Source organism: Streptomyces sp. NPDC001822 (genome assembly GCF_042892135.1).
GTDB lineage: Bacteria > Actinomycetota > Actinomycetes > Streptomycetales > Streptomycetaceae > Streptomyces.
This window is the reverse complement of the sequence record NZ_JBIATW010000007.1, coordinates 1-112874: the sequence shown is the minus strand read 5'-3', so window position 1 is coordinate 112874 and position 112874 is coordinate 1. Positions and strand designations below refer to the sequence as shown.

Below are 112874 nucleotides of genomic sequence, written 5' to 3'. Positions count from 1 at the left end.
TCAAGGTCACGCTCCCGCCGGCCACGGTGGGTGCGCCGGGAGGCGAGCCCGAGCCCCTGGAACGCCTGTAGCCCGTGACGTCGTCGGTCCCGGCGGGTCCGCCCCGCCGGGACCGACGCGTGTGCGGGGTGCTCGCTCCGGCGAAGACCTCACGGGAGTACGTGCGCGGGACGGGTGTCTGCGGCAGACTCCGCGCATGGACGTTTCGATCAGGCCGGTCCGCGCCGCCGAGCACGAGGCCCTGGGCGAGATCACCACCCGGGCCTACCTCGACGACGGGCTGCTGGACTTCGCCGCGGCCGATCAGTACGCCGAACAGCTCCGCGCCGTCGGACGGCGCGCCGCGGAGGCGCTCGTGCTGGCGGCGGTGGGCTCCGACGGCGGCGTGCTGGGAGGTGTCACCTATGTCACCCCGGGCAGCCCGTGGACCGACATCGCCGCAGAGGACGAGGCCGAACTCCGGATGCTGGCCGTCTCCCGTGAAGCGCGGGGACGTGGTGCCGGCGAGGCGCTCGTCCGGGCCTGCGTCGAGCGGGCACGCGCCACCGAGAGGCTCTCCGGGGTGGTCCTGTCGACCCAGCCGGCCATGGAGTCCGCCCACCGCGTCTACCGGCGCCTCGGCTTCGCGCGGACCCCGGAACGCGACTGGAGCCCTCTCCCCGGGTTCACCCTGCTGACGTTCCGTCTGGCCTTTTGACCCATCACGACACTACATGTGGGGGCTGCCTCAATCGGCAGCCCCCACATGTATGCTCGACCTCGCTGTCGCCGCAGGGGAATCCGGTGTGAATCCGGAACTGTCCCGCAACGGTGTGATCGGTGTGCATTCGCGCACCGCGGAGTCCGAGGACCTGCCGACGGTGCGTCCGGCTCGACCGAACCGGACGCCGAGACGTCCGGGTCCCGCGGAGGGCCGGTGGACGCCGTGCGCGCCGTGCTCCCTCCCCGGGTGCGACCGTGCCCGGCTGCCCCGCTCCCGCAGGCCCCGAGCCGAGCGAGGGATAGCCCCAGTGACCATCGCGCCCGCAGACCCGGTTTCAGCCGCGGAATCCGAGAGCCTCACGACCGACGCGCCCGGGACCGCACTGTTGCGGACCCTGACCGGTCTGACCGCCGATCTGCCCGACACCGACCCCGGACGGGTCGCGGCCGCCGCGCTGCGCGGCCGGAGCGCGCGGGCGGACGAGGCCGAGCTGCGCTCGCTGGCCACCGAGGCCGCCGCGGGCCTGATCTCGGAGGACCCGGCCTACTCCCGGCTCGCCGCCCGGCTGCTCACCCTCGCGATCGCGGAGGAGGCGGCGGGCGAGGGGGCGGTCTCCTTCTCCTCGTCGGTCGCCGTGGGGCACCGCGAGGGCCTGATCGCCGACCGTACGGCCGAGTTCGTCACGCTGCACGCGGCCGCCCTGGACGCGCTGGTGGAGCGCTCGCTCGCCGACGGGGCGGACGACCGCTTCGGCTACTTCGGCCTGCGCACGCTGCACAGCCGCTATCTGCTGCGCCACCCGCTCACCCGGCAGGTCATCGAGACCCCGCAGCACTTCATGCTGCGCGTGGCCGCCGGGCTCGCCGAGGACACCTCGCAGCGTGCCCTGGACGAGGTGGCCGCCCTGTACGGCCTGATGAGCCGCCTCGACTACCTGCCGTCCTCGCCGACCCTCTTCAACTCCGGCACCCGGCACCCGCAGATGTCCTCCTGCTATCTGCTGGACTCGCCGCTGGACGAGCTCGACTCGATCTACGACCGCTATCACCAGGTGGCCCGCCTCTCGAAGCACGCGGGCGGCATCGGCCTCTCGTACTCCCGTGTCCGCGCCCGGGGTTCGCTGATCCGCGGCACGAACGGCCACTCCAACGGCATCGTGCCGTTCCTCAAGACCCTGGACGCCTCGGTCGCCGCGGTCAACCAGGGCGGCCGGCGCAAGGGCGCCGCCGCCGTCTACCTGGAGACCTGGCACGCCGACATCGAGGAGTTCCTGGAGCTGCGCGACAACACCGGCGAGGACCAGCGGCGTACGCACAACCTCAACCTCGCGCACTGGATCCCGGACGAGTTCATGCGCCGCGTCGACGCCGACACCGAGTGGTCGCTGTTCTCCCCGGCGGACGTGCCCGAGCTGGTCGACCTGTGGGGCGACGAGTTCGACGCGGCCTACCGCGCGGCCGAGGCCAAGGGCCTGGCCCGCAAGTCGATGCCCGCGCGTGAGCTGTACGGCCGCATGATGCGCACCCTCGCGCAGACCGGTCAGGGCTGGATGACCTTCAAGGACGCGTCCAACCGCACGGCCAACCAGACCGCCGAGCCGGGCCGGGTCGTGCACTCCTCGAACCTCTGCACCGAGATCCTGGAGGTCACCGACGACGGCGAGACGGCCGTCTGCAACCTGGGTTCGGTCAACCTGGGCGCGTTCGTGGCCGACGGCGGCATCGACTGGGAGCGGCTGGACGCCACCGTGCGCACCGCCGTGACGTTCCTGGACCGGGTCGTCGACATCAACTTCTACCCGACCGAGCAGGCCGGCCGGTCCAACGCCCGCTGGCGGCCGGTGGGCCTCGGCGCGATGGGCCTCCAGGACGTCTTCTTCCGGCTGCGGCTGCCCTTCGACTCCCCCGAGGCCCGCGCCCTGTCCACGAAGATCTCCGAGCGGATCATGCTGGCCGCGTACGAGGCGTCCTGCGACCTGGCCGAGCGGTCGGGTCCGCTGCCCGCCTGGTCCGAGACGCGCGCCGCGCGGGGTGTGCTGCACCCCGACCACTACGACACCGAGCTCAGCTGGCCGGAGCGCTGGGACGCGCTGCGCGCCCGGGTCGCGAAGACCGGGATGCGCAACTCGCTGCTGCTGGCCATCGCGCCGACGGCGACGATCGCCTCGATCGCGGGCGTGTACGAGTGCATCGAGCCGCAGGTCTCGAACCTCTTCAAGCGCGAGACGCTCAGCGGTGAGTTCCTCCAGGTCAACGGCTACCTGGTGGACGAGCTGAAGCGGCTCGGCGTGTGGGACGCCCGGACCCGTGAGGCGCTGCGCGAGGCGAGCGGTTCCGTGCAGGGCTTCGCGTGGATCCCCGAGGACGTCCGGGCGCTGTACCGCACGGCGTGGGAGATCCCGCAGCGCGGCCTGATCGACATGGCGGCGGCCCGTACGCCGTTCCTCGACCAGAGCCAGTCGCTCAACCTGTTCCTGGAGACGCCGACGATCGGCAAGCTCTCCTCGATGTACGCGTACGCCTGGAAGCAGGGGCTGAAGACGACGTACTACCTGCGCTCGCGCCCGGCGACCCGGATCGCGCGCGCGGCGTCCGGGCAGGCCGCGGCCGCCGCCCCCATTCCCGTACAGCAGGCGTCGTCTCCCGACGCGGACGCGATCGCCTGCTCCCTCGAAAACCCCGAGTCCTGCGAGGCCTGCCAGTAATGACCACGTCCGAGAGCAAGAACCTCCTCGACCCGGGCTTCGAGCTGACCCTGCGCCCCATGCGCTACCCGGACTTCTACGAGCGCTACCGGGACGCGATCAAGAACACCTGGACGGTCGAGGAGGTGGACCTCCACTCCGACGTCGCCGACCTCGCCAAGCTCTCGCCCGGCGAGCAGCACATGATCGGCCGGCTGGTGGCGTTCTTCGCGACGGGTGACTCGATCGTCTCGAACAACCTCGTGCTGACGCTGTACAAGCACATCAACTCGCCCGAGGCGCGCCTCTACCTGTCGCGCCAGCTGTTCGAGGAGGCCGTGCACGTCCAGTTCTATCTGACGCTGCTCGACACCTACCTGCCCGATCCCGAGGACCGTGCGGCGGCGTTCGACGCGGTCGAGGAGATCCCCTCGATCCGCGAGAAGGCGCAGTTCTGCTTCCGGTGGATGGACTCGGTCGAGAAGATCGATCGGCTGGAGACGAAGGCGGACCGCCGCCGCTTCCTGCTGAACCTGATCTGCTTCGCCGCGTGCATCGAGGGGCTGTTCTTCTACGGCGCCTTCGCGTACGTCTACTGGTTCCGCTCGCGCGGTCTGCTGCACGGTCTCGCCACGGGCACCAACTGGGTGTTCCGTGACGAGACGATGCACATGAACTTCGCCTTCGAGGTCGTGGACACCGTCCGCAAGGAGGAGCCGGACCTCTTCGACGACGAGCTCCAGCAGCAGGTCACCGACATGCTGCGGGAAGCGGTGGACGCGGAGCTGCAGTTCGGCCGTGACCTGTGCGGCGAGGGCCTGCCCGGCATGAACACCGATTCGATGCGCCAGTACCTGGAGTGCGTCGCCGACCAGCGGCTCACCCGGCTCGGCTTCCCGCCGCTCTACGGTTCGGAGAACCCGTTCTCCTTCATGGAGCTGCAGGGTGTGCAGGAGCTGACGAACTTCTTCGAGCGCAGGCCGTCCGCCTACCAGGTGGCGGTGGAGGGGTCCGTCGGCTTCGACGACGACTTCTAGACCCTGGCCCACGACCTGAGGTGGGGGCGCCGCGTGGCCGTGACCGGCCGTGCGGCGCCTCGCCTTTGCGGGGGTGCCGTCCGCCGCCGCAGATCCGCCTCCCGCAGTTCGGCGTCGATCCGCCGCTCCCGCGCGAGGCCGGCGAGGGCGGGCAGCAGGACGAGGGCGACGAGGGCCGCGGTGACCAGGAAGCTCAGGAATGTGTTCATGGCTCCACTGTCGTGCCCGCGACGAGATTGGGGCAGTGGCAGGACTGTCATGCACCCACGAATTACTGACACAATGACGCCATGCTGAAGAATGTGGCCGTCCTGCTGCTCGACGAGGTCCACCCCTTCGAACTCGGCGTCCTGTGCGAGGTGTTCGGGCTCGACCGCTCGGACGAGGGCCTGCCGGTGACCGACTTCGCGGTCGTCTCCGCGGAGGGCCCGGTCCTGCGGACCCACGCCGGATTCACCATCAGCACACCCCACGGGCTGGAGCGGCTGGAGGAGGCCGACCTCGTCGCCGTGCCCGCGGGCAGCCACTTCACGGCGCGGGAGTATCCGGAGGAGGTCCTCGACGCCCTGCGCCGGGCCGTCGCGCGCGGCGCGCGGGTGCTGAGCGTCTGCTCCGGCGCGTACGTCCTCGGTGCCGCCGGGCTGTTGAACGGCCGCCGGTGCACCACCCACTGGCGCCACGCCGACGAACTGGCCCGGCGCTTCCCGGAGGCACGCGTCGAGCCGGACGTGCTGTACGTCGACGACGGCGCGGTCATCACGTCGGCGGGCACCGCCGCGGGGATCGACGCCGCCCTGCACCTGGTCCGCCAGGCGCACGGTCCCGCCGTGGCGAACGCCATCGCCCGGCGCATGGTGGTCCCCCCGCACCGGGACGGCGGCCAGGCGCAGTACATCAAGCGGCCGTTGCCCCGGACCCGGTGCGACACGGTCGGCGAGACGCTCGCCTGGATGGAGCGCCATCTCGACCAGGAGATGACCGTGGAGCAGCTGGCGGCACAGACGCACATGTCGCCCCGGACCTTCGCGCGGCGCTTCCAGCAGGAGACGGGCACCACTCCGTACCGCTGGCTGCTCAGGCAGCGCGTGCTGCTGGCGCAGCACCTGCTGGAGACGTCGGACGAGACGATGGACACGATCGCGGGACACACGGGTTTCGGGAACGCGGCCGCCCTGCGCCACCAGTTCGTGCGCTCGCTGGGCACGACGCCGAACGCCTACCGCCGCACGTTCCGGGGGCCGGGCGGTCTGACCGAGGCGGCCTGACCGGCGGCCCCCGGAGCGCGCCGTCAGATGCCGCAGCCGGAGGCGGACCAGAAGTGGCTGGGCCCCTGGTTCACGTGGATGTGGTCGCTGTGGCCGGCGTAGCCCGGACCGAGGATCCCGTTGAAGCCGTGGTTGCGGGCCTGCTTCGCGATGGTGCACAGCGAGTGCGGCCCCGATCCCAGGTCGACCGCGTCGCCGTAGAGGTGGCGGCTGTTCGTCGCTCCGCCGACCGCCGCGTTGCAGGAGGTGGAGCGGAAGCCGCTGGTGACCCGGATGGACTGGTCGCCGAGCGCGTGCCGCAGCGCCTCCAGCTTCCACATGCTGCTCAGGGCGTTCGCCTTGGCCGTGCCGGCCGCCACGGCCCCGCCGGCCCAGGTGCTGTTGCAGGTGTTGAGCTCGGGGTAGGTGAAGTGGATCGGCGTGCAGTCGTCGTCCTGCAGCGCGTAGAGCTTGGACTGCGTGGCCGGGCCCGCGATCCCGTCCGCGGCGAGGCCGTAGGCGGACTGGAAGCGCTTGACGGCGGCGGTGGTGGCCGGACCGTACGAACCGTCGACGGCCAGCACGGCGTTGTATCCCGGGTAGCCGGACACCCTGATCTGGAGCTGGGTGACGTCGTTGCCGGTGGCGCCCGGCGACAGGGTGCGGGTCCAGGTGTAACAGCCGTCGGCCTGCGCGGTGCCCGCGGTGACGACGGCCCCGCCTACAGCGAAAGCCATGGTCATGACAAGGCCGAGCAGGAGATGTGCGGTACGTCTGAGCATCGGGGTCTCCCTGCGCGATGAGGTGGACGGGTGAGCGTACCGGTGAGCCTGTCGGACGGGTCGACGCGCGTCAACCACGCCCGGCGGAAGGCCGGTCGAAGGAAATCCGTGCGCTGACGCGCCACGGCCCACGGCGCGCCGAAGGGGCCCCGCCGGCGGCGGGGCCCCTTCGCCACAATGGCCGGGATCAGTCGTTGGGGACGACCTCGTAGCGGGGTTCGCCCTCCGCCATCTGCTTCAGCGCGTCTTTGCGGTCCCGCTTCGAGAGCCGGTCGATGTAGAGGTAGCCGTTGAGGTGGTCCGTCTCGTGCTGGAGGCAGCGCGCGAAGTACCCGCTGCCGCGCACCTTGATCGCGTTGCCCTGGGCGTCCTGACCGCGCACCACCGCGTAGTCGGGACGCGCGAGCGCCGCGTAGGCCGTCGGCACCGAGAGGCAGCCCTCGTTGGAGTCGTCGAGGTTGCGCTGCTCGGGAGCCAGGTCCTCCAGGACCGGGTTGCAGATCACGCCGACGTGCCGGACGTTGTCGTCGTCCATGCAGTCGTAGACGAAGACCTTGCGGTCCACTCCGATCTGGTTGGCGGCCAGGCCCACGCCCTGGGCGGTCCGCTGGCTCGCGAACATGTCGTCGATCAGCCGCGCGAGCTCGTCGTCGAACTCCGTGACGTCCTTGCACTCCTTGTGCAGAACCGGGTTGCCCACGACCGTGATCGGACGGGACGTGCCGCGCTCGCGGTACGCCGCCTCACGCGCCTCGCAGTCCTCTGTGTCCACGAGGAATCCCTCGTCGTCCACACCGGTCCGCTGGTCCGTCTCCTGCTGCGACATGTCCGCCGTAAGCCTTCCTGCAAGCCTGAAACCCGTGAGTACCGCACCGCGATCGGTGCGCGTACAGCCTACGGGCACTGCTCAGCAGACTTCCTCCAGATCACGCCACTCACGGCTGTCCGGGCTGTCCGCCACCCAGCCGTCCAGCAGTCCGCGCACCAGCGCGGCGGGCGCCGCTATCCCGCACTCACGCTCCGGAACCCACAGGTCACCGGCGGTCCGGTGCCCCAGCGGGCCCGGATGCCCCGGCTCACTGTGGTCATGCGGATCGAGGTGCTCGCCGTCGCCCTCGTCACTCTCCATCCGGCTCTCGGAACAGGCACGGCAGAGCAGCCGCACGGAGGACGACCAGTCCTCGGCGGCGAAGCCGGCGTCCGAGGCCAGCTGCTCCAGCGCGTCCCGGTCCGCCTCGGTGGCGGCTTCCAGCAGCACCACCCAGGTGGGGACGGGCGAGGGCGCCCAGAGCTCGATCTCGTCGAAGACGGGGTAGGACGGCCCGGCGGCGGTGACCCGCTCGCCGTTCGGCACACCGTCGTGCAGGACGACCTCGCCCCAGCGCCGCCCCGAGGAGGGCAGCGGGATCGACAGCACTTCCATCCGCGCCGGATCCAGCCGACGGCCCCAGACGACCTCGGCCTCGCCCTCGGGCGAGAGCCGCACGGCCGCGCTGCCCAGCTCCATGCCCGTGGGTTCGCTGTTGGCCGCGGCGTTGTACTGGCCGCTGCCGGGCACCTTGAGCCCGTACGCCTGCCAGGCACGGCGCGCCAGCGGCCAGTCCTGGAGCGCGGTGGCGGCGATCCCGACGTTCCACCAGTCCGGGGCGCCGGACTCCCGGTCCAGCAGGGCGACGGCCCGCAGTCCCGCGGCCCTCGCCTGCTCCCAGTCGTGCCGGAACTTGTGCAGCAGTGCGAGATTGAACCAGGACTCCGAAAGCCAGGGCTCCAGGTCCGCCGCACGCGTCAGCAGCGCCCCCGCGTCCTCGTACCGGCCGTCGCCGATCAGCGTGAACGCGCGGTCCGTGGCCTGCCGCCAAGAGGCGGACGGCCGATGCCGTACCTTCCCGAAGATCCTCACGATTCCCGCCTGTCCCGACTGGACACCCTCGTTTGCCGCTCTCTTCGCATCCAACCATGCCGGGCCGGACGCTCGCTCATTACCCGTGGGTTACCCGGTCCGCACCGGCACGGGACCGCCTCGCGCCAGGACCCTGGCCAGCGCTTCGACCACCTGTGGCTGGTAGTCGCGGCCGGTGCCGAGCCTGAGCTGCTCCAGCGCCCGCAGGGACCCCTTGCCGCCTTCCCCGCACAGGTCGTCGTACGCGTTGACCGTACGGACGATTCTGGCGGCAGTCTGCTGTTCCCGGTACGGATCCGCCTGCCGCTCCACCACCACGGCCACCGCGGGGTCCACCCCGGTCTGCCGCACGACGGCCCCGCCCAGCAGGGCGATACGGCGCTGCTCGTCCGCGGGGAGGGCCGCGGTGGCCCCGTGCGGCACCGGATCGACGAGCGAGAGCTGGCCGATGTCGTGCATGAGCGCCGCGTACTCCAGGACGGTCAGCTCGGGGCCGCCGAGCCCGAGCTCCCGCCCCACGGCCGTCGAGAGGTCGGCCACCCTGCGGGCGTGGCCGTGCGGGGTGTAGCCGGCGATCTCGGTGGACCGGGCCAGCGACGCGATGGTCTGCCGGTAGGTCGTGCGGACGGCGGCGTAGCGGCGGAACGACACCTGGGTGAGCAGCAGCGGGACGCAGAGGACGGGCAGCGCCCACAGACCCGCGGCGGCGACCCCGAGGGCCATGACCGCACCGGTCGCGCACACCGCCGGGCCGATGCCGCTGAGCGCGCGCAGCTCGTCGCGGAGCCGGGGCCCGTACGGACGGTCGGTGCCGGCCGTGAGCGCCGCGAGGACGGCGTCGCACAGGGCGGTGAGCACCAGCAGCAGGAGCAGGAGGACGGCGACGTACGGCCCCTCGCCGAGCCAGCGGTCGCTCAGGCCCGAATGATGCAGCGGCTGGAAGCACACGGCGGCGAAGGCGGCCGCCAGGACGCGGCGGGCCGCCTGGTCGGGCCCGGGGCCGCTGCCCCGGGCCAGGTGGGGCACGGAGGCGAGGAGCTGGGCCGCGACGACGACGGTGACGACCTGGAGGGCGTCGTGCGTCGTCGCCTGCCCGCCGCTCCGGCCGAGCAGGGCGTAGGCGAGGGCGCCGGCGGCTCCCAGGGGCGCGGGCTCGCGCTCACCGGGCAGGGCGCCCCAGCGGGCCAGTTCACCCACGGTGATCAGCAGGCCGAAGGCGAGGGCGTGGCCGGGCTGGGCGACGCCGTTCCACAGGGTGTGGGCGAGGGCGGCGGCGGCGAGGGCGGCGGCCGCCGCGCGGACCACGAGGGCGGCGCGCTGGGTCCCGTGTGCGGGTGTCACAGGGGCCGCCCCGGCCGGCCGGGTGCTCCGGAGGCCGGCGGCCGCTCCCCGGGACGCTGCTGCCGCGGCAGGCCCGCGGGCTCCTCCTCCGACGTGACGGTGTTGGCCGCCGCGGACCAGCCGTGGCGGTCGAGGGCGCGGGCGAGGGCGCGCACCATCAGGGGGTCGAACTGGCTCCCGGCACAGCGTCGGAGCTCCTCGACCGCGGCGGGGACCGGCCGTCCGCGCCGGTAGGAGCGGGTCGAGGTCATCGCGTCGAAGGCGTCCGCGACGGCGACGACCCGGGCGAACTCCGGGATCTCGTCACCGGCGAGGCCGTACGGATAGCCGCTGCCGTCCAGCCGCTCGTGGTGGTGCAGGATCGCGGCGCGCGCCTCGTCCAGGAAGCCGATGCCCCGGACGATCTCGTGGCCGTACTCGGGGTGCAGTTCGATGATCCCGCGTTCCTCGGGGGTCAGCGGTCCGTCCTTGCGCAGGACCCGGGTCGGGACGCCCAGCTTGCCGATGTCGTGCAGGATGCCTGCGAAGCGCAGCGCCTCCATCCGGCTCTCCTCCATGCCGAGTTCACGCGCGATCAGCTCGGAGGCGCGGCCCACGCGCTCGCTGTGCCCGCGCGTGTAGCCGTCCTTGATGTCGACGGCCTGGACCAGCGCCCTGATGGTGGCGCGGTGCGCCGCGTGCCGGCGGTGGTACTGCGCGAACACCCAGCAGGAGATGTACATCGGCAGCAGGACGAACAGCGCGGACACCGGCCCGTACGGGCTGCGCCACAGGACGGCCATCATCAGCCCGGCGAGGGCGTGCACCAGATGGGGGCCCACGGAGCGGGCCGCGAGCCCGCGCCAGGCGTGTCCGGCCGCCATCCGCTCGGCCGTGACGAGGATGCCGCCGTCCAGCGCGGCCGGCACGAGGCTGAAGACGAGCGCGGCGGCGCACGCGGGCAGCAGGGCGTAGGGAAGATCCGGCAGGGCTCCTCCCGCCGTGCCTCCCAGGGTGGCGGGCCCGCCCAGGAACGCGTAGGCCCACGACGCGGCGCCCACGGTGAGGGCGAGCTGCGCGGCCCGCCAGACGCGGCGCGCGGCGAACGGCGGCCGGTCGACCCGGGCCGCGAGGGAGCCGGGCACCGCGACGAGGACGGCCGCCGAGGGCGGCAGCAGGAAGGCGGCGGCGATCAGCAGGGGGAGGAACGATCCGGCGTCCACCGGCAGCCTGCTGCCGAGGACGGGGACCCGGCCCGCGAGTTCACAGGCCAGATGGAGTGCGGCGAGGAGCGCGAGCGTGCCCCAGGGCGTCGAGCCGCCCGACAGCGCGGGCACGGCGCAGAAGGCGGCGCAGACGGCCACGCACAGAATGTGGACGCGCGCCGCCCCCGGTGTGCCCCTCACTCGTATCGCCCGCCCCCAGCCTGGTCAATGAGGGCGCCAGGCTAGCGACTTGGGCTGCACGGAGTGACCGAACGGGCCGGATTAGCACATTCGGGTGACATGGCCGGGGAAACGGCGCTCAGTACGCGGGGACGGAGACCGTCACTCCGCGGCGGCGGCCGGGCGGTCGGCGCCGCCCACGGCCAGGTCCTGCTCGGGGACGGCCTGCCCGGAACGGATCAGGTCGATCCGCCCCATCACCTTCGAGCGAAGGTCTGCGGGCACGTCGTCCTGACCGCAGCAGCGTTTGACCAGCTTCTTCACGGCCTGTTCGAGGCCGTACTTCTCGAGGCACGGGGAGCACTCCTCGAAATGCACCTCGAACTTGGTGCAGTCGCCCTCGGGCATCTCATGGTCGAGAAACTCGTAGAGATGGTCGAGAACCTCTGAGCAATCCGTCTCGTGCGGCTCTCCGCAGCTCATGAGCCCGAGCCTTTCGTTTCGTCCGACTCACCGGCACCGGCCGGGACGAGCCCGCGCTCTCGCGCGTAGTCCTCCAGCATGCCGCGCAGCTGACGGCGCCCACGGTGCAGGCGGGACATCACCGTACCGATGGGTGTCCCCATGATGTCCGCGATCTCCTTGTACGCAAAGCCCTCTACGTCCGCGAGATACACGGCGATCCGGAACTCCTCGGGAATCGACTGCAGCGCCGACTTCACGTCGGAGTCCGGCAGGTGGTCGAGCGCCTGGGACTCCGCCGAGCGCAGACCCGTCGACATGTGCGACTCCGCACGTGCCAGCTGCCAGTCCTCGATCTCCTCCGCGGCGCTCCGCTGGGGTTCGCGCTGCTTCTTGCGGTACGAGTTGATGAAGGTATTCGTGAGGATGCGGTACATCCACGCCTTGAGGTTCGTGCCCTCGCGGAACTGGTGGAAGGAGCCGTACGCCTTCGCGTAGGTCTCCTGGACCAGGTCTTCGGCATCCGCCGGGTTGCGCGTCATGCGCAGCGCCGCGGAGTACATCTGGTCGAGGTATCCGAGGGCGTCCCGCTCGAAGCGCGCGTTGCGCTCGGCAGTCGTCTCCTGCGCGCGGCCGTCGTCGGTCCCTGTGTCGGTCCCAGTGACCGGACCCACCTCCTCCAACGATGTGGCGGGGCCGAAACCGGTCCCACTCGCATCGGAGAATAGTCGACCTTGCTGCTGCGCGGGCTGTCGCTCCGCTGTGCCCGGCGCGTGCCCGGGCGCGCCCTTGGCCGCGTGAAGCACCGTCCACTCGAGTTCGGCGGCGCTCGAGCGGCTCGGGCAGATGGTGGAACCCATGCGACGGACTCCCTCTCCACGTACGACGTTGTTGTACCGACACCAGCCACAACAGCCGCCCCGCACGGCGCATTCCCCGGTCTCGCACGGGCGGCCCGGGTGTGAGGAGGACTACGCCGGCCGGTGCAGTCCGTCCAGCCAGCCGGCCACCGCGGCGGTGAGCAGGTCCATCGCCTGATCCTGGGTCAACGGCGCCTTCTTCGGGACGGCGAAGCCGTGGTCCGCGTCCGGCACCTCCACGAGGCCGTGGTCCCCCGCGGGGAACTCCTCCGGGCGCCCGAACGGGTCACGGCCGCCCTGGACCACCAGGACGGGCACCCCGGCCTCCAGCAGCTCGTCCCGGCGGGACTTCTCCGGCTTCCCCGGCGGGTGCAGCGGGAAACTCAGCGCGAGCACCGCGCGGGCACCCAGTGCGGCAGCCGTGCGGCAGGCGACCCGGGCCCCCGCGCTGCGCCCGCCCGCGACGACGGGCAGCCCGGGCGCGGTCAGCGCCGGCCACAGCCCGGTCCATCCGGTGTCCAGGGTCCGGGGGGCCGGTGCGACCTTCTTCCCGGCCACCCGCCACGGCTGCTCGACCAGGGCCACGGTCACGCCTCGCCCCGGCAGCCCGGCGGCCAGGGCCTGCAGGTCGCGGGCCTCGATCCCGCCCCCGGCGCCGTGGCCGACGGCGAGCACGAAGCGCGCCTCCTTCGCCGGGAACCAGCTGATCCTGGCCTCCCCGGCGTCCGTGGCGACGGTCTCTGTCCTCTGCGGTGTCCCTGCGGTACGGCTCACGGGGCCATCCTGCCGGGTCAGAAGAGCGTGCTCACCTCGGGCGCGGCCAGCTCGTCCAGGAGTTCCGGCCCGTTGTTGCGGACGTTGCTGACGGCGGTGGCCACCGGATAGGCGCGCATCAGGCCGCCGGGCGGCGGCGCGAGCAGCGCCTTCAGCTCCTCGACGTCGGTCCGGGACGGGTCGAGCCAGTCGTCCCAGCGGTCCGGCGTGAGCATCAACGGCATCCGGGGGTGGATGTCGGAGAGCGAGCCCGGCCCGTCCGCGGGGGCCACGGCGAGCGGCGAGGTCTCCGCCTCGGTGGTGATCACCGAGCAGGTCACCCACCAGGCCTGGGGGTGGTCGTCGGGGAGGGTCCGGTCCCGCCAGAACTCGTACAGGCCGGCCATGGCGAAGACGGAGCCGTCGGCGGGCGTCACGAAATACGGCTGCTTGCGGGGCCGCTTCTTCTTCCCCTTCTCCTCCAGCTGCCGCTCGTCGGCTCCGGTGACCCACTCGTAGTAGCCGTCCGCGGGCAGGATGCAGCGCCTCGACACGAAGGGCCTGCGGAAGGACGGCTTCTCGTGGACGGTCTCCGCGCGCGCGTTGATCATGCGCGCGCCGCCTTCCGGCGTCTTCGACCAGGACGGCACGAGCCCCCACTTCAGGGTGCGCATCTGGCGAACCGGCCGCTGGTCGTCCGCGTCCTTCACAGGACGGTCCAGGATCGCGTAGACCTCCTTGGTCGGCGCGACGTTCCAGTCGGGCTCCAGGGTCTCGGAGGGTTCCCATCTCTCGACGCCGAAGAGCCCGGTCAGATCCTCAGGCCGCCGACTCGCTGCATACCGTCCGCACATAAGTGCCAGACTGCCACGACCCGCCGGTCGAGTGGACGTGAATCCCTCGAGCATGGAAGGAGCCGCCCGCGCCATGGACAGCACCGATCTGGGTGAGCTGTGGGACCGCGTCTTCGGGACCCAGGCAGCCCCTGCGCAGTGGCTGGTGGTCGTGACGGCCACCGCGGCACTCGCCGCCGTCGTGCCGAACCTCATATGGCGGCTCTCCCGGAACGCGATCACCATCGCGCACGAGGGCGGCCACGGACTGGTGGCCCTGCTCACCGGACGCCAGCTCTCCGGCATCCGTCTGCACTCCGACACCAGTGGGCTGACCGTCAGCCGGGGCAAGCCCACCGGTATCGGCATGATCCTCACCGCGGCGGCCGGCTACACCGCGCCCCCGCTGCTCGGGCTGGGCGGGGCCTGGCTGCTGGCCGACGGCAGGATCACCCTGCTCCTGTGGCTGGCGACGGCGCTCCTGGCGGTCATGCTGGTCATGATCCGCAACCTGTACGGGGCGCTGACCGTCATCCTCACGGGCACGACGTTCCTGCTCGTGTCGTGGCTGACCTCGGCAGAGGTCCAGGCGGCGTTCGCGTACACCGTGGTCTGGTTCCTGCTGCTCGGCGGCGTGCGCCCGGCGTTCGAGCTGCAGTCCAAGCGGCGTCACGGCGGCGCCCCCGACTCCGACGCCGACCAGCTCGCACGGCTGACGCACGCACCGGCGGCGATGTGGCTGCTCCTCTTCCACGTGGTGTCGCTCAGCTCGTTGACCGGCGGCGGGCGCTGGCTGCTCGGGCTGTGAGGGCCGGTGCCCGGCACGGGTGGGCACCGGCTCCTGTATCACCCTTGTATTAAGCCCTGGTTTCCGCCCTTTTGGTCAGGATCTGGGTTTGCGGTGAGCCACTAAAGTGAGGGGCATGACCGAAAGCTCCGTGCACCCTGCCCTCTGGCCCGCCCCCCGTGCGACCGGGGCCGTCGACGCGACCGTCACCGTGCCCGGATCGAAGTCGGTCACCAACCGCGCTCTCGTGCTCGCCGCACTGTCCTCCGAGCCCGGCTGGCTGCGCCGCCCGCTGCGGTCCCGGGACACCCTGCTGATGGCGCAGGCCCTGCGCGCGATGGGGGTCGGCATCGAGGAGGGCGTCGGTCCCGACGGCTCGGGCGAGGCATGGCGGGTCATCCCGGCCGGTCTGCACGGCCCGGCCCGGGTGGACGTCGGCAACGCGGGTACGGTCATGCGCTTCCTGCCCCCGGTCGCCTGCCTCGCCGACGGTCCCGTCCACTTCGACGGTGACCCCCGTTCCTACGAGCGCCCCCTGCACGGCGTGATCGACGCGCTGAAGGCGCTGGGCGCCCGGATCGACGACGACGGCCGGGGCACCCTCCCGCTCACCGTGCACGGAGCGGGGGCCCTGGACGGCGGCCCGGTGGCGATCGACGCCTCCTCCTCGTCCCAGTTCGTCTCCGCGCTGCTGCTGTCCGCGCCCCGCTTCAACCAGGGGGTGGAGGTCCGGCACACCGGATCCGCGCTCCCCTCGATGCCTCACATCCGGATGACCGTCGACATGCTGCGCTCGGTGGGGGCCCAGGTCGACGAGCCCGAGACGGGGGGCGAGCCGAACGTCTGGCGGGTGTCCCCCTCCGCCCTCCTGGGCCGCGATCTGACCGTGGAGCCGGACCTCTCCAACGCCCAGCCGTTCCTCGCGGCGGCGCTGGTGACCGGCGGCCGCGTCACCGTCCCCGACTGGCCGCTGCGCACCACCCAGCCGGGTGACGCGCTGCGCGAGATCTTCACCGCAATGGGTGGCTCGTGCGAGCTGACCGAGCGGGGCCTCACCTTCACGGGCTCGGGCAGCGTCCACGGGATCGACGTCGACCTGAGCGAGGTCGGTGAGCTGACGCCCGGCATCGCGGCCCTCGCCGCGCTCGCGGACTCCCCGTCCACGCTGAGCGGCGTCGCCCACCTGCGGCTGCACGAGACGGACCGGCTGGCCGCGCTGACCAAGGAGATCAACGGCCTCGGCGGCGACGTCACCGAGACCGCCGACGGCCTCCACATCCGGCCCAGGCCGCTGCAGGGCGGGGTGTTCCACACCTACGACGACCACCGCATGGCGACGGCGGGCGCGATCATCGGCCTCGCCGTGGCCGGGGTGGAGATCGAGAACGTCGGTACGACCGCGAAGACCCTGCCGGACTTCCCGGAGATGTGGACCGGCATGCTCGGGGAGCCGTCCGGCGCGGTCGGGGTCGCCCCCGGGGCACTCGGCGCCGCCCGCGGAAGCAGCGGGGTCTGAGGACGTGCGCCGCTACGGGAAGAACCCCGACGAGGACGACATCCGCGTACGCCCCAACCCCAAGGGCAACCGGCCCCGGACGCACACCCGCCCCAAGCACGAGGACGCCGAGGAGGGCATGGTCCTCACCGTCGACCGGGGCCGGCTGACCTGCCTGGTCGACGACCGCACCGTGGTGGCCATGAAGGCCCGGGAACTGGGCCGCAAGGCCGCCGTGGTGGGCGACCGCGTCTCCCTCGTCGGCGATCTCTCCGGCGACAAGGACACCCTGGCCCGCATCGTGCGGATCGGCGCCCGCACCTCGGTGCTCCGCCGCACGGCCGACGACGACGACCCCTTCGAGCGGGTGGTCGTCGCCAACGCCGACCAGCTGGCCATCGTGACGGCTCTCGCCGACCCCGAGCCGCGCCCCCGCATGATCGACCGCTGCCTGGTGGCGGCGTACGACGGCGGGCTCAGCCCGCTCCTCGTCCTGACGAAGTCCGATCTGGCCTCGGCGGACAAGCTGCTGGAGGCGTACACCCCGCTGGGCGTCCCGTACGTCGTGACCAGCCGCGAGGAGCTGGAGAACGGCGACGCCGCGGAGCGGGTGCGCGAACTGCTGCACGACCGGGTGACGGCCTTCGTCGGGCACTCGGGCGTCGGCAAGACGACCCTGGTCAACGCCCTGGTCCCGAAGGACAGGCGCCGCACCACGGGTGTGGTCAACGCGGTCACGGGCCGCGGCCGTCACACCACCACGTCGGCGCTCGCCCTGCCGCTGCCGGAAGGACGCGGCTGGGTGGTCGACACCCCGGGTGTGCGTTCCTTCGGCCTGCACCACGTCGATCCCTCCCGGGTCATCCACGCCTTCCCCGACCTCGAACCGGGCACCGAGAACTGCCCGCGGGGCTGCACCCACGACGGCCATGAGCCGGAGTGCGCCCTGGACGCCTGGGTCGCGGAGGGACACGCCGACCCCGCACGTCTCGACTCTCTGCGCAGGCTCCTCTCGACCCGGGAACGGCGCGAGGGCGACTGAGGCACGGGGGTCGGTTCGAGCGGTCCGACTCGCGCACGTTTGCGAGGTCCCGCGGCTGGTAAGGGCATAATCGCGTCGAGCGTGACGAGGCGTCACCTACGTGGGAGGCACGGACGATGGCGTGGTTGCTGGTCGTGGTCGCAGGACTGCTCGAGACCGGCTTCGCCGTGTGCCTGAAGCTCTCGCACGGATTCACCCGGCTCTGGCCGACGATCGCGTTCTGCGCGTTCGCACTGGGCAGCTTCGGCCTGCTCACCCTGGCGCTGAAGAAGCTCGACGTCGGCCCCGCGTACGCGGTGTGGACCGGTATCGGGGCGGCGGGCACGGCGATCTACGGCATGGTCTTCCTCGACGACGTGGTCTCCACGCTCAAGCTGGTGTCGATCTCCCTGGTGATCGTCGGGGTCATCGGGCTGCAGCTCTCGGGCTCCTCGGCCTGAGACCCCCGCTCGCCTTCCGCCCGGCCCGCTGCCGGATCCGCCGGCACCAGCGCGTACGAGACGGCGAGCCTGAGCGCGATCTCGCAGGTCAGCTCCAGTTTCGCGCGATCGTGCGCGGCCGGGCCCTCCCGCAGGGCCACGACCGCCCGGTCGCGCACGAGTGTGAGCAGTTCGGCGGGCGTGGGCAGTGCCTGACCCGCGCGTGGTCCGGCGCCCGGGGTCACCGGGCGGGGCAGGCGTTCCCCCCAGACACCGGTGATCAACGCCTTGACCAGCACGTTCGCGCCGGCCGCCCGGACCGTCCAGCGGGCGAGCTCGGCGGGCCCGTCCCCTTGCCTCCGGTCGGCGCCGAGCGTCCGGTCGACGCCCGCCAGGTAGCCGTCGGCCGCGCGCCGGATGAGGGCGCGGGCCAGGCCGTCCTTGCTGCCGAACTCGTTGTAGAGCGTCTGCCGGGACACCCCGGCCCGGGCGGCCACGTCGACCATGCGCACCGACGTCCAGGACTGTCCGGAGAGCGCCGAGTGCGCGGCGTCCAGAAGGGCTTCACGCGCTGTCGGCATCGTCGCCTCCCACGCCGGGACCTGCGCTTCAGAGTTGACGCGGCCGAGGAGCCTGTCAAGGGTCCGCGCGCAGGGGAACCCGGCGCCCGCACGGGTCCGTGTAGCCCGGGCGGGTGGCTGTGGATACTGTGACGGCATGCCCGATTACCACGATGATCTGCGCCTTGCCCACGTCCTGGCGGACGCCGCCGACGCGGCGACGATGGACCGGTTCAAGGCTCTGGACCTCAAGGTCGAGACGAAGCCGGACATGACCCCGGTCAGCGAGGCGGACAAACACGCCGAGGAGCTGATCCGAGGTCATCTGCACCGGGCACGGCCCCGCGACGCGATCCTGGGCGAGGAGTACGGGGTCGAGGGCACGGGTCCGCGGCGCTGGGTCGTCGATCCCATCGACGGCACCAAGAACTACGTGCGCGGGGTTCCCGTCTGGGCGACGCTGATCTCCTTGATGGAGGCGGGAGAGAACGGCTTCCAGCCCGTGGTCGGCGTGGTCTCGGCTCCCGCGCTCAACCGGCGCTGGTGGGCGGCGAAGGGCGCCGGAGCCTTCTCCGGCCGCAGCCTGACCTCCGCGACGCGGCTGCGCGTGTCGGAGGTCGAGCGGATCGCGGACTCCTCGTTCGCGTACGCCTCGATGACGGGCTGGGAGGAGCAGGGCCGGCTCGACGGGTTCATGGACCTGACGCGGGCCTGCTGGCGTACGCGCGGTTACGGCGACTTCTGGCCGTACATGATGGTCGCCGAGGGCTCGGTGGACATCTGCGCGGAACCGGAACTCTCCCTGTGGGACATGGCCGCCAACGCGATCATCGTCCAGGAGGCCGGCGGGCGCTTCACGAGCCTGGACGGGGTCTCCGGTCCCGGCGGCGGCAACGCGGCGGCTTCGAACGGACTGCTGCACGAGGAACTTCTCGGCTATCTCAACCAGCGCTACTGATCCCGCCTCGCGAGCGTGCCGGGGCCGCACGCGCCTCCGGCACCACCGGTCCCGTTCGAACAGCCGTCCCGGCGCGCACACCCCCTTGTTGACTGCCGCACGGGGTGCGACTCTGAGAGTCCCCCCATTTGTGAACTTGTGAATCGGCTCACGAAGGCCACTCCCGGGTTCGCATGACGAAGGAGGTGGCTCGTTCCATGCTCGTCCGCGACGCCATGAGCACACTGGTCCTCACCATCGGCCCGGCCCACACCCTCCGCCAGGCGGCTCGGCTGATGTCGGCCCGCCGGATCGGAGCAGCCGTCGTCCATGATCCCGACACCTGCGGCCTCGGGATCATCACCGAACGCGACATCCTCAACGCCGTGGGCGCCGGACAGGATCCCGACGTGGAGACCGCCTCCACCCACACCACCACCGAGGTGGTCTTCGCCTCGCCCACGTGGACCCTCGACGAGGCCGCGGAAGCCATGACGCACGGGGGCTTCCGGCATCTGATCGTGCTGGACGGTGACGGCCCCATCGGCATCGTCTCGGTACGCGACATCATCCGGTGCTGGACTCCGGCCAGGAGGCCGTCCGCCGAGCTGGCCGTCTGACGGGGGCCGGGGCCGGACACGGCGGCGGGCCGGACCCCTGGCACGTCCAGGGAGGTCCGGCCCGCCACCCGCAAGGCGTCCCGTACTAGCCGCGCAGGGCCCGGACCGCGGCCTCCAGACGCTTGCCGAAGTCACCGTCCGCCTGACGGAAGTTGCCGATCGCGCGGTCGGCGATGTCGTCGCGCGAGACCTTGGCGATGAACCCGGCCAGGTTGTCGATCAGCCGGGTCTTCTCGTCGTCCGAGTACAGCCGGTACAGGTTGCCCGCCTGCACGAAGTCGTCGTCCTCGGAGTGGGACGGCGCCTCGTGGTTGCCCGTCCCGCCGGTGACGGGCACGGGCTGCCAGAGCGGGCGACCGGTCTGGTTCGGGCCGCCGAAGCTGTTCGGCTCGTAGTTCTTCGCACCCTTGTGACGGCCGTCGTAGAGGAGGCCGTCTCGGCTGTTGGTGCGCGCCTCCGTGGCGTGGGGACGGTTCACCGGCAGGTGGTCGGCGTTGATGCCGACGCGGTAGCGGTGGGCGTCGCCGTACGCGAAGAGGCGGCCCTGGAGCATCTTGTCCGGGGACGGACCGATGCCGGGCACGAAGTGCGCCGGGCTGAAGATCGACTGCTCGACCTCGGCGAAGACGTTCTCCGGGTTCCGGTTGAGCTCCAGCGTGCCGATCTCGATCGGCGGGTAGTCCTCGTGCGGCCACACCTTGGTGAGGTCGAACGGGTTGAAGCGGTAGCCGGCGGCTTCGGCCGCGGGCATGATCTGGACCTGCACGGTCCAGGTCGGGAAGTCGCCCCGCTCGATGGACTCGCGCAGGTCGCGCTGATGGCTGTCCGGGTCGACGCCGGAGAGGCGGACGGCCTCCTCGGTGGTGAGGTTCTTGATGCCCTGGTCGGTCTTGAAGTGGTACTTGACCCAGAAGACCTCGCCGGCCTCGTTGTTCCACTGGAAGGTGTGCGAGCCGTAGCCGTTCATGTGACGGTACGAGGCCGGGATGCCCCGGTCGCCGAACAGCCAGGTCACCTGATGCGTGGACTCGGGCGAGAGGCCCCAGAAGTCCCAGACGTTGTCCGCCTCCTGCGAGCCGGTGTACGGGTCGCGCTTCTGGGTGTGGATGAAGTCGGGGAACTTGATGGCGTCCTTGACGAAGAACACCGGGGTGTTGTTGCCGACGAGGTCGTAGTTGCCCTCCTCGGTGTAGAACTTCAGCGCCCAGCCCCGGGGGTCGCGCACCGCGTCGGCGGCGCCGAGGTTGCCGGCGACGGTGGAGAAGCGGAGGAAGGTCTCGGTCTGCTTCCCGACCTCCGAGAGGAACTTCGCCCGGGTCCACCGCGAGACGTCACGGGTCAGCGTGAACGTGCCGTAGGCGCCGGCGCCGCGCGCGTGGACGACCCGCTCCGGGATGCGCTCCCGGTTGAAGTGCGCGAGCTTCTCCAGAAGCGCCTGGTCCTGGACGAGGACCGGTCCACCCGGGCCGGCGGTCTCGCTGTTCTGATTGTCGGCCACCGGTGCCCCGGCCTCCGTGGTGAGCGGTCCCTGCGTCACGTGCGCCTCCATGAGTCTTTCCTGCGCACTGTCCTGTCGGCGCAGCCTGTCCTGCCCAATACCGAGACCGATCCTACAATGGACTTTGTCCAAGTCAATCAGCCATCTAAAGTCAAACCCGCTCGGGACTCAACCCTCCCCGCTGCTAGGCTGGCCCCATGAGTGACCTCCTGGAACGACTTCGTGGACGCGGCTGGCGGATGACGGCTCAGCGGCGCGTCGTGGCCGAGGTCCTCGAAGGGGACCACGTGCACCTGACGGCGGATGAGGTCCACGCGAGAGCCGTCACCGTGCTTCCGGAGATCTCCCGCGCCACCGTGTACAACACGCTGGGCGAGATGGTCTCCCTCGGCGAGGTCATCGAGGTCTCCACGGACCGCCGGGCCAAGCGGTACGACCCGAACGCCCACCGCCCCCACCAGCACCTGGTGTGCGGACGCTGCGGCGCCATCCGGGACGTGCACCCCTCCGGCAACCCGATGGCGGACCTGCCGGCCGAGGAGCGTTTCGGCTTCACGGTCTCGGACGTCGAAGTGACCTACCGCGGCACCTGCCCGAACTGCGCCGCCACCGCCTGACAGCGGCGCCTCCCCAGGGGCCTCTGCCGGGCTCCCGCACGCCTCCGTCCAGCAAGCCGCACGGCACGGACACCTCTGCGGTCCTGGGCGCGAGCACATACGACAGAGGCCCGGATCCTTGAAGGATCCGGGCCTCTGTCTTGAGTAGCGGGGACAGGATTTGAACCTGCGACCTCTGGGTTATGAGCCCAGCGAGCTACCGAGCTGCTCCACCCCGCGTCGTTGTGAGTGCAACAGTACGGCACCCCCACCGGGCGGGGCAAATTCATTCCCCGGACACCCGTGCGCAGCCCTCGCGCACCCGCCGCGCTCCGTCACGCGGTGAGCTCCTGGTGCAGCGCGTCGAGCAGCCGGGCGGCCCGCTCGGCCACCTCGGCCGGACCCAGCTCCACCGCGCGGGCACACCAGCGCTTTCCCTCGGTGAGCTCACCCCGGCGTGCGGCGAGCAGCGCGAGGCGCAGCGCGGCCCGGCCGTGCCCGTCGTTCGCTGCGCGGCTCCACCACAGGGCGGCTTCGCGCTCGCTGCCCTCGCGGGCGAGCAGCAGGCCGAGATTGAAGGCTCCGTTGCGGCTGCCCGACTCGGCGGCCTCGCGGTACCAGCGCGCGGCGCTCTCCATGTCCCCGCGTGCGGCCGCGAGCATCCCGGCCCGCACCTGGGCGCGGCGGTGCCCCTGCTCGGCCGCCCTCTCGTACCACTCCTCGCACTCGGTCTTCTCCGGCATGGGCTCCCCCAGTGCGGGAGGTCCCGGCGCTGGCTGGCGCAAGTCGAGCACGCCCGCCAGCCGGAAGGCGGCCTCGGCGCTTCCACCGCCGGCCGCGCAGCGCAGATGGCGCTCGGCCTCCTGCTCCTCGCCGTCCCGCAGCAGGGCCATGCCCACCTGGAGCGCGGCGTCGGTGTGCCCGGCCGCCGCCGCCCGCTGGTACCAGCCGAAGGCCGTACGGTCCTCGTCACGGCCCGCGTGCAGGATGCCGAGGTTGAACGCGGCGTCCACACTGCCCGCCTCGGCGGCCTTGGAGAACCACGGCTCCGCCCCGCTCGCGTCCCCGGCCTGGAGCAGCAGCACGGCCAGCGCGTTGGCCGCCTCTCGGTGGCCGGCGTAGGCGGCACGGCGGTACCACTGCTCCGCCTGCGGGATCCGGTCCTGGGCCGCGCAGAGCAGACCGAGGTTGTAGGCGCCGTTGACGTCGCCCGCGTCCATGGCGGCCCTGTACCAGCGCTCGGCCGTCTGCTGCTCGCCGCGTGCGGCGTGCAGCGCGCCCAGCGCGTTGGCGGCGTTGCCGTCGCCGTCCTGGGCCGCCCGCAGCCACCACACGGCCGCGCTCTCCTCGTCGCCGGCGTCGCGCAGCAGGAAGCCGAGGGCGCACGCCGCCCGGGGCTCGCCCTCCTTGGCGGCGGTGAGATACCAGCGGCCCGCCTCCTTCAGCTCCCCGCGCTGTTCGAGGATGGCTCCGAGATGGAGGGCAGCCCGGCGGTGCCCCCGTGCGGCGGCCTGCCGGTACCACTGCTCGGCCTCGCCCACGCGGCCGGCGTCGGGACCCGCGACGGGGCCGTCCCGCTTCACCGCCGTCACCGGCCGCTCCGGCGGCATTCCGCCGCCGGTGAGGCGCCCCGGGCCGAGGGTGTCGTACGCGTCGCCGACCGCGTTGCGCTCGACCGCCCGCGCCAGGCGGTACGCGGCCTCCCGGTGCCCCTGCTCCGCGGCGGCGCGCAGCCAGCGCTCGGCACCGACGTCGCCGCGGTGCTCCAGCAGGTCGGCGAGTGCGTACGCACCCAGTGCGTGCCCCTGCTCGGCGGACTGGCGCAGCCAGTACTCGGCTCCGGGCTCGTCACCGCGTTCGCGGAAGTGGCGCCCCAGGGCGTGCGCGGCGGCGGCGGAGCCCGCCACGGCGGCGATGCGCCACCAGCCCGCCGCCTCGTCCGGGTAACCGCGCTGATGGAGGAGTACTCCCAGGTTGTTGGCCGCGGCCCGGTCCCCCTCGGCCGTGGCCGCGCGCAGGTAGGTCTCGGCGCCGTCCAGGTCGCCGCGGCGCAGCAGGAGAGCACCGAGCACGCTCATCGACCCGGCGTCACCGGCCTCGGCGGCACGCCGGTGGCGCGCCTCGGTCTCGTCGGAGTGGTCAGCGGTGTCCGTGGTGTCGGTGCTCCCGGGCGCATCCGCGCTGTCGGTGCGGAGGGCGGCCGTACCCGGCTCGTCGAGGTCCACGGCGCCGGCGGACGCGTCGCGGGTGTCCGCGAAGGGGTCGGCCACGGCAGCGGCGAATGCCGCATCTGCCACGTTTTCCGCCGTCCGGCCGCGTCGCTGCACAAACCGCCCTGTCTCCAACAGAGTTGCCCTGTCCCCCATAAATACCATCGTCGCACCACCTGTAACCCGCGTACACCTGGTATATCGCGGCCAGTGAGGTCACTACAGCGTTTTGTCGACATGCCCACAGGGAGACAAGTGAAACACGTTCGGACGCAACTCGCCTTGAGCGAACCGCACTTCGGTCGCACAACTTGCGAGGGACCTCACGGCATGACGAAGGCCCGGATCCCAAAAGGATCCGGGCCTTCGTCATTCAGTAGCGGGGACAGGATTTGAACCTGCGACCTCTGGGTTATGAGCCCAGCGAGCTACCGAGCTGCTCCACCCCGCGTCGTTGTGTTCAAACCGTACCACGACGCGGGGTGGTGCTTTCTCAGCTGCCCTGGTCAGCGCCCTCGCCGGCGGCGCCGTCCGACGAGTCCGCACCGTCGGCACCGCCCTTGGGCTGAGCCGCCGCCGCCGCCTTGAGCGCGTCCTGAAGGTCCGCCTGCGCCTTGCCGTACGCGGTCCAGTCCTGCTTCTGCAGGGCCTCCTCGCCGGCGGTGTAGGCCTTCTGGGCGTCCGCGATGGCCTTCCTCAGCGCCGCGTCCCCGGTGGCCGGCGGCTCCGTGGTGTCACCCGGCGGCTCGGTGGGCTGCGTCGGCGGGTTCGTCGTATCGGAACCCTCGACCCCGAAGACCGCGTTGAGCGCCTCCCCGAGGCTGTTCTCGAAGACGATCTTCGACCCGTACGAGGCGGCCACCTTGCGCAGCAGCGGGTAGTTCTGTGTGCCACCGCGCGTGTAGACCGGCTCGATGTAGAGGAAGCCCCCGTCCAGCGGCACGGTGAGCAGATTGCCGTACTCGATGTCCGAGTCGGTGCCCTTGAGGTTCCTCACGAACTCGGCGACGTCGTCGTTGCCGTTGAGCTCACTCTGGACCTGGCCGGGACCCTTCACCGTGGTGGTGACTCTCAACAGCCTTATCGTGCCGTAGTCGTCACTGGCCGCGTCCGCGTCCACCGCCATGAACGCCCCCAGGTCGGGACGCCCCTTCGGTGTGAAGGTCGTGGTCAGGGAGAACTTCTGCGTGTCCTGGCCCGGCATCCTCATGCTCAGGTAGTACGGCGGAACGGCCCCCGGCTCCTTGTTGGTGGGGTCGTCCGGCACCTGCCAGGCGTCACTGCCGCTGTAGAACTGCGCGGGGTTCTGGACGTGGTAGCGCGTGAGCAGCTCCCGCTGGACCTTGAACAGGTCCTGCGGGTACCGCAGGTGGTCCATCAGGTCCTTCGGGATGTCGGCCCGCGGCTTCACGGTCCCCGGGAAGGCCTTGCGCCACGTCTTGAGCACCGGGTCCTCGGTGTCCCACTCGTAGAGCTTCACCTTGCCGTCGTAGGCGTCGACGGTGGCCTTCACCGAGTTGCGGATGTAGTTGACCTGGTTCTGCTGGGCGACGACCGCACGCTGGTTGGTGGTCAGCGAGTCGGCCGTGGTGTCGCCGAGCGTCGTACGCGAGGCGTACGGATAGCCGTTGGTCGTGGTGTAGGCGTCGACGACCCACTGGATACGTCCGCCGACGACCGCCGGATATGCGTCCCCGTCGATCGTCAGCCAGGGTGCCACGGCCTCCACGCGCTCCTTGGGAGTGCGGTTGTACAGGATCCGCGAACCGTCGCCGATGGCTCCCGAATACAGTATCTGCGGCTCGCTGAAGGAGACGGCGTAGGCGGCGCGGTTGAATGCGTTGGAGAGGCTGACCCCGCTGTCGCCCTTGTAACTGGTGGTCTTCTCGCCGTCCTCCTCGTAGTCGAGCTCCTTCTGGGGCCCGCCGACGATGGAGTACTGCCCGGTCTTCTCGCCGTAGTAGATCCGCTGCTCGTACTTCGGCAGTTCACCGGTGGTCGGGAGGCCCGACTCGGTGAAGTCCGGGGAGCCCGCCGGGTTCGTGCCCGTCGTGGTGCCCCGCGCCGCGATGGCGCCGTAGCCGTGGGTGTACGTGAAGTGGTCGTTGATCCAGTTCCGCTTGGGGAGACCTTCGAGGTTCAGCTCGCGCAGGCCGATGACGGTGTCCTGCTCCTTGCCGTCCTCGCCCTTGTACCGGTCGACGTCCAGCGTCTTGGGGAACTGGTAGTAGTTCCTCTTCTGCTGGAGCTGCTGGAAGGCGGGGGAGACGACGTTGGGGTCCATCACCCGGTAACTGGCGGCCGCGTCGGCGTCCGCCCGGAGCTTGGCCCCGTCCGTCGTCGTGCTCTTGCCGGAGTAGTCGTCCACCTGCGCGTCGTCGATGTCGTAGGCGTCACGCGTCGCGTCGATGTTCTTCCGGATGAACGGCGCTTCCTTCGCCTGCTCGTTCGGCTGGACCTGGAACTTCTGCACGATCGCCGGGTAGAGCCCGCCGATCAGGATCGCGGAGAGCACCATCAGGCCGAAGCCGATCACCGGAAGCTGCCAGGTGCGCCGCCAGAGCGTCGCGAAGAACAGCACGGCGCAGATCACCGCGATGCAGAACAGGATGGTCTTCGCCGGCAGGTAGGCGTTGGCGTCGACGTAGCGCAGGCCCGTCCAGTTGTCCGTGGCCTTGAAGTCGCTGGACTTCACCGCCAGTCCGTACCGGTCGAGCCAGTAGGCCACGGCCTTCAGCGACACGAAGATGCCGAGCAGCACGGAGAGATGGCCCGTGGCCGCCCCGGTGGCGCGCGCGCCGGGGCTGGTGACCCGCAGTCCGCCGTACAGGTAGTGGGTGAGCGCCGCCGCGATGAGCGACAGCACGACGGCCGCGAAACCGAAGCCGAGGAGGAAGCGGTACCACGGCAGGTCGAAGGCGTAGAAGGACACGTCCAGCTTGAACTGGGGGTCCTTCTGCCCGAACGACACGCCGTTCACGTACATCAGCCACGTACGCCACTGCCCCGAGGCCGAGGCCCCGGCGATCAGGCCGACGAGCGCGGTGACCGCGAGCAGGACCCACTTCTTGTACGGAGCGACACTCATCCGGTAGCGGTCGAGGCTCTGCTGCTCCATCGACATCGCGCTCAGCGGCGGCCGGAGCCGGTGTGCGAGCCAGATGTTCACGCCGAGGGCCACGGCCATCAGCAGTCCGAAGACGAGGAACAGTCCGATCTTGGTCCACAGAGTGGTGGTGAAGACGGACGAATACGCGACCGACCTGTACCAGAGCCAGTCCGTCCAGAACCCGGCGAACATGACGAAGGCCATGGCGAGAACCGCCAGGACCCCCAGGGTCATGAGCAGGGTCCGGACGCGCCGGGACGGGCGGCCGACTCTGATCCGTGGCCCGGTCGGGCCTCCGCCGCGGTCCGGCATCTGGAAAGCCAACGTGCGCACCTCGAAGTTCGCGGTCGTAAGAAGCGGGCTCCGCGATCGTAGAGCCCACCTATGCAACTTACTGAGGCTTTACCTAGTTCCCGTTCCCGGGGCGGAAGGAGGCAGGATGTTGGCCATGCCCAACGTTTCCCCCTCAGGCCCCCCGATGGCCGCGAGTCCTCTCACCGTCGCCGTCCTCGAGATCGACGCCTATGCCGCGACCCTCGGCTGGGACCAGCCCGCCCGGCTGTTCGCCCTGGTCGACACCGCGCGGCTGCGCGCCCAGGAGCCGGGCCTCGCCGCCCAGCTCGGCCTCGACGACACCGCTTCCACGCCCGCCACCCTCACCCCCGTCGAGCAGGAGGAGCTGCCCGACGGCACGGCACTGGACGAATTCCTCGCCACGATCGCCTGGCCCGACGCCGTGGTCGGCTGCGCCATGACCGTGGAGCGGCTGATGCTCCCGCCGTCCGCGGAGGCCTCCGTACCGGAGGGCCTCGGCGACGCCGAACTCACCAAGTGGGTCGCCGGCCACCCCGACCGGCAGGAGGTCCGGATGACCGTCGCCGTGCTGCGCGACGGGGCCCGCGACTCCGCCGTCAGGCTGCGCGAGAAGGACTCCGCGACCGAGGTCCTGACCGGCGCCGGCCTGGTCCCCGGCCTGGCCGACGCGCTCGCGGCCACGTTCGAGTCCTGACGCCCCCGCGGGGGGCCGGCCTCAGCCCGCCGAGCAGCTCGGCAGGCCGGCCGTGTCCCCCGCGCTGATCTTCTCCAGGGACTTCTTGGCGTCGTCGAGGGTCTTCACCCGCACCAGGGTGAGTCCGCTCGGGGTGTCGGACGCCGCGGCCGAGCAGTTGTCGTCCGGCGTCAGGAAGTACCGGGCACCGGCGTCGCGGGCGCCGACGAGCTTCAGGGCGATCCCGCCGATCGGTCCGACCTTGCCGCTGTCGTCGATCGTGCCCGTGCCGGCGATGAATTTGCCGCCCGTCAGCTTGCCCGGGGTGAGCTTGTCGATGATGCCCAGCGAGAACATCAGCCCGGCGCTCGGACCGCCGACGTCGGCGAGCTTGATGTCGACGTCGAACGGGAAGGTGTGGTCCGTCCCCGCCTGGATACCGACGATCGCGCGGTCCTCGCCCGAGGGGTCGGCGGGGTCCGCCGGCGCCTTGCGTGTGGTGAGGGTCACGTCATGGGAGCCCTTGGGCTCCCTGCCCGCCTTCTCCGCCGCTGCCGCCGCCTTGACGGGGATGACCGTGAAGACGACGTCCTGCCCGGGCCGGTGCTTCGTGACCAGCTTCGCGACGTCCTCGGGCTTCGCGACCGCCGTGCCGTCCACGGCCTTGATCACGTCGCCCGCGTGCAGCACGCCCTCGGCGGCGCTGTCCTTGACGACCGTCGAGACGACCACGCGGGAGGTGACGGGGATCTTCAGCTCCTCCAGGGCGGCGACCTTCGCGCTCTCCTGGGACTGGCTGAACTCCTCGGCGTTCTCCTGGGTCGACTGCTCCTCGGTCTTGCCGTCCGGATAGAGCGTGTCGTGGGGCACGACCACGCTGTCGTGGGCCAGCCAGCCGTAGACGGCCTCGACGATGTTCATGTCGTAGTCCGCGCCGGTGACGCGGACGGTCGTCATGTTGAGGTTCCCGGACGTCGGGTAGGTCTTGTGGCCGGTGATGTGCAGGACCGGCTCGCCACGGGCGTCACCGAGGGTGTTCACGGTCGGCCCGGGGGACATCTCCGAGTACGGCACGGGAATCAGCACGCCTGCGCAGAGCAGCGCGATCAGGATGAGAGTCGAAGCGAGCAGCGTCGCGGTGCGGCGTGGCATGGAACGACAGTACGGGAAGGGCCTGTAAGTGCACCGTCGGGGCCGGTCCGTACGGGGCCCGTCGGCGTGGGGGTCCGCCGGAGCGGAAACCTGCCGGGATCACTCGCGGCCCGTGCTCGCCCACGGGGTCCGCGGGGGTGGTGCGGAATTGGCGACTGCGTACGGTCGCCTCGCCTCAGACCACCTCGGAACCGGAACCCGACTTCTCCATCGCTTCACGGAACCTGGCGTAGCCGGCGAGTTCGGTGACGTCACCGGTCGTTCGATTGCGGGCTGCCCACCCTCCCCATATCGCCGCGCCGAGTGCGGCTATAAGCGGAATCAACAGCCATGCGAGTGCAGCCATCACGACCTCCCTGCCCCATGAGCGACCGCAACTGACGATCAGAAGATTAACCACCTGCAGCACCAACGCTCGTGGCAGGGGGGTGGTTACGCAAATCGGGGCTGATCGCCTCCGGGGCGGTTTGCGCTCAGCAGGCGCCGACCCACTCCTCGGTCCCGTCGGAGAAGCGCTGGTGCTTCCAGATCGGGACCTCGTGCTTGAGGTCGTCGATCAGCTTGCGGCAGGCCTCGAAGGCCTCACCCCGATGGGCGCAGGAGACGGCGACGACCACGGCCAGATCGCCGACACCCAGTTCACCCACCCGGTGGACGGCGGCCAGGGCGCGCACCGGGAACTCCGCCACGACCTTCTCGGCAACCCGTCGGAGCGCCTCGCCGGCCGTCGGATGACAGGAGTATCCGAGCGAGCCGACGTCCTGTCCGTCGTCGTGGTTGCGCACGGTGCCGACGAAGAGGGCCGTGCCCCCGGCGGCGTCGTCCCCCACCGCGCGGAAGACCTCGTCGACGGAGAGCGGGGTGTCACGGATGTCCAGAAGCCGGATGGGGTCCTGGGCGGCCTGCTCGCCGGGGTGATCGTGAGTACGTGCCATGGGGCCATCGTGCCGCACCGCACCGACATCCCGGAATAGCGCTGTCGACAGGTGGCGGGCCCGCCTGCTTGGAGCCTCCTACCAGCGCCGGACGGCGGGGGCCGCCCCGGCCGCCCCCGGGCGTGGGACGACGGCCCGTCCGCGCCTAGAAACGGCGGCGGGCCTTACGGGCCCGCCTGACCAGAGCCGCCGTGCCGAGCAGGGCGACCGTGGCCCCGGCGGCACCCGCCGCGGTGGCGTCCTTGCGGCCGAGCCGGCGGCCGGCGAGCGTGTGGCGGCCTTCGACCTCTTCGAGCAGCGCCCCCAGGACCTCCTCGTTGGTCCACCGGGGACGCCATCCCACGTCGTGGAGCCGGCTCACGCTGACGACCCAGGGGTGCATGGTGTACGCGAGATCGCCTGCCGGGGACGGGGTGAGGCCGATCCGGTGCAGCCGTGCGGCGGCACCGAGGGCGACGGCGGAGGGCAGCTCCATGCGGCGCACGCCGGAGAGCTCCTCCACCTCCTCCTGCTCCAGCCAGCCGTCGCAGCCGACGGCGAACTCGCCCTCGATCTTCTCGAGGGCGGCGTACTCCAGGGCGCTCACCAGGTCGTCCACGTGGCAGAACTGCCAGGCCGGGCGCGATCCGGCGACGACCAGCAGCCTCGGGGACTCGAAATACCGCGTGAGAGCCGTGTCCGTACCGCCGACCAGCACGGTGGGACGCACCACCGTGACGTTGAGCCCGGGGTGGGCCCGGGGCGCGCGGCGGCCCAGCCTCTCGATCTCCAGCAGGTCCCCGACTCCGGTGGCCTCGGCCGTCGCGCGCAGCTCGGCGTCCTCGGAGAGCGGGATGTCGTTGTCGGGCATGGCGCCGTAGACCATCGCCGACGTGCACAGCACGACCCGGTGGACGCCCACGGCCGCCGCCGCCGTCAGCACGGTCTGGGTCCCCCGCACGTTGTACGCGGTACGGGCGGCGGCGTCGGTCTCCAGGTCGAGATCGACCGCCATGTGCACGACGACATCCGCGCCCCGCAGCTTCTCGGCGATGGCCGGGTCCCGTACGTCCAGGATGTGCCAGGTGGCCTCGGAGACGTCTCCTCGGCGCTCGTCGATGGCGATGACCTGCTTGATCTCGTCGGATGCGGCGAGATGGGCGGTGAGCAGCGCACCGACTCCGGTCGCGGCGCCGGTGACGGCGACCACCGGACCGCGGCTTCGGGAATTCTTTTTCGTGGGCTTGCTCTCGGTCGAGGGGTCGGCCAGGTTTCGCGCTGCGCGAACCTGCGGATCTGGGGAACTCACCGGGCGTCTCCAGCGGTTGTCTTCAGTACGTACCCGAATGACGCGTGCGTACCAGGTGGCGTCCATCCTGCCGCAGGCCGGGAGCCGGCGGAGCACTGAGGGCCCGAGCGGCCTTCGGTGTCTACGCTGGATGGTGATGTCGGGCAGTCGCCGTCGGTTCGAGCCGGCGGCCCTACGAGCCGAGGAAACCCGTGAGTGACACCCCATTCGGATTCGGCCTTCCGCCGGAGGAGCCGGACGACGGCGACGAGGGCAAGAAGAAGGACCCCACCGGTGGTGGGCAGGGCCCGGGCGGGCCGGCGAACCCGTTCGGCTTCGGACCCGGCGCGGGCGGCGACAACCCGTTCGCAGCGATGTTCGGCTCGATGAACCCGAACGACCTGGGTGCGGCCTTCCAGCAGCTCGGCCAGATGCTGAGCTATGAGGGTGGCCCGGTCAACTGGGACATGGCCAAGCAGATCGCCCGGCAGACCGTGTCGCAGGGCACCGCCGACGGCAGCAAGGACGCCAGCGTCGGTCCCGCGGAGCGTTCCTCGGTCGACGAGGCGCTGCGCCTGGCCGACCTCTGGCTGGACGGTGTGACGTCTCTGCCGTCGGGTTCCGTCTCGACGGTGGCGTGGAGCCGCGCCGAGTGGGTCGAGGCCTCGCTCCCCGCCTGGCAGCAGCTGGTGGACCCGGTCGCCGAGCGCGTCGGTCTGGCCATGGGCGACGTCCTCCCCGAGGAGATGCAGGCCATGGCGGGCCCGCTGATCGGCATGATGCGGTCGATGGGCGGCGCCATGTTCGGCCAGCAGATCGGGCAGGCCGTGGGCGTGCTCGCCGGCGAGGTCGTGGGCTCGACCGACATCGGCCTGCCGCTGGCACCGGCCGGCAAGGCGGCGCTCCTCCCGCTGAACGTCGAGCGCTTCGGCAAGGACCTCAGCGTGCCGCAGGACGAGGTCCGGCTCTACCTCGCGCTGCGCGAGGCCGCCCACCAGCGGCTCTTCGCCCACGTCCCGTGGCTGCGCTCGCATCTGTTCGGTGCGGTGGAGTCCTACGCCCGCGGGATCAAGGTCGACACCAGCAAGCTCGAGGACGTCGTCGGCCAGTTCGACCCGTCGCAGCCCGAGCAGCTGCAGGACGCGCTGCAGCAGGGCATGTTCCAGCCGGAGGACACGCCGGAGCAGAAGGCGTCGCTGGCACGCCTGGAGACCGCTCTCGCGCTCGTCGAGGGCTGGGTGGACGCGGTGGTGCACGAAGCGGCGAAGTCCCGGCTGACCTCGGCCGACGCACTGCGCGAGACGATGCGCAGGCGCCGGGCGTCCGGCGGTCCCGCCGAGCAGACCTTCGCCACGCTCATCGGGCTGCAGCTGCGCCCGCGCAGGCTGCGCGACGCGTCGCGGCTCTGGGCCTCCCTCACGGACGCCCGGGGCGTCGACGGCCGCGACGGCCTGTGGGGCCACCCGGACATGCTGCCCACCGCCTCGGACCTCGACGACCCGGACGGTTTCGTCCACCACGAGCAGCTGGACTTCTCCGAGCTGGACAAGATGCTCGGAGAGGCGGCGAAGGGCCCTGGGAAGCCCTCCGCCGAGGACGAGGCGAAGGACCGGACCGCGGGCGAGGACGAGCCCGGGGACGGCCCGTCCGACAAGGGCAAGGACGACACGGGCCAGTGACACTGCACGACGACGCGGAACTCGTACTCAAGGGCTACGACGACGGCGGGGACGCGCAGCAGGCGCGGCTTCGGCAGGCGTACCTGGATCATCTCGCCGGACACCCCGACGGGATGTGGAAGGCCTGCGGAGCCGGCCATCTGACGGCGAGCGCCCTGGTCATCGACCCGGAGGGCGGCCGGGTCCTGCTGACCCTGCACAAGAAGCTCCGGATGTGGCTGCAGATGGGCGGTCACTGCGAGCCGCAGGACACCACCCTGCGGGCCGCCGCCCTGCGGGAGGCGACGGAGGAGTCGGGAATCACCGGGCTCACCCTGCTCCCCGGGGGGCCCGTCCGTCTCGACCGGCACCCCATTCCGGCACCCTGCAACTGGCACCTGGACGTGCAGTACGCCGCGACGGTGTCCGCCGGCGCGACGGAGCGGATCAGCGACGAGTCCCTGGACCTGCGCTGGTTCCCCTACGACGAGGTGGCGGCGGTCGCGGACACCTCGGTCGTGCTGCTGCTGGAGAGCACACGAGCGCGCCTGGAGCAGACCGGCTAGACGGCCCGGAACGGCGCAGGGGTGAGGGCGGTCTCCGGTGGGAGACCGCCCTCACCCCTGCGCGCCGCGTGGGCGCGACCGCTCAGTTCCAGGCGTTGTTCTGGTTCTGGCCGCGCGCACCCTGCTGGCCTACGCCGAACTGGGCTGCCGCACCCTGTCCGATCTGGGCGTTCTGCGGGGGCAGTACCTCGCTCGGCTGGACGAGCGCGAAGCCCTGCCCCAGGAAGCTCAGCTCCCAGCCCTCGCCCGTGTTGCCACGACGCCGCATGACTCCCGAGGAGTGGGTCTGGGCCTGCATCTGCACCCGGAGCCCGCTGGACCAGGCGACGATCGCGTCGGCGTCGGCGTTGACGTACTTGTCCGGCGTCACCTGCATCATCAGTGGCTGGCCGGAGGTCATCAGCGCGACCTTGCCGTTCCCCGTGATGTTCAGCTGGTACTTGCCGGTGCCGGAGATCCCGTACTGGCTGTCCACCGCGATGACCTCGGTGTGCAGGGAGGAGTCCAGGGCGAGGACGTAGGCGCTGTCCACCGTCATGCCCTCGTGGTCGACGTCGACCACGTGGATGTACTGGGCGAGGTTGGCCAGATAGACCGTGCCCTGTCCCGAGCAGCGCATCAGGTCGAGGCCCTCGCCCGTGTTCCTGCGTGCGCGGCGCTGGCCCTGCGACTGGTACTCCCCGTCGAACTCCATGAGGCCCTGGTAGGCCACCATGGCGCCCTTACGGGCGAGGACGTCGTCGTGACCGGTCAGCGAGACCCGCAGGAGCTGCGGGTTCTGGACCGTGTACCGGTCCTGCGACTGCTGTTCCGTGTGGCTGAAAAGCGGACTCTGCATGATGTGTCTCCCCCCGCTCAGTTCCGGACCCGCAGGCGGTCGGTACTGTCCTCGCTCGGCTGCACGACGACGATGCCCTGGCCGGAGAAGGCCATCTGGTAGGCCTCCCCGCTGCCCCGCCCGATGAGCGAGCCCGCCTTGAAGCTGCGCTTGCCCTTGACCTTGAGGTTCGGGGACCACGCGACGAGGGCGTCGGGGTCGACGTACGTCTCGTCCTCGCCCCTGCCGCAGTCGACGACGATCGGCGTGCCGCGCGAGGTAATGGCCACCCATCCCGTGCCCTGGATTCCGACGTTCCACAGGCCCTGGCCGGCGAACTTCGCCAGACCCTTGACCCGCTCCACACCCCAGGTCAGATGGCCGTCGAAGGCGAGGAGGTTCGTGCCGTTGACCGACAGCGAGTCGTTGTTCAGATTGATGACGACCACGTCGGCGCCGTAGTCCGCGAGGTAGAGCAGCCCGTCGCCCGAGCACTTCATGAGCGGGGTGCCCTCGCCGGTGATCCACTGCGAGGCGATCTGACGGACGGCGGGCGGATTGGGCTCGTACTGGATGAAGCCCTCGTAGGCCACCATCGAGCCGGTGCGCGCGTAGAGGTCCTGGCCGGAGGCCATGGCCACCTTGAGCATCGTGCGGCCGTGGTTCTCCATCCGGGCCGTGACGGGTGTCGGGGCGAAGCCCGCGAGTTGCTGGTTCATGACGGGCTCCCTCAGACCTCGTAGGGCTGGACGACGATGAAGTTCCCGGGGGCTCCCCGGAACTGGAGGTTCACGGTCTCCCCGCTGTGTCCCGGGTACGCGTTGCGGCGCAGCCGGACCTGGCTGGAGAGGATCACCTGCGACGCGGAGGACCACGCCACCACGGCGTTGGCGTCGGCGAAGGTGGTCGGGGTGACCGGCAGGACGACCGGGACGCCGTGCGTCTTGACGACGACGGTCCCCGAGCCCTGGAACTGCATGGTGAACAGGGCCCCGCCGGGAATCCCGTGTCCCTCGATCCTGCGGACCTCGTACTGCAGGGTCTCGTCGAAGGCGAGGACGCTCTCGGCGGACACGCAGATGCCGTCGCCCTGGAGCTCGATGGGATGCAGGTGCGCCCCCTCCTCGGCCAGGAAGACCTGACCGCGGCCGGTGCAGCGCATGAGCTGCATCTCCTGGCCCGTCGCGTTGCCGACCATGCGGCCCGCGAACCCCGCACCCTTGTAACCGAAGTCGACCTTGCCCTGGTACATCACCATGCTGCCCTGCCGGGCCAGCACGGGCGTGCCGCCCATGGTGAGGTCGACGCGCATCAGCTGCTGGTTCTGCGAGGTCCAGCGCTGTCCGGTGGCCGTCTCCTTGTAGGGCTGCAGAGCCGCCTGCAGCCCCGCGCCTCCCTGCGGAACACCCTGCGGCACGCCCTGCGGCACACCGGGGGGCTGCTGACCGAACGGCTGTTGCTGCCCGAAGGACGGTGCGGCGGGCGGCTGCTGGCCGTAAGGCGGCGCGGTGGGCGGCTGCTGGCCGTACGGCGGCGCGCCCTGTCCCGGAACCTGCCCGAACTGGGGCTGCTGAGGCGGCTGTCCGTACGGGGCGGGCGCCTGCGGGGCGGGCGCCATGGGCGCCGCGATCGTCGGCGCGGCGTGGATGGGCTGCTGGGCAGCGGGTGCCGGAGCACCGAACGCCGGTGCGGGCGCCGGCGCCGGAGGGGCCGCGGGGGCACCGAACGCCGGAGGCGCGGTGGCCTGGGCGGGCGGGGCGAAGCCGGGAACCGCACCCTGGGGCGGAGCGGCGGGTTCCTCCTCGGCGACCTCCCCGCCGAAGTTCCTCAGCAGCGCGTCGAGTCCGCCGTCGAAGCCCTGGCCCACGGCGGCGAAGCGCCAGACGTCCTTCAGATAGAAGTCGCCGAGCATCACCGCGCGTTCGGTGGTGAACTCCGCGCCCGTGAAGGCGTACTTCACCACTTCCTCGCCGCCCGCGACGATCCGGATGTATCCGGGACCGACCTGGGACATCTGCCCGGCACCGTCGATCGTGGCGGTGAAGGACAGCTTGTGGATGTTCGCGGGAATGCGGTCGAGGGTGACGCGGAACGACTCGGTGTCACCGGCCTGGGCGCCGAGAAGCTGAACGGACTCCTCAGGTGATTTCGGCTGGTTGAAGAAGATGAAATAACGGTCGTCCGAGAGCTGCTCATTGGCGTCCAGACCGAAGCAGCTGATGTCGAACGTCAGGCCGGGACCGGCCACCTGTACGCCGACGTACAGATCCGTCCCTGACGTGAGATCACTGATCTTGGCCTTGTGGCCGCGCTGAAATTCCCTGGCCATGCGTAACGACCGTCCCCCATCCCGAAGGTGATTGCGTCGCGTCAGGCTAACCGCAAACCACGACATCGAGCCAAGCCGGTACAGATCCGGTACACAATCGGCAACTCACTCCTCGCGTGCGGCAGGCAGGTGCGGAAGCCGCTCCGCGGCCGCGACCCCTTCGAGGTAACCGCGTGCGCGCTCGGTACGGGGGTAGGTCTCCAGCAGCCGCCAGAAGCGCGGCCCGTGGCCGGGAACCAGCAGGTGGGCGAGCTCGTGGAGGAGCACGTAGTCGACCACGTACTCCGGCATCCCCTGCAGCCGGTGCGAGAGGCGGATGCTGCCCTCGGCCGGGGTGCAGGAACCCCAGCGGGTGTTCTGGTTGGTCACCCACCGCACGGACGCGGGCCGGGCCCTGCCACCGAGGTACTGGGCGGACAGCCTCTCCGCACGCTCGGCGAGCGCGCCGTCCCCGATGACGCGCTTGCTCTCCTGCGCGGCGAGCTTGTCCAGCATCACTCCGACCCAGCGCTGCTCCTCGGCCTCCGACATCCGGGCCGGGATGAGGACGATGGTCCGGTCCCCCTCGCGGTAGGCGGAGACCGTCCTGCTGCGCCGGGCGCTCCTGCGGACCTCGACCGCGCTCATCACAGGGGGGTTGGGCGAATGGGCGGCTGCGCTGCGCTGCTGGCGTCCGGCGCTGCGCGCGGGGGTCTCCCCGGCGAGGCCGGGTGAGGGGTCTGCGGACACGCCTCGACGTTACCCGCTGCAGGTGGGGGAAGTCCCGCGTCCCGGACCGTCCGGCATTGATCCACTTCTCGGCTTGCACCATTTGAACGACTAACGCCCGGGCCTGTGGATAACTTTTCGCCTGTTTCGCCGCCAGGTTGCATTCTGGCAACGGATCCCGGCACCGAACGCGGATCTCGACATCGAAACGGGGAGAAGTCATGCATCCGATGCTGAAGCCCGCGCTCCGGCGTGCCTGGCGTGGCCGGAACACCGTGCAATTCGGTGTGACGCCCGCGCACGCGGTGACTCTGGGGCCGATGGATATCGCCACCGGAAGTTTTCTGGAACTCCTGGACGGCACGCGTGGACTTCCTCTTCTCCGCGAAGAGGCCAGGGCGCTGGATCTGTCGGACCGTCATGTGGACATTCTCGTTTCACGCCTCACGGAAGCCGGACTCCTCGACGATCCCGGAGCGGGCGGCGCGGAGGCCGAGGCGCTGCGCCGACGGGCCGACGCCCTGGAGCGGCAGCGCCCGGACGCCGCGTCGCTCTCCGTCGTCCATCCCGCTCCGGGCGGCGGACTGCGCACACTGGCCGCGCGACGCTCGATGCGCGTGCAGGTGCGGGGCGCCGGGAGGGTGGGCGCGACGATCGCGGCCGTCCTCTCCTCGTCCGGCGTCGGCAGGGTCGATGTGCTCGACGGAGGCCGCACGGAGCCCTCGGACGTCGCGCCCGGAGGACTCCCGGCGGCATCGGTGGGAGAGCGACGGGACACGGCCGCCCGGCAGTTGGTGCGCCGGTCCGCTGTCGGCAGACCGCCCGGAGCGGACGGGCCGGGAGGAGGGCCGGCGGGGAGCGAGCCCGCGCTGTCCCTGATCGTGGTGGCTCCCAGGGACGGCCTCGCGGTCCATGCCCCTGACCCGGATGTCGCCGCGCCCTGGATCGCCTCGGGCACACCGCACCTGTACGCGGGTGTGGTGGAAGCCACAGGAGTGGTCGGCCCGCTGGTACTCCCCGGAGGCACGGGCTGTGCGGGCTGCCTGGCCCTGCACCGGGCTGAGCGGGACCCGCAGTGGACCCGGATGCTCGCGCAGTGGAGGTCCGGGCGGCGCACCGCGGTGCAGGCATGCGATCTGGGGCTGGCCACCGCGGTGGCCGGACTCGCCGCGGCCCATGCGCTGTCCTTCCTCGACGGAGAGCTGCCGGCCAGCACGGGCACGCGGTGGGAGGCCGCGATGCCCATGCTGGACTGGCGGTCGGCACGGCTCGGACCCCACCTCGACTGCGCCTGCGGTGCGGCCGGGCACACTGAGGGGGAGCTCACCTCCGCCACCGGCTCCCCACAGGACACAATGGCCGGGTGACCGCAACCGACGGAGCGGGCCCGGGTTTCGCGCGGCACGAAAGTCAGGGAACTGGAGGGGCACATGTCTGATCTTCCGCGGAAGGCGGTCACCCGTACCGCGAAGCTGGCTGCTCTGCCGCTGGGCTTCGCCGGCCGTGCCACATGGGGTCTGGGCAAGCGGATCGGCGGCAGATCCGCCGAGATCGTGGCCCGGGAGGTCCAGCAGCGCACAGCGGACCAGCTCTTCAAGGTTCTGGGCGAGTTGAAGGGCGGTGCGATGAAGCTGGGGCAGGCGCTGTCGGTCTTCGAGTCCGCCCTCCCGGAGGACGTCGCCGGCCCGTACCGCGCGGCTCTCACCAAGCTGCAGGAGGCGGCACCTCCCATGCCGACCCGCACCGTCCACAAGGTGCTCGCGGAAAGGCTGGGCGAGGACTGGCGGGACCTCTTCGAGGACTTCGACGATCAGCCCTCCGCCGCCGCTTCGATCGGTCAGGTCCACCGCGCGGTGTGGCACGACGGGCGTGCCGTCGCCGTGAAGGTGCAGTACCCGGGTGCCGGGGAGGCGCTGCTCTCCGACCTCACGCAGATCAGCCGCTTCGCGCGGCTGCTCGGCCCGCTGGTTCCCGGCATGGACATCAAACCCCTCATCACCGAGCTCCGCGACCGTGTCTCGGAGGAACTGGACTACGAGCTGGAGGCTGCGGCCCAGCGGGAACACGCCGCGGAGTTCGAGGGCGACCCGGACGTCGTCATCCCCGGAGTGGTGCACCAGTCGGAACAGATCCTGGTGACCGAGTGGATCGAGGGCATACCGCTGTCGGAGGTGATCGCCGACGGCACACAGGAGCAGCGGGACCGGGCGGGTCAGCTGCTGGCGCGCTTCCTCTTCTCCGGACCTGCCCGCACCGGGCTGCTGCACGCCGATCCTCACCCGGGGAACTTCCGGCTGCTGCCCCCGGAGGACGGCGCCGACGCCGGCACCGGCACCGGCGATTCAGGCACCGACGGCTCCGGCATCGGCACTTCCGGCACCGGCGGTGAGGACGCTCCGGGCGGGACCGCCGAGCTCGACGGGGACCCTGGCCGATGGCGCCTGGGGGTTCTGGATTTCGGCACGGTCGACCGTCTGCCGGGCGGTCTGCCGCGTGCCATCGGCGATGCCCTGCGGATGACGCTGGACGGCGACGCCGACGGCGTCTACTCATCGCTCCGCGAGGACGGGTTCGTCAAGGACTCGATCGAGCTGGAACCCGAGGCGGTGCTCGACTATCTGCTTCCGATCATCGAGCCGGCGCAGGTGGACGCGTTCACCTTCTCGCGCTCCTGGCTGCGCAGCCAGGCCGGGCGGATCGCGGATCCTCGATCACCCGCGCACCAGCTCGGGAAGCAGCTGAATCTCCCGCCGTCGTATCTGCTGATACACCGGGTCACGCTCAGCACGATCGGTGTGCTGTGCCAGCTGGGCGCGACTGTACGACTGCGCGACGAACTGGAGTCCTGGCTGCCCGGGTTCGTCCTGGAGTCCGAATCCGACGGGACGCACCCCGAGGACGAGTACGAGGACGCGACAGCGACAGCGACAGCGACAGCGACAGCGACAGCCCATGAGACGGCACCGGTCGACGTCTAGGGCGGGCGGGCCTGGGGGCGGCGGGGCTCTGCCGCCGGTGCTCCGGGGTCCGGTGCACCGACGCGCTCCCGGGTCCGGTGCTCCGAACAGGTCCCCCGGGGCCCTCCCCCTGTTTCCCGGGTGCCTCACCGGCCCCGCACGCGCGAGACGGTGGTCGGGGCGCATCCGGTGAGCCCCGGGGGACGAAGACACGGAACGCAGGGAGCCGAGGTGTGAACCGCGACGGGCACACCTCGGTGACTCCCGCGGCTCATGTCGCCGGGCCCCCGTCCGTCGTCGACGGCCGCCGGTGCGCTCGGGGCGCTGAGGACCGGGCCGTCAGCCGGTCACCACAGGTCGGAGTCGAGCCGGCCCTCGACGGCCCGGATGTGGGTGCGCGCGCAGGCTTCGCAGAAGTACCGCCGACTGCCGTTCTCCACGGAACAGAGCCAGGTGGCGGGCGGAGTGCGGCCGTCCGCCGAGGCGCCGCAGCAGGCGCACCTCACGGGAGCGGCGGCCGGTGCGCCGGAATCCTTGGTCTCCTCGTCCACTTCGCGACGGTAACGCTGCCGCGAAGTGACCGCATGACATAACGCCGTCGCGACGTGAGCGCACGCGGGTGAAAGCACGGCGGGTGAGAGCACGGCATAAAGCACCGCGGGGCCGGTCCCGATCGGACCGGCCCCGCGGATGGGGAGGGCGGCTGCCCGGGCGAGCGGTTGCCCGGGCGGCCTCGGTGCTCAGCGCCGCTGGTGAAGCCGTCAGTGCATGACGGCCATGGCGAGCGCACGGCGGGCACGCATCGAGGCGCGCTCCGCACGTCGCTGCATCCGCCGGGCGGCGACCAGGCGCTCAGCCTGGCGACCGTGCTCGGCTTCCCTGAGGCGCTCGTGCATATGCGCACGAGCCAGGGCTTCTGGGATGAGTTGCATTTCGCGGGTCCTGTTCTGACGCGAGTCGTTCGCGCCGGTGATGGTGACGTCTGGGGTCGCGGAGCCGACGGGCTCCCTCGTGGGGGTGATCATTGGTGCCTGATTTCGGGGGTCATGGGTGTGGGGACGGTCGATGGTGCCGATGCGCTTGGTTCGTGCGGGGGACATGACCCCCAGGCCGGCGGTCACGCCGCGACCGGGTTCTTGCGCGGACGGCCACGCGGACGCTTGCGGGCGACGACGACGCCCTGGACGAAGAGCTCGCCACCCCAGACGCCCCACGGCTCGCGGCGCTCCTTGGCGCCGGCGAGGCAGGCCTCGACGAGCGGGCAGGTCCGGCAGAGGGACTTGGCGTACTCGACGTCCGCGGGGGACTCGGCGAAGAAGACCTCCGGGTCGTAGGAACGGCAGGGGACGGGTACGCCGAGGTTCTCGATGGCGTCGTCGAGCGCGGTGAGCGCGGTGAGGGGGATCAAGGTGGAGTCCTCCGTGGAGCCGGGCGGGGCGATCGTGTCGGAAGGCGGTACGGACGGGGCGTGCGTCTCGAGTTGCACGGTGGTGTTGTCCTCGTCTGGTCTGCCGGCCTGTTGGCCGGTGGGGTGGCGGGTACCAGGTCCTGCTTGTCCCGAGGCCCCTTCGTGTCGTCTCGTCCGTTCGGACAAAACAAAAAGGCCGCGGATCCCGAGTGGGGTTCCGCGGCCCTGAAGGCGCCGGCCTGATTCCGGATCAGGCTGGATCGCTCCAGGGTTCAGGCCCACGGAAGGCCCACATCGTGTGGTGCTGCGTCGTCTGCTTCTTGGCTCCGGCACCGGCTGCCGCAAAGGCATAGGCCGAGGCCTGTGCCTTCACTACTGCTGCTTCCGGTGCCTGGGTCGGTCGCTCATTGCGCTCTCGCACGGGCAGGCTCGCCAGGAACAGCGGGCTGACAGGGGCGATGCCGGACACACCGGTGCCACGGAGCGAAAGCTGCGAGGAGCGGGCGAGGCCGAGTGAGCAGGTGGAGACGACCGACGGATCGGTCATTTTGATGGTGTTGATGATGCTGATCACGACAATCGCCTCCTCTCGGCGTCTCAAGGGACCGGCCGGGGCCGATCCTGCGGTATTCGAATAAGTACAGCACGGATTCAGGGCTTCAGAGAAGACGCTGTTCCCGTGGACAAGAACCTATGGGGACTACAGGTGCCCGCGCAAACTATTTTTTCGACGAGTTTTTCTCACACGTCGCCGTCGTCGTCGTCCGCAGCCTGATCCAGCGTCCGACCTGCGCAGATGGCCAGCACATCGGCTCCGAACCTGGCCATCTTCCGGTGGCCGACGCCGGGGATGACGACGAGCTCCGTCTCGTCCGCCGGGACCGCCTCGGCGATCGCCATCAGCGTCTTGTCGGTGAAGACGCAGAAGGCGGGCTGGCTGATGTCCTTCGCCCGCTCCGCGCGCCACTCGCGCAGGCGCCCGAACAGCGCCTCGTCCATGTCCGAGGGACAGTCCTCGCAGCGCATCAGCTTCATCTCGCCGGCTTCGGTGAGTGTTCTGCCGCAGACCCGGCACCTCAGGGGGCCACGGCGCCGCGGCTTCGCGTCCCGGCCTGCGCCGTCCGCGCTCCTGCCCGCACCGGTACCGGTCCCCCGGTCGATGCCACCGCCACCGCCGGTGCCCGCCCGCATGCCTGCGGCCGAGGAACCGGGCCGGAGACCGTTCAGGAAGCGGGTGGGCCGTCGTCCGGCACGACCGCCGGGAGACCGGGACACGGCCCAGGACAGTGACAGGTGGAAGCGGGCGCGGGTGACGCCGACGTAGAGGAGGCGGCGCTCCTCCTCGACCTGTTCGTCCGTCTTGGCGTAGGCGATCGGCATCATGCCCTCCGTCAGCCCGACGACGAACGCGGCGTCCCATTCGAGGCCCTTGGCCGAGTGCAGCGACGCGAGGGTGACGCCCTGGACGGTCGGCGCGTGCTGGGCCGCGGCCCGTTCGTCGAGCTCCGCGACGAGGTCGGAGAGCGTCGCCCCCGGTTTGGCCTGTTCGAAGTCCTCGGCGAGCCGGACGAGTGCGGCCAGGGACTCCCAGCGGTCCCGCACCGCGCCGGACCCGGCGGGCGGCTTGGAGGTCCACCCCTTGGTGGAGAGCACCGCCCTCACCTCGGACGGCAGGTCGTCGGCTCCGTCGAGAAGCGAGTCGTTGCCCCCCGCGCGGGCGGCGCCGCGCAGGGCGACGCCCGCCTCCCGCACCTCTGGGCGGTCGAAGAAGCGTTCGGCTCCGCGCAACTGGTAGGGGACGCCCGCGTCCGCCAGAGCCTGTTCGTAGACCTCGGACTGGGAGTTGACCCGGTAGAGCACGGCGATCTCTCCGGCGGGGACGCCGGCGGTGATCAGGTCGCGGATCCGGCGGGCGGTGCCCTCGGCCTCGGCAGGCTCGTCCGCGTACTCCGTGTAGACGGGCTCGGGGCCCCTGTCCCGCTGGGAGACGAGCTCCAGGCGGTGTTCGGCCGCCCTGCCCCGGGCCTGGGACAGCAGGCCGTTGGCAAGATGCACGACCTGCGGTGTGGAGCGGTAGTCCCGCACCAGCTTGACCACGGTCGCGTTCGGATGCCGGGTGCGGAAGTTCAGCAGGTGGTCCGGAGTGGCACCGGTGAAGGAGTAGATCGTCTGGCCGGCGTCGCCGACGACGCAGAGATCGTCCCGGTCGCCGAGCCAGAGGTCGAGGAGCCGCTGCTGGAGCGGGCTGACGTCCTGGTACTCGTCGACGACGAAGTGCTGGTACTGCCGGCGCACGTGCTCGGCGATGTCGTGCCGGTCCTGCAGGATGCCGACGGTCAGCAGCAGCACGTCCTCGAAGTCGATCACCGACCGGTCGCGCTTCAGCTGCTCGTACGTCGCGTAGATCTGCGAGAGCTCCGCCGGATCGCGCGGGGCGTCCCGCTGGGTCTTCGCCACGGCGGCCGGATAGTCGGCCGGCACGGTCTGGGTGACCTTGGCCCACTCGATCTCGCTCGTGGCGTCCCGCAGCTCGTTGCGGTCGAGCCGGATCCCGCAGCGCGCGGCGGCCTCGGCGACCAGCTGGACCTTGCGCTCCACGAGACGCGGGAGCTCGCCACCGACGGCTTTCGGCCAGAAGTACTGGAGCTGACGCAGGGCGGCCGAGTGGAAGGTCCGGGCCTGGACACCGGTCGCGCCGAGCTGGCGGAGCCGACCGCGCATCTCACCGGCCGCACGGTTGGTGAAGGTGACGGCGAGCACGGTCGTCGGCTGCAGGATCCCGGCGCGCACCCCGTAGGCGATGCGGTGGGTGATCGCCCGCGTCTTGCCCGTGCCCGCTCCGGCCAGCACGCACACGGGTCCGCCCAGGGCCAGCGCGACCTCGCGCTGCTCCGGGTCGAGCCCGTCGAGCACAGCGTCCGCGGAGTCGGGGACCTGGGGGAAGAGGGTGGAGTGCGTTGCTGCTGTCACCCCGCCATGCTGCCAGGTCGCGAGGAGGCGGTGCGGCGGTTGTCCACAGGGCCCGTCATTCTTCGTACCGGCCGGGCGGGGGTGGGAATGGCCGTCGGGCCGGGTGCGTTGCCTGGATGCGGGAAGGTGCGACAGCGTACTTGCCCGCCTTCCCAGTGAGACGTACGAGACAAGGGAGCACCGACGACATGCCGGGCACTGTGACGATGTACAGCACCACCTGGTGCGGCTACTGCCGCCGGCTCAAGGGCCAGATGGACCGCGAGGGAATCGCGTACACCGAGGTCAACATCGAGCAGGACCCGGAGTCGGCAGCTTTTGTCGAGAAGGCGAATGGCGGAAACCAGACGGTTCCGACCGTGCTCTTCCCCGACGGTTCGACGCTGACGAACCCCTCGCTGGCCCAGGTCAAGCAGAAGATCGGCGCCTGATCGGGGAGATCCCGGTCGACGGAGGGCCCCCGCTTCGGCGGGGGCCCTCCGTCGCACACGGCTGTCCTGTCTCCGGGCGGTCCCGTCGTCGGGGCTGCGGTGTTCGGGCTCCCGTCGTCGGGATCTCCCGTCAGGCGGCGTTCCCCGGCCGGGGAAGGGGCTTGCCGTACCAGAGTTCGATCAGGCGCGCGGCGATGGAGACCCCGAACGGGGGCAGGACCTCACCGGAGTCGAAGGCCGCCGTCAGCTCCTCGCGCGAGAACCAGCGGGCCTCCTCGATCTCCTCGCCGTCCACGGTGATCTCGGACGAGGTGGCACGGGCCATGAAGCCGAGCATCAGGCTGGACGGGAAGGGCCACGGCTGGCTGGCGACGTACTCGACCTCGCCGACGGTCACCCCCGCCTCCTCGAACACCTCGCGGGCCACCGAATGCTCGATCGACTCACCGGGTTCGACGAAGCCCGCGAGCGTCGAGAAGCGCCCCTCCGGCCAGTGCACCTGGCGCCCCAGGAGGGCACGGTCCTGGTCGTCGGTGACCAGCATGATCACCGCGGGGTCGGTCCGCGGGTAGTGCTCCGCACCGCAGGCGGGACAGCGGCGGATGTGACCGGCGGCGGCGATGACGGTGCGCTCGCCGCAGCGCGAGCAGAAGCGGTGCAGCCGCTGCCAGTTCTCCAGGGCCACGGCGTGCACCATCAGCCCCGCGTCGCGGGGCCCGAGGAGCAGACCGGCCTCGCGCAGCCCGGCCGGGCGTGCGGACTGGTCCATGCGGCCCGGCAGCGAGTCCTTCTGGAGCGCGAAGTAGCGCACGCCCTTCTCGTCGGTACCCAGGAAGTACCGGTGGGTCTCCGTGACCGGCGCCTCGAAGGCGGGCGTCATGACGAGCTCGGTGCCGCCGTCCGGGGTGTCGTCGATGAGCGCCTGGCCCCCCGAGACGACGAAGACTCTGGTCGTCGGGTGGCTCCAGGCCGCGGCGAGCCAGGCCTCGTCGAGCCGGTGGTGCGCGGCGCGGTCGATGCCGCTGGGCGCGGTGAGACCGATCGGGCGGTCTGCGGTGGCGTTGTCGAAGGTGCTCACAGGTGCTTCCTACTCCCCCGGGGGCGGATCGGGCATACAGAGGATTCAGCGGAGTGCGGCGGCCAGCTCGCCCCACAGATGGGCGGTGGTCTCCACGCCCTTGAGGAGGAGGTCGAGCTCGACCTTCTCGTCGGGGCCGTGCCAGCCGTCGGACGGTACGGAGATGCCCAGGAAGAGGACGGGTGCGCCGAGGACGTCCTGCAGGTCGGCGGCCGGTCCCGAGCCTCCCTCGCGGGTGAAGAGGATCTTCGTCCCGAAGGCCCGCCCCATGGCCCGGGCGACGGCCTGGAGGGCGGGGTGGTCCAGGGGCGTCAGACAGGGGCGGGTGGCCGGGGAGAAGGTGATCCGGTGCCGGAGGCCGGCCGGGATCCTGCTCTCGGCCCAGCCGCGGACCAGCTCCTGGACGCGGTCCGGGTCCTGGCCGGCGACCAGCCGGAAGCTCAGCTTCACCATCGCCGACGCCGGGATGACGGTCTTGCTGCCGGCACCCTGGTAGCCGCCGCCGATGCCGTTCACCTCGGCGGTGGGCCGGGCCCAGACCCGCTCCAACGTGGAGTAACCGGCCTCGCCGGCGGTGGCCCGCGACGAGGCGGTGCGGAGCCAGGTGGCCTCGTCGAAGGGCAGCTCGGCGAAGAGGGCCCGTTCGGTCTCGGTGAGTTCGGCGACCCCGTCGTAGAAGCCGGGGACGGCGACCCTTCCGTCCTCGTCGTGCAGGGCGGCGACGAGCCGGGCGAGGGCGGTCGCCGGGTTGGGCACGGCTCCGCCGAAGGATCCGGAGTGGATGTCCTGGCCGGGGCCGAAGAGCTCGATCTCGCACTCCGCGAGGCCGCGCATGCCGGTGCAGACGGTGGGGGTGTTCTCGTCCCACATGCCGGTGTCGGAGACGATCACGGCGTCCGCCGCCAGCCGGGCCGCCCGCTCCTCGGCCAGCGCGCGAAAGTGCGGGGAACCCGATTCCTCCTCGCCCTCGACGAGGAGCTTGAGGTGCACGGCCGGGGTGGTGCGGCCGGTCGCCGCGAGGTGGGCGCGGACGCCGAGTGTGTGGAAGAACACCTGGCCCTTGTCGTCCGCCGCGCCCCGGCCGTACATCCTGCCGTCGCGGATCACCGGGTCGAACGGGTCGGTGCTCCAGCCGTCCTCCCGGGCCGCGGGCTGCACGTCGTGGTGGCCGTAGACGAGGACGACCGGTGCGTCCGGGTCGTCCGACGGCCACTCGGCGAAGACCGCCGGGGCGCCGGGCGTCTCCCAGATCTCGGTGACCGGGAAGCCGGTCTCGGCGAGCTTGGCGGACAGCCATTCGGCACTGCGCCGTACGTCCCCGTGGTGCTCCGGCTGAGCGGATACGGACGGGATGCGCAGCCACTCGGCGAGGTCGTCGAGGAAGGCTGTGCGGTGCTGCTCGGTGTACGTACGGACGGCGCTGTCCGGGGTGTCGCTCATGCTCATGAGCCTACTGGCCCCGCGGAGGTGGCTCGTCCAGCAAAAGCTTTTCCAGCTCCTCCCGGCCCGGCAGCCCGGTGGGCCTGACCGTCTCCCCGGTGCGCACGTAGAGGAAGGTCGCGGTGACCGCTTCCAGCGGCAGACCGTGCAGTTCGGCCCAGGCGAGGCGGTACACCGCGAGCTGGAGCGGGTCGGCCGTGCGGTGCCGGGTGGTCTTCCAGTCGACGATCTCGTACGCGTCCCCCGTGCGGTAGACCGCGTCGATACGGCCGCGGATCACCCGGCCCCCGAGGGCGATCTGGAAGGGGGTCTCGACGCGGTACGGCGTGCGCCGGGCGTACTCGGTGCGCTCGAAGGCGTCCTTCAGCTCGGCCAGGTCGCGTTCGTCCGCGATCTCCGCGTCGTTTCCGTCGCTCCCGGGGAGTTCGTCGGGGCCGAGCATGGGCAGCGGCAGCTCCTCGAAACGTGACTCGACCCACGCGTGGAAGCGGGTCCCCCGGCGGGCGGCGGGCTGCGGGGCCCGGGGCATGGGGCGGGCGAGCTCCCGGGCGAAGCCGTCGGGGTCGTCGGCGAGGTGCAGCAGCTGGGTCGCGGAGAGCGTGGAGGGGACGACGACGTCGCGGACGGTGGCGCGGGCACGGCGCAGCTCACCGGCGAGGGCGTCGAGGTCGCGGTCCCAGGAGGCGAGGGTGCGGGCCTCCTCCGGGGTGAGGCCCGCGTCGCCGGGGGCGCGGGCGGCGGGTACGTGGGGCGCGGGGTGCACGGGGTGCACGGGGTGCGCGGGCCCGCCGTGCGAGGGCGGGGCGTCGTCCGCGACGGGGTCCCCGTCCGGGTACGGGTCGTCGTACGGCACACCGGCCTCGTCGTACGGCGGTTCCTCGTCGTCGCCGAAGGGAGCCCCGTGCGGAGGCCCCCCGTCCTCGTACAAAGATTCCTCGTACGGAGATCCCTCGTACGGAGGCTCCTCGTCCTGAGGCGGCTCGTGCAGCGGGTCCCCGTCGGCCGACGGCCGCCCGTGCCCGTGTTCCCGGGCCAGGGGTGCGGCCACCAGGCTGTCCAGATGGGCGAGCACGGTGTCCCGGGCGGCGCGGCGCCGGGCCAGGGCCGTGGCGTCCAGGGGGAGCGGCCACGGCTGGTCGGCGTCCCTCTCCTGGAGAGCCGGGTTCTCCTCGTCCGCCTCCGGCTCGTCCGCCCACACCTCGATCTCGCCGTATCCGGCCGCGCAGTGCTCGTACAGCGCGTCCAGGAATGCCGACGGGCCCCGGGGCTTCTTCTGGGAGGGCCCCCACCAGTGGCCGGAGCCGAGCAGCAGGGTGCGGGGGCGGGTGAAGGTGACGTAGCCGAGGCGGAGTTCCTCGGTGCGCTGGTGCTCCTTCATCTCCTCCTTGAACGCCTTGAGGCCCTTGGCGTCGAAGGACCGGAGGTCCGGGAGCGTGACCGCGTCGCCCCGCAGGGCGTGCGGGAGGACCTGGGACTGCGAGGTCCAGGCGTCCCGGGACTGGGTGCTGGGGAACTGGCCGGTGACGAGTCCCGGGACGGCGACGACGTCCCACTCCAGGCCCTTGGACTTGTGGGCGGTGAGGACCTTGACGGTGTTCTCGCCGCCGGGCAGGGCGTTGTCCAGGCCCTTCTCGTACTGCGCGGCGGTGCGCAGGAAGCCGAGGAAGGCGAGCAGGCTCGCTTCCCCGTCCACCGCGGCGAAGCCGGCCGCGACGTCCAGGAAGTTGGCGAGCGTCTCGCGGCGGCGGGCGGCCAGGGCATGAGGCGAGGCGGAGAGCTCCACCTCGAGCCCGGTCGTGGCGAGGACGCGGTGCAGGACGTCCATGAGGGGGTCGGCCAGCGAGCGGCGCAGATCGCGCAGCTCGGTGGCGAGACGGGCGAAGCGGACGCGGGCCTCGGCCGAGAACGGCAGCTGGTCGTCCTCGGACCCGGCGGACTCCAGGAAGGTGTCGAGTGCGTCCGCGAGCGATATCACCTCGGACGGGTCGACGCCCTCGACGGCCTCGGCGAGACGGCGCCCGGGGTCGGTGTCCGCGTCACCCGGGGTGGAGCGGTGGACGAGGAGGCGCGCCCTGCGGCCCAGGAGGGCGAGGTCCCGGGGGCCGATGCGCCAGCGCGGCCCGGTGAGCAGCCGGACGAGGGAGGCGTTCGCCCCGGGGTCCTGGAGCACCTCGCAGACGGCGACGAGGTCGGCGACCTCGGGCAGGTGCAGCAGGCCGGACAGACCGACGACCTCGACCGGGACGTCCCGGGCGACGAGGGCCGCCTGGATGCGGGGGAAGTCCCCGGCGCTCCGGCACAGGACGGCGATCTCACCGGGCGCCGTCCCCGTCCGTACGAGATGGGCGAGCGCGTCCGCGAGCCAGTCGATCTCCTCGGCGTGGGTGCGCAGCAGGGCGCATCTGACCACGCCGTCCCGCTCGGCCCCGGGTGCGGGGCGCAGCGCCTCGACCCCTTCGTGCATGGCGCGCAGGGGTTCGGCGAGTCCGTTGGCGAGCTGGAGGAGGCGGCCTCCGCTGCGGCGGTTCTCGCTGAGGGAGTAGCGGGTGGCGGGGGTGCCGTCGGCGTGCGGGAAGTGCTCCGGGAAGTCGTCCAGGTTGGCCACGGAGGCACCGCGCCAGCCGTAGATCGCCTGGCAGGGGTCGCCGACCGCGGTGACGGCGTGGCCGGCCGTTCCGCCGGCACCCCCGCCGCCGAAGAGCGCGGCCAGCAGCAGCCGCTGGGCCACGGAGGTGTCCTGGTACTCGTCGAGCAGGACGACGCGGAACTCGTCCCTGAGGATCGCGCCGACCTCGGGCCGGGTGAGCGCCAGCTCGGCGGAGAGGGCGATCTGGTCGCCGAAGTCGAGGAGGTCGCGGCTGCGCTTGGCCTCCCGGTAGCGCCGGGTCAGCCCGAGGAGTTCGCGGCGGGCCTCGGCGGTCTCCGGGATCTTCCGCAGTTCGGCGTTGGTGAGCCTGGCCGTGCCGAGTTCGTCCAGGAGCCCGGTGTCGTGTTCCGCGAGCCGTACGGGGGGCACCAGGTGTTCGGCGAGTTCGGCGTCCAGGGCCAGGAGGTCGCTGACGAGGGTGGGGAAGGACCTGGTCAGTGCCGGGTAGGGGCCGGGTGCCTCGCGCAGCACTCGGGCGGCGAGCTGGTAGCGGGTGGCGTCGGCGAGCAGGCGGGTCGTCGGTTCGAGACCGATGCGCAGGCCGTGCTCGGTCAGGAGCCGTCCGGCGAAGGCGTGGTAGGTGGAGATGCTGGGTTCGCCCGGAGGGTTGTCCGGGTCGATGACGTCCGGGTCGGTGACTCCGGCGGCGACGAGTGCCTTCCGCACCCGCTCGGCGAGCTCGCCGGCCGCCTTGTTGGTGAAGGTCAGGCCGAGCACCTGCTCCGGGGCGACCTGTCCGGTCCCGACCAGCCACACCACCCGCGCGGCCATCACCGTCGTCTTCCCCGAGCCGGCTCCGGCGACGATCACCTGGGGAGCGGGCGGCGCGGTGATGCAGGCCGTCTGCTCCGGGGTGAAGGGGATCCCGAGGAGCTCCTTGAGCTGCTCGGGATCGGTGATGCGGGAGGACACTCCAGGAAGGCTAACCGGACGCACCGACAACGCCGTCCCGCGCGGTGTCCACCGGGAAGATCATTCGATGATCTGCCGGCCTTCGGGCTGCGCGCTGCACGACGCCCGGAACGAGCAATGCGTGCAGTGCTGGCCCGTGGTGGGGGTGAACCGTTCGTCCAGGACCCGGCCCGCGGCCGTGGCGAGCAGGTCCGAGACCCATTCCCCGGAGAGGGGTTCCTGCGCCTGCACCTTGGGCAGGGCGTCGCCGCCCTCCTTCTTCGGAGCGGGCTGGCGCAGCTGCACGAGCTCCGCTCCGCCGGATTCGGGGCGCCGGCCGTCGAAGACGTCGTCGACGGCCCCTTCCCCGACGGCCAGCTGATACACGGCGAGCTGGGGGTGGGAAGCCACCTCGTCCCTGGTCGGTGCCCCCTTGCCCGTCTTGAAGTCGACGACGTAGGCACGGCCCTGGGCGTCCTGCTCGACCCGGTCCATGGAACCCCGGATACGCACCGCGTACTCGCCCGCTTCGAGGGTGACGTCGAAGTCGTGCTCACTGGCCGCGGCGGTGCGGCCGGACCGGTCCATGACGTGCCAGCTCAGGAAGCGCTCCAGGGCCGCGCGCGCCTGGTCCTTCTCCTGCCGCGACTTCCACGGGGCGTCGAACACCAGGCCGTCCCAGACGGAGTCGAGCCGTTCCATCAGCACGTCCAGATCCGCGGCGGTGCGCCCGGAGGCCACCTCGTCCGCCAGGACGTGGACGACGTTGCCGAAGCCCTGGGCAGCCGTCGCCGGGGCGTCGGCCTTCACCTCGCGGCCCAGGAACCACTGGAGGGCACAGGTGTTGGCGAGCTGGTCGAGGGCGCTCCCGGAGAGCGTGACGGGGCGGTCCCGGTCGCGCAGCGGCACCTCGGAGCGGGTCGGCTCGTTCAGCCCCCACCAGCGGTGCGGATGCGCGGCCGGTACGAGCGGCTGGCCCTCGTCGTCGCTGAGCGCCGCGAGCCGGGCGAGCCGCCGGGCCGCCGCGTCGCGCAGTGCGTCCGAGGCGTCGGGGTCGACGGTCGTGGCCCGCAGCTCGGCGACGAGCGCGGCCACGGCGAGCGGACGGCGGGGACGTCCGGTGACGTCCCTGGGCTCGGCCCCGAGCTCGGTGAGGAAGCGGGAGGGCTGGTCGCCGTCGTCGGCGGGGGCCTTGACGGCGGTGACGACGAGGCGGTCGCGGGCGCGGGTGGCGGCGACGTAGAACAGCCGCCGTTCCTCGGCCAGGAGCGCCCCCGGGGTGAGCGGCTCGGCCAGGCCGTCGCGGCCGATCCGGTCCGCCTCCAGGAGCGATCCGCGCCGTCGCAGGTCCGGCCAGAGCCCCTCCTGTACCCCGGCGACGACCACCAGGGACCATTCCAGGCCCTTGGAGCGGTGTGCGGTCATCAGGCGTACGGCGTCGGGGCGTACGGCTCGCCGGGACAGCGTGTCGGCGGCGATGTCCTGGGCGTCGACCTCCTCGAGGAAGTTGAGCGCACCACGTCCGCCGGTACGTTCCTCGGCCCGGGCCGCGGTCTCGAAGAGGGCGCACACGGCGTCGAGGTCCCGGTCGGCGTTCCGGCCGCCCGCGCCGCCGCGCAGAGCGGCGCGCTCCAGCCGGCCGGGCCAGGGGGTGCCGTTCCACAGGGTCCACAGGGCCTCCTCGGCGGTCCCGCCGCCTTCGAGGAGCTCGCGCGCCTTGCGCAGGAGCGCGCCGAGGCGCTGCGCGCCCCGGGCGTACGCGGGGTTGTGCGTGACCAGCCGTTCGGGCTCGGCGAGTGCTCTGGCCAGCAGTTCGCCGGACGGCGGCGGCACGTGGTTGCCTGCGGCCCGCTCCTCGTCGCGCAGGGCCCGCCCGAGGCGGCGCAGGTCGGCGGCGTCCATGGAGCCGAGGGGAGACGTGAGGAGGGCGAGGGCCGTCTCCGTGTCGAGCCCGCCGGGCCGGCCTGCACCCGCGCCGCCGCCGTCGCCCCCGGTCCCGCCATCGTCGCTTTCGGCCCCATCGCCGTCGGACCCTGACGGGGCCGACGGCTCGGACGACTCCCGCATGGCGGGCGCCCCGCCGGGGAGCGCGGCCGTCGCGACGGCCCTCAGCGCCGTCAGGAGCGGGGCGACCGCGGGCTCGTGGCGCAGGGGGAGATCGTCCCCGTCCACCTCCAGAGGCACCCCGGCGGAGGTGAGCGCCCGGCGCACGCCCGGGAGCGAGCGTCCCCCGGCGCGCACGAGGACGGCCATGTCCCGCCAGGGCACGCCGTCCTCCAGGTGCGCGCGCCGGAGGAGATCGGCGATGTTCTCCAGCTCGGTGGAGGCCGTCGGATAGGTGTACGCCTCGACACGGCCGCCCTCCCGCGCGGCGGCCGGCTCGCGATGGGCGCGGACCCTGTCCGAGGGCAGACGGGTCAGCGGCATACGACGGGTGAGCAGCCGGGTGGCGGCCAGCAGCCGGTCGCCCGAACGGCGCGAGGTGGTGAGGACGCCGACGGGGGCGGGCGCTCCGTCGGCGCGACGGAAGGCGTCGGGGAAGTCCAGGATGCCGTTCACGTCGGCGCCCCGGAAGGCGTAGATCGACTGGTCGGGGTCGCCGAAGGCGACCAGGGTCCGTCCGCCGCCGCCACCGGGGGCCGCACTCCCCCGGTTCCCGGCGAGCGCGTGCAGCAGGCGCACCTGGGAGGGGTCCGTGTCCTGGTACTCGTCGACGAAGACGGCGTCGTAGCTGCGGGCCAGCACCGCTGCCACCTCGGGGCGCTCCGCGAGGAGAACGGCGCGGTGGACCAGTTCCGCGTAGTCGAGGACACCCTGGGCGTCGAGGACGTCCAGGTACTCGGCGAGGAACTGCGCGGCGGCGCTCCAGTCCGGGCGGCCTGTGCGCCTGGCGAAGTCGGCGAGCGCGTCCGGGCCGAGGCCGAGTTCCCTGCTGCGCGCCAGCACCGCGCGCACCTCGTCGGCGAAGCCCCGCGTGGTCAGGCACGCACGCAGCTCGTCCGGCCAGCGGACATGGGCGAGTCCCGCGCGCCCCAGGCCGACCTGGCCGGCGAGGAGGTCCCGGACGGTGACGTCCTGCTCGGGGCCGGAGAGCAGGCGGAGCGGATCGGCGAACAGGTCGGCGTCCTGGTGGGCGCGGACCAGGGCGTAGCAGTACGAGTGGAAGGTCGTGGCCTGCGGTCCCCGGGCGCCGCCGAGCCGGGCCGCCATCCGGTCGCGCAGTTCGACCGCCGCCTTGCGGCTGAAGGTGAGGACCAGGATGCGGGCGGGGTCCGCCCCGTCCGCCACACGCCGGGCGACGGCTTCGACCAGCGTCGTGGTCTTGCCGGTTCCCGGCCCCGCGAGGACCAGGAGCGGGCCGTCCCGGTGGTCGGCCACGGCGCGCTGCGCGGCGTCCAGGAGAGGGGGCCGCGCGGAGCCCGGCGGTGTCCGCACCAGCCGGTACGCGCCCGGAGCCCGCCGCCGTGCCTGACGGTGCGGGCTGTTCCGGGTGGTGGAGGAGGAGCTCACGTGGATCGCCGGTCCTGGTGGGTGTTCTGGTCTGCGCGGTGGTCCGGCCCGAGGGTGCGGGCCGAGTGGTGGGGCCGGGGCGGTGAAGGCCCGGTGGTGACGGACAACGAACGAGGGAGCGAAGCGTGCCGCGTCCGGACGACGCTACGCGAGCGAGGGGCCGCGGCGCAGCGACAGAGCCGCGTCCGTCGTCAGCCGAGGTCAGCCGAGGACCCGGCGCACCCCGCTCACCGGCCAGCCGCCTGTGCCTCCGGGGCGCGATGACCGAAGCTGTCGGATGTGAGCTTTCTCGCCCTCGACCCGCACGCCGCCCGCGTGCCGGTGGCCACCTTCGCCTCGCAGGCCACCCGCGTACCGGCGACCGCCCTCGCCCCGCGGAACGCGTGCGGCGGCGTCGCCGTACCGGCAGCCGCTCCTGTGCGGGCCTCAGTCACGGTCCACGTCGCCGTCGCCGTCCATGTCGTCGCCGCCGGCCCCGGGGTCGTCGCCGGAGGTCCCGTCCCACCGGGCGCTCCGCATGTCCAGGCGCGGGAGGTGGCCGTCCGCGGACCGGCCGGCGCCACGCAGCGGCGTGCCCTCCTCGCGGTAGTGGTCCAGCGCCCGCAGTTCGTGGCCCGGCAGCAGCGCCCCGTCGGCCCGCACCACGCGCCACCAGGGGACCGCGGAGCCGTACAGGGCCATCACCCGGCCGACTTGTCTCGGCCCTCCGTCGCCCAGCCACTCGGCGACGTCGCCGTATGTCATGACGTGGCCCGGCGGGATCAGGTCCGCCACGTCCAGGACCCGCTCGGCGTAGGCGGGCAGTTCGGGGGCCTCGGGCCGGGCGCCCGTCCGCCCGCCGCTCGTCCGGTCTTCGCTCATCCGTCCCATCCTGCCGTACGCCACCGACAGCGGGGCCCGTCCGGTGGCACCCGGGTCACCCAGCGTGCGGGCGCACTCCGAGCGGCGTGTGTTGCGCATCGCACCCGCACAATGCACCCTGATGCCCCCCTCTGTCTGCGGGCCGTGCCACCATCGTGCGGGCGGTGACCGGTGATACGAGAACACGAAGATCCATCAGAGGCGACGAAGGAGCAGGGCGTGCAGCCACCGAAGGCGGCGGACGCCTCTGATGCGGAGTCGCGCCCGGATTCCTCCGGAGCACCGTCCGGCAGCCCCGGCGAACGTCCGGACGATCGCCGGGACGAGCCCGCGGACGGCACACGCCGTGACGGGTCACCGGAGGCCGAGGGCGTCCCGGAGCCGCCCCGTGAGGGGGCCTCGGGTTCGACGCTGTCCTCCGTCGCGGCGCTGAGCGACCGGGTGTCGGGCGACGAACCGCTGCTGCCCGCCCGGGTGCACCGCCCGTCCGATCTGCTGCGGCTCCTCATCGGGGTCCTCGCGATCGCGCTGCTGTTCTCCATCGCGGCCTTCGCGCAGGGGACGACCACCGGGCTCGAGAACGACATCTCCAAGGGCACGGACCAGGCGCCCGATCTGCTGATCAAGCTCGCCGGGCTGGTGTCCAGCATCGCCGTGCTCCTCGTGCCGGTCGCGTTCGCGATCGAACGGCTGGTGAAACGCGACGGGCTGCGGATCGCGGACGGCGTCCTCGCCGCCGTACTGGCCCACGGGGTGACCCTGGCCACGGACCTCTGGGTGGCCAGATCGGCTTCCGGGACGATCCGGGACGCCCTGACCCAGCCCCAGCCGGGGGCGGCTCTCACCGACCCCGTGCACGGCTATCTGGCGCCGGTGATCGCCTACATGACCGCGGTGGGGATGGCCCGCAGACCCAGATGGCGGGTCGTGCTGTGGGTGGTGCTGCTCCTCGACGCCTTCGCGATGCTGGTCGGCGGCTACACCACACCGTTCTCGATCGTCCTCACCGTGCTGATCGGCTGGACGGTGGCCTACGGCACGCTGTACGCCGTCGGGTCGCCGAACGTCCGCCCCACGGGTCAGCACCTGATGGCCGGTCTGCGCCACGTCGGCTTCCGTCCGGTGGCCGCGATGCGCACCGAGGAGTCGCACGACAACCTCGACCAGGGCGACCGGGGGCGCCGCTATCTGGTCACCCTGGAGGACGGGCCACCGCTGGACGTGACGGTCGTCGACCGTGAACAGCAGGCCCAGGGCTTCTTCTACCGGGTGTGGCGCAGGCTCACCCTGCGCAGCATCACCCAGCGCCGCTCCATCCAGTCCCTGCGCCAGGCGCTGGAACAGGAGGCGCTCCTCGCGTACGCCGCGATCGCCGCCGGAGCCAACGCGCCCAAGCTGATCGCCACCTCCGAGCTCGGCCCCGACGCCGTGATGCTGGTGTACGAGCACATCGGCGGGCGCTCGCTGGACTCGATGGAGGACGCGGAGATCACCGACGAACTGGTGCAGGGCGCCTGGCGTCAGGTGCGGGCGCTCCAGTCGCGGCGGATCGCGCACCGCACGCTCACCGGGGACTCGATCCTGGTGGATCGTTCCGGCACGGTGTTCGTCACGGACCTGCGGGGCGGCGAGATCGCGGCGGGCGACCTGATCCTGCGGATGGACGTCGCCCAGCTGCTGACCACCACCGGGCTGCGGGTGGGCGCGGAGCGAGCCGTCGCCGGGGCTCTCGCGGTCCTCGGCCCGGACGCGGTCGCCGACTGCCTGCCCCTGCTCCAGCCGATCGCCCTGAGCCGCTCGACCCGGGCGACGCTGCGCAGGCTCGCCCGGGAGCGTTCGCAGCGCGAGCGCGAGGCGGTGCTGGAGGCCTCGCAGGCGGCCAAGCAGGCCAAGGCGGAGGAGCACGACACCGCGGAGTCCGGCGACCGCAAGGCCGTCCGCAAGTCGCTCCGTACCGAGAAGCAGGCGGAGAAGCGGGCGATAGACGATGCCCTGGAAGAGGCCCGCGAGGAGGACATGCTGGCGCAGATCCGCCGCCAGGTGCTGCTGATCCGCCCGCAGGCGCCCGTCGAGCCGGTGCAGCTGGAGCGCATCAAGCCGCGCACCCTCTTCACCTTCATCGCGGGCTCCATCGCCGCCTACTTCCTGATCTCGCAGGTCACCGAGGCCGATTTCGGCACGGTGGTGGAGCAGGCGGAGTGGGGCTGGGTGGCGGCGGCGCTGGGCTTCTCGGCGCTGAGCTACGTCGCCGCGGCCATGAGCCTGCTCGGCTTCGTGCCCGAGCGGGTGCCGTTCGGGAAAACGGTGCTGGCGCAGGTGGCCGGGTCGTTCGTGAAGATCGTGGCACCCGCCGCGGTGGGCGGCGTGGCGCTGAACACCCGCTTCCTGCAGCGCGCGGGGGTGCGCCCCGGTCTCGCCGTGGCGAGTGTCGGCGCGTCGCAGCTGTTCGGCCTCGGCTGTCACATCCTCCTGCTGGCGCTCTTCGGGTACCTGACGGGTACGGAGAAGACCCCGGACTCGCTCACCCCGTCGAGGACGGTGATCGCGGGCCTGCTGACGGTCGCGGTGCTGGTGCTCGTGGTGACCGCGATCCCGTTCCTGCGGAAGTTCGTCGTCACCCGGGTGCGCTCGCTGTTCGCCGGGGTCGTACCGCGCATGCTGGACGTCGTGCAGCGGCCGCAGAAGCTGATCACCGGCATCGGCGGCATGGTGCTCCTGACGGGTCTGTTCGTCCTCTGCCTCGACGCGTCGATCCGGGCGTTCAGCGGGCCCGGCGTCCCCCAGCTCAGCTACGCCAGCATCGCGGTCGTCTTCCTCGCGGGCAACGCCCTGGGGTCCGCGGCGCCCACCCCCGGTGGTGTGGGCGCGGTCGAGGGCGCGCTGACGCTGGGTCTGATCGCGGTCGGCCTCCCCAAGGAGGTCGCGGCGCCGGCGGTGCTCCTGTACCGCGTGATGACGCTCTGGCTCCCCGTGCTCCCCGGCTGGATCTGCTTCAGCCAGCTCACACGCAAGGGGGAGCTCTAGAACACGCGCGCGAAGACGCGCCACTCGCATGGACCGCGTCCCGCGCGGTCCCCAGCGTCCCGCCGCACGATGGGTCCATGAGGACCTCCCCCGCCCTGCGCGCCGCCGCCCTCGCCACCACCGCCACGGTGCTGCTGCCGCTCGCCGGATGTTCCGACGGCGACGACGGGGGGTCCGGGACCTCGACGCCGACCGCCGCCTCGACCGCGGCCCCTACCGCGACGGCGCGGAATCTGACCTCCCAGAAGCTCGACTGGAAGCCCTGCCCGGCCCCCAACGCCGCCCAGGGCACGGCTCCGGCCCCCTCTCCCCTGCCGGGCGGTGCGGCCTGGCAGTGCTCCTTCATGGACGCGCCGCTCGACTACGCGGACCCGGACGGCCGCACCATCGAGCTGGCGCTCATCCGTGCCGCCGCCAGGAACCAGGACCGCCGGATCGGTTCGCTCGTCTTCAACTTCGGCGGTCCGGGAGCCTCCGGTGTCGCGACCCTGCCGTCCTTCGGCACGGACTACGACACGCTCCGCACCCGCTACGACCTGGTGAGCTTCGACCCCCGGGGGATCGGGCGGAGCGAGGGCGTCGAGTGCTCGGACGACGAGACGCTCGACGCGCGCTACGAGAAGGACGGCACCCCTGACGACGCCGAGGAGGAGAAGGCCTTCGTCGAGGACCAGAAGTCCTACATCGCGGACTGCGAGAAGAACTCCGGGGGCGAGCTCCCGTACGTCGGGACGACCAACGCGGCCCGGGACATGGACCTGCTGCGCCAGGTGCTCGGCGACGACAAGCTGTACTACTTCGGGATCTCCTACGGCACCGAACTCGGCGGCGTCTACGCGCACCTCTACCCGAAGAACGTCGGACGGGCCGTCCTGGACGCCGTCGTCGACCCGACGGAGGACTCCCTGGAGTCCTCGCTCGGCCAGGCGGAGGGTTTCCAGCTCGCCCTGGACAACTTCGCCGCCGACTGCGCCGAGCGCGACGACTGCCGGATCCCCGGGGCCACGTCCAAGGAGGTCCAGGACTGGATCGCCGGCCTCCTCGCGAAGCTGGAGAAGAAGCCCGTCCCGGGTCTGGGCGAAAGGGAGCTGACGGAGACCCAGGCCACGACCGGAATCGCCTCGGCCCTCTACTCCAAGGAGACCTGGCCGTTGCTGGAACAGGGGCTGGACGAGGCCGACGGGGGCAACGGCGGACTGCTGCTGGCGCTCGCCGACTCGCTGAACGGCCGTTCCGAGGACGGCCACTACGACAACTCCAACGCCGCCAACACAGCCGTCAACTGCGCCGACTCCAGGCAGCGCTTCACCCTGGAGCAGACCAGGAAGGCGCTTCCGCGCTTCCGGGAGGCCTCGCCCGTCTTCGGTGACTACCTGGGCTGGGGCCTGATGGCCTGCACCGGCTGGCCCGTCACGGGTGCCTGGGAGACGCCGGACGTCAGTGCGCCCGGGTCGGCCCCGATCCTGGTCATCGGCAACACCGGCGACCCCGCGACCCCCTACGCCGGCGCGAAGGCGATGGCCGCCGAACTCGGCAAGGGCGTCGGGATCGAGCTCACCTACAAGGGTCAGGGCCACGGGGCGTACAACGGCGGCAACGCCTGCGTGCAGAAGGCGGTGGACGGCTACCTGCTGGAGGGCGAGGTGCCCGAGTCGGGAACGGTCTGCGGGTGACCGCTCGTTGGACGGCTGACAGTTTGGACGACCTGACAGCGGTGGACGGCACAGCCCCGTCCCCGCCGGCGGGGACGGGGAGGGGACGGCCGATGCGCGCACGCGGAAGGGCCCGCGGAGCCGGGGCCACGGCCTGCGCCGCACTGCTGACTACGGCGCTGCTCGCGGGCTGCGACGGCGGCCCGGCGTCTCCCCCGGCGGCGAAGGCACCGCTCCCGCAGACCTCGGACACCTCCACGGGCGGAGCGTCCGCGCCGTCCCGGCCGTTGGACTGGAGGCGATGCGGGGCCCCGGAGGGCCGCGAGACGCCCGGACCGGCCTGGCGGTGCGCGACCGTCCGGGTCCCCCTCGACCACGCCGACCCGGACGGCAGGACGATCGGGATCGCGCTGATCCGCAAGGCGGCCACCAGGAAGAGCGAGCGCCTGGGCTCGATGCTCTTCAACTTCGGCGGCCCCGGCGGTTCCGGCGTCGGCATCCTGCCGCGTGCGGCCGCCTCGTACAGGGAGCTGAACACCCGTTACGACCTGGTGGGCTTCGACCCGCGTGGGGTCGCGGCCAGCGAGGGGGTCCGCTGCCGCGACGACCAGGAGCAGGAGAAGAGCTACCGCGAGATCGACATGACCCCGGACACGTCCGCCGAGGAGGCCGCGTTCGTCGCGGACGGCACGGCCTTCGGCGCGGGCTGCGCGCGTCTCTCGGGCACGGTGCTCCCGCACGTCGGCACGACAAACGCCGCCCGGGACATGGACCTGATCCGCGCCGCGCTCGGCGACGACAAGCTGTCGTACTTCGGCATCTCGTACGGCACGGAGCTCGGCGGCACCTACGCCCACCTGTTCCCGGGGCGCGTCGGGCGGGTCGTGCTGGACGCCGTGGTCGATCCGACCGCGGACTCCGTGGGCCACGCCCGCAACCAGGCGACGGGCTTCCAGCGGGCGCTGGAGAACTACTTCCGCGACAGCGGCCAGGACCCCGGGGCGGGCACCCGCCGCACGGCCGCCCTGCTCCGGCGGCTCGACGCCGATCCGCTGCCGACCTCCTCCGGCCGCGAGCTCAACGAATCGCTCGCCGTCACCGGCATCGTGACGCCCCTCTACTCCAAGAGCGGCTGGCCGTCACTGACGGCCGCGCTCGACGAGGCCGAGAACAGCGGCAGGGGCGACCGCCTGCTCGAACTGGCCGACTCGTACAACGGCCGCGACGGGAAGGGGCACTACGGCACCCAGAACCACTCGCAGCGGGCGATCTCCTGCGCCGACAGCAGGGCGCGGCCCACGGCCGCCGAGGCCCGCGCACTGCTTCCCGAGTTCCGGAGGCTCTCCCCCGTGTTCGGCCCGTTCCTCGCCTGGGACACGGCCGGCTGGTGCGCCGGGTGGCCGGTCGAGGGCGAGCACGACACCCCCGAGGCCTCGGCCCCGGGCGCCTCCCCGATCCTGGTCATCGGCACGACCGGCGACCCGGCGACGCCGTACGAGGGCGCACGGCGGATGGCGGACGAACTGGGCGACGGGGTCGGTGTCATGGTGACCAACAAGGGCGAGGGGCACGGGGCGTACGGCGAGAGCACCTGTGTGACCTCGCTGGTCGACGCCTACTTCCTGGAGGGCGAGGTGCCGGCGGACGGACGCACCTGCTCCTGACGCCCCCAGGACACGGGGGGTGGGGAGCGGGAGCGGGGACTCCGCCCGCGCACGGGGACACACGGCCGGCGGGCACGCGGAAGGGCCGGCTCCCCGATGGGAGCCGGCCCCTCGCAGGTCGTGCCCGGTCTAGTAGACCGGCTTCTCGGGCTCGATCTGGTTGACCCAGCCGATGACGCCGCCGCCGACGTGCACCGCGTCGGCGAAGCCCGCGGACTTGAGGACCGCGAGGACCTCGGCGCTGCGGACGCCGGTCTTGCAGTTCAGGACGATGCGCCTGTCCTGCGGGAGGTCCTGGAGGGCGTTGCCCATCAGGAACTCGTTCTTCGGGACCAGCCGGGAGCCGGGGATCGAGACGATCTCGTACTCGTTCGGCTCGCGGACGTCGATGATCTCGATCTTCTCGTCGCCGTCGATCCACTCCTTGAGCTGCTTGGGAGTGATCGTGGAACCGGCCGCCGCCTCCTGGGCCTCCTCGGACACGACGCCGCAGAAGGCCTCGTAGTCGATGAGCTCGGTGACGGTGGGGTTCTCGCCGCAGACCGCGCAGTCGGGGTCCTTGCGGACCTTGACCTGGCGGTACTGCATCTCCAGCGCGTCGTAGATCATCAGGCGGCCGACGAGCGGGTCGCCGATGCCGGCGAGCAGCTTGATGGCCTCGTTGACCTGGATGGAGCCGATGGACGCGCAGAGCACGCCGAGGACGCCGCCCTCGGCGCAGGAGGGAACCATGCCGGGCGGCGGCGGCTCCGGGTAGAGGCAGCGGTAGCAGGGGCCGTGCTCGGACCAGAACACGGACGCCTGGCCGTCGAAGCGGTAGATCGAACCCCAGACGTACGGCTTGTTCAGCAGGACCGCGGCGTCGTTGACCAGATAGCGGGTGGCGAAGTTGTCCGTGCCGTCCACGATCAGGTCGTACTGCGCGAAGATGTCCATCACGTTGTCGGCTTCGAGCCGCTCCTCGTGAAGGACGACGTTGACCAGGGGGTTGATCCCCTGCACGGTCTCCTTGGCCGACTGGGCCTTGGACTTGCCGATGTCGGCCTGACTGTGGATGACCTGACGCTGCAGGTTCGACTCGTCGACCTCGTCGAACTCGACGATGCCGAGCGTGCCGACACCGGCCGCGGCCATGTACATCAGGGCCGGCGAACCGAGTCCGCCGGCGCCGACACAGAGCACCTTGGCGTTCTTCAGCCTCTTCTGACCGTCCATCCCGACATCCGGGATGATCAGGTGGCGGGAGTACCTGCGGACCTCATCGACGGTGAGCTCGGCAGCCGGCTCGACCAGGGGTGGCAGCGACACACGAACCTCAACAATGCAGGTGGTCGGTTTCTACGTACTTCATCTGCGTACGGTTGTTCTCCCGTAACACTGCCACGCCGCCCGTCATTCCGAGATACCTGGTCCGATCCGCGAGACGAATTCGTCCCAGTAACTGGGCAGCGTCTCGAATGGGTCGGTTTGCCCCTTCATGTCGCCCCGGTCCGTGAAGAAGATCGTGCCCGCACCCTGCCAGCGGGCGATCCGCATGGCCTCCTCCAGGTGGGTGCGGGGAACGCCGTGCACGAGGTGTGCGAAGCGGCCCGGCGCGTAGCCCGCGGTCCACTCGGCCACCTGGGACCAGCGGTAGTCGGCCCACGCGCCGCGGAAGGTCACCAACTGGTCCGCGGCCTCCGCGTAGCCCGGGTACGGATGGGTGTCGTGCCCCAGGACCAGCCGCCCGCCCTCCGGGTCCGCACCGTCGCCATCGGCCAGGAGCGCGCCGAGCGTGCTGGTCAGCCGGCGGACCGCCGGGAGCATGTCACGCCCGCCGGGGCAGCGGTCGAGGTAGAAGCCGCCGACGCGGTACCAGTCGAGGTAGGACTGGGCGTCGGCGACGAGCTCCCCGAAGGGGCGGCCCCCGAACGCCAGGTCGAGGTGACCCAGCAGCCGGCCGCCCGCGGCCCGGACGGAGTCGTGGGGCGCCTCCCCGTGCAGGGCCCGCTCGCGGGCGTTGCGCAGCCGGCCGGCCGCCTCCAGGCAGTGCGGGTCGGGTCGGGCGCCCGGCCCGTCGTCGATGTTGAGCACCGCCCAGTGCAGCGGTGTGCCGGGCCTGCTGAGCCCGGCCCACTCGGCGGGCGCGAGCAGCGGGTGGGCGTAGCCGGGCACGCCGACACCCAACTGCTCGGCGCCGCCGGTCCGCACGGCGGCGCCGGGCCGGGTCAGATGCGGCACGCCGCCTCCATCCAGATGTCAGCGAGCGACTCCTCCAGGTTGATGCGGGGACGCCAGCCCAGCCGGTCCCGGGCGGTGCGTACGTCGGCCTGCTGCCAGGCCCCGCAGCCGTCGGGGTAGGGCGACGGGGTGACGGCGAGCTGCTCCACCACGGATTCCGCCGAGGCCCGCGGGGCTCCGATCGGCAGCCGGGAGGGCGGTGTGTCCAGCTCGTGCAGCGCGCCGGTGTATCCGGCCACCCTCGCGAGGACGGCCGCCGCGTCGCGCAGCCGTACGGCCCGGCCCGTACCGATGTTGACCACGCCCTGGGCGGCGGAGAGCGAGGCCGCGTGCACGGCGCGCGCCACGTCCCGTACGTCGACGAAGTCGCGCTGCACCCCGAGGCCGCTGAGCTTGAGTTCGGGGTCGCCGGACTGCATGGCGCGGCGCATCGTCTCCGCGAGCCGGCCGAGCGGGGAGCCCGCGGGCGTGCCGGGCCCGACCGGTGAGAAGACCCGCAGCACGACCGCGTCCAGACCGGAGCCGAGGACGAGTTCGGTGGCGGCGAGCTTGCTGACGCCGTAGGGGCCGCCGGGACGGGGCACCGCGTCCTCGGCGGTCGACGAGCCGGGCTGCGAGGGCCCGTACTCGGAGGCGCAGCCGACCTGGACGAGCCGGGCGCTGCAGCTGCTGCGGCGCATGGCCTCGCAGACCGTGGCGACCGCGACGGTGTTGTGCCGGGTCAGGTCGCGGGCGCCGCCCCGGGTGGCACCGGCGCAGTTGACGACGACCCCCGGGTGGACGGCGTCCAGGAAGCGGGTGAGCGCACCGGGGCTGCCGCCCGCGAGGTCGAACCGCACGTCGGCGTCGTCACCGCGGCCGAGCGCCGTGAGGTGCACGGCCGGGTCGGCGAGCAGCCGGTCGGCGACGAAGCGGCCGAGGAATCCGTTGGCTCCGAGCAGCAGAACCCTCATCGCGCACCCCTTCGGTGCCGACGGCGCGGTGCCGGTGCGGGGGATTGGCGGGTCATGTCCGGTGTCTCCTTGAGGAAGGTGTGGGGCGGGAGGGAAGACCCGCGGCGTCGGCTCCGCGGGGGTGGGGCGCTCCGGCTACGCCGGGGCGTGGGCCGAGGCCCGGGTGAGGGTGACCGATGCGTGGAGCAGCAGCGCGAGCGCGGCGACCCCGCAGGCGAGGGCGGACACGCCGCCGGGTCCCGCCGCGGCGACGAGCGAGTCGACCGGCCGGGCGAGGAGGTCGAGGCCCGGCAGCCGTCCGGAGAGGACCAGGAAGGGGGCCGCCACCTCGACGGCGCAGGCGGCCGCCAGTCCGGTGGCGGCGGGTTCGGGGAATCCGTGGACGGCGAGCAGCCGGGCCAGGAACAGCAGCAGGCCGAGTGCGGCGGCGCCCGTCGGGACGCCGTGCTCTCCGCCGTATCCGAGGTCGGCGAGGAAGAGGAGGGCGGTCACCGCGCAGACGAGGAGCGCCACGACGGCGAAGAGCAGCGGGCGTACGCCGGCGCCGAACTCCGCCAGGGCGTGCGAGCCGGCGAGGCGGCGGCGCGCGTGCACGGCGAAGAGGTGGGCGCACCAGACCGCCGGGACCGGCGCCAGTGCCAGCCCCAGCAGAGGGGCGGGCGAGGCCGCCCAGGCGCCGTCGGGTCCGCCGCTGATGACCTGGGCGATCAGGTCGTCGCCGTACACGGCGTACCCGAGGAGCCAGCAGACGTAGAGCGTGACGCCCCCGACGCCGTCCGGGGCGCGCAGTGGGCCGTCGCGCAGGCAGAGCCGGAGTCCGAGGACGACCAGAAGGGCTCCCACGGCGGTCATCGCGAGGCGGGCCTCTCCGCCGAGCACTCCTTCGGTGGCCCGGAGCGCTCCGGCGGTCGCGAGGCAGGCGGCGCCGGGCAGCAGAGCGGACAGCGTCCATCCGGCGTGTCCTTGCGCGCCGGGGGCCGGGCGGGTCCGCGGCGGGCGGGGAGCGGGAGCGGACCTGACCGTGCCGGGAAAGCGGGCGTAGATCTCCTCCGCGAGGGAGAAGACGTCGCGGTGCCGGTAGCGGGCCGCCGTGCGGTCGGTGAGGCCGTGCGCCTCCAGGCCGGCGGCGATCTCCAGCGGGTCGACGGCGCGCTCGCAGAGGTCGCGGTGGCGGTGCATGAGCACTTTCACCGGGTCGGCGGGGCCGCGGCGCGCGGCGGTCCTGCGGGCGGGGCGGTAGGCGACCTCGGGCGCCCGGACGGCGGAGCCGACCGCTGCCCCCTTCAGCTCCGCGGGTTCCCGCCCGGCGTCCGGGGCGTCGGTCGGTCCGCCCATGGGGGCACCTCCGTGGTCGTGGCCGCTCGTCTCGTCATGCATGGCCGTCCCCAGCTCCGCGTGCGCCCGCGCACACGCCCTCGGGGCCGAGGGCCCAGCTCGGCTGCCTGCCCGCCCCGGACGCGACCGGTTCGGGGCGGGGAGGCGGTGCGGCGATCACGTGGGCCTCCGGGGGTGTGGCGAAGGGCCTCGGCGGCCCGGCGGGGCCGGCCGGGGCCGCCCAGCGGGCCGGGGACTGCCCCACCAGGTCCAGGTAGATCTCGCGGAACGCGGCGAGGTTCTGCTCCACGGTGAAGAGTTCGAGCGCCCTGGCGCGTGCGGCGGCGCCCAGACGCGCCCGGCGCTCGGGGTCGCGCAGGAGCGCGACGCACGCGTCGGCGAGCGCCCGCGGATTGCGCGGGGGCACGACCAGTCCCGTGCCGCCGACGATCTCGACCACGGCTCCCACGTCCGTCGAGACGGTGGCCCGTCCGCAGAACATCGCCTCGACGAGGCTGATGGGAAAGCCCTCCACGACGCTGGACAGCACGACGACCCCGCCCGCCGCGTAGGCCTCCGCGAGGTCGGGCACCTCCGGTCCGCCGATCTCCTCGAAGGTGACGGGGTTGTCCCCGACGGTGTGCGCGTCCGTGGCCTCGTCGGGGAAGAGCTGGGCGGCGAGCGCCTTGCACCGGTCCAGGTACGTGTCGCCCTCGGCCCCCTGGACCGGGGCGCCGAAGATGCGCAGCCGGGTGCCCGGTTCGGCCCGGCGCACCTCGGCGAAGGCGTGCAGCAGCGCGATCAGGTCCTTGGCGGGTTCGATCCGGCCGATCCACACCAGCGTGCCGGGGCCGCCGTCGTCGTCCCCCTCCCCCACGTCACCGAACCGCCGTGCCTCCATGCCCGGGTAGACCGTGCGCAGCTTGCCGCGTTCGGCCCCGAACCGCTCCTGCCAGCGGCGGACATGGGTGTTGCCGGGCGTGATGAGCGCGGCCTGCCGGTAGACCTCGGAGGCGAGCAGTCCGTGGAAGGTGGCCAGCAGGGCGCGTACAGGCGGGCGGAGTGCGCCCCCGGGTGCCGCGAGGTAGTGGGCGCGCAGCGGGACGCCGTGTTCCGTCACCAGCAGCGGTACCCCGAAGAAGCGTTTGGCCAGCAGGCCCGGAAGTGCCGCGGCGCCCCCGGAGGCCGCGTGGCACAGGTCGACCGCGCCGAGCCCGTCCTCCTCGTACCAGTCGAGGGACAGGGGGCGCAGGGCGCGCTCCAGCTCGGCGGCGAAGGCGAGGTAGTCGGGGACGGTGGCGCTGTGCACGGTCCGCCCGGTCCCCGGGGCGCGGCAGGAGGACTCGACGATGCGTACGGTCGCCTCCGCGCGGAGGGCGGTGTGCAGCCCCCCTCGGTCGCGGGCCAGTTCGGCGAGCCCGTAGAGGCCCTCCGTGAAGCGGGCTGCGGCGACGGTGTCCACCAGGCCCCCGGCCTCCGGTCCCGTGTCGCCGCCCGCGCAGACCGCGCCGACGAGTTCCGTCACGTGCGCCGTGAAGCGCCGCCGGTCCCGCCTTCCGTACGAGCGTCCGAGGCCGGTGGCGAAGTTGCGCGGCAGGCCCCGGGGGCGGCGGGCGTACAGGGCGTCGTCCTCGCACGTCCACAGCGGCGCGGTCCGCACCCGGCCGACCCGGTCGGGAAGCCTGACCCAGCCCTGCTGTTCCTGTTCGGCGGACCGGCTGAGAGCGAAGAGGTCGAACTCGTGCTGCGGCAGACCGCGCACCAGACGGTCGCACCAGAGTCTGGACTCACCGGTCGCATACGGATAGCCACCGTCCGTGAGGAGTCCGATCCGCACGAGCACACCCCCTGATCTCCCCTGTGGGCGGCCGCCGTTGATCGGCGACTCACAGCGGGACGACCGTAAGCGGACATGCGGGTGGTGCGACGGACGGTTGTCCGTCGCACCACCGAAAGGGGTGAACCGGCGTAACTTTCCCGCACCGGTCGCGTTCAGTTGCGACAATGGCCCGCGAAGTCACGGAGGGTCAGGCTGCGGCCAGCTCCTCGCGGGCCGCACGGCGCAGGGCCGCGACCCCGGGGTCGAGTGCGGGCACCGCCGCCAGCAGCTGCCGGGTGTACGGATCCCGCGGCGACCCGTACACCTCGTCCACCGCGCCCTGCTCGACGATCCGGCCCTGCCGCATCACCGCCACGCGGTCACTGACCTGGCGTACGACGGCGAGGTCGTGGGCGATGAAGACGAGCCCGATGCCCAGCTCGCGCTGGAGCTCCGCGAGCAGGGCGATCACCTGCGCCTGCGTCGTGACGTCCAGCGCGGAGACCGGCTCGTCGCACACGATCAGCTTCGGGTCGGCGGCGAGGGCCCGCGCGATGCCGACCCGCTGCCGCTGGCCGCCGCTGAACTCGTGCGGATACCGCTCGTACCGGCCGGCGTCGAGCCCTACCCGTTCCAGCAGCTCACCGACCCGGTTCCGGATCAGCCTCTCGTCCGTCTCCCCCGCCGCCCGGAGCGGATCGGCCACCGACTCGCCGATCGAGCGCCGCGGGTTGAGCGAGGCGACCGGGTCCTGGAAGACCATCTGGATCTCGCGGCGGACGGGGCGGAGCGCCTTGTCCGACAGCGAGCCGATGTCCTCGCCCCGGTACAGGAGCCGCCCGGCCGTCGGATCGAGCAGCCGCACGAGCATGCGCCCGAGCGTGGTCTTGCCGCTGCCGCTCTCCCCCACGATGCCGAGCGTCTCGCCCGCGCGGACGGTCAGCGAGACCCCGTCCACGGCGGTGACCCGTCCGGCGCCGCGGCCGAACTCGCGGCTGAGGCCGACGGCTTCGAGCAGGGGCGGCCCGTCCTGCGCCGGTACGGACGCGGCCGCCGCCCGGGTGCGCTTCGCGTCCACCCGGGGCACCGCCGCGAGCAGTTCACGGGTGTACGGCTGCCGGGGCGACCCCAGCACCTCGGCGACGGGTCCGTGCTCCACCGCACGGCCGTGCTGCATCACGAGCACCTCGTCGACGCTCTCGGCCGCGACGCCCACGTCGTGCGTCACCAGCAGCAGCCCCATGCCCGTCTCCCGGCGCAGGTCGTGCAGCAGATCGAGGATCTGGGCCTGCACGGTGACGTCCAGCGCGGTCGTCGGCTCGTCGGCGATCAGCAGCCGCGGCTCGCAGGCCAGCGCCATCGCGATCAGGGCGCGCTGCCGCATCCCGCCGGAGAACTCGTGCGGCCGCGACCGCGACCGCCGCCGCGCGTCCGGTATCCCGACCCGGTCGAGCACCTCGACGGCCCGCGCGCGGGCCGCCCGCCGGGAGGCCCGCGTGTGCACGCGGTACACCTCGGCGATCTGGTCCCCGACCGCGTAGTAGGGGTCCAGCGAGGACAGCGGGTCCTGGAAGACCATCGCGGCCTTCGCCCCGCGCAGCGCGCGCAGTTCCGCGTCACCGGCCGCCTGGACGTCCACGCCGGCGACCCGGACCGAGCCGCCGACCGTGGCGCCGGTCCCCCGGTGGAGCCCGAGCAGGGCCCACGCCGACGCGCTCTTGCCGGACCCGGACTCGCCGACGACGCCGAGCGCGGCCCCCTCCTCCAGCGTGAAGGACAGGCCGTCCACGGCCGTCACACCGTCGGCGCCGTCGAAGGAGACGGTCAGACCGGAAACCTCGACCAGGCTCATGCCAGCACCACCCGACGGTCGGCCATCGCCTGCAGGATGTCCGCGACGGCATTGGCAAGGACGACGAAGAAGCCGGTGACGAGCACCAGGCCGACGACGACCGGCAGGTCGACGTTCTTCACGGCGTCGACGAGTTCGCGTCCGACGCCGGGGATGTTGAAGAGCGACTCGGTGAGGACGGCTCCGCCGAACAGCGAGCCGATGTCCAGCGCCCCGAGCGCGATCACGGGGCCGAGCGCGCCGCGCAGCGCGTGCCGCCCGACGAGCTTGCGCTCGCTCACCCCGTACGCCCGGAAGGTACGCACGTGGTCCTCGGCGAGGGTCTCCAGCATCGACGCCCGGGTCATCCGGGCGTACGGCGCGGCGGAGACCAGGGCCAGGGAGACCCAGGGCAGCAGGAGGTTCCAGGCCCACTGTTCCGGGTTCTCGGTGAGCGGTACGTAGTCGGGGAAGGGGAGCAGTTGCAGCGCCGAGCAGAAGACGATGATCAGCAGCAGACCGATGACGAAGACGGGCGTGGCCAGGCCGGCCAGGGTCAGCCCGGTGAGGAGCCGCTCGGTCACGCGGCCGCGCCGCCAGACCGACAGCAGCCCGGTGCCGACGCCGAGCACGACCCACAGCACGAACGCGCCGACGGCGAGCGACGCGGTGGCCGGGAGCTTGGTCAGGATCATCTGGGTGACCTGCTCGTCGTTCTGGTAGGAGCGTCCGAGGCAGGGGGCCTGGCAGTGCAGGATCCCGGTGCCGGTGGAGTAGTCGTGGCCGACGAAGATCCCCTGGAGGAAGTGGGCGTACTGGAGGTACAGCGGGTCACCGAGGCGCAGTTGGTCGCTGACCTGGGCCACCTGGGCCGGGGAGCAGCGCGGGCCGCAGGCGATCTGCGCGACGTTGCCCGGGGCGACGTAGAAGGCGGCGTAGACGACGATGCTGAGGGCGAGGAGCACGAAGACCGCCCCGCCCACGCGCCGCAGCACGAACCGGCTCATGCTCCGGCCTCCTTCTTGCGTCCGGTGCCGATCCGCAGGCGGGACGCGACGCGGGGGTCGAGAGCGTTGCGCACGCCTTCGCCGAGGACGGTCAGCGCCAGCACGGTGACGAAGATCAGCAGGGCGGGGATCAGCAGATAGGTGGGCGCCGCCTGGTACCAGGTGTCGGCGTCGCTGAGCATCTGTCCCCAGGACGGCGTGGGCGGCTTGATGCCGACGCCGAGGAAGGACAGCGCCGCCTCGACGACGATGTCGCCGGGGAAGAGCAGCACGGCGTAGGTGATGACGGGGGCGGCGAGCGCGGGCAGCAGTTCGCGCCGGGCGATCCGCCAGGCGCCCCAGCCGCTGAGCCGTGCGGCCGCCACGTGGTCGAGCGACTTCAGCGCGAGGGTCTTGGCGCGCACGATCTTGGAGATGCCGGACCAGCCGACCAGTCCGACGATCACGGCGATCAGCACCGGGCGGGGGAAGCCCGCGGGGACGACGGCGAGGGCGCCCAGGGCGATCACCATGACGGGCAGGGCGACGACGACGTCGGTGACGCGGCTGAGCGCCTGGTCGACGAGGCGGTTGCCGAGTCCGGCGGCGAGCCCGACGGCCACACCGATGATCACCTGGAGCAGGGTCGCGCCCAGCGCGACGCCGAGCGACACCCGGGCGCCGTAGACGACCCGGGCGAAGAGATCGCGTCCGGTGAGCGGTTCGACGCCGAGCCAGTGGTCGGCGCTGATCCCGCCGAACGAGCCCAGCGGCACACCGCCGGTCGCGGAGTCGACGAGGTCGGCGTGGTACGTCGTGGGGTCCTGGCCCTCGATGCCCGCGAGCAGCGGCGCGGCGAGCGCGACCAGGACCAGCAGGGCGACGACCACGGCCGCCACGGCGGCGGAGCGCCGGGCGCGCAGCCGCCGCCAGAACGAGGAGGCCCCGGAGGCGGGGGCCTGGACGGCCTCCGCCTCCTTGACCAGCAGAGCTTCGGCCATGGTTACTTGACCGCGGCCTGCGAGATGTCGAGCACGCCGGTCCAGTCGCTGATGACGACGTTCTTGACGTCCTCGCCGAACAGGCGCTTGTAGACGGGGTGGAACAGCGGCACGGTCACCGCCTGCTCGCCGATCTTCTTGTCGAGTGCGCCCCAGCGCTTCGCGGCCGCCTTCAGGTCGGTCAGCTTGTTGATCTCGTCGACCTCCTTGTTGACCGAGGGGTCGTCGAGCTGGAAGGAGTTGAAGTTGTAGCCGCTCTTGACGATCTGGCGTCCGTCGAAGATCGGCGCGAGGAACGGGCCGCCGGACGGCCAGTCGGCGCCCCAGCCGGTCAGGAAGAAGCCGGGCTCGGTCTTCACGTTGAAGATCTTGTCCGAGTAGGCGTTGGACTCCAGGCCCTGGAGCTTGACCGTGATCCCGGCCTTCTTCAGCGCCTCCTGGATCGCGGTGGCGATCTCCGGGCTGGTCTCGAAGTTCTTGTCGTTGTTGTGCGTGAGGGTGATGGTCAGGCCCTTGGCGTAGCCGGCCTCCTTCAGCAGCTCCTTGGCCTTGGCCGGGTCGCCCGACTTTCCGCCCGGGAAGGCGTCGTAGGCGCTGTGGCCGAAGGACGCCTGCTCCGGCAGGAAGGTGGTGGCGGGCTCGGCGAGCGAGGAGCCGCCGGCCGCGTTGACGACCGAGGTGCGGTCGACGGCGTACGAGATCGCCTGGCGCACCTTCGGGTTGTCGAACGGCTTCACCTTCGGGTTGAAGGCGATGTAGTTCGTGTAGCCGAAGTGGCCGGTGCCGACACGGCCGGCGAGCTTCTTGTCGCCGGTCACCTTGGCGAGCTCGGCCGGGCCGAGGTTGGTGTCCGTGGTGACGGCGGCGGCGTCGGCGCCGCGGGAGGCGGAGAGCCGCTGGTTGATGACGGCCGAGTCGAGCCCGGAGCGCACGTCGATGCGGTCGGGGTAGGCCTTGCGCTCCTCGTCGGTCGCGGGCGACCAGAAGGTGTTGCGCTCCAGGACGAGGCGCTCGCCGTCGCCCTCGTTGCTGACGACCTTGTACGGGCCGGAGGAGAGGGGGTGGTTCTCGTACTTGGTGCCCTTGTCCTTGGCCTGCGGCACCGGCGCCGTCTGGGTCTGGGTCGCGAGGTACGGGAAGTCGCCCTCGGGCTTGTTCAGGTGGAAGACGATGGTCCGGGCGTCGGGCACCTCGATCGAGGCCAGGCCCTTCTTGTCCTTGTACGGGCCCTGGTAGTCGGCGCCGCCGATCAGCCAGTCACGCAGGTAGGGCGCACCGCCGGAGAGTTCGGGGGCGAAGGAGCGCTCGATGCCGTACTTGATGTCCGCGCTGGTGATCGCGGTGCCGTCCTCGTACTTCAGCCCTTCCTTGAGGGTGTACGTCCAGACGGTGGCGTTCTTGCTCGGCTTGCCGAGGCCGGTCGCGAGGTCCGGGACGACCTCGGAGCCCGCGGCACCGTTCTCGCGGTTGCGGGTGGTGAGGGTGCGGAAGACGAGCGAGGGGACGTTGCCGCCGCCGGAGGTGTAGAGCCGCGCGGGGTCGAAGTCGTCCTGGGGGTTGCTGTTGAGCACCGTGAGGGTGCCGCCCTTGGCCGGCTTGCCCGAGGCGCCGGACGCGCTGCCGCTCTTCCCGCCGTCGTCGTCCTGCGGGCCGCAGGCCGCCAGTCCGGCGACGAGGACGAGGCTGACGGCGGCGGTGGTCGCCACTCTGCGCGATATGAAGGACGGCTGACTCATCGGAAGATGACCTCTCGGAAGTGCTGCGGTGGGGAAGGGGGTGGGATTCCGCACGGACGCAGCGCGGTCCCCCCTGGGAGGGGAGGGACCGGTTACCGGAGAGGCCGCGCCTGCGGGCGGAGTACGCCCGGGCGCGGTGTCATCAAGGGCCGACGAGCCCGGTGGGGGCTCGTCGGGGTGCCGACGCGCGCTCGAGCAGGCGTCAGCGACAGAGAATGTCGGCTACACAGTGCCCGGCCACGCCGAAGAGCGCCAGCTCAAGGGCGGCGCGCTCGGAGGATGCGGGACTGTGCGACATGGGGAGAAATATGGACGACCCCCACAACCGATGTCAACGCGAGACGAGACGGCCGTCCCACGATGTGGACGATCCGCTTCCGCCGCGGATCAACTGCCCGGGAACACCCAGGGGTTGGGACGGCACTTGATGCCGTCCAGGTCAAGGGTCTTGGTCTGCTGCTGCATCACGGGCGCGAGGGCCCCCGGAGTGCGGCAGCTCACATGGTTGTGTCCGAGCCGGTGGCCGACCTCGTGGTTGATCAGCATCTGGCGGTAGGGCAGGAGCTTGTCCGGGCCGAAGGTCGCGGCGCCCTGCGCCCAGCGGTACGCGTTGATCATCACGCGGTCGGTGGCGGCGGAGTCGCAGGAGACGTTGTCCTCCGTGGTGTCCAGCCCCGACTTCTCGCACCAGACGCCCGTGGTTCCCGGACTCGCGAGGGTGATCACGAAATCGGGCTCGCCGGAGGAGATCCGCTCGAAGGTCATGGCGCCGCCGTGCGCCCAGCTGCGGTCGTCGTTGAGCGTCTTCTGCACGGCTTCGGCGAACAGCCCGGAGTCGAGGCCCAGCCCCCACTCGACGTCGATCCGGTACCGGTACTTGTGTCCCTTGCCCGGCGCCTTGGCCAGGCCCGGTACCGCGACGAACTTCCCGGACGCCTTCAGGTCGGGCGCCAGCGGGAAGGGAGTCGCCATCCTCGCGGCGTACGACATCGTCCTGACCTCGGGCCGCCCCGCGGCCTGAGGGGTCGAGCGGTCCACCGAGCGCGAGGCGTCCCCGGAGTCCTGCCGGTCGACGCCGGCGGACGGCGAGGTGGCGCCCCCGGTGGCGGAGTCGTCGGCGACCTGCCCGGCCACCACGACCGCCAGCACGGTGGTCACCGCGGCGGCCGCCACACCGGTGAAGGCGCGGCCCTTGCCGGCCTTGCCCCGGGGGCTCCCGCCGCCCTGAGCACCCTCGGCCCCGCCGTCGGCCGCCGCGCTCCCGGGCGTGGCCTCGGGCGGCGACGGCGGAGCCGGACGCGAAGGCGTGGTGTCGAACGCCTCCAGGAACTCCTGGCGCGGGCCCGGTATCAGCGGGGCGTCGCCGGTGCGCCGCGGCTGTGTGCGGCCGGCCGCACGCTGCGCCGCCTGCTGCCGCGCCACGGCCTGCCGGACGCGGAAGGCCTCGTGCGCGGCGGGTGCGGACATCTCCGGCCGGCCGGCGTCGTACGCCTGCTGCTGCCCGGTCCCCCAGCCGCCGCCGGGCTCACGCTGTTCGGGGTGCCCGCCGCGCACGCGCGGCGCGTCGCGGAACGGGCCGTACCCGTCCCCCTCGGCGGGACGGGCTTCACGCCCGCGCCTGCCCGTGCCCGGCCCCGGGATTCCGGAGGCGCGCTCGGCACCGGCCGTCCCGGCGTCGCGGCCCTTGGCCTCGGGGCCCTTTCGACTGTGTCGTCCCACGTGCCCGGATCAGCTCCCGCCGCGTTCGTCGAGCAGTTCCCGGAACGCCTGGGCGACCGCCTCCGGGTACTCCATCATCGCCACGTGCCCCGCTTCGGGCAGTGTCAGCAGGCGCGAGTCGCGGAAGGCCGCGGACGCCTTGCGTGCCATCCGGTACGAGACGAGCTGGTCCTTCGAGCCGTACACCAGCAGGGTCGGCGCGAGCACCCGCTCGGCCTGGCGCCACAGACCGTGCTGCCCACCCAGCGTGTAGGCATCGACGATGCCCCGGGCCGAGCGTGTCATGGCGTCCCAGAAGTACGGAAGTTGAAGTCGTCGCTCCATCTCGGCCACCGCGTTGCGGAAGGCCTCGTCGGAGATGCGTGTCGGATCGCCGTAACAGAGTGCCATGGCGCCGCGGGTCCGCTGCTCCGCGGTCCAGCCACGGGTGAGCCTGGCGAACAGGGAAGCGACGCCAGGGAGTGCGAGCAGTGCCGTGGGGACGGCCGGCCGCTGGACCCGGATCTCGGGCAGGGCCGGGGAGATCAGGGTGAGGGTGCGCACCAGATCGGGCCGGACCGCCGCGACCCGGGTGGCAACGGCGCCGCCGAGGGAGTTCCCGAAAAGGTGAACGGGCCCGCGCCCGCCCGCGTCCAGCAGCCGGATCACGGCCCGGGCGTGTCCGGTGACGGAGTAGTTGCCGTCGTCCGGCGGCGGGGAGTCCCCGAAGCCGGGCAGGTCGACCGCCTCGCTGTCGAGGACGTCCTTCAGCAGCGGCATCAGGGCCGACCAGTTCTGGGACGACCCGCCCAGCCCGTGCACGAAGAGCGCGGGGGCCGCGCCCGCGGAATCCGCGGGCCGGGCGCGGACGGTCAGGGTGAGCCCCGGAAGCACGACGGAGCGCAGCTCCTCGCCCTCCGTGACCCTCACGGCACTGACCGTGGGCGCCGCCGCCGCGGCGGCGGCGCGGGTACCGGGCAGCTCGGTGGGAGACATGCGGCAATGTTACGAGACGATCACGCGATGGTTCATGTGTTCGCCGTCACAGGCCGCACAGCGGCCCGGCAGGGCCGCTCCCGAGGGCTGCCCCGTCACCCCGGCGGATCGGCGCGCGGCGTCGGATGCGGCCCGCCGCAAGGGGGAAGGACGTCCGCATACTGGATGTATCCGGGCGTTCCGACAACGCCGGCGAGGCGCCGCACCCGACGTCGCGCGCCAGCCGGGGATTGCGGGACAGCCCTCAGGCTGCAAGGGAAGGAAGGGAGCCACCCCATGACGGTCGACCCGAGCGACCCGGAGACCTTCGAGGACACCCAGCCGGACGAATCCGGCCCGGAAGCCCCGGAGGCGGACGCCGCCGAGCAGCGGGCGCCGGTCGGACAGGAACGGGACGAGCCCCTCACGGGCGTCGACCCGGGAGCCGCGAACGAGGCGGATGCGGCCGAACAGGCCCGCGTCGTTTCACAGGATGAGGACGATTACCGGTAGAACGCACCACTTTGCACCGCCGACCTGCGCATTCGCGGCTACCGGAGTCGTCCGGTCCGTGAAATTCTGCGTCCGCGCCGCGCACACCGGGGTTACTCAAAAGTACGATGGCCCCACGGCGCAGCGTGCACGGTTCGGCTGTGTTCGATCACGAAATTGGGAGGCGGCGTGACAGCCATCGAGCAGACAGAGACGGCACGCCCGCGGGGCACCCGGCTCCCCCGTCGTGCCCGACGCAACCAGCTGCTGGGCGCCGCGCAGGAGGTCTTCGTCGCGCAGGGCTACCACGCCGCGGCGATGGACGACATCGCGGAGCGGGCGGGCGTCAGCAAGCCCGTGCTCTACCAGCACTTCCCCGGGAAGCTGGAGCTCTACCTCGCGCTGCTCGACCAGCACTGCGAGTCGCTCCTCCAGGCGGTCCGCACGGCGCTCGCCTCCACGACGGACAACAAGCTGCGCGTCGAGGCGACCATGGACGCCTACTTCGCGTACGTGGAGGACGAGGGTGGCGCCTTCCGCCTGGTCTTCGAGTCCGACCTGACGAACGAGCCGGCGGTGCGCGAGCGCGTCGACCGGGTGTCGCTGCAGTGCGCGGAGGCCATCTCCGACGTCATCGCCGGCGACACGGGTCTGTCCAAGGACGAATCGATGCTGCTCGCGGTGGGCCTCGGCGGGGTCTCCCAGGTCGTGGCGCGCTACTGGCTCTCCAGCCCGTCCGGGATCCCGCGCGAGTCCGCCGTGCAGCTGCTGACGTCGCTCGCCTGGCGGGGCATCGCCGGTTTCCCCCTGCACGGCGCCGATCAGCACTGAGCCCGGTCCGGCCGTGCGGCCGGTGTTCGCTGCGGGCGTTGCCGGTCGACCCGTGGTCCGTCCCTTCACCGGGCTAATGTGTGCTGCGTACGGCGCGGTCAGACCGCGCGATGACGACCGTCGGAGGGACATAGCCGTGGAGGTCAAGATCGGGGTGCAGCACACGCCCCGCGAGATCGTTCTGGAGAGCGGGCTCACCGCCGAAGAGGTCGAGAGCGCGGTCGCCGAGGCGCTCAACGGCAAGGCGCAGCTGCTCAGCCTCACGGACGACAAGGGCCGCAAGGTCCTCGTACCGGCCGACCGGATCGCGTACGTGGAGATCGGCGAGCCCAGCACCCGGCGGGTCGGGTTCGGCGCGCTGTAGCCGCGCGACGCGCGCAACAGAGGCGGAGGCCCGGCGGATGTCCGCCGGGCCTCCGCCTCTTCGCCGCCGGATTCCCTCCGGAACGTCCCTCGCAGGGGTACTCCGGGTGCGTGTGAGGGTTGCGTTCCGCAGGCCACGGGTAGGACGGGCAGGGACCGACCGACCGCCGCGCCATCAAGCGAGGTGACCTTCTGTGCTCTGGGAATCCATCAGCTCCGTCGTGCTCGGACTCGCCCTGTCCTGGCTCGCGCTGCGCACACTGCCGGGCCGCCTGCCGTCCCCGCGCGTGGTGTACGTCACGGGCGCGCTCGGCGCCCTGTTCGGTGCCTATCTGACGCACTCGACGCTGGGCGCCGGCCATGTCCTCGCCACTCCGGCCGGTGCCGCGCTGGTGGGGGCGGTGACCCTGTCCCTGCTGATCCGCCCGCGCGGCAGCCGGCCGGTGCGCTCGGTGGCCGCCCAGTAGGGCCGCCGCTCAGGCCGCGAGACCGAGGGCGGCCATCCGCTTGGTGTGGGCCTCGGTGATCCTGGAGAACATCCGGCCGACCTCGGCGAGGTCGAAGCCGTCCGCCACGCCGCCCACGAGCATCGTGGACAGGGCGTCCCGGTCCGCGACGACCCGCTGTGCCTGCGACAGCGCCTCGCCCATCAGCCTGCGCGCCCACAGGGCGAGCCTGCCGCCGACCCGCGGCTGCGCCTCGATGGCCGCGCGGACCTTCTCCACGGCGAAATTGCCGTGGCCCGTGTCGTCGAGCACGGAGAGGACGAGGGAGCGCGTGTCGGAGTCGAGCCGGGCGGCGATCTCCCGGTAGAAGTCGCTGGCGATCGAGTCGCCGACGTACGCCTTGACCAGGCCTTCCAGCCAGTCGGACGGGGCCGTCTGGCGGTGGAAGTCGTCCAGCGCCCTGGCGAACGGCTCCATGGCGGTGGTCGGCTCCTCGTCGATGGCGGTGAGCCGGTCGGTGAGCTGCTCGAAATGATGGAATTCGGCGGACGCCATCTTCGCCAGGGCCGCCTTGTCACCGAGTGTCGGCGCGAGTTTGGCATCCTCGGCGAGCCGCTCGAAGGCCGCGAGCTCTCCGTAGGCGAGCGCACCGAGCAGATCCACGACCGCGGCGCGGTACTGCGGCTCGGCGGAGGCGGTGGCCCAGTCCTGGGCGGCGATCCCGGTCGGTGCGGGCGCTTCTTCGGATGCTTCAGTGGCGTTGTCAGGCGTCTCCATGCAGCGCAGAATAGCCCGCCCCGACGGGGACGGACGGGCCCGGTGGGACGGACACATCACACCGTTCCAATGAATTCGCCCAACACACATGCGCGAATCCGGGGTACAGTGGTATTGCGCTTGCTGAGCATTTTCTTGTGCCGTGAGCGCGACCTTGAATGAGGATGCCCGGTCGGTGGCCCGATCGGCTCCGACCTGACAGCCCTCCAGGCGGGGCGTACACCACGTACGACCGCAGAGGAGGGGACCCCTCAGCGGCACGAGCGCTCGAGCGACGGCAGTGGTCCCGCGCCACCCGGCCTCTCCAAGGCCGGATGACCAACCCCGGCACGGTACGACCCCCAGCGTTCGCCTCGGTCCGCGTCTCACAGAAGAGGCAGCACCCTGACTACGTTCCGCGACCTCGGAATCCTCACCGAGACTGCCGAAGCCCTCGAAGCTGTCGGCATCACCTCCCCGTTCCCGATCCAGGAGATGACGCTCCCCGTCGCGCTCTCCGGATCCGATGTCATCGGCCAGGCCAAGACCGGCACCGGCAAGACGCTCGGCTTCGGCCTGCCGCTCCTGGAGCGCGTGACCGTCCCCGCCGACGTCGAGGCGGGCCGGGCGGCGCCCGAGAAGCTGACGGACGCGCCCCAGGCCCTGATCGTCGTCCCGACCCGCGAGCTGTGCCAGCAGGTCACCAACGACCTCCTGACGGCCGGCAAGGTCCGTAACGTCCGCGTGCTCGCGATCTACGGCGGCCGGGCGTACGAGCCCCAGGTCGAGGCCCTCAAGAAGGGCGTCGACGTGGTCGTCGGCACCCCGGGCCGTCTGCTCGACCTGGCGGGTCAGCGCAAGCTCGACCTGTCGCACATCCGCGTCCTCGTCCTCGACGAGGCCGACGAGATGCTCGACCTGGGCTTCCTGCCCGACGTCGAGCGCATCATCACGATGCTGCCGGCCAGGCGCCAGACCATGCTGTTCTCGGCCACCATGCCCGGTGCCGTCATCAGCCTGGCGCGCCGCTACATGTCGCAGCCGACGCACATCAACGCCACGTCGCCCGACGACGAGGGCACGACCGTCAAGAACACCGCGCAGTTCGTCTACCGCGCGCACAACATGGACAAGCCGGAGATGGTCTCGCGCATCCTGCAGGCCGAGGGCCGCGGGCTGGCGATGATCTTCTGCCGCACGAAGCGGACGGCCGCCGACATCGCGGAGCAGCTGGAGAAGCGCGGCTTCGCGTCCGGCGCGGTCCACGGCGACCTCGGCCAGGGCGCCCGCGAGCAGGCGCTGCGCGCCTTCCGCAACGGCAAGGTGGACGTCCTCGTCTGCACCGACGTCGCCGCGCGCGGCATCGACGTCGAGGGTGTGACCCATGTCATCAACTACCAGTCGCCCGAGGACGAGAAGACCTACCTCCACCGCATCGGCCGTACCGGCCGCGCGGGCGCCAAGGGCATCGCGATCACGCTGGTCGACTGGGACGACATCCCGCGCTGGCAGCTGATCAACAAGGCGCTGGACCTGAAGTTCCCGGACCCGGTCGAGACGTACTCGACGTCTCCGCACCTGTACGAGGAGCTGGGTATCCCCGCGGGCACCAAGGGTGTCCTGCCGCGCGCCGAGCGGACCCGTGCGGGTCTGCGCGCGGAGGAGATCGAGGACCTCGGTGAGACGGGCGGCCGCGGCCGTAAGTCCGCCGCGGCCGCGCCGGCCGCCCGCGAGGAGCGGGCGCCGCGCACCCCGCGTCAGCGTCGTCGCACCCGTGGCGGCGGCAGCATCGACGAGGGCGCCGTCACCGTGCCCGCCCCTGCGGCCGAGCCGGCCGCCGAGGACGCTGCCGCGGAGCCGCGCACCCCGCGTCGCCGTCGCCGCACCCGTGCCGCGGTGGCCGAGAGCATCGTGGAGACCGCGGTCGCCGTGACCGAGGCTCCGGTGACCGAGGCCGCGCCCGTGACGGAGAGCGAGCCGGCCGCCGAGGCCAAGCCGCGCCGGCGCCGGGCGCGCACCGCGGCCGCGAAGCCGGCGGTCGCGGCCGCCCCTGTCGCGGAGCCCGTGGTGGACTTCCAGACCGTGGCCGTCGCGGAACCGGTGGCGGAGCCCGTGGCCGTCAAGCCGCGCCGCCGCACCCGCGTCGTGAAGCCGGCCGACGAGGTCGACTTCCAGATCGCCCCGGTCTCGGAGCCGGTGTCCGACACCAAGCCGCGCCGCCGGCCGCGTGCCGCCGCGAAGCCGAAGGCCGACGTGGTGGTCGAGACGGCGTCCGCGCCCGAGGAGGCCGCGGAGACCAAGCCGCGCCGCCGCCGTCCCCGCGCCGTGGAGAAGGCCGCCACCGCCGCGGTGTCCGAGGCCGTGGTGGACGAGGGCGCCGCTCCCGCCAAGCCGCGCCGCCGTCGTGCCCGCGCGACGACCGCGGCGGCCGAGCCGACCGAGAGCTGACCCGTTCCACGGCCCCCGATCCCGCACCGCGGGGCCGGGGGCCGTACGCATGCCTGCCCGGGCGCGCCGCGGCCTCCGGCGATAACCTCGGGCCCATGAGCCGGCCGCCCACTTTCACCCCGCCCCCCTGTGCCCGCGCCCGCGTCCTGCGCACCGAACGCGGGGACTTCGCCGTGCTGGACGCCGCGCCGCCCACCGCAGCGCACTCCACCGCACTCCTCCTGCCCGGTTACACCGGCAGCAAGGAGGACTTCATCGCGCTGCTGGAACCGCTCTCCGAGGCCGGCTTCCGGGTCCTGACGGTGGACGGCAGGGGGCAGTACGAGTCCGAGGGGCCTGACGACCAAGACGCTTACTCCCAGGCGGAGTTGGCCCGGGACGTTCTGGCCCAGGCGGCCGCGGCCGGCAGTCCTGCGACGCCCAACGGCATCCACCTGCTGGGGCACTCGCTGGGCGGTCATATCGCCCGCGCCGCCGTGCTGCTCGACTCCGCGCCCTTCCGCTCGCTCACCCTGATGTCGTCCGGACCCGCCGAGATCGACCCGACGCAGCAGAAGAAGGCCCGGCTGCTCGGCGACGCGCTGGGGCGGTGGAACATGGCGGACGTGTGGACGGCGATGCGCGCGCTGGACCCGCCGGAGGACGCGGACACCGGGGACGGCGAAGACCTGCGCCGGCGCTGGCTGCGCCACAATCCCGCGCAGCTGATCGCGACGGGCGCCCAGCTGTCGGCCGAGCCTGACCGGGTGGCCGAACTCGCCGCGCTGCCGCTTCCCGTGCACGTGATCTCCGGCGAGCGCGACGACGTCTGGCCGGTCCCGCTGATCGACGACATGGCGCGGCGGCTCGGCGCACGGCGCACCGTGATCGAGGGGGCCGAGCACTCCCCCAACACGGCCCGTCCGCTGGAGACGGCAGCCGCGCTCGTCGCGTTCTGGAACAGCGTCGGGGTCTGACCCGCCGGCGCAGGGTGCGCGGGAGATCAGCCCGGTGCGGATTCCGGGGCGGTCCGCCGCCGTGACGCGGCACGGCGGCGGCCCACCCGGGGTCAGAACTGTGCCTGGAGATGCTGCCAGAAGCCGTCGCGCAGGGCGCGGCGCAGGTGGGCGTGGCCGCGCAGCGAGTGCTGCAGCACGCGCTCGGCCTCGACGAGCAGGTCCTGATCGACGGACCCGGGCAGGTAGGGGTGTCCGGGCAGCAGGTCGGCGAGGGCGTCGCGGCCGCGCGAGGCGAGCCAGCCGGCCGCGATCTGGGCACCCACGAAGCGGACGTCGTCACGCGCGGGCGCCGGGCTTTCGTCGTCGTACATCGTGACGGAGCGCCGGGTGACGTACGGGCGGCAGAAGTCGAGGTCGAAGGTGCGCTGGCTGTCGACCTCCCAGAGCAGCGGCTCGGCCTGGTTGCGGCCCTCGCCCGCCTCGATGCCCCAGAGGTGCACGCGGGCTCCGTACCCCTGGGCGGCCTCCACGGCCGAGACGAGGTCCTCGTCGCCGCCGACGAGCGCCGCGTCGCTGATGGCGCGGTGCCGGGCCAGTGACTCCAGATCGGTGCGGATGAGTGAGTCGACGCCCTTCTGCTGATTGTTGGCGTTGAGGTTCCCGAGCCTGACCTTGACGTCGGGGAGTTCGGCGATGGACTGCTGCTCGACGGTGTGGATGCGGCGCCGGGCCCCGTCGTACCAGTACACGCGCAGCAGCCGGCTGTCTGCGAAGATCGTGCGCGCCTTGTCGATGAAGGCCTCGATCAGGCCCTCCGCGTCCAGGTCGAAGGAACGGCGGTCCTCGGTACCGGTGACGAGCAGGCCCGCCGCCGCGTAGACGTATCCCGCGTCGACGAAGATCGCGTGGGTGGAGGGGGTCTTCGAGACCTCGGCGAGTACGCGCTGGAGCAGTTGGTTGGTGCGGTCGAGTTGTTCGCGGATGCCCGGACCTTCGTCCGCCCCCGTGTCCGCGTGGTTCATACGGGCCTCATCGTGTGCGTTCGGTTGATTACCGACGGGTACTTAGACATCCAAAAAATTTCCTTAGCGTAGGGAATGTTTGCATCGGGCAAGCCGTTGTACCCCCTGTGGAGCGCGAGGCGTGACGCCTAGCGCTCCTCATCCTTGCGGACGGCCAGACCGTCCTCCCAGTAGTTCTCCAGCAGGAGGATCAGACGAAGGGAAGCCATATGCGCTTCGAGATCATGCGACTCGACGACGTCGACGGTACCGCCGTGGACAGCACCGTCGTGGACGCCGCCTCCGTCAACCGGATCGTGCAGCAGGCCGCGGCAATGGGCCAGCGCATCTACATCCGGCCGGCCGACACGTCGGCTTCGTAACACCTGTACCGCTTCGAGTCGCCGGTCACGAGCGCACGACGAGCAGACGACGAAGCGCCCCCGCACGGACGATCCGTGCGGGGGCGCCGTGGCGTCCGGGGCCCGTCGGGGCGACGCCCCGGGGGCGTCAGGAGTTCTGGATGACCTGGGTGACACCGTTGATGATCTGCTGCACGGCGATGGCCGAGAGCATCATCCCGGCGAGGCGGGTGACCAGCACCACGCCCCCGTCCTTGATGACGCGGATGATCAGCAGCGAATACCGCATGACCACCCAGAGCACGACGTGGATGGCGAGGATGGCCGACCAGACCGAGACCTGACCGACCACCCCGTCCGCGTGCTGCACCGCGAGGATCACCGAGACGATCGCGCCGGGCCCGGCGAGCAGCGGCATGCCCAGCGGCACGAGTGCCACGTTGACGTCCTTGGTCTGCGTCGGCTCGTCCGTCTTGCCGGTGAGCAGGTCCAGGGCGATGAGCAGCAGCAGAAGACCGCCCGCGATCATGAGCGCCGGTATGGAGACGTGGAGGTAGTCCAGGATCTGCCGGCCCAGCAGACCGAAGACGGCGATCACGCTGAAGGCGACGGACACCGCCTGGAGGGCCATTCTGCGCTGTGCCTTGGCGGGGCGGCCCGCGGTGAGGGCCAGGAAGATGGGGGTGATTCCGGGCGGATCCATAATCACAAAAAGGGTGAGAAAAAGGGATCCGAAGACAGCGATGTCGAACACAGTGAGCCTTGCGAGAGAAGAGCGGGCCGAACAGGGGGGATGGGCGCCCGGGCGCCACGGGGCGGCCGGGCACGGGGGCGCCGGGGGCGGCGCACGCGTGAGGGGGGAATGCCGGAGGGTCCGTCACCTGCGGGGTGAAAGACCCTCAGGCGCGCCGGGGCGGGCTAGGCGTCGCGAGGTCCGCCCGCACCCGGCACCGGGAAGGCCCCCGTCGCGCGCCGGGTGATCTCCCCGTAGATCTCGGGATCGGTGGTGTACGCGCCGAGGCCGACGGTCTTGCGGGTGCCGTGGTAGTCGCTCGACCCGGTGGGCAGCAGCCCCAGGTCGGCGGCGAGGCCCCGCAGCCGGACCCGGGTGGCTTCGTCGTGGTCCATGTGGTCCACCTCGACGCCGTCGAGCCCGGCCGCGGCGAGCCGAGCGATCGCGGCGTCCGGCACCACGGCGCCGCGCTTGACGGCGAGCGGGTGGGCGAGCACGGTGACGCCGCCCGCGGCCTTCACCAGCCGGACCGCGTCGAACGGATCGAGTTCGTGCTTGCTCGCATACGCCCGTCCGCCGTCGGCGAGCCACTCCGGGACGAAGGCGTCGGAGACGGAGTCCACGACACCGAGTTCGACGAGAGCGGTCGCGATGTGCGGCCGGCCGACGGAGCCGTCCCCGGCGATGCGCGCGACCCGGTCCCAGGTGACGGGGACACCGAGCTCCTGGAGCTTGCGGACCATGGTCCGCGCCCTCGGCACCCGGTCGTCCCTGACGAGCTCGCGCTCGCGGGCCAGTTCGGGCTCCGACGGGTCGAAGAGGTAGGCGAGCATGTGCAGCCCGACGCCGTCGATGCGGCAGGAGAGCTCGGCACCGGTCACGAGGGTGAGACCCCGGGGAAGCGCGGCGGCCGCCTCCGCATGCCCCCCGACGGTGTCGTGGTCGGTCAGCGCGACGACGTCGAGACCCGCCGCGGCCGCGGCGGCCACCAGTTCGGCGGGGGTGTCCGTACCGTCCGACGCGGTGGAGTGGGTGTGCAGGTCGATGCGCACGACGCTCACTCCAGTGCTGGCGGACGGACAGGGGGACGCTCAAGGATAACCGCCGCGAATCACCCCTTCGGCCGACCTTCAGGGGCGGGTGAGCAGCCGGGGGGTGAGGGCCCCGCAGGGCACGAGGTCCACTTCCGCACCCGCGTCGCGGAGGTCCGTCAGCACAAGTTCGTCGTACATCAGGAGCCCCGACTGCTCGGGCCAGACGATCGCCCAGAGCCACAGGCCACGAGCTTCGCCGACGAAGACCGCCCGGTCGGACGGGGCGTCCTTGACGTGCCAGAGTGCCGTGGGGCGGCCCGCGGCGAGCACCTTGGCGTCGGGCGCGGTGTCGACGCGCAGACCGGAACCGGGGTCGGGGCCCTCGATGCCGGCATAGCGCGCACCCAGCCCGACGCCCAGCTCCTCGGCGACGAGCAGCAGTTCGCCCATCCCCCCGAGCGGTCCGGGACCCGAGCAGGCGACCGCGGTGGCACGGCCGCCGCTGCGGTCGTCCCCCGCGTACGCGGCGCCGGTGAACAGCCAGCCCACGGGGAGCGGCCAGGGCATCCACACGGGCACCCGGGCCCGGTGCACCACCACGCCCAGCGCCTCGACGCTGGGCGGGACCACCGGCTGCATCGGCTGCACCTGGCCGTGTGCGGAGCACTGCCAGGCATCGGCGAAGAGACCGGGCGCCCTGACCCGGCCACCGCACTTCGGGCAACTGGGTTCGCCCCTCATAACGCCCCACCGTCCTCTCCGGTCGTCGCCGCGTCAAGGACGATCACCCTTCCGCAGCGCGGCTCCCGCCCGAAAAATAGATGCGGGTTGCACTTATTAGCTTGTCTAACTTATTCTGGGCGCAAGGCAACCCCCAGTGGAGAGCGAGAGAAGTCATGCCGGGAGCGGATCCGTTCGACGAGGGGACGGCCGGCGTCCTGCGCCAGCCGAAGGCCGTGTGGGCCACGGCGGGCGCCTCGGTGGTGGCCTTCATGGGTATCGGCCTGGTGGACCCGATCCTGCCCTCGATCGCGAAGGGGCTGGAGGCCACGCCCAGTCAGGTGTCCCTGCTGTTCACCTCGTACTTCCTGATCACCGCCGTCGCGATGCTCGTGACCGGTTTCGTCTCCAGCCGCATCGGGGGACGCAGGACCCTCCTCGCCGGCCTCGCGCTGGTCGTCGTCTTCGCCGCGCTCTCCGGCACCTCCTCGTCCGTCGCGGAGCTGGTCGGTTTCCGGGCCGGCTGGGGGCTGGGCAACGCCCTGTTCGTCTCCACGGCGCTCGCGGTGATCGTCGGGGCGGCGGCCGGCGGCAGCGCCGCCGCGATCCTTCTGTACGAGTCGGCCCTCGGCCTCGGCATGGCGTGCGGGCCGCTGGTCGGCGCCCTGCTCGGCGACGCGAGCTGGCGCTACCCGTTCTTCGGCACCGCCGCCCTGATGGCGATCGGCTTCGTGTGCATCACCGCGTTCCTCGGGGAACAGCCGAAGCCGGCCCGGAAGACGTCCCTGCTGGACCCGGTCAGGGCGCTCGGACACGGCGGGCTGGCCTCCGTCGCCACATCGGCGTTCTTCTACAACTACGCGTTCTTCACGGTCCTGGCCTTCACACCCTTCGTGCTCGACATGTCGCCGTACAGGTCGGGTGCGGTGTTCTTCGGCTGGGGCCTGCTGCTCGCCGTGTTCTCGGTCCTCGTCGCCCCGCGTCTGCAGCGGCGCTTCGGCTCGCTGAAGGTCGTCGGCGCCTCGCTCGTGCTGCTGGCGGCCGACCTGGTGGTCCTCGGATACGGCGACCACACCACGGCCGTCGTCTGCACCGTCGTCTCCGGCGCCTTCATCGGCATGAACAACACCGTCTACACCGAACTCGCCCTCGGCGTCTCGGACGCCCCGCGCCCGGTGGCGAGCGCCGGCTACAACTTCGTCCGCTGGTTCGCGGCGGCCGCGGCCCCCTTCCTCGCACCGAAGATCGAGGAGTGGAGCGACGTCCACGTCCCGTTCGTGGTCGCCGCGATCGCCGCCCTCGCCGGAGCGGTCGTCGTGTGGGTGCGGCGCGCCGCACTGACCCACGACGCGCGGGAGCTGGAGCCGCGCCACGCGGCCGAGGACGGCGTCACCGTCTTCGCGGACTGACCTCGCGGCGCCACCCGCACCACCCCCGCTCCGCGGCCGGCCCTCCCGGCCGCGGAGCGGGGTCCCGCGTACCGGCGCGAGGACCTCACCGGTGCCGGGGGCGCTCACGTCGGCCCGGGAACTCAGTCCAGCGGCACGGAGGAACGCAGCGGGTCCCGCAGGTCGGTCCCCTGTGACAGCCACCGCTCCTGGAGCTCCTGCGCGCCCCTGACCCGCTTCCAGGCCGCCTCGTTGTGCGTCATCGGCAGCAGCGGCAGGAACCGCACCGGCTCCATGGGGGCGTCCAGGTCCAGGTCCTCGACCAGACCGCCCGGTTCGGCGACCAGGACGGAGGTGAACGGCGCGCCGGGCCACAGCGGCTGCCCGAGGTCGAGCGACGCGCCCGGCGCCACGATCAGGCCCTCGACCTGCGGGGAGGCGGCGAGCACGGCGAGCGGCCGCAGCACCTGGTCGGTGTCCGCGATCCCCGCCCGCACCGACAGGACCAGTTCGGCGCGCGGACCTTCCACGGGGTCGGCGAGGGGCGAGGTCGGATCGGCCATCGGCCGGTCGGACATGCCCAGGGTGGCGTAGCGCACCACGTCGCCGTCGAGGAAACGGAGCACCTCGATGCGGTCCGTGCCCAGGAACGTCACCTGGGCGCGCGCGTCCGGCTCGCCGAGCGCCGTACGGAGCCGGGCCTCGACCAGATCAAGAATTTCTCCCATGCCGCGAGCATAGAACGCGTCTGGAACGGGCAAAGGAAGGGATTGGCCCTGGTCCGGACTGATAGCCTGAGCCGTCGGTAGGGACAGCACGCAGAAGCGCGCTCTCAGTCCTGACAACACGTGATCCCCCACGGGGGACCGGCCGGAGGAGGTGGGGCTGCGGTGGATCCAAGTCGACCTCGCAGTACCGACAGCTCTTCCGCACGACGCCTTCCTTCTGTGATCTGACGCCCCTCCGGGACGTCACCACGGCAGTTCGCGCGACGGAAGAGCCCTTCGTTTTTGCCTGTCTGTAGCGAACGCCGTCATCGCGCACGCGCGGTGCCGCCCGCTTTGCGGACGTGAGCGCACGTCCCCATTCCGGGCTGTTCCACGCCCCCCGCCGACGGCCCTCCGTGAAGAGGAGCCAGCCATGTCGATGATCCGTGACCTGCGCGCCGCCGTGCGCCCGTCCCTGCGCAAGAGCAACACCCCGTACAACAGCTACGACGCCACCCGTGACCCGTCCGCCTCCAGCGCGGTCGTCGACTGCGCGGTCTACCGCGACGGACGCCGGGTGACCGAGGCCTCCGGCCTGACACCGCGTGAGGCGATGCTGCGGGTGAGGGAGGACGGCGGTTTCGCCTGGATCGGTCTGCACGAGCCGACCGACGAGGAGTTCTCCGGAATCGCGAGGGAGTTCGGCCTCCACCCGCTCGCCGTGGAGGACGCCGTCCACGCCCACCAGCGGCCCAAGCTGGAGCGCTACGACGACACGCTGTTCACCGTCTTCAAGACGATCCACTACGTCGAGCACGCCGAACTGACCGCGACCAGCGAGGTCGTCGAGACGGGTGAGGTCATGTGCTTCACCGGGCGGGACTTCGTGATCACCGTCCGGCACGGCGGTCAGGGCTCGCTGCGCGCGCTGCGCCACCGCCTCCAGGAGGATCCGGAGCTGCTCTCCAAGGGCCCCTCGTCCGTGCTGCACTCCATCGCCGACCACGTCGTGGACGGCTACATCGCCGTGGCCGCCTCGGTGCAGGACGACATCGACGAGGTGGAGATCGACGTGTTCTCCACCCCGGCGAAGGGCACCGCGCGTGGGGCGGACGCCGGCCGGATCTACCAGCTGAAGCGCGAGGTGCTGGAGTTCAAGCGCGCCGTGTCGCCGCTGCTGCGGCCGATGCAGCTGCTGAGCGAGCGGCCGATGCGGCTGATCGACCCGGACATCCAGAAGTACTTCCGGGACGTCGCGGACCACCTGGCCCGGGTGCACGAGGAGGTCATCGGCTTCGACGAACTGCTCAACTCGATCCTCCAGGCCAACCTGGCGCAGGCGACCGTCACGCAGAACGAGGACATGCGCAAGATCACGTCCTGGGCGGCCATCATCGCCGTGCCGACGATGATCTGCGGCGTGTACGGGATGAACTTCAAGCACATGCCCGAACTGCAGTGGACGTACGGCTATCCGATCGTCCTCGCGCTGATCGGCGTCGTCTGTTTCTCCATCCACCGCACCCTCAAGCGCAACGGCTGGCTCTAATAGAGTGCGGGCATGACTGCTGCTGAGGCGTTGGTTGCCCGGGCCCTCGTCGAGGAGGCCACCAAGAAGTCCGGCCTGATCTGGCTGCGGGGCACGGGTCCCGCCCAGGCGGTCTGGCACGTCTGGCACGAGGGCGCGGCGGTGCTCGTCGGTGACGGCCCGGACGAGCAGCCGCTGCCCGCCGGGATCGACGCCGGCGCCACCGCCGAGGTGACCGTGCGCAGCAAGGACAAGGGCGGCAGGCTGGTGGCCTGGACGGCTGCCGTCAGCGTGCTGGAACCGCACTCCGAGGAGTGGGAGGCGGCCGTCGGCGAGCTCAGGGGCAAGCGGCTGAACGCCCCGGACGCCGAGCGGCTGGCCGAGCGCTGGGCACGCGAGTGCCGGGTCGTACGGCTGGTTCCCGGCTCCTCCAGCACGGAGCTCCCGGACGGCTCGCTGGCCGCGCCGCCGCTGCCGTCGGGCGCGACCACCGGGCGTACGGCGCCCGCCGCGCTCCCCCGGCTGCTGCTGAAGCGCCGCGGGAGGCGCTGACCACCCCGCTCAGCCCGAGGACCTGGGCAGCTCGCCGCCGTAGTCGACGGTGTCGTCCTCGGACGGGGGCTCCAGCTCGAAGGCCGTGCCCCAGTCGGCGAGGGTGACCGTGCCGCCGCCACCGCCACGGGCCACGCGCAGGGGATACGGAGTGCCCCGGAGCGAGACGTCCAGCGCCCCGCCCTCACCCTTTCCCCCCAGGATCTGCACGGTCTTCACCCCGCCGACGGTGCCCCGGTCACCCTTGTTGATCTTTCCGTGCAGTGCCAGCATCCCGCCGAGCAGCGTCTTCTTCTCCGTGAAGCCGCGCAGTTGGCGATAGGCCGGGTCGTTCTCCGGCACCTTCACGTACTTGCCGTCGAGCTTGTCGGCGGCCCGGTCGCTGCCGTCGTCGCCCTTCTCGTCGTTCCAGAAGCCCGCGTCGGCCTTGAGGAAGAGCGCGTCACCGACCCGCAGCAGGGCGAAGGTGCTGTGCCTGGATGTCACCGATCCCATGCCGCCCTCGCCGCTGAGCTGCATGTTCAGGGTGTAGGTGCCGCCCTTGCTGACGAGCTTGCCGGTCAGGCGCACGGCGTCGGCCGCGTCCGCCGCGGCGCGCGCCTTCCTGTCGATCTGCGCGGCCGTCAGTTTGCCCACACCGTTGGTCCCCTTGTCCGGATCCTCGCCGGCACAGGCCGTCAGCGCGGCGGTCAGCCCCGCGCAGAGCACCACGGCGAGAGCGGTCCGGCGGCGGGCCCGGACGGCCGGGGCGGAAGAGGTCACGGGCGCACTGCCTCTCATCTGTGTGTCGGGGGTGGCAGACGGCAGCGTACCCGTGCCGCGTACGCCATTCGGCAGAGCTCCGTACGGACGGTCCGCCAGGGCACCGCGCACCGGGACGGGCTAGCCTGATCACGGCCAGGAGGACGCGGGGACCGAGGGAGGCGCACAGTATGGCGGCAGGCGCCCCCAGGGTTTTCGTCTCACATCTGTCCGGCGTACCGGTGTTCGATCCCAACGGCGATCAGGTGGGCCGCGTCCGCGATCTGGTGGCGATGCTCCGGGTCGGCGGGAAGCCCCCGCGCCTGCTGGGCATGGTCGTCGAGGTGGTGAGCCGCCGGCGGATCTTCCTGCCCATGACCCGGGTCACGGGCGTCGAGTCCGGCCAGGTCATCACGACCGGTGTCGTCAACATGAGGCGCTTCGAGCAGCGCCCGACCGAGCGACTGGTCCTCGGCGAGTTCCTCGACCGGCGGGTCCGCCTCGTGGAGACGGACGAGGAGGTGACCGTCCTCGACGTCGCCATCCAGCAGCTTCCCGCACGCCGCGACTGGGAGATCGACAAGTTCTTCGTCCGCAAGGGACGCGGCGGAGCGCTGCGGCGCAAGGGCGAGACCCTGACCGTGGAGTGGTCGGCCGTCGAGGGCTTCTCGCTGGAGGAGCACGGGCAGGGCGCGGAGAGCCTGGTGGCCACCTTCGAGCGGCTGCGCCCCACCGATGTCGCCAACGCCATGCACCACTTGACGCCCAAGCGCCGGGCCGAGGTCGCCGCCGCCCTGGACGACGACCGGCTCGCCGACGTCCTGGAGGAGCTCCCCGAGGACGACCAGGTGGAGATCATCGGCAAGCTCGAGGAGGACCGCGCGGCGGACGTCCTGGAGGCGATGGACCCGGACGACGCGGCCGACCTGCTCTCGGAGCTGCCGGAGGCCGACAAGGAACGCCTGCTGGCCCTGATGCGTCCCGACGACGCGGCCGACGTACGCCGGCTCCTGTCCTACGAGGAGCGGACGGCGGGCGGTCTGATGACGACCGAGCCGATCATCCTGCGGCCGGACGCCACGGTCGCGGACGCGCTGGCCAGGGTCCGCCAGCAGGACCTCTCCCCCGCGCTGGCCGCGCAGGTCTACGTCTGCCGCTCGCCCGACGAGACGCCCACCGGCAGGTACCTGGGCACCGTGCACTTCCAGCGGCTGCTGCGGGATCCCCCGTACACCCTGGTGAGCTCCATCGTGGACAGCGACCTCGTCCCGCTGACGCCGGACACCCCGCTGCCCGCGGTGACCAGTTATCTGGCCGCCTACAACCTCGTCTCGGTGCCCGTGGTCGACGAGAGCGGTTCGCTGCTGGGCGCGGTGACCGTCGACGACGTGCTCGACCACCTGCTCCCGGAGGACTGGCGCGAGACGGACTTCCAGGGCGAGGAGGGGATCGCGGGTGGCGGCTGAGGACCGTACGCGGACGGCACAGACGGGCGCCTCGGGCATCGTGCGCCCCCCGAGGCCCCGGCTCGACCAGCCGAAGGCCCCGCGGCGCCGGCTGCTGCCCGAGTACGACCCCGAGGCGTTCGGGCGGTTCTCGGAGCGCATCGCCCGCTTCCTGGGCACCGGGCGATTCATCGTCTGGATGACGCTGATCATCATCCTGTGGGTGGTGTGGAACGTCTTCGCGCCCGAGGGCGTCCGCTTCGACGAGTACCCGTTCATCTTCCTCACGCTGATGCTGTCCCTCCAGGCCTCCTACGCCGCACCGCTGATCCTGCTCGCCCAGAACCGCCAGGACGACCGCGACCGGGTCACCCACGAACAGGACCGCAAGCAGAACGAGCGGTCGATCGCGGACACCGAGTTCCTCAGCCGGGAGATCGCGGCGCTCCGCATGGGCCTCGGCGAGGTCGCCACGCGGGACTGGATCCGCTCGGAACTGGAGGCCATGGTGAAGGACATGGAGGAGCGCCGGCTGCTCTCGCAGGGCGAGAGTGACGAAGGCGACCGCTGACGGGCTACCCGCGCGTAGCCCCCGGCGCCGTACCATCGTCCTATGGCTACGGAAGACGCGGTGCGCGAAGCACTGGCGACAGTGAACGATCCGGAGATCCACCGACCGATCACCGAACTGGGCATGGTGAAATCGGTCGCGATCGATCCTGACGGTGTGGTCGCTGTCACCGTGTACCTCACGGTCTCCGGCTGCCCGATGCGCGACACGATCACCCAGAACGTCACCGACGCGGTCGCACGCGTCGAGGGCGTGTCGCGGGTCGAGGTCACCCTCGACGTGATGAGCGACGAACAGCGCAAGGACCTCGCCTCGGCGCTGCGCGGCGGCACGGCGGAGCGCGAGGTGCCCTTCGCCAAGCCCGGTTCGCTGACCCGGGTGTACGCGGTGGCCTCCGGCAAGGGCGGCGTCGGCAAGTCCTCGGTGACGGTGAACCTCGCCGCGGCGATGGCCGCCGACGGTCTCAAGGTCGGCGTCGTGGACGCGGACATCTACGGGCACAGCGTGCCGCGGATGCTCGGTGCGGACGGCAAGCCCACCCAGGTCGAGAACATGATCATGCCGCCGTCCGCGCACGGCGTGAAGGTGATCTCCATCGGGATGTTCACCCCGGGCAACGCTCCCGTGGTGTGGCGCGGACCGATGCTGCACCGCGCACTGCAGCAGTTCCTCGCGGACGTGTACTGGGGCGACCTGGACGTCCTGCTGCTCGACCTGCCGCCGGGCACCGGTGACATCGCGATCTCGGTGGCCCAACTGGTGCCCAACGCCGAGATCCTGGTCGTCACGACCCCGCAGCAGGCCGCCGCCGAGGTCGCCGAGCGGGCCGGCTCCATCGCCGTGCAGACCCACCAGAAGATCGTCGGTGTCGTCGAGAACATGTCGGGCATGCCGTGCCCGCACTGCGACGAGATGGTCGACGTCTTCGGTTCGGGCGGGGGACAGCGGGTCGCCGACGGGCTGACCAGGACGGTCGGCGCCGAGGTGCCGGTCCTCGGGTCCATCCCGATCGACGTACGGCTGCGGGAGGGCGGCGACGAGGGCAAGCCCGTCGTCCTGTCCGACCCGGACTCCCCGGCGGGCTCGGCGCTGCGGTCCATCGCGAGCAGGCTGAGTGGCCGTCAGCGCGGCCTCTCGGGCATGTCGTTGGGCCTCACACCGCGCAACAAGTTCTGAGCTGTCACACGGGTGGGGGCCGCCTCTTCGCTGAGGCGGCCCCCACCCGTGTGCGTGTGGCTCAGGCCTCGTAGGAGGCGATGTCGCCGATCACCGCGAATCCCAGGCCGTAGGCGCTCATGCCACGGCCGTAGGCGCCGATGTGGACCCCGTCCGGCGCCGATCCCGCGAGCACCCAGCCGAACTCGGACTCCCGGTAGTGGAACTCCACCGGCACCCCGTCCACCGGGAGCGACAGCCTCGACCACGGCTCGCGGTCCAGGTCGTCCGCGAGTTCGAACGCGGTCTCCGTCTGCTGATTCAGCCATTCGCCACGCAGGGTGTGGTCCATCTGCGGCGGCCACGTGCAGTCCAGCAGGCCCGAGCCCGCCAGCCACGCGGCCGACGAGACCGTGGTGGCGTCCAGCACTCCCGTACCGTCGTCGCTGTCCCTGACGGGGTTGTTGCCCACGGTCACGACCACCGCGAAGCGCGCCTTCTCCGCCCCGGCGTCGGCCCGTACGACGGGCTCCTCGCCGTGCCCGGTGGAACCGTGCTGCACCGTGTCGTCCGCGGCCGCGGTGACGTGCATCAGCCAGCGCGGCCCGGTGAAGGCCCCGTCCAGTCCGTACCAGGGGAACGGCGCCTTGAGATAGCCGTCGACAGTACGCCGGGTCGCCGGCACCCCCTCTGCGGTGACTGCGCTGGGCGCATCGTCCGCCCCTACCCGACTCGTCGTCTCCATCTGTCCGGCCGCCTCCTCGATCTTTCACTGATCCGGAGCGGCCCTCCCCCCATGGGCATGGGCAACCTCGCTACCGGACAGATGGAGAATAGCCATACCGTCCGGACGAGTCGGGATTGACGGGTCTCAGGTGGCGTCTGCGTCGAAGGGCGGGCGCTCGTCCTTCGCGGGCTGCGCGGACTTCTTGAGCAGATCGGGCGCACCCGCCGCGGCGGCGCCGGAGGCGGCCGCCGTGCCGGCGGCAGCCGCGGTCTCCCTGCCGTTCACCGCGTCGGTGACGTCCGCCAGCTCCTTGCGCAGGTCGAAGCTCTCCCGGATCTCCTTGAGCCCCAGGTCGTCGTTGCCGTCCATGAGTTGCTTGCGGACGAACGTCTTGGGGTTGAGGTCCTCGAACTCGAAGTCCTTGAACTGCGGGCCGAGCTCCGAGCGGATGTCCTCCTTCGCGCTGTCCGAGAACTCCCGGATCTTGCGGATGGTGCGCGTGACGTCCTGGATGACCTTCGGCAGCTTCTCCGGGCCGAATACGAGCACGGCGAGAACCACGAGCGTCAGCAGCTCGAGTGCGCCTATGTCATTGAACACCTTGATGCTCCTCGTGTTCTCTGCGAGTTCTCCCCCGCCAGGTCACCGGGGCCCGGACCGCTCCACGGTACCCGGCCGAGCTGCCGACGCGGTACCTGCGGGTGGCCGTCAGGTGCCGCTCGCCGAACCCAGCGTCAAAGTCATGGACAGGTCTTTGCCACCACGCGTCAGCCGGAGGCGGAGCTCGTCGCCCGGCCTGTGGGCACGGATCTTGACGATCAGTTCCTCGCCGCTGTGCACGCGCTGGCCGTCGACCTCGGTGATGACGTCGCCCGCGCGGATGCCCGCCTTGTCGGCGGGTCCCGCCTCGGTCACGGCCGGTCCGCCGCTGTCCGCCTTGCCGCCGACCTTGGCACCGTCCCCGGTGAACTCCATGTCCAGCGTGACGCCGATCACCGGGTGGGTGGCCTTGCCGGTGTTGATCAGCTCCTCCGCGACGCGCTTGCCCTGGTTGATCGGTATCGCGAAGCCGAGACCGATGGAGCCGGACTGGCCGCCTTCGGCGCCCGCGGCGCTGTCGGCGGCCCGGATGGCGCTGTTGATCCCGATCACCCTGGCCTCGGTGTCGACCAGCGGTCCCCCGGAGTTGCCCGGGTTGATCGGGGCGTCCGTCTGCAGGGCGTCGACGTAGCTGACGTCGGTGCCGTCGCCCTTCTCGCCGCCCGCGGTGATGGGCCGCTGCTTGGCGCTGATGATCCCGGACGTCACCGTGTTGGAGAGGTCGAACGGGGCGCCGATGGCCACGACCGGATCGCCGACCCGCACGTTGTCCGAGTTCCCGAGGGGCAGCGGCTTGAGTCCCGACACACCGGAGACCTTGACGACGGCCAGGTCGTAGCCGCTGTCCTTGCCGACGATCTCGGCGGCCGCGGTCTCGCCACCGCTGAACGTGACAGTGATGTCGCCGGTCGATCCGGCCGGGGCGACCACGTGGTTGTTGGTGAGGATGTGGCCCTTGTCGTCGAGGACGAAACCGGTGCCGGTCCCGGACTCCGCGGAGCCGTCGACGTGGAGGGTGACCACGCTGGGCAGCGCGCTGGCGGCGATGCCCGCGACGCTGTCGGGCGCCCGGCCGCCGTTGTCCCGGTCGGCCTGCTGGAGTTCGACGGTGGTGAGGCCGCCGTTGCGCTCGACGTACGCGCCGATCCCGCCGCCTATGCCTCCCGCGACGAGGGCGAGCAGCGCGGCGCCCACCAGCAGGGAACCGCGTCGGCCGCCGCGCGGCCGCATGGTGTCGGCCACGGGGCCGGGGTGGCTCAGCGGCTGCTGGGGGGCGCCCCACGGGTCGTAGCGCGTCCACTGCGAGGCCTGCGGGTGCGGGTCCCGGGGAGGCTGCACCGGGGCGCCGGGCTGCTGGGGCACGACGGGCGAGGGGGGCGGCGGCGCGTAGCCGTCGGCGGGCACCGGCACGGGCGCGGCCAGGGGCGTCCCGTGGCTCCCGCTCCCCGCGTGGGGCGGGGGTACGGGCGTCCCGTGGGCCGGGGTCGGCACGGGGCGCTGCACCGGCGGCGCGGGAGCCCACGGCCCGGGACCGCCGTAGGGCGGGGTGCTGTATTCGTCGGGTGCGTGCAGCGGCTGCGCACGGGGCGCCGGGGCGAACGGCTCGGGAGCGGCGGGCGGCTGCGCGGCCGGCGCCGCGGCCGGGTGACTCTCGGGCCCGGGCTCAGCAGTGCCGGGAGCGGGGTGTACGACGGCCGGCGGAGCGGGGGTGTAGTCCTCCCCACCGCGCTCGGCCGGCGGCACGGGCGCGTGACCGGTCCGGTCCGCGGGCGGCAGCGGGGGCGCGGGTGTGTAGTCCTCCGGTTCGGCGGCCCGGGGCTCCGGGCCCCCGGGGGGCGTCGGCGCGGGCACACCGTGTCCGGTGGTGCCTGCCGGTGTGCCGGAGACGGCAGCCGCGTCCTGCGGACCGGCCTGTCCGGGCCGGCCTGTCGAGGGCCGGCTCCACCACTTCGTCTTCGGCCCGCTGGGCCTACCGTCGTCCATGCTCTCCCCGCAACTGGCCCTCGCACGCCTCACAGGGGCGTCCCTCCCGGGAATTCAACCAGGTTTGCGAATCCGTGCGCAGGCCCCTGGTCAGCGCAGCGGGGAAAGCGCCGTGGCGCGGTCGGCCGGCAGCGGGGCGGAGGCCGTCGCGGAAGGTACGGGCAGCACCGGGTCGGTGCCCGGGCCGAGCGCCGCCGAGTACAGCGGGCCGGCGTCGGTCGGCCGTATCAGCGGCGGGACCGAGACGTTGAGCACCGGAAAGGCGGCGGTGCCGCCGGCGAACGCGGACGCGTTCAGCAGCGCGGGTGCGGAGGCGAGCAGGGGCCTCGCGGACGAGGACGGTGCGGCGGCCGGCAGAGGGCCCCGGCCCTCGGCGACGGCGAGCGCTCCGCCCCGGCCGGCGGCACGTGTGCTGCCGGTCCGCTCCTCGGCGGTCAGGGGGGTCGTGCCGGTGCCGGCCTCCTCGGCGCTCAACGGCGCCTCGGGTGCGTAGTCGAGGGGGAGCGCGCCACCGAGCGCGATGGCCGCGAGCGAGACCGCACTGGCCGCCGCGAAGGCGAAGCGCCTGCCGCGCCAGGGGGAACGGTCGGCGTCCCGGCCCACGGCGTGGATGCGGAAGCCCGAACCGGACGGACCGCCCGGCAGCACGGCGGTCGAGCCGTGGACCGTGGGCAGATATCCGAGGTCTCCCAGGGAGGTGCGTCCCTTGTTCACGGGACCGCCCGGCTGCATGACGGGGAGGATCCCCTCGCCGAAGCTCCGGCCGCCGGGATTCCCTCCGTCACCGGGGCCCGCGGGAAGCCCCTGGAGCCGGGCGAGGAACCCCTCGGAGGGCGAAGGCGCCGCGGAGGACGCGAAGGCGCTCTTCAGCCGCCGCTGGGCGTCGGCCTCGGCCTTGCACCTGGCGCAGGTCGCCAGGTGGGCCAGGACCCGCTCCCGGGCGTCGTGTTTGAGCTCGCCGTCGACGAGCGCGGCGAGCCGGTCGCCCAGATGCTGCTCCGCGGGGGTCGCACCTGTGCCGTTCATGCCGAGCCCCCCTCCCCCGCCAGCACCGCGTCCGCCAGGGAACGCTGCTCGGCGCGCGCCTCGGGCGAACGGTGGCGGAGCGCCTTGCGCAGGTGCGAGCGGCCGCGGTGGATGCGGCTGCGCACGGTGCCGAGCTTGACGCCGAGCGTCGCGGCGATCTCCTCGTACGAGAGGCCCTCGATGTCGCAGAGCACGACAGCGGCACGGAACTCCGGCGCGAGGGTGTCCAGCGCCTGCTGCACGTCCGCGTCGAAGTGCGTGTCGTTGAAGACCTGCTGCGGGGACGGTTCACGGCTGGGCAGCCGCTCGGCCGCGTCGTCGCCGAGTGAGTCGAAGCGGATCCGCTGCTTGCGGCGGACCATGTCCAGGAAGAGATTCGTCGTGATCCTGTGCAGCCAGCCCTCGAAGGTGCCGGGCGTATAGGTCGACAGCGACCGGAAGACGCGGACGAAGACCTCCTGGGTGAGATCCTCGGCGTCGTGCTGGTTACCCGTCAGCCGGTAGGCGAGTCGGTACACGCGGCCGCTGTGCGTGCTGACGATCTCTTCCCATGAGGGCGGGGTCCACGCCTGAGAGTCCGCATCTGATGCGAAGGTCGCGGTCGGTGCGGAGTCGTTGGAAGAACGGTCAGCGGTGTTGGTCACGGATTTCGGCTCACCCGCCGACCTGAGAAAGCGCCGCAGCACTCCTCCCCGATCCACAGGCGCAGCCGCACCTCCCCTATCGGCTCTGGTGGTGTCCAGTGGAGCCCCTACCATAGCCACCTCGCCCGTTAGCTCCGGATAAGCCTTTTTACCTGGTCGTGCCCCGGTGTCACCTGGGGCAAGAGGCACATTCCGGGCCATGCCACGGGGACCGGTCCGGCTGTTCTCCTCCACCCCCACATAACGCCCGGTCCCATCTGCGGGTTCCCGGGCGCAGCGGATACAGTCACCGTTGCGCCAACTACGGGGACAGGAGAGGGTCATTACCGCCAACCGGCAGACGAGCTGGGCATTCGCCGACGCCTTTGTCGCCGAGGAAGAAGCTCTGCTCTGGGCCCGGGACCGGGCCCACGAGACGGGGCTCCGCCCGGTGTCGTCAGGCACCGGCGCGGCGTTGCGCCTGCTCGCCGCCACGGCGGACGCCAAGGCGGTGGCCGAGATCGGCACCGGAACGGGCGTGTCGGGCATCTACCTGCTGCAGGGCATGCGCCCGGACGGCGTCCTGACCACCGTCGATCCCGAACCGGAGCGCCAGCAGTTCGCCCGTGAGGCCTTCCGGGCGGCCGGCTTCGCCACGAACCGGGCCCGCTTCATCCCCGGCCGCGCCCTCGACGTGCTTCCCCGGCTCGCCGACGGCGGATACGACCTCGTCTTCTGCGACGGCGACCGGTTGGAGAGCCTGGACTGCCTCGCTGAATCGTTGCGCCTGCTCCGGCCCGGCGGTCTGGTCTGCTTCGAGGGCGTCTTCGCGGACGGCCGCACGATCGACTCCGCGGCGCAGCCGGCCGAGGTCCTCCGTCTGCGGGAGCTGCTGCGGGCGGTGCGCGAGAGCCAGGAGCTCATGGCCACACTCCTGCCGGTGGGCGACGGGCTGCTGTGCGCGGTGCGGCGCGGCTGACCGCCCGCCGCCGCCCGCCGATCCGGGCGCGGCACCGCCGCACGCCCCCCGCCACCGAGCCGGGACGCACCACTGCCCCGGCACGGAGTCCGTGCCGGGGCAGTGGTGAAGTGTGGGCGCTCCGCCTCAGCCGACGACCTTCTTCAGGGCGTCACCGAGTGCATCGGCCTCGTCCGGAGTCAGCTCGACGACAAGCCGACCGCCGCCTTCGAGCGGAACGCGCATGACGATGCCCCGCCCCTCCTTTGTCACCTCGAGCGGGCCGTCGCCCGTCCGCGGCTTCATGGCCGCCATGCTCGTTCCCCTTCCTGAAACCAGCTCATCGCAACCGGCGGCTCCATGACAGGCGCTGCCTCACCGGCGTCGAACACAATGCTTCCTTCGCATTATCCCGCATCAGGGACCCCGATGACCAACATCGGTCGGCATCGCTTGCGCAACGCGCTTTCCCATAACCACCCAATTCGGGGATCCAGCTGCGATACTGCGCCACCCGCGACCTCCCGTCGAGGTCCAATCGTTAGACGCAGGTCACATGTCCGGCCCGCCCGGAGTCCGCCATGCTTGCCTCGACAGTGCCCGGACGGGCATGACGCCGGAGCCGTAAGGGGATCAAGGAATGGCCGACACCATGGCTGACGCCGTGCTCACGGACGTGAGCGACGGGCTCGCGACGATCACGATCAACCGCCCCGACGCGATGAACGCCATGAACACCGCCGCCAAGGTCGCACTCCGCGACGCACTCCGGGCGGTCGCGGACGACCCCGCCGTACGGGCGGTTCTGCTCACCGCGACCGGGCGCGCCTTCTGCGTCGGCCAGGACCTCAAGGAGCACGTCGCCAAGCTGTCCGAGGCTCGCGCGTCGGGCGGCGGCAACGCGCTCAGCACCGTGCGGGAGCACTACAACCCCATCGTGCGCGCCCTGACCGAGATGCGGAAGCCCGTGGTGGCAGGGGTCAACGGGGTCGCCGCCGGGGCCGGCTTCGGCTTCGCGCTCGCCGCCGACTACCGCGTGGTCGCCGACACCGCCTCGTTCAACACCTCCTTCGCGGGCGTGGCGCTGACCGCGGACTCGGGGGTCTCCTGGACGCTGCCCCGGCTGATCGGCCCCGGCCGCGCAGCCGACCTGCTCCTCTTCCCCCGCTCGATCTCGGCACAGGACGCCTACGAGCTGGGCATCGCGAACAAGGTGGTGCCCGCCGCCGACCTGGCGAAGGAGGCGCTGGCCGTGGCCCGCGCCCTCGCGGACGGCCCGACGGTGGCGTACGCGGCGCTGAAGGCGTCGCTGGCGTACGGCGCGGCGCACTCGCTCTCCGAGACGCTGGAGAAGGAGGACGAACTCCAGACGCGGGCGGGCGCGTCGCAGGACCACACGATCGCGGTCGAGGCGTTCCTCGCCAAGCGGCCGCCGGAGTACCTGGGCAGGTAGGACCCGCTACCGGCCGCCCCGGGCCACACAGTCGGCGAGGTGGTCGTCGACCAGGCCGCAGGCCTGCATCAGCGCGTAGGCCGTCGTGGGACCGACGAAGCGGATGGACCGCTTCTTCAGCTCCTTGGCCAGGGCGGTGGACTCCGGGGTGACCGCGGGGACGTCGCCTAGGGTGCGCGGGGCGGGCCGGGAGGCCGGATCGGGGGCGTACGACCAGATGAGGTCGTCCAGCTCCCCCGGGCTCCAGCCCGCCAGCACCTCGGCGTTGGCGAGGGTGGCGTCGATCTTCGCGCGGTTGCGGATGATCCCGGTGTCGGCGAGGAGGCGTTCCCTGTCGGTGCCGGTGAACTTCGCGACCGCGGGGATGCTGAAGCCGGCGAACGCGCTGCGGAACCCCTCGCGGCGGCGCAGGATCGTCAGCCACGACAGCCCCGACTGGAAGGCCTCCAGGCAGAGCCGCTCGAACAGGGCGTCGTCTCCGTGGACCGGACGGCCCCACTCGGTGTCGTGGTAGGCGAGGTAGTCGTCCGTGGACAGGCCCCACGGGCAGCGCGGGCGGCCGTCCGCCGCCGGCTCCGTGCCGCTCATCGTCCGTCCTCCCCGTCCTGCGCGCCGCCCTTCCCGCCGGTGAGGGGTTCACCCGGGTGCTTGAACAGGTCGGGCCCCGTGACCGCCGTCGCCTGTGCCCCGGCCAGGGCGGACTCCAGCTCCGCGATGTGCGCGTCCCGCTCCGCGAGCTCGGCCCCGAGCCGGCCGAGGGCCTCGTCCACGTCCGCCATGCGGTAGCCCCGCACCGACATGGGCAGCCGCATGGCCTCGACATCGGCGCGGCCGACCGGGCGGTTCGCGGGCAGCGGGTCCGTGAGCCGTTCGGGCTCGACGTCCTGCAGCACCGCGCTTCCCCCTCCCCCGACCACCGCGAGGGTGACCGCGGCCACGACCACGACCATCGTGACGAGCAAGAACCAGAACACGTGCGTCTCCCCGGGAGCGGAATGGCTGTCCGGGTCAGATGGTGCCACGTGCCACCGACAGTCAGGGTTTTCCGTACGGGACGGCACGGACCGGCGCACCAGGTGCCGGGACGCCGTGTGATCGCGGGAGGGCCTAAGGTCGCAGGCGGGCTACAGGAAGGAACCAGGAATGCGAAGCGGGGCGCTCAGGCTCGGGCGGCGGGAATTCGGGCCGCACGAACCGGTGATCATGGCCATCGTGAACCGGACTCCCGACTCCTTCTACGACCAGGGCGCGACGTTCCGGGACGAGCCCGCGCTGTCCCGGGTCGAGCAGGCCGTCGCGGAGGGCGCCGCGATCATCGACATCGGCGGGGTGAAGGCCGGGCCCGGCGAGGAGGTCACCGCGCAGGAGGAGGCGCGCCGCACGGTCGGATTCGTCGCCGAGGTGCGCCGCCGCCACCCCGACGTGGTGATCAGCGTGGACACCTGGCGGCACGACGTGGGCGAGGCGGTCTGCGAGGCCGGGGCCGACGTGCTGAACGACGCGTGGGGCGGGGTCGACCCGAAGCTGGCGGAGGTCGCCGCGCGGTACGGCGCGGGACTGGTGTGCACCCACGCCGGCGGCGCCGAGCCCCGCACCCGGCCGCACCGGGTCGCGTACGACGACGTGATGGCGGACATCCTGCGGGTGACCGTGGGTCTCGCGGAGCGGGCCGTGGAGCTCGGGGTCCGGCCGGACGGGATCATGATCGATCCCGGTCACGACTTCGGGAAGAACACGCGGCACTCCCTGGAGGCGACGCGCCGGCTGGACGAGATGACCGCCACGGGCTGGCCGGTGCTGGTCTCGCTGTCCAACAAGGACTTCGTCGGGGAGACGCTCGACAGGCCGGTGAAGGAGCGCGTGATCGGCACGCTCGCGACGACGGCGGTGTCGGCGTGGCTGGGGGCGCAGGTGTACCGGGTGCACGAGGTCGCCGAGACCCGGCAGGTCCTGGACATGGTGGCGTCCATCGCGGGCCACCGGCCGCCGGCGGTCGCGCGGCGGGGGCTGGCGTAGCGGAGCGCCGCCCGCCTTCGCACGCCGCCTCGCGCCGGGCGGGAGGCCGTGCGGAGACGGCCGCCCGCCCGCCACCGGCTGCGGCCTAGCGGCCCACTTCCTTGGTGACCAGCCTGACCGCCTCGTCCACGTCGTCCGTGATGTGGAACAGCATCAGGTCCCGCTCGGACGCCTTCCCGCCGGCGACGACCGTGTCCCGCAGCCAGTCGACGAGACCGCCCCAGTAGGCCGAGCCGAACAGGACGATCGGGAAGCGCGTCACCTTGCCCGTCTGGACCAGGGTCAGCGCCTCGAAGAGTTCGTCCAGCGTGCCGAGGCCGCCGGGAAGGACGACGAAGCCCTGGGCGTACTTCACGAACATCGTCTTGCGGACGAAGAAGTAGCGGAAGTTGACGCCGATGTCGACGTGCGGATTGAGCCCGGACTCGAACGGCAGCTCGATGCCGAGGCCGACCGAGACACCCTTGGCGTCCCGCGCCCCCTTGTTCGCCGCTTCCATCGCGCCGGGGCCGCCGCCGGTGATGACCGCGAATCCGGCCTCGACCAGCGCCTTGCCGATCCGCACGCCGGCCTCGTAGTCCGGACTGCCGGCCGGGGTGCGGGCGGATCCGAAGACGCTGATGGCGCTGGGGAGTTCGGCCAGCGCGCCGAAGCCTTCCACGAACTCCGACTGGATCCGCATGACCCGCCAGGGGTCGGTGTGCACCCATTCGGAGTCGCCCTCCGAGTCCAGCAGCCGCTGGTCGGTCGTGCCGGGCTGGACCTGCTCCCTGCGTCGCAGCACCGGACCCGTCCGCTGTTCCTCGGGCTTCACCGCACCCTCGGGAATCTGCGCGCCCTCGGGGATCCGTGCGTCCTCCGGGTTGCCCATGACCTGCTCCCTCCGCCGACCTGCGATGTGCGTGTGTCGCTTCAGCGTAGATCGGCGGAGGTCACCCGCAGGTGAATGCCGTGGGTCAGCTGGTGAGCCAGGAGCGCAGGCGCTCCTCGCAGTGGGTGATCCGGTCGACCGACACGTGCTCGTCCCGCTTGTGCGCGAACAGCGCGTCGCCCGGACCGAAATTGACCGCCGGGACGCCGAGGGCGCCGAAGCGGGACACGTCCGTCCAGCCGAACTTGGGCTGGGCCGTGCCGCCGACCGCCTCCATGAAGGCCTTGGCGGCGGGGTGCGAGAGGCCGGGCATCGCCGCACCGGAGTGGTCGTCGACGGTGAACTCCGCGACTCCGCAGTCCTCGAAGACCTCCCGCACGTGCGCCTCGGCCTGCTCGGGGGTGAGGTCGGGGGCGTACCGGTAGTTGACGACCACGGTGCAGGAGTCCGGGATGACGTTGGTGGCGACGCCGCCCTCGATACCCACGGCGTTGAGCCCCTCGTGGTACTCCAGGCCGTCGATGACCGGGCGGCGCGGTTCGTACGCGGCGAGCCTGGCGAGCACCGGTGCGGCGGCGTGGACGGCGTTGGAGCCCATCCAGCTGCGCGCGGAGTGGGCCCGCTCCCCCGCGAGGCGCAGGTGCACCCGGACGGTGCCCTGGCAGCCGCCCTCGACCTGTGCGTCGGAGGGTTCCAGCAGGACGGCGAAGTCCGCGTCGAGCCAGTCGGGGTGCGCGTCGGCCACGTGCCCGAGACCGTTGAGGTGGGCGGCCACCTCTTCGTTGTCGTAGAAGATGAAGGTGAGGTCCCTGTTGGGCTCGGGCACCGTCGCCGCGATCCGCAGCTGGACGGCGACACCGGACTTCATGTCGGAGGTCCCGCACCCCCACAGCACGCCGTCGGCGTCGAGCCTGGACGGCACGTTGTCCGCGGTCGGCACGGTGTCGATGTGCCCGGCCAGGACGACACGTTCACCCCGGCCGAGCCGCGTCCTCGCCACGACGTTGTTCCCGTGGCGGTCCACGGTCAGGTGCGGAAGGGTGCGCAGGGCCGCCTCGACGGCGTCGGCGAGGTCCTTCTCCTGCCCGCTGACCGACGGGAAGTCGACCAGCCGAGCCGTGAGCGCGGGGCCGTCGAGTGAAAGGTCGAGCGTGTGTCCATCCATGGCCACGAGCCTAAGGGAATCGGGTCTCGGCCCCGGTCGTACTCTCCAGTACGGTGGGCCCCGTGCCCACGACCACCGCCTCGCCCCGCCGCCGCCGCCGAAGCCTCCTCTACCGCTTCTCGGCAGGCCTCGTCGTGTTCGTGGCGGTGGCCTGCTACCTGGCCCTGCAGTACCTCTCGGGCAACAAGGGCTCGCCCCGTTGCACCGCCGGTCCGGCGGACGGCGGCGAGGGGCGCACCTACGAACTGAGCCCGGAGCAGGCCGCCAACGCCGCGACGGTCTCCGCCGTGGGCACCACGCGCGGCCTGCCGGAGCGGGCCGTGACCATCGCCCTGGCGACCGCGATGCAGGAGTCCTCGCTGCACAACATCGATCACGGCGACCGGGACTCCCTCGGACTCTTCCAGCAGCGCCCCTCGCAGGGCTGGGGCACTCCGGCGCAGATCATGGACCCCGTCTACTCGTCCGGGAAGTTCTACGAGCACCTCGCCGACGTCCCGGGCTATTCGCGGCTGCCCCTGACCGTGGCGGCGCAGCGGGTGCAGAAGAGCGGGTTCCCGCAGGCGTACGCGAAGCACGAGCCGGACGCCACGCTGCTGGCCGCCGCGCTGACCGGCCGGGAGCCCGCCTCCCTCACCTGTTCGTCCTCCCCGGCCACCGCCCCGGGGCCGGGAGACGCGGCCGAGGTGCGCGCCGATCTGGTGCGCGCCTTCGGGAAGGGCGTCCTGCCCCCCGCCTCCCCGTCCGCGGGCGCCGCCGCCGCGAGCACGGTCTCGGTGCCCGTACCGGCAGAGGACGGCGGGTCCTCCCGGCGCGGCTGGGAGCTGGCCCACTGGGCGGTCGCCCGCGCCGATGCCCTGCGGATCGACCAGGTCTCGTACGCGGGCCGGATCTGGACCGCCGACACGGGCTGGCGGACGGAACGTGAGGATTCGGGCTCCGAAAGCGTCCGGATGAGGCTCGCTCACTAGTACGCCCCATCCTCCGTACGGGCCGTCCGGCCTCCGCTCGCCGGCGTCTCCCGGGCCGCCCCTCGTGTGAGGGCTATCGCCTTGTGGCGCAAGGGAAGTGACGCTTCATCAGGACGCGGCCGAATACCCCGTTCGCCCGGGTTCCTCCGTTGCGGATTATCTGACGCATTGCGCAGTCTTTACCTCCGCGCCCCGCAACCTTCCCCGCCCCCGGACCTGTTGTTCAGTGCGTCCGATCACCGGACAGGCGGATCCCGCATCCGCCGGCAACCGATGACGTCCCGCCGAAGGAGCAACATGTCCCTCCCCCTGACCCGCCGGATCGCCCGTGCCGCACTGCTGATCGCCGCGGCGGCGCCCGTGGTCGGCGCGGCCGGCGCCGCGAGCGCCGCGGGGCTTCCGCAGACCCCCGCACTCGGCGGCCTGACCTCGCTCGACGGCGCGGGCCTGAGCAGCACGCTGGACTCCACCTCGAAGCAGGGTTCCGAGGTCGCGAACGACACGGGCGGCAAGGTGGTCGGCACGACCCTCCCCGCCGCGGGCAAGTCCCTGCAGCAGGCCGGCTCCGTGGCCGAGGGCGAGCTGTCGGGCGACACCCTCCCGACCAAGAGCCTGCCGACCGAGGGCCTGCCGATCGGCTGACGAGCCGTGTGCGCGCACGGACGCGCGAAGGGGCCTCGGGAGTGCGCACTCCCGAGGCCCCTCGGCGTTCAGCCCGCTGTCAGGCCAGCCGCGCGGCCGCCGCGTCGACACGCTCGTCCGTGGCGGTCAGCGCCACCCGCACGAAGCGGTCGCCTGCCGGGCCGTAGAAGTCGCCGGGCGCGACGAGGACGCCGAGTCCGGCGAGGTACGCCACGGTGTCCCAGCACGGCTCGTCGCGGGTGGCCCACAGGTAGAGGCTCGCCTCGCTGTGCTCGATCCGGAAGCCGTGGGCCTCCAGCGCCGCCCGCAGAACCGCGCGCCGTCGGGCGTACCGCGCTCGCTGCTCCGCCACGTGCTCGTCGTCGCCGAGCGCGGCCACCGTCGCCGCCTGGACGGGCGCCGGGGCCATCATCCCGCTGTGCTTGCGGACCTGGAGCAGCTCGTGCAGGACGCCCGCGTCCCCCGCGATGAAGGCCGCGCGGTACCCGGCGAGGTTCGATCGCTTGGAGAGCGAGTGGACGGCGACGAGGCCCTCGTACGTCCCGCCGCAGACGTCGGTGTGCAGCACGGAGACGGGCTCGGCCTCCCAGCCGAGTTCCAGGTAGCACTCGTCGCTGAAGACCAGCACCCCGTGTTCCCGCGCCCAGGCCACGACGCGGATCAGCTCGTCCTTCGGCAGGACCCGGCCGGTCGGGTTGGAGGGGGAGTTGAGCCAGAGGAGCTTGAGCCCTTCCGGGTCCAGCTCCGTCGGGTCGTCGTAGACGACGGGCTCGGCGCCGCAGAGCCGCGCCCCGACCTCGTAGGTCGGGTAGGCGAGCCGCGGGTAGGCGACCTTGTCACCCGCGCCGAGGCCCAGCTGCGTCGGAAGCCAGGCGACCAGTTCCTTGGAGCCGACGACCGGCAGCACGTTCTCGTGCGCCACGCCGACCGCGCCGAGCCTGCGCTCCACCCAGCCCGTGAGGGCGTCCCGCAGCGCCTCGGTGCCCCACACCGTCGGATAGCCGGGACTGTCCGACGCGGCCGTCAGTGCCGCCCTGATCAGCTCGGGCACCGGGTCGACCGGAGTGCCGACCGACAGGTCCACGATGCCGTCCGGGTGGGCGGCGGCCGTCGACTTGTACGGCGCGAGCCTGTCCCAGGGGAACACCGGGAGGCGGGAGGAGACGGGGGCTGCTGCGGACACGGAACTCTGCTTTCTCGTACGTGGCATGGCTGCCGGAAAACACCTCGGTCCCGCACGGTGACGAGCCGTACGGGACCGGGCGGCGCTCGTGCGGCCGTCGCTACTGGTTCTGCGGCGGCAGCGCGGCGATGAACGCGTGGTCGCGCTCGATGAGGCCCAGCTTGGAGGCGCCACCCGGGGAACCGAGGTCGTCGAAGAACTCGACGTTCGCCTTGTAGTAGTCCTTCCACTCCTCCGGGGTGTCGTCCTCGTAGAAGATGGCCTCGACCGGGCAGACCGGCTCACAGGCTCCGCAGTCGACGCACTCGTCCGGATGGATGTACAAGGACCTGGAGCCCTCGTAGATGCAGTCGACGGGGCACTCTTCGATGCAGGCCTTGTCCTTCACGTCGACACAAGGCTGCGCGATGACGTAGGTCACGCTGTCGTTCCTCCTCGGTAGGGCGTTGGCTCTCGCGCGGGAGCGCGGCGTCGTCGATGCCCGCCCCTAGTATCTCCGTTCCGGGGCACGATCCGAACAGGAGGGGCGTACAGAGCTGTGGAATTCACCATCGGCGGACAACTCGAGGTTCGCATGACGCCTGCTGACGTGGGCAAACGCGTCTCCGTGCGGCGCGTCGCCGAAGCCCCCTCCGAGGGTGCCAGGTTCACCGATACGGTCGGTGTTCTCACATCGTGGGACGACGGCGTACTGTCGGTCACGACGAAGCACGGCCGGATTGTCCGTATTCCGGAATCCTCGCTGGTGGCGGGGAAGATCGTGCCCCCGGCCCCGGCACGCCGCCGGGGACCGGCCGCCGCCTTCGCGGAACTCTCCCTGGCCACCGCACGCGCCTGGCAGCCCGTGGAGAGCGAACCGCTCGGCGCGTGGCGGCTGCGCGCCGCGGGCGGCTTCACCCGCCGCGCCAACTCCGTGCTCCCGCTCGGCGATCCGGGACTCCCCCTCGGCGAGGCCCTGGAGCGCGTGAAGGCCTGGTACGCGGCCCGGGACCTGCCCGCGTACGTCCAGGCCGCCACCGGCGCCGAGGGGACGCAGGAGCAGCTGTGCGCCGGTCTGGAGGACCACGGGTGGCGGCGCGAGGTGTCGGCCGAGGTCCGGATCGCGGCGCTGGCACCCGTGGCGGACCTGGACGCGGACGTCTCCGCCGTGCGGACCGCCCGGGAGACGGACGCCGCGTGGCTCTCCCGCTACCAGCGCTTCGGCACTCCGGGTCCGCACGTGCTGGAAGTGCTGGGGAGCGGGCCCTCGGTGTGGTTCGCCTCCGTACCGGGCGAGGACGCGGACGGCGTGCCCGCCGCGATCGGCCGGTGCGTGGTGGACGGCCGCTGGGCGGGCTTCATGGCCGTAGAGGTGGGCCCGGAGTACCGGCGGCGCGGTCTGGCGAAGGCCGTCATGGCGGCGCTGGCGCGCGTGGCGCTCGACGAGGGCGCCTCGGCCGCGTGGCTGCAGGTGGAGGCGGACAATGAGGGAGCCCGCGCCCTGTACGACGGCATGGGCTTCGCGACCCACCACCTCTATCACCACTTCCGGCCCGCGTAGCGGGGACAGCAGCAGGGGTACGTGTTCACATGAACGCTCAGGATTCCGGCACCGCCGAACGCCGGCGACGGTTCGCCGAGGAGGCGCGCGCCGAGCGCCCGGACCTCGCCCTGCTCTGCCTGCTGCTGGGGGCGGAGGCGTACACGGCACCCGGTCCGGCCGGGGAGACCGACCCGCACGGCATCGACGCCGCGCAGATCGAACTCGACCGGCTGGCCGGCCTCCTCCCCTACGGCGCCCGCGACGCCCGCGCATGGGCGTCGGCTCTCGCGGAACTGCTGGGCGGACGCTGCGGTTTCACGGGCTCGCCCCCGGACTACCAGCGGCTCGAATCGTCGCTGCTCCAGCAGGTGCTGCAGCGCCGCAGAGGGCTGCCCATCCTGCTCTCCGTGGTCTGGATCGAGGTCGCGCGGCGGGCCGGCGCGCCGGTGTACGGGGTGGCCCTCCCCGGCCACTACGTCGTCGGCTTCGGCGACCCGGCGCAGCGCGTGCTGGCCGACCCCTTCGCCGGCGGCGTCCCGTTGAGCGGCGAGGACGCCGAGCTGCTGGTGACCGGCACGACGGGGGCGGCGTTCGAGCCGTCGGCGCTGGTGCCCGCCAGACCTCTGGAGACGGTGCTGCGCATCCTGAACAACGTCCGGGCCTGGGCTTCGGCCCGCCCCGAGCGCACCGACGTGGCGCTGTGGGCGCTCGACCTCTCCCTGCTGCTGCCCTCGCACCCGGCCAGGCTCCGCTACGAACGGGCCCAGCTCCTCGTGCAGCGGGGCGAGTTCATGCGCGGAGCGGCCGAGATGGACGAGTACGCGGAGATCGTCGACGGTATCGAGCCGACGGCGGCCGAGGCCATCCGCCATCGCGCCCAGGCCGCCAGGGCGCTGCTGAACTGAGGGCTGGACCGGGTGCGTCAGCGGCAGGCCGTCAGCCGCGGGCGTAGGTGAGGAACGCCGCGCCGCTCTCCATGACGGTGTGGTCCGTGAGGCGCCAGACGCGCGGGTCGAAGGCGGCCGTGCGGCCGAAGAGCGGGATACCCGCGCCGGTGGTCACCGGACCCAGCTTGACGATGAGCTGGTCGATCTCCGTGTAGAGGGCGCCCGCCAGTTCGCCGCCTCCGATCAGCCAGAGGTCCTTGCCGTCCTCCTGCTTCAGCTCGCGCACCCGCGCCACCGGATCGCTCGCGACCAGTTCCACGGCCGGGTCGGGGCTCTCGGTCAGGGTGGTCGAGAACACCAGGTGCCGCAGGTGCGGGTAGGCGTCGGTGATTCCGGCGCGGAGGCCGACCTCGTACGTCCTGCGTCCTTCGAGGACGGTGTCGAAGTGCGTGCCCTCCGCGGTGACGCCGAGGGCCTGCCTGGCGGGTGCCGGCAGGGTCTCCGGGTACTCCTCGGCCAGGTGGCGGACGTAGTCGGCGGGGATCGGCCAGAAGCCGTCGGGCCCCGAGGGATCCGCGCCGTCCGGCCCCGCGATGAAGCCGTCGAGGGTGACGGCGATGTAGTACACGAGTTTGCGCACGGAAGGTTCCCCCTGGATCGGTTGCCGACTCGACCGGCCGACGAGCGCCTCAATGATCACCACGCTCCCGGTCCGGCGCAATACCGGGATACCGGGGGCGGGCGCGACGGCCGGCCGCCATCGGATGAACTCGCGGGCAGGGAGATCCCGGCACAATGCAGCCCAACTGCATTCCTTCTTGTGTCACTTGTTGCCGCCTCAGCGACGGAGGGGACGGTTCTCGCGCACACGTCTTGACGTGTCCAGGTCGACAGCGGTTACATCGGCTCTGCGAGAGAGCGCTCTCTCGCTCTCTCGCAGGTTTTGTCGTGCACACGTTCCACGACTCAGGAGACGTCATCCATGCAACATCCCCCCACGCACACCGCACCCCCCACCGCTCCTCGCACGCACCGCCGCTCCAGAGCCCTCGGTTTCGCCGCGCTCGCCGTCTCGCTGCTCATGGCCGTCCCCACCGCCCAGTCGGCTTTCGGTGAGGAATCCTCCGCCCTGGCCGGCGGGGGTGACCTCGGGCCCAACGTGCTGGTCTTCGACCCCTCGACGCCGGACATACAGGCCAAGGTCGACGAGATCTTCAAGAAGCAGGAGTCCGCCCAGTTCGGCACGGGCCGCTACGCGCTCATGTTCAAGCCGGGCACCTACAACAACATCAACGCCCAGATCGGCTTCTACACC

Annotated in this window: 105 protein-coding genes, 2 tRNA genes, 1 pseudogene and 1 riboswitch (1 of these 109 running past the window's edge); of the genes and pseudogenes, 42 read left to right on the top strand and 66 right to left on the bottom strand. The window is 72.0% G+C overall.

All coding sequences use genetic code 11. The features are described 5' to 3' along the window. From mctP to ACFYY2_RS18220, 4 genes are all read left to right on the top strand, one after another. Positions 1 to 71: the end of a monocarboxylate uptake permease MctP gene (gene mctP, locus ACFYY2_RS18235; protein ID WP_388743697.1), read on the top strand. It extends 1585 nt beyond the left edge of the window; only the last 71 of its 1656 coding nucleotides appear in the window; its start codon lies beyond the left edge, outside the window; the stop codon is at positions 69 to 71. A gap of 125 nt (positions 72 to 196) precedes the next feature. Next, the gene (locus ACFYY2_RS18230) at positions 197 to 697 is read left to right on the top strand and encodes a GNAT family N-acetyltransferase (RefSeq protein ID WP_388743694.1); all 501 of its coding nucleotides are present in this window, start codon (positions 197 to 199) and stop codon (positions 695 to 697) included. 35 nt (positions 698 to 732) lie between these two features. Further along, a riboswitch (cobalamin riboswitch) is annotated at positions 733 to 874 on the top strand. 136 nt (positions 875 to 1010) lie between these two features. Beyond that, entirely contained in the window at positions 1011 to 3407 is a 2397-nt protein-coding gene (locus ACFYY2_RS18225; RefSeq protein WP_388743691.1) for a ribonucleoside-diphosphate reductase subunit alpha, read from the top strand. After that, positions 3407 to 4423, top strand: a complete 1017-nt coding sequence (locus ACFYY2_RS18220) for a ribonucleotide-diphosphate reductase subunit beta (protein ID WP_388743688.1) — start codon at positions 3407 to 3409, stop codon at positions 4421 to 4423. Before ACFYY2_RS18225 ends, ACFYY2_RS18220 begins: the two co-directional genes overlap by 1 nt. On the opposite strand, the gene ACFYY2_RS18215 is transcribed toward ACFYY2_RS18220, so the two are convergent. Further along, positions 4420 to 4632, bottom strand: coding sequence for a hypothetical protein (locus ACFYY2_RS18215; protein ID WP_388743685.1), 213 nt, complete (start codon positions 4630 to 4632; stop codon positions 4420 to 4422). The two genes, ACFYY2_RS18220 and ACFYY2_RS18215, sit on opposite strands and share 4 nt — an antisense overlap. 81 nt (positions 4633 to 4713) lie before the next feature. Here ACFYY2_RS18215 and ACFYY2_RS18210 point away from each other — a divergent pair, with 81 nt between their 5' ends. Then, positions 4714 to 5688 carry a GlxA family transcriptional regulator gene (locus ACFYY2_RS18210; protein WP_388743683.1) on the top strand — a complete coding sequence of 325 codons (975 nt, stop codon included), beginning with the start codon at positions 4714 to 4716 and terminating at the stop codon, positions 5686 to 5688. A gap of 23 nt (positions 5689 to 5711) precedes the next feature. Here ACFYY2_RS18210 and ACFYY2_RS18205 read toward each other — a convergent pair whose 3' ends face one another. The 9 genes from ACFYY2_RS18205 to ACFYY2_RS18165 form a co-directional block, all read right to left on the bottom strand. After that, on the bottom strand, positions 5712 to 6449 hold the full coding sequence (locus tag ACFYY2_RS18205) for a D-Ala-D-Ala carboxypeptidase family metallohydrolase (RefSeq protein ID WP_388743680.1): 738 nt from the start codon (positions 6447 to 6449) through the stop codon (positions 5712 to 5714). Between the two features lie 187 nt (positions 6450 to 6636). Further along, on the bottom strand, positions 6637 to 7275 hold the full coding sequence (gene def / locus ACFYY2_RS18200) for a peptide deformylase (RefSeq protein ID WP_388743676.1): 639 nt from the start codon (positions 7273 to 7275) through the stop codon (positions 6637 to 6639). 81 nt (positions 7276 to 7356) lie between these two features. Next, complete coding sequence (locus ACFYY2_RS18195; RefSeq protein ID WP_388743671.1) at positions 7357 to 8349, bottom strand: tetratricopeptide repeat protein; 993 nt, start codon at positions 8347 to 8349, stop codon at positions 7357 to 7359. Between the two features lie 90 nt (positions 8350 to 8439). Continuing rightward, on the bottom strand, positions 8440 to 9690 hold the full coding sequence (locus ACFYY2_RS18190; protein ID WP_388743668.1) for an HD-GYP domain-containing protein: 1251 nt from the start codon (positions 9688 to 9690) through the stop codon (positions 8440 to 8442). Beyond that, complete coding sequence (locus ACFYY2_RS18185; RefSeq protein WP_388743666.1) at positions 9687 to 11075, bottom strand: HD-GYP domain-containing protein; 1389 nt, start codon at positions 11073 to 11075, stop codon at positions 9687 to 9689. Before ACFYY2_RS18185 ends, ACFYY2_RS18190 begins: the two co-directional genes overlap by 4 nt. Positions 11076 to 11216: 141 nt before the next feature. Further along, positions 11217 to 11537, bottom strand: coding sequence for a mycothiol system anti-sigma-R factor (rsrA, locus tag ACFYY2_RS18180; protein WP_388743663.1), 321 nt, complete (start codon positions 11535 to 11537; stop codon positions 11217 to 11219). Continuing rightward, positions 11534 to 12190 carry a sigma-70 family RNA polymerase sigma factor gene (locus ACFYY2_RS18175; RefSeq protein WP_388743660.1) on the bottom strand — a complete coding sequence of 219 codons (657 nt, stop codon included), beginning with the start codon at positions 12188 to 12190 and terminating at the stop codon, positions 11534 to 11536. The genes rsrA and ACFYY2_RS18175 overlap by 4 nt, the downstream gene beginning before the upstream one ends. 297 nt (positions 12191 to 12487) lie before the next feature. After that, positions 12488 to 13150, bottom strand: a complete 663-nt coding sequence (locus ACFYY2_RS18170; RefSeq protein ID WP_388743658.1) for an alpha/beta family hydrolase — start codon at positions 13148 to 13150, stop codon at positions 12488 to 12490. Positions 13151 to 13167: 17 nt separating this feature from the next. After that, the gene (locus tag ACFYY2_RS18165) at positions 13168 to 13983 is read right to left on the bottom strand and encodes an SOS response-associated peptidase (protein WP_388743656.1); all 816 of its coding nucleotides are present in this window, start codon (positions 13981 to 13983) and stop codon (positions 13168 to 13170) included. 73 nt (positions 13984 to 14056) lie between these two features. On the opposite strand from ACFYY2_RS18165, the gene ACFYY2_RS18160 reads away from it, so the two are divergent. The 4 genes from ACFYY2_RS18160 (at position 14057) to ACFYY2_RS18145 (ending at position 17726) form a co-directional block, all read left to right on the top strand. Next, positions 14057 to 14770 carry a M50 family metallopeptidase gene (locus ACFYY2_RS18160; protein WP_388743654.1) on the top strand — a complete coding sequence of 238 codons (714 nt, stop codon included), beginning with the start codon at positions 14057 to 14059 and terminating at the stop codon, positions 14768 to 14770. Positions 14771 to 14885: 115 nt separating this feature from the next. Next, on the top strand, positions 14886 to 16265 hold the full coding sequence (gene aroA / locus ACFYY2_RS18155) for a 3-phosphoshikimate 1-carboxyvinyltransferase (RefSeq protein ID WP_388743651.1): 1380 nt from the start codon (positions 14886 to 14888) through the stop codon (positions 16263 to 16265). Positions 16266 to 16269: 4 nt separating this feature from the next. Further along, entirely contained in the window at positions 16270 to 17286 is a 1017-nt protein-coding gene (gene rsgA, locus ACFYY2_RS18150) for a ribosome small subunit-dependent GTPase A (RefSeq protein WP_388743648.1), read from the top strand. A gap of 116 nt (positions 17287 to 17402) precedes the next feature. Beyond that, positions 17403 to 17726 carry a multidrug efflux SMR transporter gene (locus ACFYY2_RS18145; protein WP_327114883.1) on the top strand — a complete coding sequence of 108 codons (324 nt, stop codon included), beginning with the start codon at positions 17403 to 17405 and terminating at the stop codon, positions 17724 to 17726. On the opposite strand, the gene ACFYY2_RS18140 is transcribed toward ACFYY2_RS18145, so the two are convergent. Next, on the bottom strand, positions 17618 to 18286 hold the full coding sequence (locus ACFYY2_RS18140) for a TetR/AcrR family transcriptional regulator (protein ID WP_388743645.1): 669 nt from the start codon (positions 18284 to 18286) through the stop codon (positions 17618 to 17620). The two genes, ACFYY2_RS18145 and ACFYY2_RS18140, sit on opposite strands and share 109 nt — an antisense overlap. Before the next feature lie 136 nt (positions 18287 to 18422). Here ACFYY2_RS18140 and hisN point away from each other — a divergent pair, with 136 nt between their 5' ends. Continuing rightward, the gene (hisN, locus tag ACFYY2_RS18135; protein WP_388743642.1) at positions 18423 to 19223 is read left to right on the top strand and encodes a histidinol-phosphatase; all 801 of its coding nucleotides are present in this window, start codon (positions 18423 to 18425) and stop codon (positions 19221 to 19223) included. A gap of 197 nt (positions 19224 to 19420) precedes the next feature. After that, positions 19421 to 19822, top strand: coding sequence for a cyclic nucleotide-binding/CBS domain-containing protein (locus ACFYY2_RS18130; RefSeq protein ID WP_388743639.1), 402 nt, complete (start codon positions 19421 to 19423; stop codon positions 19820 to 19822). 85 nt (positions 19823 to 19907) lie between these two features. Here ACFYY2_RS18130 and ACFYY2_RS18125 read toward each other — a convergent pair whose 3' ends face one another. Continuing rightward, the gene (locus ACFYY2_RS18125) at positions 19908 to 21371 is read right to left on the bottom strand and encodes a catalase (protein WP_388743636.1); all 1464 of its coding nucleotides are present in this window, start codon (positions 21369 to 21371) and stop codon (positions 19908 to 19910) included. 146 nt (positions 21372 to 21517) lie between these two features. Here ACFYY2_RS18125 and ACFYY2_RS18120 point away from each other — a divergent pair, with 146 nt between their 5' ends. After that, positions 21518 to 21937, top strand: coding sequence for a Fur family transcriptional regulator (locus ACFYY2_RS18120; RefSeq protein WP_388743633.1), 420 nt, complete (start codon positions 21518 to 21520; stop codon positions 21935 to 21937). A 145-nt stretch (positions 21938 to 22082) separates the two neighbouring features. Here the strand turns inward: ACFYY2_RS18120 and ACFYY2_RS18115 are convergent. From ACFYY2_RS18115 to ACFYY2_RS18100, 4 genes are all read right to left on the bottom strand, one after another. Further along, positions 22083 to 22156, bottom strand: a tRNA-Met gene (locus tag ACFYY2_RS18115). A 95-nt stretch (positions 22157 to 22251) separates the two neighbouring features. After that, positions 22252 to 24291, bottom strand: coding sequence for a tetratricopeptide repeat protein (locus tag ACFYY2_RS18110; RefSeq protein WP_388743631.1), 2040 nt, complete (start codon positions 24289 to 24291; stop codon positions 22252 to 22254). A 212-nt stretch (positions 24292 to 24503) separates the two neighbouring features. After that, positions 24504 to 24577 (bottom strand) — tRNA-Met (locus tag ACFYY2_RS18105). A 42-nt stretch (positions 24578 to 24619) separates the two neighbouring features. Beyond that, the gene (locus ACFYY2_RS18100) at positions 24620 to 27547 is read right to left on the bottom strand and encodes a UPF0182 family protein (protein ID WP_388744319.1); all 2928 of its coding nucleotides are present in this window, start codon (positions 27545 to 27547) and stop codon (positions 24620 to 24622) included. A gap of 127 nt (positions 27548 to 27674) precedes the next feature. Here ACFYY2_RS18100 and ACFYY2_RS18095 point away from each other — a divergent pair, with 127 nt between their 5' ends. Then, positions 27675 to 28244: a PPA1309 family protein gene (locus tag ACFYY2_RS18095; protein WP_388743628.1), complete on the top strand. Its 570-nt coding sequence runs from the start codon at positions 27675 to 27677 to the stop codon at positions 28242 to 28244. A gap of 21 nt (positions 28245 to 28265) precedes the next feature. Here ACFYY2_RS18095 and ACFYY2_RS18090 read toward each other — a convergent pair whose 3' ends face one another. The 4 genes from ACFYY2_RS18090 to ACFYY2_RS18075 form a co-directional block, all read right to left on the bottom strand. Continuing rightward, positions 28266 to 29375, bottom strand: a complete 1110-nt coding sequence (locus ACFYY2_RS18090) for a PDZ domain-containing protein (RefSeq protein WP_388743626.1) — start codon at positions 29373 to 29375, stop codon at positions 28266 to 28268. A 175-nt stretch (positions 29376 to 29550) separates the two neighbouring features. Next, positions 29551 to 29721, bottom strand: coding sequence for a hypothetical protein (locus tag ACFYY2_RS18085; protein WP_388743624.1), 171 nt, complete (start codon positions 29719 to 29721; stop codon positions 29551 to 29553). A 127-nt stretch (positions 29722 to 29848) separates the two neighbouring features. Further along, a complete protein-coding gene (locus ACFYY2_RS18080; RefSeq protein ID WP_388743621.1) occupies positions 29849 to 30310 on the bottom strand; it encodes a molybdenum cofactor biosynthesis protein MoaE in 462 nt (153 codons plus the stop codon). A gap of 145 nt (positions 30311 to 30455) precedes the next feature. Then, positions 30456 to 31598 carry an SDR family oxidoreductase gene (locus ACFYY2_RS18075; RefSeq protein ID WP_388743618.1) on the bottom strand — a complete coding sequence of 381 codons (1143 nt, stop codon included), beginning with the start codon at positions 31596 to 31598 and terminating at the stop codon, positions 30456 to 30458. A 191-nt stretch (positions 31599 to 31789) separates the two neighbouring features. On the opposite strand from ACFYY2_RS18075, the gene ACFYY2_RS18070 reads away from it, so the two are divergent. Beyond that, a complete protein-coding gene (locus ACFYY2_RS18070) occupies positions 31790 to 33256 on the top strand; it encodes a zinc-dependent metalloprotease (protein ID WP_388743616.1) in 1467 nt (488 codons plus the stop codon). After that, on the top strand, positions 33253 to 33801 hold the full coding sequence (locus ACFYY2_RS18065) for an NUDIX hydrolase (RefSeq protein ID WP_388743613.1): 549 nt from the start codon (positions 33253 to 33255) through the stop codon (positions 33799 to 33801). The genes ACFYY2_RS18070 and ACFYY2_RS18065 overlap by 4 nt, the downstream gene beginning before the upstream one ends. Before the next feature lie 82 nt (positions 33802 to 33883). Here ACFYY2_RS18065 and ACFYY2_RS18060 read toward each other — a convergent pair whose 3' ends face one another. The 4 genes from ACFYY2_RS18060 to ACFYY2_RS18045 all read right to left on the bottom strand — a co-directional run bounded on the left by ACFYY2_RS18060 (position 33884) and on the right by ACFYY2_RS18045 (position 37676). Next, positions 33884 to 34639, bottom strand: coding sequence for an AIM24 family protein (locus ACFYY2_RS18060; protein ID WP_388743610.1), 756 nt, complete (start codon positions 34637 to 34639; stop codon positions 33884 to 33886). A gap of 17 nt (positions 34640 to 34656) precedes the next feature. Further along, positions 34657 to 35337 (bottom strand): AIM24 family protein, encoded by a 681-nt coding sequence (locus ACFYY2_RS18055; RefSeq protein ID WP_388743607.1) that lies wholly within the window; start codon positions 35335 to 35337, stop codon positions 34657 to 34659. Positions 35338 to 35348: 11 nt separating this feature from the next. Continuing rightward, positions 35349 to 36947, bottom strand: a complete 1599-nt coding sequence (locus ACFYY2_RS18050) for a TerD family protein (protein ID WP_388743604.1) — start codon at positions 36945 to 36947, stop codon at positions 35349 to 35351. Between the two features lie 105 nt (positions 36948 to 37052). After that, positions 37053 to 37676, bottom strand: coding sequence for a M48 family metallopeptidase (locus ACFYY2_RS18045; RefSeq protein ID WP_388743602.1), 624 nt, complete (start codon positions 37674 to 37676; stop codon positions 37053 to 37055). A gap of 200 nt (positions 37677 to 37876) precedes the next feature. Between ACFYY2_RS18045 and ACFYY2_RS18040 the strand changes: the two genes are divergently transcribed. Both ACFYY2_RS18040 and ACFYY2_RS18035 read left to right on the top strand, forming a co-directional pair. Further along, positions 37877 to 39022: a ThiF family adenylyltransferase gene (locus ACFYY2_RS18040; RefSeq protein WP_388743599.1), complete on the top strand. Its 1146-nt coding sequence runs from the start codon at positions 37877 to 37879 to the stop codon at positions 39020 to 39022. Between the two features lie 63 nt (positions 39023 to 39085). Beyond that, a complete protein-coding gene (locus ACFYY2_RS18035; protein ID WP_388743596.1) occupies positions 39086 to 40633 on the top strand; it encodes an ABC1 kinase family protein in 1548 nt (515 codons plus the stop codon). Between the two features lie 326 nt (positions 40634 to 40959). Here ACFYY2_RS18035 and ACFYY2_RS18030 read toward each other — a convergent pair whose 3' ends face one another. From ACFYY2_RS18030 to ACFYY2_RS18010, 5 genes are all read right to left on the bottom strand, one after another. Next, positions 40960 to 41163: a hypothetical protein gene (locus ACFYY2_RS18030; protein WP_388743594.1), complete on the bottom strand. Its 204-nt coding sequence runs from the start codon at positions 41161 to 41163 to the stop codon at positions 40960 to 40962. 210 nt (positions 41164 to 41373) lie between these two features. Then, entirely contained in the window at positions 41374 to 41712 is a 339-nt protein-coding gene (locus ACFYY2_RS18025; protein ID WP_388743592.1) for a hypothetical protein, read from the bottom strand. A gap of 17 nt (positions 41713 to 41729) precedes the next feature. After that, positions 41730 to 42098, bottom strand: coding sequence for a WhiB family transcriptional regulator (locus tag ACFYY2_RS18020; protein ID WP_327114924.1), 369 nt, complete (start codon positions 42096 to 42098; stop codon positions 41730 to 41732). A 172-nt stretch (positions 42099 to 42270) separates the two neighbouring features. Continuing rightward, a complete protein-coding gene (locus tag ACFYY2_RS18015) occupies positions 42271 to 42594 on the bottom strand; it encodes a hypothetical protein (protein ID WP_388743587.1) in 324 nt (107 codons plus the stop codon). Positions 42595 to 42761: 167 nt separating this feature from the next. Next, the gene (locus ACFYY2_RS18010) at positions 42762 to 44990 is read right to left on the bottom strand and encodes an ATP-dependent DNA helicase UvrD2 (protein WP_388743584.1); all 2229 of its coding nucleotides are present in this window, start codon (positions 44988 to 44990) and stop codon (positions 42762 to 42764) included. 188 nt (positions 44991 to 45178) lie between these two features. Here ACFYY2_RS18010 and ACFYY2_RS18005 point away from each other — a divergent pair, with 188 nt between their 5' ends. Then, positions 45179 to 45421 (top strand): mycoredoxin, encoded by a 243-nt coding sequence (locus tag ACFYY2_RS18005; RefSeq protein WP_014048208.1) that lies wholly within the window; start codon positions 45179 to 45181, stop codon positions 45419 to 45421. Between the two features lie 130 nt (positions 45422 to 45551). On the opposite strand, the gene nudC is transcribed toward ACFYY2_RS18005, so the two are convergent. The 5 genes from nudC to ACFYY2_RS17980 all read right to left on the bottom strand — a co-directional run bounded on the left by nudC (position 45552) and on the right by ACFYY2_RS17980 (position 55848). Beyond that, entirely contained in the window at positions 45552 to 46499 is a 948-nt protein-coding gene (gene nudC, locus ACFYY2_RS18000) for an NAD(+) diphosphatase (protein ID WP_388743580.1), read from the bottom strand. Positions 46500 to 46544: 45 nt separating this feature from the next. After that, positions 46545 to 47939, bottom strand: coding sequence for a dipeptidase (locus ACFYY2_RS17995; protein ID WP_388743578.1), 1395 nt, complete (start codon positions 47937 to 47939; stop codon positions 46545 to 46547). A gap of 10 nt (positions 47940 to 47949) precedes the next feature. Further along, complete coding sequence (locus ACFYY2_RS17990) at positions 47950 to 51498, bottom strand: UvrD-helicase domain-containing protein (RefSeq protein WP_388743575.1); 3549 nt, start codon at positions 51496 to 51498, stop codon at positions 47950 to 47952. 60 nt (positions 51499 to 51558) lie between these two features. Continuing rightward, positions 51559 to 54987: an ATP-dependent helicase gene (locus ACFYY2_RS17985; protein WP_388743573.1), complete on the bottom strand. Its 3429-nt coding sequence runs from the start codon at positions 54985 to 54987 to the stop codon at positions 51559 to 51561. Positions 54988 to 55413: 426 nt separating this feature from the next. Continuing rightward, a complete protein-coding gene (locus ACFYY2_RS17980; RefSeq protein WP_388743570.1) occupies positions 55414 to 55848 on the bottom strand; it encodes an MGMT family protein in 435 nt (144 codons plus the stop codon). 219 nt (positions 55849 to 56067) lie between these two features. Between ACFYY2_RS17980 and ACFYY2_RS17975 the strand changes: the two genes are divergently transcribed. The 3 genes from ACFYY2_RS17975 to ACFYY2_RS17965 all read left to right on the top strand — a co-directional run bounded on the left by ACFYY2_RS17975 (position 56068) and on the right by ACFYY2_RS17965 (position 62188). After that, positions 56068 to 58872, top strand: a complete 2805-nt coding sequence (locus ACFYY2_RS17975; protein WP_388743568.1) for a lysylphosphatidylglycerol synthase domain-containing protein — start codon at positions 56068 to 56070, stop codon at positions 58870 to 58872. 77 nt (positions 58873 to 58949) lie between these two features. Next, complete coding sequence (locus ACFYY2_RS17970) at positions 58950 to 60545, top strand: alpha/beta hydrolase (protein ID WP_388743566.1); 1596 nt, start codon at positions 58950 to 58952, stop codon at positions 60543 to 60545. A gap of 92 nt (positions 60546 to 60637) precedes the next feature. Then, complete coding sequence (locus ACFYY2_RS17965) at positions 60638 to 62188, top strand: alpha/beta hydrolase (RefSeq protein WP_388743564.1); 1551 nt, start codon at positions 60638 to 60640, stop codon at positions 62186 to 62188. 129 nt (positions 62189 to 62317) lie between these two features. Here ACFYY2_RS17965 and moeZ read toward each other — a convergent pair whose 3' ends face one another. From moeZ to ACFYY2_RS17905, 12 genes are all read right to left on the bottom strand, one after another. After that, positions 62318 to 63496: an adenylyltransferase/sulfurtransferase MoeZ gene (gene moeZ, locus ACFYY2_RS17960; protein WP_327114946.1), complete on the bottom strand. Its 1179-nt coding sequence runs from the start codon at positions 63494 to 63496 to the stop codon at positions 62318 to 62320. A gap of 84 nt (positions 63497 to 63580) precedes the next feature. Beyond that, positions 63581 to 64408, bottom strand: coding sequence for a spherulation-specific family 4 protein (locus ACFYY2_RS17955; protein WP_388743560.1), 828 nt, complete (start codon positions 64406 to 64408; stop codon positions 63581 to 63583). After that, the gene (locus tag ACFYY2_RS17950; RefSeq protein ID WP_388743557.1) at positions 64396 to 65361 is read right to left on the bottom strand and encodes an NAD-dependent epimerase/dehydratase family protein; all 966 of its coding nucleotides are present in this window, start codon (positions 65359 to 65361) and stop codon (positions 64396 to 64398) included. The genes ACFYY2_RS17955 and ACFYY2_RS17950 overlap by 13 nt, the downstream gene beginning before the upstream one ends. A 135-nt stretch (positions 65362 to 65496) precedes the next feature. After that, positions 65497 to 66696, bottom strand: a complete 1200-nt coding sequence (locus ACFYY2_RS17945) for a hypothetical protein (RefSeq protein WP_388743554.1) — start codon at positions 66694 to 66696, stop codon at positions 65497 to 65499. A gap of 34 nt (positions 66697 to 66730) precedes the next feature. Continuing rightward, the gene (locus tag ACFYY2_RS17940; RefSeq protein ID WP_388743551.1) at positions 66731 to 68512 is read right to left on the bottom strand and encodes a DUF3492 domain-containing protein; all 1782 of its coding nucleotides are present in this window, start codon (positions 68510 to 68512) and stop codon (positions 66731 to 66733) included. Between the two features lie 190 nt (positions 68513 to 68702). After that, entirely contained in the window at positions 68703 to 70346 is a 1644-nt protein-coding gene (locus tag ACFYY2_RS17935; protein ID WP_388743549.1) for an ABC transporter ATP-binding protein, read from the bottom strand. Further along, complete coding sequence (locus ACFYY2_RS17930) at positions 70343 to 71332, bottom strand: ABC transporter permease (protein WP_388743546.1); 990 nt, start codon at positions 71330 to 71332, stop codon at positions 70343 to 70345. The genes ACFYY2_RS17935 and ACFYY2_RS17930 overlap by 4 nt, the downstream gene beginning before the upstream one ends. Beyond that, positions 71329 to 72312: an ABC transporter permease gene (locus ACFYY2_RS17925; RefSeq protein ID WP_388743543.1), complete on the bottom strand. Its 984-nt coding sequence runs from the start codon at positions 72310 to 72312 to the stop codon at positions 71329 to 71331. The genes ACFYY2_RS17930 and ACFYY2_RS17925 overlap by 4 nt, the downstream gene beginning before the upstream one ends. Before the next feature lie 2 nt (positions 72313 to 72314). Beyond that, on the bottom strand, positions 72315 to 74048 hold the full coding sequence (locus tag ACFYY2_RS17920; protein ID WP_388743541.1) for an ABC transporter substrate-binding protein: 1734 nt from the start codon (positions 74046 to 74048) through the stop codon (positions 72315 to 72317). 202 nt (positions 74049 to 74250) lie between these two features. Beyond that, on the bottom strand, positions 74251 to 74346 hold the full coding sequence (locus tag ACFYY2_RS17915) for an Ms4533A family Cys-rich leader peptide (protein WP_327114964.1): 96 nt from the start codon (positions 74344 to 74346) through the stop codon (positions 74251 to 74253). An 89-nt stretch (positions 74347 to 74435) separates the two neighbouring features. Continuing rightward, positions 74436 to 75767 carry a DUF3152 domain-containing protein gene (locus ACFYY2_RS17910; RefSeq protein WP_388743539.1) on the bottom strand — a complete coding sequence of 444 codons (1332 nt, stop codon included), beginning with the start codon at positions 75765 to 75767 and terminating at the stop codon, positions 74436 to 74438. Between the two features lie 9 nt (positions 75768 to 75776). Then, positions 75777 to 76742 (bottom strand): alpha/beta fold hydrolase, encoded by a 966-nt coding sequence (locus ACFYY2_RS17905; RefSeq protein WP_388743537.1) that lies wholly within the window; start codon positions 76740 to 76742, stop codon positions 75777 to 75779. Between the two features lie 276 nt (positions 76743 to 77018). On the opposite strand from ACFYY2_RS17905, the gene ACFYY2_RS17900 reads away from it, so the two are divergent. From ACFYY2_RS17900 to ACFYY2_RS17885, 4 genes are all read left to right on the top strand, one after another. Then, entirely contained in the window at positions 77019 to 77234 is a 216-nt protein-coding gene (locus tag ACFYY2_RS17900) for a hypothetical protein (RefSeq protein WP_388743534.1), read from the top strand. Between the two features lie 168 nt (positions 77235 to 77402). Next, entirely contained in the window at positions 77403 to 78044 is a 642-nt protein-coding gene (locus tag ACFYY2_RS17895; RefSeq protein ID WP_327114972.1) for a TetR/AcrR family transcriptional regulator, read from the top strand. 136 nt (positions 78045 to 78180) lie between these two features. Beyond that, positions 78181 to 78408 carry a DUF3107 domain-containing protein gene (locus tag ACFYY2_RS17890; protein WP_327114974.1) on the top strand — a complete coding sequence of 76 codons (228 nt, stop codon included), beginning with the start codon at positions 78181 to 78183 and terminating at the stop codon, positions 78406 to 78408. A 193-nt stretch (positions 78409 to 78601) separates the two neighbouring features. Beyond that, complete coding sequence (locus tag ACFYY2_RS17885; protein WP_388743530.1) at positions 78602 to 78874, top strand: hypothetical protein; 273 nt, start codon at positions 78602 to 78604, stop codon at positions 78872 to 78874. Positions 78875 to 78883: 9 nt separating this feature from the next. On the opposite strand, the gene ACFYY2_RS17880 is transcribed toward ACFYY2_RS17885, so the two are convergent. Beyond that, a complete protein-coding gene (locus ACFYY2_RS17880) occupies positions 78884 to 79630 on the bottom strand; it encodes a ferritin-like fold-containing protein (RefSeq protein ID WP_388743527.1) in 747 nt (248 codons plus the stop codon). Positions 79631 to 80104: 474 nt separating this feature from the next. Between ACFYY2_RS17880 and ACFYY2_RS17875 the strand changes: the two genes are divergently transcribed. Beyond that, positions 80105 to 82057: a DEAD/DEAH box helicase gene (locus tag ACFYY2_RS17875; protein WP_388743525.1), complete on the top strand. Its 1953-nt coding sequence runs from the start codon at positions 80105 to 80107 to the stop codon at positions 82055 to 82057. Between the two features lie 95 nt (positions 82058 to 82152). Further along, positions 82153 to 83013, top strand: coding sequence for an alpha/beta fold hydrolase (locus ACFYY2_RS17870; protein WP_388743522.1), 861 nt, complete (start codon positions 82153 to 82155; stop codon positions 83011 to 83013). Positions 83014 to 83105: 92 nt separating this feature from the next. Here the strand turns inward: ACFYY2_RS17870 and ACFYY2_RS17865 are convergent, their stop codons facing one another. After that, positions 83106 to 84017, bottom strand: coding sequence for an NYN domain-containing protein (locus ACFYY2_RS17865; RefSeq protein WP_388743519.1), 912 nt, complete (start codon positions 84015 to 84017; stop codon positions 83106 to 83108). A 209-nt stretch (positions 84018 to 84226) separates the two neighbouring features. Here ACFYY2_RS17865 and ACFYY2_RS17860 point away from each other — a divergent pair, with 209 nt between their 5' ends. Then, a complete protein-coding gene (locus ACFYY2_RS17860) occupies positions 84227 to 84379 on the top strand; it encodes a hypothetical protein (protein ID WP_014154223.1) in 153 nt (50 codons plus the stop codon). 127 nt (positions 84380 to 84506) lie between these two features. Here the strand turns inward: ACFYY2_RS17860 and ACFYY2_RS17855 are convergent, their stop codons facing one another. The 3 genes from ACFYY2_RS17855 to ACFYY2_RS17845 form a co-directional block, all read right to left on the bottom strand. Further along, positions 84507 to 85112, bottom strand: coding sequence for a MarC family protein (locus ACFYY2_RS17855; RefSeq protein ID WP_388743516.1), 606 nt, complete (start codon positions 85110 to 85112; stop codon positions 84507 to 84509). A 164-nt stretch (positions 85113 to 85276) separates the two neighbouring features. Further along, entirely contained in the window at positions 85277 to 86143 is an 867-nt protein-coding gene (locus tag ACFYY2_RS17850; protein ID WP_388743514.1) for a PHP domain-containing protein, read from the bottom strand. A gap of 78 nt (positions 86144 to 86221) precedes the next feature. After that, a complete protein-coding gene (locus ACFYY2_RS17845) occupies positions 86222 to 86866 on the bottom strand; it encodes a DUF6758 family protein (RefSeq protein WP_388743511.1) in 645 nt (214 codons plus the stop codon). Positions 86867 to 87021: 155 nt separating this feature from the next. Here ACFYY2_RS17845 and ACFYY2_RS17840 point away from each other — a divergent pair, with 155 nt between their 5' ends. After that, positions 87022 to 88254: an MFS transporter gene (locus tag ACFYY2_RS17840; RefSeq protein ID WP_388743508.1), complete on the top strand. Its 1233-nt coding sequence runs from the start codon at positions 87022 to 87024 to the stop codon at positions 88252 to 88254. Between the two features lie 122 nt (positions 88255 to 88376). Here ACFYY2_RS17840 and ACFYY2_RS17835 read toward each other — a convergent pair whose 3' ends face one another. Next, the gene (locus ACFYY2_RS17835) at positions 88377 to 88961 is read right to left on the bottom strand and encodes a suppressor of fused domain protein (RefSeq protein ID WP_388743505.1); all 585 of its coding nucleotides are present in this window, start codon (positions 88959 to 88961) and stop codon (positions 88377 to 88379) included. A 412-nt stretch (positions 88962 to 89373) separates the two neighbouring features. On the opposite strand from ACFYY2_RS17835, the gene ACFYY2_RS17830 reads away from it, so the two are divergent. Then, the gene (locus ACFYY2_RS17830; protein ID WP_329040386.1) at positions 89374 to 90489 is read left to right on the top strand and encodes a magnesium and cobalt transport protein CorA; all 1116 of its coding nucleotides are present in this window, start codon (positions 89374 to 89376) and stop codon (positions 90487 to 90489) included. Positions 90490 to 90501: 12 nt separating this feature from the next. Then, on the top strand, positions 90502 to 91020 hold the full coding sequence (locus ACFYY2_RS17825) for a hypothetical protein (RefSeq protein ID WP_388743502.1): 519 nt from the start codon (positions 90502 to 90504) through the stop codon (positions 91018 to 91020). 9 nt (positions 91021 to 91029) lie between these two features. Here ACFYY2_RS17825 and ACFYY2_RS17820 read toward each other — a convergent pair whose 3' ends face one another. Beyond that, on the bottom strand, positions 91030 to 91782 hold the full coding sequence (locus tag ACFYY2_RS17820; protein WP_388743499.1) for a hypothetical protein: 753 nt from the start codon (positions 91780 to 91782) through the stop codon (positions 91030 to 91032). Positions 91783 to 91952: 170 nt separating this feature from the next. Between ACFYY2_RS17820 and ACFYY2_RS17815 the strand changes: the two genes are divergently transcribed. From ACFYY2_RS17815 to ACFYY2_RS17805, 3 genes are read left to right on the top strand one after another with little or no spacing between them, the layout of a single operon-like run. After that, on the top strand, positions 91953 to 93227 hold the full coding sequence (locus ACFYY2_RS17815; RefSeq protein WP_388743496.1) for a magnesium transporter MgtE N-terminal domain-containing protein: 1275 nt from the start codon (positions 91953 to 91955) through the stop codon (positions 93225 to 93227). Continuing rightward, positions 93217 to 93777, top strand: a complete 561-nt coding sequence (locus tag ACFYY2_RS17810; RefSeq protein WP_388743493.1) for a DUF1003 domain-containing protein — start codon at positions 93217 to 93219, stop codon at positions 93775 to 93777. Before ACFYY2_RS17815 ends, ACFYY2_RS17810 begins: the two co-directional genes overlap by 11 nt. 42 nt (positions 93778 to 93819) lie before the next feature. Next, positions 93820 to 94953, top strand: coding sequence for an Mrp/NBP35 family ATP-binding protein (locus tag ACFYY2_RS17805; RefSeq protein WP_388743491.1), 1134 nt, complete (start codon positions 93820 to 93822; stop codon positions 94951 to 94953). 61 nt (positions 94954 to 95014) lie between these two features. On the opposite strand, the gene ACFYY2_RS17800 is transcribed toward ACFYY2_RS17805, so the two are convergent. The 5 genes from ACFYY2_RS17800 to sigE form a co-directional block, all read right to left on the bottom strand. After that, positions 95015 to 95677, bottom strand: coding sequence for a hypothetical protein (locus tag ACFYY2_RS17800; protein ID WP_388743488.1), 663 nt, complete (start codon positions 95675 to 95677; stop codon positions 95015 to 95017). 126 nt (positions 95678 to 95803) lie between these two features. Further along, positions 95804 to 96259 carry a sec-independent translocase gene (locus ACFYY2_RS17795; RefSeq protein WP_388743485.1) on the bottom strand — a complete coding sequence of 152 codons (456 nt, stop codon included), beginning with the start codon at positions 96257 to 96259 and terminating at the stop codon, positions 95804 to 95806. A gap of 108 nt (positions 96260 to 96367) precedes the next feature. Beyond that, on the bottom strand, positions 96368 to 98242 hold the full coding sequence (locus ACFYY2_RS17790) for a trypsin-like peptidase domain-containing protein (protein ID WP_388743483.1): 1875 nt from the start codon (positions 98240 to 98242) through the stop codon (positions 96368 to 96370). A 90-nt stretch (positions 98243 to 98332) separates the two neighbouring features. Then, complete coding sequence (locus tag ACFYY2_RS17785) at positions 98333 to 99268, bottom strand: zf-HC2 domain-containing protein (RefSeq protein ID WP_388743480.1); 936 nt, start codon at positions 99266 to 99268, stop codon at positions 98333 to 98335. Next, positions 99265 to 100026, bottom strand: coding sequence for an RNA polymerase sigma factor SigE (gene sigE / locus ACFYY2_RS17780; protein ID WP_388743478.1), 762 nt, complete (start codon positions 100024 to 100026; stop codon positions 99265 to 99267). Before sigE ends, ACFYY2_RS17785 begins: the two co-directional genes overlap by 4 nt. 178 nt (positions 100027 to 100204) lie before the next feature. Between sigE and ACFYY2_RS17775 the strand changes: the two genes are divergently transcribed. Then, entirely contained in the window at positions 100205 to 100870 is a 666-nt protein-coding gene (locus ACFYY2_RS17775) for an O-methyltransferase (RefSeq protein ID WP_099174635.1), read from the top strand. A 126-nt stretch (positions 100871 to 100996) separates the two neighbouring features. Here ACFYY2_RS17775 and ACFYY2_RS17770 read toward each other — a convergent pair whose 3' ends face one another. Next, positions 100997 to 101164 carry a DUF3117 domain-containing protein gene (locus ACFYY2_RS17770; protein WP_003966491.1) on the bottom strand — a complete coding sequence of 56 codons (168 nt, stop codon included), beginning with the start codon at positions 101162 to 101164 and terminating at the stop codon, positions 100997 to 100999. A 325-nt stretch (positions 101165 to 101489) separates the two neighbouring features. Between ACFYY2_RS17770 and ACFYY2_RS17765 the strand changes: the two genes are divergently transcribed. Then, positions 101490 to 102302, top strand: coding sequence for an enoyl-CoA hydratase/isomerase family protein (locus tag ACFYY2_RS17765; RefSeq protein ID WP_388743475.1), 813 nt, complete (start codon positions 101490 to 101492; stop codon positions 102300 to 102302). A gap of 6 nt (positions 102303 to 102308) precedes the next feature. Here the strand turns inward: ACFYY2_RS17765 and ACFYY2_RS17760 are convergent, their stop codons facing one another. Together ACFYY2_RS17760 and ACFYY2_RS17755 are read right to left on the bottom strand one after the other, a co-directional pair. Next, entirely contained in the window at positions 102309 to 102890 is a 582-nt protein-coding gene (locus ACFYY2_RS17760) for a DNA-3-methyladenine glycosylase I (RefSeq protein WP_388743473.1), read from the bottom strand. After that, entirely contained in the window at positions 102887 to 103276 is a 390-nt protein-coding gene (locus ACFYY2_RS17755; protein ID WP_388743471.1) for a DivIVA domain-containing protein, read from the bottom strand. The genes ACFYY2_RS17760 and ACFYY2_RS17755 overlap by 4 nt, the downstream gene beginning before the upstream one ends. A gap of 169 nt (positions 103277 to 103445) precedes the next feature. Between ACFYY2_RS17755 and folP the strand changes: the two genes are divergently transcribed. Next, positions 103446 to 104318, top strand: coding sequence for a dihydropteroate synthase (gene folP, locus ACFYY2_RS17750; protein WP_388743468.1), 873 nt, complete (start codon positions 103446 to 103448; stop codon positions 104316 to 104318). Between the two features lie 85 nt (positions 104319 to 104403). On the opposite strand, the gene ACFYY2_RS17745 is transcribed toward folP, so the two are convergent. Together ACFYY2_RS17745 and dapE are read right to left on the bottom strand one after the other, a co-directional pair. After that, positions 104404 to 105189, bottom strand: a complete 786-nt coding sequence (locus tag ACFYY2_RS17745; protein ID WP_388743466.1) for a TIGR00730 family Rossman fold protein — start codon at positions 105187 to 105189, stop codon at positions 104404 to 104406. A gap of 85 nt (positions 105190 to 105274) precedes the next feature. After that, positions 105275 to 106354 (bottom strand): succinyl-diaminopimelate desuccinylase, encoded by a 1080-nt coding sequence (dapE, locus tag ACFYY2_RS17740; RefSeq protein WP_388743463.1) that lies wholly within the window; start codon positions 106352 to 106354, stop codon positions 105275 to 105277. 62 nt (positions 106355 to 106416) lie between these two features. Between dapE and ACFYY2_RS17735 the strand changes: the two genes are divergently transcribed. Next, positions 106417 to 107325 (top strand): hypothetical protein, encoded by a 909-nt coding sequence (locus ACFYY2_RS17735; protein ID WP_388743461.1) that lies wholly within the window; start codon positions 106417 to 106419, stop codon positions 107323 to 107325. A 297-nt stretch (positions 107326 to 107622) separates the two neighbouring features. After that, positions 107623 to 107967 (top strand): ATP-binding protein, encoded by a 345-nt coding sequence (locus tag ACFYY2_RS17730; RefSeq protein WP_388743458.1) that lies wholly within the window; start codon positions 107623 to 107625, stop codon positions 107965 to 107967. A 79-nt stretch (positions 107968 to 108046) separates the two neighbouring features. Here the strand turns inward: ACFYY2_RS17730 and dapC are convergent, their stop codons facing one another. Continuing rightward, positions 108047 to 109177 carry a succinyldiaminopimelate transaminase gene (dapC, locus tag ACFYY2_RS17725; RefSeq protein WP_388743455.1) on the bottom strand — a complete coding sequence of 377 codons (1131 nt, stop codon included), beginning with the start codon at positions 109175 to 109177 and terminating at the stop codon, positions 108047 to 108049. Between the two features lie 73 nt (positions 109178 to 109250). Beyond that, positions 109251 to 109571, bottom strand: a complete 321-nt coding sequence (gene fdxA, locus ACFYY2_RS17720; RefSeq protein ID WP_014154250.1) for a ferredoxin — start codon at positions 109569 to 109571, stop codon at positions 109251 to 109253. 117 nt (positions 109572 to 109688) lie between these two features. Between fdxA and ACFYY2_RS17715 the strand changes: the two genes are divergently transcribed. Further along, positions 109689 to 110690 carry a GNAT family N-acetyltransferase gene (locus ACFYY2_RS17715; protein ID WP_388743452.1) on the top strand — a complete coding sequence of 334 codons (1002 nt, stop codon included), beginning with the start codon at positions 109689 to 109691 and terminating at the stop codon, positions 110688 to 110690. A 29-nt stretch (positions 110691 to 110719) separates the two neighbouring features. Beyond that, positions 110720 to 111577, top strand: coding sequence for a transglutaminase-like domain-containing protein (locus ACFYY2_RS17710; RefSeq protein ID WP_388743449.1), 858 nt, complete (start codon positions 110720 to 110722; stop codon positions 111575 to 111577). A 31-nt stretch (positions 111578 to 111608) separates the two neighbouring features. Here the strand turns inward: ACFYY2_RS17710 and ACFYY2_RS17705 are convergent, their stop codons facing one another. Further along, on the bottom strand, positions 111609 to 112199 hold the full coding sequence (locus tag ACFYY2_RS17705) for a dihydrofolate reductase family protein (protein WP_388743447.1): 591 nt from the start codon (positions 112197 to 112199) through the stop codon (positions 111609 to 111611). 342 nt (positions 112200 to 112541) lie between these two features. Between ACFYY2_RS17705 and ACFYY2_RS17700 the strand changes: the two are divergent. After that, a pseudogene (locus ACFYY2_RS17700) lies at positions 112542 to 112874 on the top strand (coagulation factor 5/8 type domain-containing protein); the annotation flags it as partial.

Bases quoted from the DNA above. Each gene is read 5' to 3' on its own strand.
- ACFYY2_RS18230 (WP_388743694.1), top strand. From the start codon at position 197: ATGGACGTTTCGATCAGGCCGGTCCGCGCCGCCGAGCACGAGGCCCTG.
- ACFYY2_RS18220 (WP_388743688.1), top strand. From the start codon at position 3,407: ATGACCACGTCCGAGAGCAAGAACCTCCTCGACCCGGGCTTCGAGCTG.
- ACFYY2_RS18215 (WP_388743685.1), bottom strand. From the start codon at position 4,632: ATGAACACATTCCTGAGCTTCCTGGTCACCGCGGCCCTCGTCGCCCTC.
- ACFYY2_RS18210 (WP_388743683.1), top strand. From the start codon at position 4,714: ATGCTGAAGAATGTGGCCGTCCTGCTGCTCGACGAGGTCCACCCCTTC.
- ACFYY2_RS18205 (WP_388743680.1), bottom strand. From the start codon at position 6,449: ATGCTCAGACGTACCGCACATCTCCTGCTCGGCCTTGTCATGACCATG.
- def (WP_388743676.1), bottom strand. From the start codon at position 7,275: ATGTCGCAGCAGGAGACGGACCAGCGGACCGGTGTGGACGACGAGGGA.
- rsrA (WP_388743663.1), bottom strand. From the start codon at position 11,537: ATGAGCTGCGGAGAGCCGCACGAGACGGATTGCTCAGAGGTTCTCGAC.
- ACFYY2_RS18165 (WP_388743656.1), bottom strand. From the start codon at position 13,983: ATGTGCGGACGGTATGCAGCGAGTCGGCGGCCTGAGGATCTGACCGGG.
- ACFYY2_RS18160 (WP_388743654.1), top strand. From the start codon at position 14,057: ATGGACAGCACCGATCTGGGTGAGCTGTGGGACCGCGTCTTCGGGACC.
- aroA (WP_388743651.1), top strand. From the start codon at position 14,886: ATGACCGAAAGCTCCGTGCACCCTGCCCTCTGGCCCGCCCCCCGTGCG.
- ACFYY2_RS18145 (WP_327114883.1), top strand. From the start codon at position 17,403: ATGGCGTGGTTGCTGGTCGTGGTCGCAGGACTGCTCGAGACCGGCTTC.
- ACFYY2_RS18140 (WP_388743645.1), bottom strand. From the start codon at position 18,286: ATGCCGACAGCGCGTGAAGCCCTTCTGGACGCCGCGCACTCGGCGCTC.
- hisN (WP_388743642.1), top strand. From the start codon at position 18,423: ATGCCCGATTACCACGATGATCTGCGCCTTGCCCACGTCCTGGCGGAC.
- ACFYY2_RS18130 (WP_388743639.1), top strand. From the start codon at position 19,421: ATGCTCGTCCGCGACGCCATGAGCACACTGGTCCTCACCATCGGCCCG.
- ACFYY2_RS18125 (WP_388743636.1), bottom strand. From the start codon at position 21,371: ATGGAGGCGCACGTGACGCAGGGACCGCTCACCACGGAGGCCGGGGCA.
- ACFYY2_RS18120 (WP_388743633.1), top strand. From the start codon at position 21,518: ATGAGTGACCTCCTGGAACGACTTCGTGGACGCGGCTGGCGGATGACG.
- ACFYY2_RS18110 (WP_388743631.1), bottom strand. From the start codon at position 24,291: ATGGTATTTATGGGGGACAGGGCAACTCTGTTGGAGACAGGGCGGTTT.
- ACFYY2_RS18100 (WP_388744319.1), bottom strand. From the start codon at position 27,547: ATGCCGGACCGCGGCGGAGGCCCGACCGGGCCACGGATCAGAGTCGGC.
- ACFYY2_RS18095 (WP_388743628.1), top strand. From the start codon at position 27,675: ATGTTGGCCATGCCCAACGTTTCCCCCTCAGGCCCCCCGATGGCCGCG.
- ACFYY2_RS18090 (WP_388743626.1), bottom strand. From the start codon at position 29,375: ATGCCACGCCGCACCGCGACGCTGCTCGCTTCGACTCTCATCCTGATC.
- ACFYY2_RS18085 (WP_388743624.1), bottom strand. From the start codon at position 29,721: ATGGCTGCACTCGCATGGCTGTTGATTCCGCTTATAGCCGCACTCGGC.
- ACFYY2_RS18080 (WP_388743621.1), bottom strand. From the start codon at position 30,310: ATGGCACGTACTCACGATCACCCCGGCGAGCAGGCCGCCCAGGACCCC.
- ACFYY2_RS18060 (WP_388743610.1), bottom strand. From the start codon at position 34,639: ATGCAGAGTCCGCTTTTCAGCCACACGGAACAGCAGTCGCAGGACCGG.
- ACFYY2_RS18055 (WP_388743607.1), bottom strand. From the start codon at position 35,337: ATGAACCAGCAACTCGCGGGCTTCGCCCCGACACCCGTCACGGCCCGG.
- ACFYY2_RS18050 (WP_388743604.1), bottom strand. From the start codon at position 36,947: ATGGCCAGGGAATTTCAGCGCGGCCACAAGGCCAAGATCAGTGATCTC.
- ACFYY2_RS18040 (WP_388743599.1), top strand. From the start codon at position 37,877: ATGCATCCGATGCTGAAGCCCGCGCTCCGGCGTGCCTGGCGTGGCCGG.
- ACFYY2_RS18035 (WP_388743596.1), top strand. From the start codon at position 39,086: ATGTCTGATCTTCCGCGGAAGGCGGTCACCCGTACCGCGAAGCTGGCT.
- ACFYY2_RS18025 (WP_388743592.1), bottom strand. From the start codon at position 41,712: ATGTCCCCCGCACGAACCAAGCGCATCGGCACCATCGACCGTCCCCAC.
- ACFYY2_RS18005 (WP_014048208.1), top strand. From the start codon at position 45,179: ATGCCGGGCACTGTGACGATGTACAGCACCACCTGGTGCGGCTACTGC.
- ACFYY2_RS17995 (WP_388743578.1), bottom strand. From the start codon at position 47,939: ATGAGCGACACCCCGGACAGCGCCGTCCGTACGTACACCGAGCAGCAC.
- ACFYY2_RS17980 (WP_388743570.1), bottom strand. From the start codon at position 55,848: ATGAGCGAAGACCGGACGAGCGGCGGGCGGACGGGCGCCCGGCCCGAG.
- ACFYY2_RS17970 (WP_388743566.1), top strand. From the start codon at position 58,950: ATGAGGACCTCCCCCGCCCTGCGCGCCGCCGCCCTCGCCACCACCGCC.
- ACFYY2_RS17965 (WP_388743564.1), top strand. From the start codon at position 60,638: ATGCGCGCACGCGGAAGGGCCCGCGGAGCCGGGGCCACGGCCTGCGCC.
- ACFYY2_RS17950 (WP_388743557.1), bottom strand. From the start codon at position 65,361: ATGAGGGTTCTGCTGCTCGGAGCCAACGGATTCCTCGGCCGCTTCGTC.
- ACFYY2_RS17945 (WP_388743554.1), bottom strand. From the start codon at position 66,696: ATGGGCGGACCGACCGACGCCCCGGACGCCGGGCGGGAACCCGCGGAG.
- ACFYY2_RS17935 (WP_388743549.1), bottom strand. From the start codon at position 70,346: ATGAGCCTGGTCGAGGTTTCCGGTCTGACCGTCTCCTTCGACGGCGCC.
- ACFYY2_RS17930 (WP_388743546.1), bottom strand. From the start codon at position 71,332: ATGAGCCGGTTCGTGCTGCGGCGCGTGGGCGGGGCGGTCTTCGTGCTC.
- ACFYY2_RS17925 (WP_388743543.1), bottom strand. From the start codon at position 72,312: ATGGCCGAAGCTCTGCTGGTCAAGGAGGCGGAGGCCGTCCAGGCCCCC.
- ACFYY2_RS17920 (WP_388743541.1), bottom strand. From the start codon at position 74,048: ATGAGTCAGCCGTCCTTCATATCGCGCAGAGTGGCGACCACCGCCGCC.
- ACFYY2_RS17915 (WP_327114964.1), bottom strand. From the start codon at position 74,346: ATGTCGCACAGTCCCGCATCCTCCGAGCGCGCCGCCCTTGAGCTGGCG.
- ACFYY2_RS17905 (WP_388743537.1), bottom strand. From the start codon at position 76,742: ATGTCTCCCACCGAGCTGCCCGGTACCCGCGCCGCCGCCGCGGCGGCG.
- ACFYY2_RS17900 (WP_388743534.1), top strand. From the start codon at position 77,019: ATGACGGTCGACCCGAGCGACCCGGAGACCTTCGAGGACACCCAGCCG.
- ACFYY2_RS17880 (WP_388743527.1), bottom strand. From the start codon at position 79,630: ATGGAGACGCCTGACAACGCCACTGAAGCATCCGAAGAAGCGCCCGCA.
- ACFYY2_RS17875 (WP_388743525.1), top strand. From the start codon at position 80,105: ATGACGCTCCCCGTCGCGCTCTCCGGATCCGATGTCATCGGCCAGGCC.
- ACFYY2_RS17870 (WP_388743522.1), top strand. From the start codon at position 82,153: ATGAGCCGGCCGCCCACTTTCACCCCGCCCCCCTGTGCCCGCGCCCGC.
- ACFYY2_RS17865 (WP_388743519.1), bottom strand. From the start codon at position 84,017: ATGAACCACGCGGACACGGGGGCGGACGAAGGTCCGGGCATCCGCGAA.
- ACFYY2_RS17860 (WP_014154223.1), top strand. From the start codon at position 84,227: ATGCGCTTCGAGATCATGCGACTCGACGACGTCGACGGTACCGCCGTG.
- ACFYY2_RS17845 (WP_388743511.1), bottom strand. From the start codon at position 86,866: ATGAGGGGCGAACCCAGTTGCCCGAAGTGCGGTGGCCGGGTCAGGGCG.
- ACFYY2_RS17840 (WP_388743508.1), top strand. From the start codon at position 87,022: ATGCCGGGAGCGGATCCGTTCGACGAGGGGACGGCCGGCGTCCTGCGC.
- ACFYY2_RS17835 (WP_388743505.1), bottom strand. From the start codon at position 88,961: ATGGGAGAAATTCTTGATCTGGTCGAGGCCCGGCTCCGTACGGCGCTC.
- ACFYY2_RS17830 (WP_329040386.1), top strand. From the start codon at position 89,374: ATGTCGATGATCCGTGACCTGCGCGCCGCCGTGCGCCCGTCCCTGCGC.
- ACFYY2_RS17825 (WP_388743502.1), top strand. From the start codon at position 90,502: ATGACTGCTGCTGAGGCGTTGGTTGCCCGGGCCCTCGTCGAGGAGGCC.
- ACFYY2_RS17815 (WP_388743496.1), top strand. From the start codon at position 91,953: ATGGCGGCAGGCGCCCCCAGGGTTTTCGTCTCACATCTGTCCGGCGTA.
- ACFYY2_RS17805 (WP_388743491.1), top strand. From the start codon at position 93,820: ATGGCTACGGAAGACGCGGTGCGCGAAGCACTGGCGACAGTGAACGAT.
- ACFYY2_RS17800 (WP_388743488.1), bottom strand. From the start codon at position 95,677: ATGGAGACGACGAGTCGGGTAGGGGCGGACGATGCGCCCAGCGCAGTC.
- ACFYY2_RS17790 (WP_388743483.1), bottom strand. From the start codon at position 98,242: ATGGACGACGGTAGGCCCAGCGGGCCGAAGACGAAGTGGTGGAGCCGG.
- ACFYY2_RS17785 (WP_388743480.1), bottom strand. From the start codon at position 99,268: ATGAACGGCACAGGTGCGACCCCCGCGGAGCAGCATCTGGGCGACCGG.
- sigE (WP_388743478.1), bottom strand. From the start codon at position 100,026: ATGGTAGGGGCTCCACTGGACACCACCAGAGCCGATAGGGGAGGTGCG.
- ACFYY2_RS17770 (WP_003966491.1), bottom strand. From the start codon at position 101,164: ATGGCGGCCATGAAGCCGCGGACGGGCGACGGCCCGCTCGAGGTGACA.
- ACFYY2_RS17765 (WP_388743475.1), top strand. From the start codon at position 101,490: ATGGCCGACACCATGGCTGACGCCGTGCTCACGGACGTGAGCGACGGG.
- ACFYY2_RS17760 (WP_388743473.1), bottom strand. From the start codon at position 102,890: ATGAGCGGCACGGAGCCGGCGGCGGACGGCCGCCCGCGCTGCCCGTGG.
- folP (WP_388743468.1), top strand. From the start codon at position 103,446: ATGCGAAGCGGGGCGCTCAGGCTCGGGCGGCGGGAATTCGGGCCGCAC.
- ACFYY2_RS17745 (WP_388743466.1), bottom strand. From the start codon at position 105,189: ATGGGCAACCCGGAGGACGCACGGATCCCCGAGGGCGCGCAGATTCCC.
- dapE (WP_388743463.1), bottom strand. From the start codon at position 106,354: ATGGATGGACACACGCTCGACCTTTCACTCGACGGCCCCGCGCTCACG.
- ACFYY2_RS17730 (WP_388743458.1), top strand. From the start codon at position 107,623: ATGTCCCTCCCCCTGACCCGCCGGATCGCCCGTGCCGCACTGCTGATC.
- dapC (WP_388743455.1), bottom strand. From the start codon at position 109,177: ATGCCACGTACGAGAAAGCAGAGTTCCGTGTCCGCAGCAGCCCCCGTC.
- ACFYY2_RS17710 (WP_388743449.1), top strand. From the start codon at position 110,720: ATGAACGCTCAGGATTCCGGCACCGCCGAACGCCGGCGACGGTTCGCC.